The 115343-nt window shown below is 70.3% G+C and carries 102 protein-coding genes and 2 pseudogenes (2 of these 104 cut by a window edge); 31 read left to right on the forward strand and 73 right to left on the reverse strand.

Annotation, left to right across the window (positions count from 1 at the left end; genetic code table 11):
• From OHA03_RS02570 to OHA03_RS02605, 8 genes are all read right to left on the reverse strand, one after another.
• A protein-coding gene (locus OHA03_RS02570) for an NCS1 family nucleobase:cation symporter-1 (protein ID WP_267000270.1) crosses the window boundary here: on the reverse strand, positions 1–1363 show its 5' portion. It extends 197 nt beyond the left edge of the window; 1363 of the gene's 1560 nt are visible here — the first part of the coding sequence; the start codon lies at positions 1361–1363; its stop codon lies off the left edge, out of view.
• A gap of 88 nt (positions 1364–1451) precedes the next feature.
• Positions 1452–2450, reverse strand: coding sequence for a TIGR03842 family LLM class F420-dependent oxidoreductase (locus OHA03_RS02575; protein WP_267000272.1), 999 nt, complete (start codon positions 2448–2450; stop codon positions 1452–1454).
• 11 nt (positions 2451–2461) lie between these two features.
• Positions 2462–3862: a dihydropyrimidinase gene (gene hydA, locus OHA03_RS02580; protein WP_267000274.1), complete on the reverse strand. Its 1401-nt coding sequence runs from the start codon at positions 3860–3862 to the stop codon at positions 2462–2464.
• A gap of 470 nt (positions 3863–4332) precedes the next feature.
• On the reverse strand, positions 4333–5616 hold the full coding sequence (locus OHA03_RS02585; protein ID WP_267000276.1) for an aspartate aminotransferase family protein: 1284 nt from the start codon (positions 5614–5616) through the stop codon (positions 4333–4335).
• Positions 5613–6455 (reverse strand): nitrilase-related carbon-nitrogen hydrolase, encoded by an 843-nt coding sequence (locus tag OHA03_RS02590; protein ID WP_267000278.1) that lies wholly within the window; start codon positions 6453–6455, stop codon positions 5613–5615. Before OHA03_RS02590 ends, OHA03_RS02585 begins: the two co-directional genes overlap by 4 nt.
• A 276-nt stretch (positions 6456–6731) precedes the next feature.
• Positions 6732–8135: a hypothetical protein gene (locus OHA03_RS02595; protein WP_267000280.1), complete on the reverse strand. Its 1404-nt coding sequence runs from the start codon at positions 8133–8135 to the stop codon at positions 6732–6734.
• Between the two features lie 143 nt (positions 8136–8278).
• The gene (locus OHA03_RS02600) at positions 8279–8668 is read right to left on the reverse strand and encodes a PPOX class F420-dependent oxidoreductase (protein WP_267000282.1); all 390 of its coding nucleotides are present in this window, start codon (positions 8666–8668) and stop codon (positions 8279–8281) included.
• Positions 8669–8761: 93 nt separating this feature from the next.
• Positions 8762–9034 (reverse strand): helix-turn-helix domain-containing protein, encoded by a 273-nt coding sequence (locus tag OHA03_RS02605; protein WP_267000284.1) that lies wholly within the window; start codon positions 9032–9034, stop codon positions 8762–8764.
• A gap of 75 nt (positions 9035–9109) precedes the next feature.
• On the opposite strand from OHA03_RS02605, the gene map reads away from it, so the two are divergent.
• Positions 9110–9877 carry a type I methionyl aminopeptidase gene (map, locus tag OHA03_RS02610; protein ID WP_267000286.1) on the forward strand — a complete coding sequence of 256 codons (768 nt, stop codon included), beginning with the start codon at positions 9110–9112 and terminating at the stop codon, positions 9875–9877.
• Positions 9878–9933: 56 nt separating this feature from the next.
• On the opposite strand, the gene ggt is transcribed toward map, so the two are convergent.
• Positions 9934–11742 carry a gamma-glutamyltransferase gene (gene ggt, locus OHA03_RS02615; RefSeq protein ID WP_267000288.1) on the reverse strand — a complete coding sequence of 603 codons (1809 nt, stop codon included), beginning with the start codon at positions 11740–11742 and terminating at the stop codon, positions 9934–9936.
• 103 nt (positions 11743–11845) lie between these two features.
• Here ggt and OHA03_RS02620 point away from each other — a divergent pair, with 103 nt between their 5' ends.
• Positions 11846–12589 carry a hypothetical protein gene (locus tag OHA03_RS02620; RefSeq protein WP_267000290.1) on the forward strand — a complete coding sequence of 248 codons (744 nt, stop codon included), beginning with the start codon at positions 11846–11848 and terminating at the stop codon, positions 12587–12589.
• A gap of 75 nt (positions 12590–12664) precedes the next feature.
• On the opposite strand, the gene OHA03_RS02625 is transcribed toward OHA03_RS02620, so the two are convergent.
• The 5 genes from OHA03_RS02625 to OHA03_RS02645 all read right to left on the reverse strand — a co-directional run bounded on the left by OHA03_RS02625 (position 12665) and on the right by OHA03_RS02645 (position 18253).
• Positions 12665–13192: a hypothetical protein gene (locus OHA03_RS02625; protein WP_267000292.1), complete on the reverse strand. Its 528-nt coding sequence runs from the start codon at positions 13190–13192 to the stop codon at positions 12665–12667.
• Complete coding sequence (locus OHA03_RS02630) at positions 13189–14625, reverse strand: HAMP domain-containing sensor histidine kinase (protein WP_267000294.1); 1437 nt, start codon at positions 14623–14625, stop codon at positions 13189–13191. The genes OHA03_RS02625 and OHA03_RS02630 overlap by 4 nt, the downstream gene beginning before the upstream one ends.
• Positions 14622–15305 (reverse strand): response regulator transcription factor, encoded by a 684-nt coding sequence (locus tag OHA03_RS02635; RefSeq protein WP_267000295.1) that lies wholly within the window; start codon positions 15303–15305, stop codon positions 14622–14624. The genes OHA03_RS02630 and OHA03_RS02635 overlap by 4 nt, the downstream gene beginning before the upstream one ends.
• Before the next feature lie 99 nt (positions 15306–15404).
• Positions 15405–17012, reverse strand: a complete 1608-nt coding sequence (gene murJ, locus OHA03_RS02640) for a murein biosynthesis integral membrane protein MurJ (protein WP_267007906.1) — start codon at positions 17010–17012, stop codon at positions 15405–15407.
• Between the two features lie 68 nt (positions 17013–17080).
• Complete coding sequence (locus OHA03_RS02645; RefSeq protein WP_267000297.1) at positions 17081–18253, reverse strand: peptidoglycan bridge formation glycyltransferase FemA/FemB family protein; 1173 nt, start codon at positions 18251–18253, stop codon at positions 17081–17083.
• A 248-nt stretch (positions 18254–18501) separates the two neighbouring features.
• Here OHA03_RS02645 and OHA03_RS02650 point away from each other — a divergent pair, with 248 nt between their 5' ends.
• Both OHA03_RS02650 and OHA03_RS02655 read left to right on the forward strand, forming a co-directional pair.
• On the forward strand, positions 18502–19704 hold the full coding sequence (locus tag OHA03_RS02650) for an Ig-like domain-containing protein (protein ID WP_267007907.1): 1203 nt from the start codon (positions 18502–18504) through the stop codon (positions 19702–19704).
• A 160-nt stretch (positions 19705–19864) separates the two neighbouring features.
• Positions 19865–21460, forward strand: coding sequence for an alpha/beta fold hydrolase (locus tag OHA03_RS02655; RefSeq protein WP_267000299.1), 1596 nt, complete (start codon positions 19865–19867; stop codon positions 21458–21460).
• Positions 21461–21518: 58 nt separating this feature from the next.
• Here OHA03_RS02655 and OHA03_RS02660 read toward each other — a convergent pair whose 3' ends face one another.
• The 5 genes from OHA03_RS02660 to OHA03_RS02680 all read right to left on the reverse strand — a co-directional run bounded on the left by OHA03_RS02660 (position 21519) and on the right by OHA03_RS02680 (position 25278).
• The gene (locus tag OHA03_RS02660) at positions 21519–22388 is read right to left on the reverse strand and encodes an amino acid ABC transporter permease (RefSeq protein WP_267000301.1); all 870 of its coding nucleotides are present in this window, start codon (positions 22386–22388) and stop codon (positions 21519–21521) included.
• Positions 22385–23029 carry an amino acid ABC transporter permease gene (locus OHA03_RS02665; protein WP_267000303.1) on the reverse strand — a complete coding sequence of 215 codons (645 nt, stop codon included), beginning with the start codon at positions 23027–23029 and terminating at the stop codon, positions 22385–22387. Before OHA03_RS02665 ends, OHA03_RS02660 begins: the two co-directional genes overlap by 4 nt.
• A gap of 16 nt (positions 23030–23045) precedes the next feature.
• Positions 23046–23957 carry a glutamate ABC transporter substrate-binding protein gene (locus OHA03_RS02670; protein ID WP_267000305.1) on the reverse strand — a complete coding sequence of 304 codons (912 nt, stop codon included), beginning with the start codon at positions 23955–23957 and terminating at the stop codon, positions 23046–23048.
• A 14-nt stretch (positions 23958–23971) separates the two neighbouring features.
• Entirely contained in the window at positions 23972–24715 is a 744-nt protein-coding gene (locus OHA03_RS02675) for an amino acid ABC transporter ATP-binding protein (protein WP_267000307.1), read from the reverse strand.
• Positions 24716–24837: 122 nt separating this feature from the next.
• Entirely contained in the window at positions 24838–25278 is a 441-nt protein-coding gene (locus OHA03_RS02680; protein ID WP_030978075.1) for a DUF6278 family protein, read from the reverse strand.
• A gap of 287 nt (positions 25279–25565) precedes the next feature.
• Here OHA03_RS02680 and OHA03_RS02685 point away from each other — a divergent pair, with 287 nt between their 5' ends.
• On the forward strand, positions 25566–25838 hold the full coding sequence (locus OHA03_RS02685) for a mycoredoxin (protein WP_030916780.1): 273 nt from the start codon (positions 25566–25568) through the stop codon (positions 25836–25838).
• A 33-nt stretch (positions 25839–25871) separates the two neighbouring features.
• On the opposite strand, the gene OHA03_RS02690 is transcribed toward OHA03_RS02685, so the two are convergent.
• From OHA03_RS02690 to OHA03_RS02740, 11 genes are all read right to left on the reverse strand, one after another.
• Positions 25872–26195 carry a hypothetical protein gene (locus tag OHA03_RS02690; protein WP_267000315.1) on the reverse strand — a complete coding sequence of 108 codons (324 nt, stop codon included), beginning with the start codon at positions 26193–26195 and terminating at the stop codon, positions 25872–25874.
• 73 nt (positions 26196–26268) lie between these two features.
• A complete protein-coding gene (locus OHA03_RS02695) occupies positions 26269–27048 on the reverse strand; it encodes an exodeoxyribonuclease III (protein WP_267000317.1) in 780 nt (259 codons plus the stop codon).
• A gap of 48 nt (positions 27049–27096) precedes the next feature.
• Positions 27097–27753, reverse strand: coding sequence for an MBL fold metallo-hydrolase (locus OHA03_RS02700; RefSeq protein WP_267000319.1), 657 nt, complete (start codon positions 27751–27753; stop codon positions 27097–27099).
• 13 nt (positions 27754–27766) lie between these two features.
• Positions 27767–29029 (reverse strand): alpha/beta fold hydrolase, encoded by a 1263-nt coding sequence (locus OHA03_RS02705; RefSeq protein ID WP_267007908.1) that lies wholly within the window; start codon positions 29027–29029, stop codon positions 27767–27769.
• A 336-nt stretch (positions 29030–29365) separates the two neighbouring features.
• A complete protein-coding gene (locus tag OHA03_RS02710) occupies positions 29366–29962 on the reverse strand; it encodes a hypothetical protein (RefSeq protein WP_267000321.1) in 597 nt (198 codons plus the stop codon).
• Between the two features lie 13 nt (positions 29963–29975).
• Positions 29976–31139: an ROK family glucokinase gene (locus OHA03_RS02715; RefSeq protein ID WP_030916796.1), complete on the reverse strand. Its 1164-nt coding sequence runs from the start codon at positions 31137–31139 to the stop codon at positions 29976–29978.
• A gap of 135 nt (positions 31140–31274) precedes the next feature.
• Entirely contained in the window at positions 31275–32141 is an 867-nt protein-coding gene (locus tag OHA03_RS02720; RefSeq protein WP_267000325.1) for an ATP-binding cassette domain-containing protein, read from the reverse strand.
• Positions 32108–33163, reverse strand: a complete 1056-nt coding sequence (locus tag OHA03_RS02725; RefSeq protein ID WP_267000327.1) for an ABC transporter permease — start codon at positions 33161–33163, stop codon at positions 32108–32110. The genes OHA03_RS02720 and OHA03_RS02725 overlap by 34 nt, the downstream gene beginning before the upstream one ends.
• Positions 33160–34143 (reverse strand): sugar ABC transporter substrate-binding protein, encoded by a 984-nt coding sequence (locus OHA03_RS02730; protein WP_267000329.1) that lies wholly within the window; start codon positions 34141–34143, stop codon positions 33160–33162. Before OHA03_RS02730 ends, OHA03_RS02725 begins: the two co-directional genes overlap by 4 nt.
• Before the next feature lie 194 nt (positions 34144–34337).
• A complete protein-coding gene (locus OHA03_RS02735; protein WP_267000332.1) occupies positions 34338–35351 on the reverse strand; it encodes a sugar ABC transporter substrate-binding protein in 1014 nt (337 codons plus the stop codon).
• A 94-nt stretch (positions 35352–35445) separates the two neighbouring features.
• Entirely contained in the window at positions 35446–36204 is a 759-nt protein-coding gene (locus OHA03_RS02740; RefSeq protein WP_267000334.1) for a GntR family transcriptional regulator, read from the reverse strand.
• Positions 36205–36424: 220 nt separating this feature from the next.
• Here OHA03_RS02740 and OHA03_RS02745 point away from each other — a divergent pair, with 220 nt between their 5' ends.
• Positions 36425–36844: a PPOX class F420-dependent oxidoreductase gene (locus tag OHA03_RS02745; RefSeq protein WP_267000336.1), complete on the forward strand. Its 420-nt coding sequence runs from the start codon at positions 36425–36427 to the stop codon at positions 36842–36844.
• 102 nt (positions 36845–36946) lie between these two features.
• Here OHA03_RS02745 and OHA03_RS02750 read toward each other — a convergent pair whose 3' ends face one another.
• A complete protein-coding gene (locus tag OHA03_RS02750; protein WP_267000338.1) occupies positions 36947–38071 on the reverse strand; it encodes an N-acetylmuramoyl-L-alanine amidase in 1125 nt (374 codons plus the stop codon).
• Positions 38072–38440: 369 nt separating this feature from the next.
• Here OHA03_RS02750 and OHA03_RS02755 point away from each other — a divergent pair, with 369 nt between their 5' ends.
• The gene (locus tag OHA03_RS02755; protein WP_267000340.1) at positions 38441–39445 is read left to right on the forward strand and encodes a Gfo/Idh/MocA family oxidoreductase; all 1005 of its coding nucleotides are present in this window, start codon (positions 38441–38443) and stop codon (positions 39443–39445) included.
• 15 nt (positions 39446–39460) lie between these two features.
• Here the strand turns inward: OHA03_RS02755 and OHA03_RS02760 are convergent, their stop codons facing one another.
• A complete protein-coding gene (locus OHA03_RS02760; protein ID WP_267000342.1) occupies positions 39461–39877 on the reverse strand; it encodes a PaaI family thioesterase in 417 nt (138 codons plus the stop codon).
• Between the two features lie 16 nt (positions 39878–39893).
• Complete coding sequence (locus OHA03_RS02765) at positions 39894–41000, reverse strand: cytochrome P450 (protein ID WP_267007909.1); 1107 nt, start codon at positions 40998–41000, stop codon at positions 39894–39896.
• Positions 41001–41873: 873 nt separating this feature from the next.
• On the opposite strand from OHA03_RS02765, the gene OHA03_RS02770 reads away from it, so the two are divergent.
• Complete coding sequence (locus OHA03_RS02770; RefSeq protein WP_267000344.1) at positions 41874–42077, forward strand: hypothetical protein; 204 nt, start codon at positions 41874–41876, stop codon at positions 42075–42077.
• Between the two features lie 5 nt (positions 42078–42082).
• Here the strand turns inward: OHA03_RS02770 and OHA03_RS02775 are convergent, their stop codons facing one another.
• Complete coding sequence (locus tag OHA03_RS02775) at positions 42083–43006, reverse strand: DMT family transporter (RefSeq protein ID WP_267007910.1); 924 nt, start codon at positions 43004–43006, stop codon at positions 42083–42085.
• A gap of 214 nt (positions 43007–43220) precedes the next feature.
• On the opposite strand from OHA03_RS02775, the gene OHA03_RS02780 reads away from it, so the two are divergent.
• On the forward strand, positions 43221–44051 hold the full coding sequence (locus tag OHA03_RS02780) for an aldo/keto reductase (RefSeq protein WP_267000345.1): 831 nt from the start codon (positions 43221–43223) through the stop codon (positions 44049–44051).
• A gap of 65 nt (positions 44052–44116) precedes the next feature.
• On the opposite strand, the gene OHA03_RS02785 is transcribed toward OHA03_RS02780, so the two are convergent.
• From OHA03_RS02785 to allB, 3 genes are all read right to left on the reverse strand, one after another.
• Complete coding sequence (locus tag OHA03_RS02785) at positions 44117–44446, reverse strand: putative quinol monooxygenase (RefSeq protein ID WP_267000346.1); 330 nt, start codon at positions 44444–44446, stop codon at positions 44117–44119.
• A gap of 106 nt (positions 44447–44552) precedes the next feature.
• Entirely contained in the window at positions 44553–45683 is a 1131-nt protein-coding gene (gene alc, locus OHA03_RS02790; protein ID WP_267000348.1) for an allantoicase, read from the reverse strand.
• Positions 45684–45685: 2 nt separating this feature from the next.
• The gene (allB, locus tag OHA03_RS02795; RefSeq protein WP_267000350.1) at positions 45686–47029 is read right to left on the reverse strand and encodes an allantoinase AllB; all 1344 of its coding nucleotides are present in this window, start codon (positions 47027–47029) and stop codon (positions 45686–45688) included.
• Positions 47030–47381: 352 nt separating this feature from the next.
• Here allB and OHA03_RS02800 point away from each other — a divergent pair, with 352 nt between their 5' ends.
• Positions 47382–48182: an IclR family transcriptional regulator gene (locus tag OHA03_RS02800; protein WP_267000352.1), complete on the forward strand. Its 801-nt coding sequence runs from the start codon at positions 47382–47384 to the stop codon at positions 48180–48182.
• Positions 48183–48269: 87 nt separating this feature from the next.
• On the opposite strand, the gene OHA03_RS02805 is transcribed toward OHA03_RS02800, so the two are convergent.
• Positions 48270–48572, reverse strand: coding sequence for a DUF5955 family protein (locus OHA03_RS02805; RefSeq protein ID WP_267000354.1), 303 nt, complete (start codon positions 48570–48572; stop codon positions 48270–48272).
• 305 nt (positions 48573–48877) lie between these two features.
• On the opposite strand from OHA03_RS02805, the gene OHA03_RS02810 reads away from it, so the two are divergent.
• Together OHA03_RS02810 and aceB are read left to right on the forward strand one after the other, a co-directional pair.
• Positions 48878–49447, forward strand: a complete 570-nt coding sequence (locus OHA03_RS02810; protein WP_267007911.1) for an NTP transferase domain-containing protein — start codon at positions 48878–48880, stop codon at positions 49445–49447.
• 246 nt (positions 49448–49693) lie between these two features.
• Entirely contained in the window at positions 49694–51313 is a 1620-nt protein-coding gene (gene aceB / locus OHA03_RS02815; RefSeq protein WP_267000357.1) for a malate synthase A, read from the forward strand.
• Between the two features lie 220 nt (positions 51314–51533).
• On the opposite strand, the gene OHA03_RS02820 is transcribed toward aceB, so the two are convergent.
• Complete coding sequence (locus tag OHA03_RS02820; protein WP_267000359.1) at positions 51534–52514, reverse strand: fibronectin type III domain-containing protein; 981 nt, start codon at positions 52512–52514, stop codon at positions 51534–51536.
• Positions 52515–52671: 157 nt separating this feature from the next.
• On the opposite strand from OHA03_RS02820, the gene OHA03_RS02825 reads away from it, so the two are divergent.
• Positions 52672–53283, forward strand: a complete 612-nt coding sequence (locus OHA03_RS02825) for a TIGR03086 family metal-binding protein (RefSeq protein ID WP_267000361.1) — start codon at positions 52672–52674, stop codon at positions 53281–53283.
• Positions 53284–53402: 119 nt separating this feature from the next.
• Here OHA03_RS02825 and OHA03_RS02830 read toward each other — a convergent pair whose 3' ends face one another.
• The gene (locus OHA03_RS02830) at positions 53403–55535 is read right to left on the reverse strand and encodes a hypothetical protein (protein ID WP_267000363.1); all 2133 of its coding nucleotides are present in this window, start codon (positions 55533–55535) and stop codon (positions 53403–53405) included.
• A gap of 64 nt (positions 55536–55599) precedes the next feature.
• Positions 55600–56283: an alpha/beta fold hydrolase gene (locus OHA03_RS02835; RefSeq protein ID WP_267000365.1), complete on the reverse strand. Its 684-nt coding sequence runs from the start codon at positions 56281–56283 to the stop codon at positions 55600–55602.
• Between the two features lie 60 nt (positions 56284–56343).
• Between OHA03_RS02835 and OHA03_RS02840 the strand changes: the two genes are divergently transcribed.
• On the forward strand, positions 56344–57189 hold the full coding sequence (locus OHA03_RS02840) for a chitosanase (RefSeq protein ID WP_323181140.1): 846 nt from the start codon (positions 56344–56346) through the stop codon (positions 57187–57189).
• 233 nt (positions 57190–57422) lie between these two features.
• Positions 57423–58301, forward strand: coding sequence for a chitosanase (locus OHA03_RS02845; RefSeq protein ID WP_267000367.1), 879 nt, complete (start codon positions 57423–57425; stop codon positions 58299–58301).
• 70 nt (positions 58302–58371) lie between these two features.
• On the opposite strand, the gene OHA03_RS02850 is transcribed toward OHA03_RS02845, so the two are convergent.
• The 9 genes and pseudogenes from OHA03_RS02850 to OHA03_RS02890 all read right to left on the reverse strand — a co-directional run bounded on the left by OHA03_RS02850 (position 58372) and on the right by OHA03_RS02890 (position 65720).
• Entirely contained in the window at positions 58372–59757 is a 1386-nt protein-coding gene (locus tag OHA03_RS02850; protein ID WP_267007913.1) for a nucleobase:cation symporter-2 family protein, read from the reverse strand.
• Positions 59758–60051: 294 nt separating this feature from the next.
• A complete protein-coding gene (locus OHA03_RS02855; protein WP_267000369.1) occupies positions 60052–61440 on the reverse strand; it encodes an 8-oxoguanine deaminase in 1389 nt (462 codons plus the stop codon).
• A gap of 45 nt (positions 61441–61485) precedes the next feature.
• Positions 61486–61626, reverse strand: a pseudogene (locus tag OHA03_RS02860) (purine permease); the annotation flags it as partial.
• Between the two features lie 197 nt (positions 61627–61823).
• The gene (gene pucL, locus OHA03_RS02865) at positions 61824–62747 is read right to left on the reverse strand and encodes a factor-independent urate hydroxylase (protein ID WP_267000371.1); all 924 of its coding nucleotides are present in this window, start codon (positions 62745–62747) and stop codon (positions 61824–61826) included.
• Positions 62748–62754: 7 nt separating this feature from the next.
• A complete protein-coding gene (uraH, locus tag OHA03_RS02870) occupies positions 62755–63159 on the reverse strand; it encodes a hydroxyisourate hydrolase (RefSeq protein WP_267000373.1) in 405 nt (134 codons plus the stop codon).
• A 5-nt stretch (positions 63160–63164) separates the two neighbouring features.
• A complete protein-coding gene (uraD, locus tag OHA03_RS02875) occupies positions 63165–63674 on the reverse strand; it encodes a 2-oxo-4-hydroxy-4-carboxy-5-ureidoimidazoline decarboxylase (RefSeq protein WP_267000376.1) in 510 nt (169 codons plus the stop codon).
• A gap of 167 nt (positions 63675–63841) precedes the next feature.
• Positions 63842–64219: a helix-turn-helix domain-containing protein gene (locus OHA03_RS02880; RefSeq protein ID WP_267000378.1), complete on the reverse strand. Its 378-nt coding sequence runs from the start codon at positions 64217–64219 to the stop codon at positions 63842–63844.
• Complete coding sequence (locus OHA03_RS02885; RefSeq protein ID WP_267000380.1) at positions 64216–64467, reverse strand: thiamine-binding protein; 252 nt, start codon at positions 64465–64467, stop codon at positions 64216–64218. Before OHA03_RS02885 ends, OHA03_RS02880 begins: the two co-directional genes overlap by 4 nt.
• 56 nt (positions 64468–64523) lie before the next feature.
• Complete coding sequence (locus tag OHA03_RS02890) at positions 64524–65720, reverse strand: lactonase family protein (RefSeq protein WP_267007914.1); 1197 nt, start codon at positions 65718–65720, stop codon at positions 64524–64526.
• Between the two features lie 236 nt (positions 65721–65956).
• On the opposite strand from OHA03_RS02890, the gene OHA03_RS02895 reads away from it, so the two are divergent.
• From OHA03_RS02895 to OHA03_RS02905, 3 genes are all read left to right on the forward strand, one after another.
• Positions 65957–66796 (forward strand): TIM barrel protein, encoded by an 840-nt coding sequence (locus tag OHA03_RS02895; protein ID WP_267000382.1) that lies wholly within the window; start codon positions 65957–65959, stop codon positions 66794–66796.
• Positions 66797–66843: 47 nt separating this feature from the next.
• Complete coding sequence (locus tag OHA03_RS02900) at positions 66844–67743, forward strand: 2-hydroxy-3-oxopropionate reductase (RefSeq protein WP_267000385.1); 900 nt, start codon at positions 66844–66846, stop codon at positions 67741–67743.
• Positions 67744–67939: 196 nt separating this feature from the next.
• Entirely contained in the window at positions 67940–69397 is a 1458-nt protein-coding gene (locus tag OHA03_RS02905) for a catalase (RefSeq protein WP_267000387.1), read from the forward strand.
• A 359-nt stretch (positions 69398–69756) separates the two neighbouring features.
• Here OHA03_RS02905 and OHA03_RS02910 read toward each other — a convergent pair whose 3' ends face one another.
• From OHA03_RS02910 to gcl, 5 genes are all read right to left on the reverse strand, one after another.
• On the reverse strand, positions 69757–70428 hold the full coding sequence (locus tag OHA03_RS02910) for a response regulator transcription factor (RefSeq protein ID WP_267000389.1): 672 nt from the start codon (positions 70426–70428) through the stop codon (positions 69757–69759).
• Entirely contained in the window at positions 70425–71744 is a 1320-nt protein-coding gene (locus OHA03_RS02915) for a sensor histidine kinase (RefSeq protein ID WP_267000391.1), read from the reverse strand. The genes OHA03_RS02910 and OHA03_RS02915 overlap by 4 nt, the downstream gene beginning before the upstream one ends.
• 10 nt (positions 71745–71754) lie before the next feature.
• On the reverse strand, positions 71755–72918 hold the full coding sequence (locus OHA03_RS02920; protein WP_267000393.1) for an acyltransferase: 1164 nt from the start codon (positions 72916–72918) through the stop codon (positions 71755–71757).
• Positions 72911–73900, reverse strand: coding sequence for an alpha/beta hydrolase (locus tag OHA03_RS02925; RefSeq protein WP_267000395.1), 990 nt, complete (start codon positions 73898–73900; stop codon positions 72911–72913). The genes OHA03_RS02920 and OHA03_RS02925 overlap by 8 nt, the downstream gene beginning before the upstream one ends.
• Before the next feature lie 416 nt (positions 73901–74316).
• Positions 74317–76101 carry a glyoxylate carboligase gene (gene gcl, locus OHA03_RS02930; protein ID WP_267000397.1) on the reverse strand — a complete coding sequence of 595 codons (1785 nt, stop codon included), beginning with the start codon at positions 76099–76101 and terminating at the stop codon, positions 74317–74319.
• A gap of 251 nt (positions 76102–76352) precedes the next feature.
• Here gcl and OHA03_RS02935 point away from each other — a divergent pair, with 251 nt between their 5' ends.
• The 3 genes from OHA03_RS02935 to OHA03_RS02945 all read left to right on the forward strand — a co-directional run bounded on the left by OHA03_RS02935 (position 76353) and on the right by OHA03_RS02945 (position 78015).
• Complete coding sequence (locus OHA03_RS02935) at positions 76353–77069, forward strand: hypothetical protein (protein ID WP_267000399.1); 717 nt, start codon at positions 76353–76355, stop codon at positions 77067–77069.
• A gap of 28 nt (positions 77070–77097) precedes the next feature.
• Complete coding sequence (locus tag OHA03_RS02940; protein ID WP_267000401.1) at positions 77098–77604, forward strand: GNAT family N-acetyltransferase; 507 nt, start codon at positions 77098–77100, stop codon at positions 77602–77604.
• 168 nt (positions 77605–77772) lie between these two features.
• On the forward strand, positions 77773–78015 hold the full coding sequence (locus OHA03_RS02945; protein ID WP_267000403.1) for a hypothetical protein: 243 nt from the start codon (positions 77773–77775) through the stop codon (positions 78013–78015).
• 31 nt (positions 78016–78046) lie between these two features.
• Here the strand turns inward: OHA03_RS02945 and OHA03_RS02950 are convergent, their stop codons facing one another.
• Both OHA03_RS02950 and OHA03_RS02955 read right to left on the reverse strand, forming a co-directional pair.
• Positions 78047–79660: an AMP-binding protein gene (locus OHA03_RS02950; protein ID WP_267000405.1), complete on the reverse strand. Its 1614-nt coding sequence runs from the start codon at positions 79658–79660 to the stop codon at positions 78047–78049.
• Positions 79657–81333 (reverse strand): AMP-binding protein, encoded by a 1677-nt coding sequence (locus OHA03_RS02955; protein ID WP_267000407.1) that lies wholly within the window; start codon positions 81331–81333, stop codon positions 79657–79659. Before OHA03_RS02955 ends, OHA03_RS02950 begins: the two co-directional genes overlap by 4 nt.
• A gap of 110 nt (positions 81334–81443) precedes the next feature.
• Between OHA03_RS02955 and OHA03_RS02960 the strand changes: the two genes are divergently transcribed.
• The gene (locus OHA03_RS02960) at positions 81444–82286 is read left to right on the forward strand and encodes a response regulator transcription factor (protein WP_267000409.1); all 843 of its coding nucleotides are present in this window, start codon (positions 81444–81446) and stop codon (positions 82284–82286) included.
• A gap of 392 nt (positions 82287–82678) precedes the next feature.
• Positions 82679–82831, forward strand: coding sequence for a hypothetical protein (locus OHA03_RS02965; RefSeq protein ID WP_267000411.1), 153 nt, complete (start codon positions 82679–82681; stop codon positions 82829–82831).
• Positions 82832–82838: 7 nt separating this feature from the next.
• On the opposite strand, the gene OHA03_RS02970 is transcribed toward OHA03_RS02965, so the two are convergent.
• Entirely contained in the window at positions 82839–84008 is a 1170-nt protein-coding gene (locus OHA03_RS02970; RefSeq protein WP_267000413.1) for a winged helix DNA-binding domain-containing protein, read from the reverse strand.
• A 124-nt stretch (positions 84009–84132) separates the two neighbouring features.
• Here OHA03_RS02970 and OHA03_RS02975 point away from each other — a divergent pair, with 124 nt between their 5' ends.
• Positions 84133–85014 carry a DMT family transporter gene (locus tag OHA03_RS02975; RefSeq protein WP_267000415.1) on the forward strand — a complete coding sequence of 294 codons (882 nt, stop codon included), beginning with the start codon at positions 84133–84135 and terminating at the stop codon, positions 85012–85014.
• A 27-nt stretch (positions 85015–85041) separates the two neighbouring features.
• Here the strand turns inward: OHA03_RS02975 and OHA03_RS02980 are convergent, their stop codons facing one another.
• Positions 85042–85941, reverse strand: coding sequence for a DUF2510 domain-containing protein (locus tag OHA03_RS02980; protein WP_267000417.1), 900 nt, complete (start codon positions 85939–85941; stop codon positions 85042–85044).
• Positions 85942–86172: 231 nt separating this feature from the next.
• On the opposite strand from OHA03_RS02980, the gene OHA03_RS02985 reads away from it, so the two are divergent.
• Positions 86173–86541 (forward strand): nuclear transport factor 2 family protein, encoded by a 369-nt coding sequence (locus tag OHA03_RS02985; RefSeq protein ID WP_267000419.1) that lies wholly within the window; start codon positions 86173–86175, stop codon positions 86539–86541.
• Positions 86542–86548: 7 nt separating this feature from the next.
• Here the strand turns inward: OHA03_RS02985 and OHA03_RS02990 are convergent.
• The 3 genes and pseudogenes from OHA03_RS02990 to OHA03_RS03000 all read right to left on the reverse strand — a co-directional run.
• Positions 86549–87127: pseudogene (locus tag OHA03_RS02990) on the reverse strand (aldo/keto reductase); the annotation flags it as partial.
• A 186-nt stretch (positions 87128–87313) separates the two neighbouring features.
• Positions 87314–88489, reverse strand: coding sequence for an RNA-guided endonuclease TnpB family protein (locus OHA03_RS02995; RefSeq protein WP_267000423.1), 1176 nt, complete (start codon positions 88487–88489; stop codon positions 87314–87316).
• Positions 88490–89074: 585 nt separating this feature from the next.
• Positions 89075–89887, reverse strand: a complete 813-nt coding sequence (locus tag OHA03_RS03000) for a metalloregulator ArsR/SmtB family transcription factor (protein ID WP_267007915.1) — start codon at positions 89885–89887, stop codon at positions 89075–89077.
• Between the two features lie 205 nt (positions 89888–90092).
• On the opposite strand from OHA03_RS03000, the gene OHA03_RS03005 reads away from it, so the two are divergent.
• On the forward strand, positions 90093–92510 hold the full coding sequence (locus OHA03_RS03005; protein WP_267000425.1) for an endonuclease/exonuclease/phosphatase family protein: 2418 nt from the start codon (positions 90093–90095) through the stop codon (positions 92508–92510).
• 144 nt (positions 92511–92654) lie between these two features.
• On the opposite strand, the gene OHA03_RS03010 is transcribed toward OHA03_RS03005, so the two are convergent.
• From OHA03_RS03010 to OHA03_RS03020, 3 genes are all read right to left on the reverse strand, one after another.
• Positions 92655–93572: an alpha/beta fold hydrolase gene (locus OHA03_RS03010; protein WP_267000427.1), complete on the reverse strand. Its 918-nt coding sequence runs from the start codon at positions 93570–93572 to the stop codon at positions 92655–92657.
• A gap of 21 nt (positions 93573–93593) precedes the next feature.
• Positions 93594–94892 carry a beta-ketoacyl synthase gene (locus OHA03_RS03015; protein ID WP_267007916.1) on the reverse strand — a complete coding sequence of 433 codons (1299 nt, stop codon included), beginning with the start codon at positions 94890–94892 and terminating at the stop codon, positions 93594–93596.
• Between the two features lie 80 nt (positions 94893–94972).
• On the reverse strand, positions 94973–95206 hold the full coding sequence (locus tag OHA03_RS03020) for an acyl carrier protein (RefSeq protein WP_267000429.1): 234 nt from the start codon (positions 95204–95206) through the stop codon (positions 94973–94975).
• A 349-nt stretch (positions 95207–95555) separates the two neighbouring features.
• On the opposite strand from OHA03_RS03020, the gene OHA03_RS03025 reads away from it, so the two are divergent.
• From OHA03_RS03025 to OHA03_RS03035, 3 genes are all read left to right on the forward strand, one after another.
• Complete coding sequence (locus OHA03_RS03025; protein WP_267000431.1) at positions 95556–97181, forward strand: peptidoglycan-binding protein; 1626 nt, start codon at positions 95556–95558, stop codon at positions 97179–97181.
• Between the two features lie 287 nt (positions 97182–97468).
• A complete protein-coding gene (locus OHA03_RS03030) occupies positions 97469–98509 on the forward strand; it encodes a hypothetical protein (RefSeq protein ID WP_267000434.1) in 1041 nt (346 codons plus the stop codon).
• A 187-nt stretch (positions 98510–98696) separates the two neighbouring features.
• Positions 98697–99908, forward strand: coding sequence for an MFS transporter (locus OHA03_RS03035; protein ID WP_267000436.1), 1212 nt, complete (start codon positions 98697–98699; stop codon positions 99906–99908).
• A 218-nt stretch (positions 99909–100126) separates the two neighbouring features.
• Here OHA03_RS03035 and OHA03_RS03040 read toward each other — a convergent pair whose 3' ends face one another.
• The 6 genes from OHA03_RS03040 to OHA03_RS03065 form a co-directional block, all read right to left on the reverse strand.
• On the reverse strand, positions 100127–103798 hold the full coding sequence (locus OHA03_RS03040; protein ID WP_267000438.1) for a S8 family serine peptidase: 3672 nt from the start codon (positions 103796–103798) through the stop codon (positions 100127–100129).
• 333 nt (positions 103799–104131) lie between these two features.
• Positions 104132–105283 (reverse strand): XdhC/CoxI family protein, encoded by a 1152-nt coding sequence (locus OHA03_RS03045; protein WP_267000440.1) that lies wholly within the window; start codon positions 105281–105283, stop codon positions 104132–104134.
• A 37-nt stretch (positions 105284–105320) separates the two neighbouring features.
• Positions 105321–106784 (reverse strand): NCS2 family permease, encoded by a 1464-nt coding sequence (locus OHA03_RS03050; RefSeq protein ID WP_267000442.1) that lies wholly within the window; start codon positions 106782–106784, stop codon positions 105321–105323.
• Between the two features lie 468 nt (positions 106785–107252).
• Positions 107253–109637, reverse strand: coding sequence for a xanthine dehydrogenase family protein molybdopterin-binding subunit (locus OHA03_RS03055; RefSeq protein WP_267000444.1), 2385 nt, complete (start codon positions 109635–109637; stop codon positions 107253–107255).
• 2 nt (positions 109638–109639) lie between these two features.
• A complete protein-coding gene (locus tag OHA03_RS03060) occupies positions 109640–110233 on the reverse strand; it encodes a (2Fe-2S)-binding protein (RefSeq protein ID WP_267000446.1) in 594 nt (197 codons plus the stop codon).
• 2 nt (positions 110234–110235) lie between these two features.
• Complete coding sequence (locus tag OHA03_RS03065) at positions 110236–111126, reverse strand: xanthine dehydrogenase family protein subunit M (RefSeq protein ID WP_267000448.1); 891 nt, start codon at positions 111124–111126, stop codon at positions 110236–110238.
• Positions 111127–111386: 260 nt separating this feature from the next.
• Here OHA03_RS03065 and OHA03_RS03070 point away from each other — a divergent pair, with 260 nt between their 5' ends.
• Together OHA03_RS03070 and OHA03_RS03075 are read left to right on the forward strand one after the other, a co-directional pair.
• Positions 111387–113141, forward strand: coding sequence for a PucR family transcriptional regulator (locus tag OHA03_RS03070; RefSeq protein WP_267000450.1), 1755 nt, complete (start codon positions 111387–111389; stop codon positions 113139–113141).
• A 152-nt stretch (positions 113142–113293) separates the two neighbouring features.
• Complete coding sequence (locus tag OHA03_RS03075) at positions 113294–114079, forward strand: hypothetical protein (RefSeq protein WP_267000452.1); 786 nt, start codon at positions 113294–113296, stop codon at positions 114077–114079.
• 24 nt (positions 114080–114103) lie between these two features.
• On the opposite strand, the gene OHA03_RS03080 is transcribed toward OHA03_RS03075, so the two are convergent.
• Together OHA03_RS03080 and OHA03_RS03085 are read right to left on the reverse strand one after the other, a co-directional pair.
• Positions 114104–114520 carry a hypothetical protein gene (locus tag OHA03_RS03080; RefSeq protein WP_267000454.1) on the reverse strand — a complete coding sequence of 139 codons (417 nt, stop codon included), beginning with the start codon at positions 114518–114520 and terminating at the stop codon, positions 114104–114106.
• Positions 114521–114634: 114 nt separating this feature from the next.
• Positions 114635–115343 carry the 3' portion of a GntR family transcriptional regulator gene (locus OHA03_RS03085; RefSeq protein WP_267000456.1) on the reverse strand. It continues 137 nt past the right edge of the window, so the window shows 709 of its 846 coding nt (coding positions 138–846); the start codon falls outside the window, past its right edge; its stop codon occupies positions 114635–114637.

Raw genomic sequence — 115343 nt, forward strand, 5'->3', positions numbered from 1 at the left:
CGAAGGCCAGGACGGCGCGCCAGTTCCAGCCCTGCGTGTACCAGTAGCGGCCGCCGGGGCGGTAGAGGTCGGCGAGGTCGAGGACGGTGCGGCGGACGATCCAGTAGTCGGCGATCAGGATGCCCGCGACGGTACCGAGCAGACCTCCGACCAGGCCGAGCCAGGTGAAGATGTACAGCTCGGGGGTCTCGGTGAGCTTCCACGGCATGATCAGGACGCCGACGACACCGGTGATCAGCGCGCCCGTACGGAAGTTGATGATCTTGGGCGCGAGGTTGGCCAGGTCGTACGCGGGTGACACCACGTTGGCCGCGATGTTGACGGAGATCGTCGCGATCAGCACCGTCACCAGGGCGTAGAGCAGACCGAAGACGTTGTCGGTCCTGGCGACGAGCTGGACCGGGTCCCAGATCGCCTCGCCGTACACGGCCTGCGAGCCGGAGGTGACGAGGACCGAGAGGAGCGCGAAGAGGGTCATCGTGGTCGGCAGGCCCAGCGACTGGCCCCAGACCTGGGCGCGTTGGCCGGCGCCGAAGCGGGTGAAGTCGGGAATGTTGAGCGAGAGCGTGGCCCAGAAGGCGATCATGCCCATCAGGGACGGGAAGAAGACCGGCCAGAAGTCCGCGCCCCAGCCGAGCTTCGACGGCTGGTCGAGCAGCGGGCCGAAGCCACCGGCCTTGACGGCGACCCAGATCAGCAGCACCACGGCGCCGACGATGACGAACGGCGCCGCCCAGTTCTCGAACCGGCGCAGGGTGTCCATCCCCCGGTAGATGATGGCGAGTTCGAGCACCCAGAAGAGGCCGAAACAGAGCCAGAGCGTCCAGGGCTGCCCGCCGATCTCGGAGGCGCTCGCCCAGCCGCCGAACGCCTTCCCGAGCAGGGTGAAGATACCGACGCCGCCGATCCAGGTCTGGATGCCGAACCAGGCGCAGGCCACCGCGGCGCGGATCAGCGCGGGCAGATTGGCGCCGCGCAGGCCGAAGGATGCGCGGGCCAGCACGGGGAACGGGATGCCGTATTTGGGTCCGGCGTGGCCGGTGAGCAGCATCGGGCCGAGCACGATCAGGTTGGCGAGCGCGATGGTGAAGACGGCCTGTTTCCAGTCCATGCCGAGGGCGACGAGGCCGGAGGCGAGCAGCCAGGACGGGATGTTGTGGGCCATCCCGACCCAGAGTGCGGCGAAGTTGTACGTCGTCCAGTTGCGCCGCTCCAGGGGAACGGGCAGCAGGTCGTCGTTGGTGAAGCGGTTGTCGGCGGGGACGGCGCCGGGGGAGAGTTCCACGCGTCCTGACAGGTCGGCTATCAGGTCCTGCGATGGGGTCGGCGGAGTCGGCGGGGTGGGTGGGGCTGTCGATGCCATGGCGGCTGGACCCTTCGCTCGGGAGCGGTGCCGTGCGGGGCTGTGAGGCGCGGGGGGATGGCGACGCGGGGGGATACGGAGTGGCGGGTCAGGACAGAGCGGGGATGATCTCGGAGCCGTAGGCGTCGATCGTTGCTTCGCGCGCGTCGTGCATGTTGTAGACCGCGAACTGGTCCACACCCAGGTCGCGCAGTGCCTGAAGCTTCTCGATGTGGGCCTCGGCGGGGCCCAGCAGGCAGAACCGGTCGACGATCTCGTCCGGCACGAAGGCGGTGTCCGGGTTGCCGGTGCGGCCGTGGTGGCTGTAGTCGTAACCGGACCGCCCGGCGATGTACTCGGTGAGGGCCTCCGGAACCAGCCCGGAGTGTGCGCCGTACCGGGACACCAGGTCCGCGACATGGTTGCCGACCATTCCGCCGAACCAGCGGCACTGCTCCCGGGCATGGTCGAGGTCGTTGCCGACATAGGCGGGGGCCGCGACGCAGATGGTCACGGCTTCCGGGTCGCGGCCCGCCTCCGCCGCCGCGTCCCGTACCGCCTTGATCATCCACTCGGTGAGGTACGGGTCGGCGAGCTGGAGGATGAATCCGTCGGCCTTCTGCCCGGCGAGGGCGAGTGCCTTCGGACCGTACGCGGCCATCCAGACAGGCAGTTTGCCGTCCTTGATCCACGGGATCTGGACGCTCTGCCCGTCGACGGTCGCCTCCCGGCCCTCGGCGAGATCGCGGATGACGTCGATGGCCTCGCCGAGGCGGGCCAGGGTGTTGGGCTTGCGTCCTGCGACCCGCATCGCCGAGTCGCCCCGGCCGATGCCGCAGACGGTGCGGTTGCCGTACATGTCGTTGAGGGTGGCGAAGGTGGAGGCGGTCACCTCCCAGGTGCGGGTGCCCGGGTTGGTGACCATGGGCCCGACGACGAGGCGTTCGGTGTGTTCGAGGATGCGGCTGTAGATGACGAACGGTTCCTGCCAGAGCACCGCCGAGTCGAAGGTCCACCCGTAGCGGAACCCGTTGCGTTCGGCGCGGCGCATCAGGCCGACGACGGCAGAGGCGGGCGGGTCGGTCTGGAGGACGAGTCCGAAGTCCATGACAGGTGCTCCTAGTCCAGATACTGGCTGGTGGCGCGCGGGGTGTACATGCCGTGGCCGGCACGACCCGTGAACTTCCGCTGGTCGATGACGACTTCGCCGCGCGAGAGGACGGTGTCGACCTGCCCGGTGAGCTGCTTCCCCTCGTACGCCGAGTAGTCGACGTTCATGTGATGGGTCTCCGCGGAGAGAGTCTGCTCGGCGTGCGGGTCGTAGATGACGACATCGGCGTCGGCGCCCGGGGCGATGGTGCCCTTCTTCGGGTAGAGACCGAACATCCGGGCCGGGGAGGCGCAGGCGATCTCGATCCAGCGGCGGCGGGAGATCCGGCCTTCCACGACCGCCTGATGCAGCAGGTCCATCCGGTTCTCCACACCGGGCATCCCGTTCGGGATCTTCGAGAAGTCGCCGCGGCCCATCTCCTTCTGACCGGAGAAACAGAACGGGCAGTGGTCGGTGGAGACGACCTGGAGCTCGTTGTTTCGCAGGCCCCGCCAGAGCGCCTCCTGGTGCTCCCTGGGCCGCAACGGGGTGGAGCAGACGTACTTGGCGCCCTCGAAGTCCGGCTCGGCGAGGTTGTCGGTGGAGAGGAAGAGGTATTGCGGGCACGTCTCGCCGAAGACCGGAAGTCCCTTGTGGCGGGCGGCCGCCAGTTCGGCGACGGCCTCGTCGGCGGAGACATGCACGACGTACAGCGGGGATCCGGCGACGCGGGCGAGCTGGATGGCGCGGTGGGTGGCCTCGGCCTCCAGCGCCACCTTGCGGACGTCGCCGTGGTAGCGCGGGTCGGTGCGGCCCGCGGCCAGCGCCTGCTCGACGAGGACGTCGATCGCGATGCCGTTCTCGGCATGCATCATGATCAGCCCGCCGTTGCCGGCGGCCCGTTGCATGGCCCGCAGGATCTGACCGTCGTCGCTGTAGAAGACACCGGGGTAGGCCATGAACAGCTTGAAGGAGGTGACGCCCTCCGAGACCAGCAGGTCCATCTCCCCCAGCGTGGACTCGTTCACGTCGGAGAGGATCATGTGGAAGGAATAGTCGATCGCGCAGTTGCCGTCGGCCTTCGCGTACCAGGCGTCGAGCCCCTCACGGACCGCGCGCCCCACGGACTGGATGGCGAAGTCGATGATCGTGGTGGTGCCGCCCCAGGCGGCCGCCCTGGTCCCGGTCTCGAAGGTGTCGGCGGCGTAGGTGCCGCCGAACGGCATCTCCATGTGCGTATGCGCGTCGACGCCGCCGGGGATGACGTACTTGCCGGTGGCGTCGATGGTCCGGTCGGCGGTCCAGCTCTCGGCCGCGTCGGTGCCGTGCGCGGCGAGTGCGGCGATGCGGCCGCCCTCGATGAGTACGTCTGCATGCAGTTCGTCGGACGCGGTGATGACGAGGCCGCCGTGGATGACGGTGCGGCTCATGTACCCCTCCTCACTGTGGCGGAATGGGTCTACGCACGTAGACAAGGTGCGTGGTGAAGAACGTAGAAGTGGGTTACCCACTGTGGCAATACCACTGCGGCTAACCGCTGAAGACGTTTCCGTTTCCGGGCACGGCATACACCGTCGGCCCAAAGCCGACACCGCGTCACGTCGTATACATCGGTGCGTGGCTGTGGCGGCAGGTGAGCCGTCCGGCGCGACGGGCCGGGTCCGGGTGAGCGGGTCCGCCGTACCCCACGGGGCGAGGCGCGCCGGGGCGCCACGACCGGGAAAGGACGACGGCACCCCCGCTTCGGACCGTGATCAGAGACGGATTCATCGCCCCGGCCGCGGCGTGCGGCCCCGGAGGACGCCGGATTCAGGCGTCCTCCTTCGCGGGTGTCCGGCGGATCGGGGCCGGACACCCGCCGGCCGTGACTCGGGGCCGGGTTGTCGGTGAGTCGGGCTCCTCACTCCACCGCGTGCAACGCGTCGGCAAGGATCCTCGCCCCCTCCTCCGCCTCGGCGATGGACAGCGACAGCGGCGGGGCGATCCGCAGCACACTGGTGTTGTGCCCGCCGCCCTTGCCGAGGAGCAGCCCGCCCTCGCGGGCCGCTTCGAGTACGGCGGTCGCCGCCTCCGGGTTGGCCTCGTCGGTTCCGGGCTTCACCAGCTCGATGCCGATCATCAGGCCCCGGCCGCGCACTTCGCGTACGCACTCCACTCCGGCGCCGATCGCCCGCAGCCGTTCGATGAGCAGTCCGCCGACGCGTCGCGCGTTGCGCTGGAGGTCGTGTTCCAGAAGGTACGAGAGGTTGGCCAGGCCTGCCGCCATGGTGACCGGCGAGCCGCCGAACGTCGAAATGGAGTTGGCGTCCAGGCAGTTCATGACGTCGGCTCGGGCCACGACACCGCCGATCGACATGCCGTTGCCGATGCCCTTGGCGAAGGTGAGCATGTCCGGCGGGCCGTTACGGTCGTGCGCCTGCCAGCCCCAGAAGTGTTCGCCGGTACGGCCCCAGCCGGTCTGCACCTCGTCGGAGATCCACAGGATGCCGTGCCGGCTGAGCACTTCACGGAACGCGGCGAACAGGCCGTCGGGCGGGGAGGTGAATCCACCGACGCCCTGGATGGGTTCGGCGATCAGCGCGGCGGCACCACGGGTGTGCCCGAGCAGATCCTCCAGATCGGCCACGCACGCCTTGATGAACTGTGCGTCGCTGAGTTCCGCGTACGGTCCCCGGGTGCGGACGCCGCCGTGGACGTAGAGCGTCTGCAGCGGGGACAGACTCGTGGGCGACCAGGCCTTGTTACCGGTGATGGAGACGGCCGAGAACGACCTGCCGTGGTAGCTGTTGCGCATCGCCAGGATCTGGTTCGAGCTGCGGTACGTGGTGGCGAGCAGCAGGGCCGTGTCGTTGGCCTCGGTGCCGGAGGTGGTGAAGAAGACCCGGGCGTCCGGGATGCCGGAGAGCGTGGCGATGCGCTCGGCGAGTTCGACCATCGGCCGGTTGAGGTAGAGCGTCGAGGAGTGGATCAACCGCCCGGCCTGCTCACTGACCGCCTTGGTCACTTCTGGCAGGGCGTGTGCGGTCATCGTGGTGAGGATGCCGCCGAAGAAGTCGAGGTAACGGTTGCCGTCCGCGTCCCAGACATGGCGGCCCTCGCCGTGGGTGAGCTCCAGGGGGTGCCGGTAGTAGAGCGCGAGCCAATCGGGGCTGACGGCGAGATGGCGGTGGTGCAGGCTGTTCACGGCTCCACCAGTCCTTCGTACGCGTCGGGGCGGCGGTCCCGGTAGAACGCCCACTGCTGGCGCACCTCCTCGATGAGACCGAAGTCGAGGTCGCGGACCAGGAGTTCCTCCTCCTTGTCGCTGGCAACCTCCCCGACGAACTGGCCGCGCGGGTCCACGAAGTAGCTGGTTCCGTAGAAGTCGTTGTCGCCGTACTCCTCCTGACCGACGCGGTTGATCGCGGCGATGAAGTATTCGTTGGCGACGGCGGACGCCGGTTGTTCCAGCTGCCAGAGGTAGCTGGACAGGCCTCGCGAGGTGGCCGACGGGTTGTACACCAACTGGGCTCCGTTGAGACCGAGTTGACGCCACCCTTCGGGGAAGTGCCGGTCGTAGCAGATATAGACGCCGACCTTGCCGACAGCGGTGTCGAAGACCGGCCAGCCGGCGTTTCCGGGCTTGAAGTAGTACTTCTCCCAGAACCCCTTGACCTGCGGGATGTGGTGCTTGCGGTACTTGCCGAGGTACGAGCCGTCGGCGTCGATCACGGCGGCGGTGTTGAAATAGAAGCCGGACTGCTCGATCTCGAAGACCGGCACGACGATCACCATGCCCGTCTCACGGGCGAGCTCCTGCATCCGCCGGACGGTCGGCCCGTCCGGGACGGCCTCGGCCCAGCGGTAGTGCTCGGGCTCCTGGACCTGGCAGAAGTAGGGGGCGTTGAACACCTCCTGGAAGCCGATGATCTTCGCCCCCTGCCGGGCGGCCTCGCGAGCATGCTCCTCGTGCTTGGCGATCATGGATTCGGTGTCGCCGGTCCAGGTCGCCTGGACGAGTGCGGCGCGTACGACGTGGGACATGAGCTGCTCCTTCGACGCGGCGTCAGAGAGCCTCTACGCGTTTTCTACGCACGTAGATTCGGTGCATAGGAGGAGAACGTAAGCCCCGCCACACGGCGGGGCAAGACCATCGCCGTGAACCGGCTGAGTCGATCACGTTTCATACCCGTGCGGTCCACACTTTCCAACACCTCGCGCCCCGGGCGCACGCTCAGGCCTCAAGGGCAGCACCGTCCCCCACCCCGTGTCCGCACCACATGGCGCCACCTCCACGGACCGGGCCTCACCGGATGCCCTCTAGGGGGTGTCCGCGATGCCCGCGACGCGCAGGGCGTGCACCAGGTCCCACTCCCGCTCCGGTGACACCGCACGGGCGGCGGCGAGCAGTTGCGGAACGAGTTGGCGCGGATCGCCCGCCGCGATCAGGGCCGCATCCTCCGGGGTGCGCACGCGGACGAAGGCACCCATCAGCGCCTGCGCCTCCGGTTCGAGACCTGCCCGGTCCAGAGCGAGCACGGCGTCGGCGATCTCCGCCGCGGGGCGCGCCACCCCTTGGCGCAGCAGCTGTCCGCAGTCGTCGGTGCGGCCCGCCGCGGCCAGTGCACCGGCTGCGGCGGCCAGCTCGACGGGTGGCAGCGAGGACACCTCCCAGAGCAGGGTCGCCCAGTCGGCCGCCAGACCGGACCTGTGCAGTTCCACGGCGAGCAGGGGGAGCCGGTCGGCGGGCCAGCCGGCCGCCTCGCACAGCACGCCATGAGCCTCTCCGCTGCGGCCCTCCGTACGGAGTCGGACGAGCATGTCAACGGCCTCGGTGGCGGCGCGTTGCGCGACGGGGTCCGGGGCGGGCCGGGCGGACGTGCGGCCCCGGGCGTCGGCGTCCGCCGCGGTGGGGGCGCCCCCGAAACGCGCGCCGCGCGGGACGGCTGCGTTCGTCGGCGGGACGGGGAGCACGGGGACGGCGAGCGGGGCGTCGACGCCGGTGTCGTCGTCCACCTCGAGTCCGGCGAAACGGGCGCCGCGCGGCTTCTTGCGCTTGGGGGCGGTGGGTTGGGGCCGGCCGGGGGCGGAGGACGACGGTCCGGCGGCAGGGGGCTGCCGGGCCGCGGGGGCCCGCTCGCTTCCGGCTGCGGGGCCGGGTGCGGTGCGCGGGCCGGGCACCCGTCGCCTCGCAGGTTCGGCAGGGGACTCCTCCTCCGCCCGGAACCACCCCTGCGGCACGGTCACGGCCGACAGCCGCTTGCGCAGTTCCGTGCAGCGGGCCGAGGCGCGCGTGTGGTCGTCCCGGGCCCATGCCAGTGTGTCCGGGTCCGGCGGCTGCGCGCCGTTGTTCACCCCGGCCGCGCGCACCCGCTGGGCAGCGTAGGCCTGCTCGCGGAGCATCAGCTCCAGCCGCTCGACGAGTGCCTGCCGTCCGCCCGGCCGCCGGTCGTGGGCGGCGGCCGATGCGGAGTACAGCGCGGCGGCGCGTACCGACTCGCGTTCAGCGAACCCCGTGCCGCGCTCGCCGGCCAGGTCCTGCAGCAGCGACTCCACCACGTCCCACGGCGGGATCTCCGCCCCGTCGAGGCAGGCCCGCATGCCTGCGGGATCGCGTCGGCAGAACACCCCGTACCAGCCGCGTCCCGGGTCGAGCAGGGCTGTGAGGTTCCGCAGGTATTGCGCGAACTCGACTACTTCTCCAGCAAGTTGATGCACTGTCATCGTCGCCCTCACCCACCGTCGACTGGAGCACTCCAGTCCGCAGGCATTCGACCGCAGGCGTGTTACGGGACGGCTACGCGCACTTTTCGGCGAGGGTGCGGTCGGCGCACCACCGCGACCGCGCGCCCCCGCAGCGGGCCGGGTCAGAAGGTGACGGCGATCCCGATGTGCGGGCGCTTGCCGAGCCGGACAACGGTCGCCGGCCAGTCGACCAGCCAGAACTTCCAGGTGTACTTGCGGGCGAGCAGCTGGCGCACCGCACGCGTCCCCGCCTCGTCGAGCAGCCGCGCCGTTCCCTCGGCGCTCGGCGCCACCTCCGCGATCCGGCCGCGCACGTCGCAGACGGTGACGACGACCCGGCTGTCGTTGCGCAGCCGTTTCACCTTCCACGAGTCGGCGCGGGTCCAGACGAACAGCTCGTCGGCGTCGGCCGCCGCCCACACGGGCGTGGCAACGGCGGTGCCGTCCTTCCGGTACGTGGTCAGGCTGACGTACGCGCTGCGGGCGAAGTCCTGCAAGATCCGGGAAGTCACGGCGGTGACCCTACGCGCCCCGGCACCGGGAACGCACCCCCCGCGGGTGGCGACCGGTCGACTGGCGCGGGCCGCGCCCTCAAGGATCTGCGGTCAGCCGGCCAGCGGGACGGCCACGTCCGGTTCCGGGGCGCAGCGGATCAGCAGCTCGTCCATGGAGAGGCCGAGCGCCCCGGCCAGTGCCGCGACGGTGAAGAACGCGGGGGTCGGGGCGCGCCCCGTCTCGATCTTGCGCAGCGTCTCGGCGGAGATGCCGGCGCTCGCGGCGATCTCGACCATACTGCGGGTGCCTCGCGCCTCGCGGAGCAGTCGGCCGAGCCGTTCGCCGCGCAGGCGTTCTTCCGGGGTCAGGGGCGTTCGTACCATGCCACCAGTCTAGTACTGCCGTTATTCTCATACCGCCGTTATTCTCATACCGGTTTTACCGGTATAGTAATTGGCATGGTTCAGCTCAAGACGGATACATCCATAGAGGCGATGCGCGAGGCGGGCCGGGTCGTGGCCCGGCTGCTGGCGGCCGTACGGGAGGCGGCGGCGGTCGGTGTGTCACTGCGCGAGCTCGACGAGGTGGCGCGCGAAGTGCTGCGTGAAGCGGGCGCCGGGTCGCCGTTCCTGAACTACAAGCCGCATTTCGCGCCCACCCCGTTCCCCGGCGTGATCTGCGCGTCCGTCAACGACGCGATCGTGCACGGCATCCCGGCCGACCAGCGGCTGCGCGACGGCGATCTGGTGAGCATCGACGCGGGCGCGACGCTCGGCGGCTGGGTCGGCGACTCGGCGATCAGCTTCACCGTCGGCCGTGCCCGGCCCGCCGACACCCGGCTGATCGACACGGCCTTCGAGGCGCTGGAGGCGGGGATCGCGGCGGCGGTCGTCGGCAACCGGATCGGCGACATCGCGCATGCGATCGGCACGGTCTGCCGGACGGCCGGATACGGCATCCCGGAAGGCTTCGGCGGCCATGGTGTGGGCCGGTCCATGCACGAGGACCCGGCCGTCCCCAACGAGGGACGACCGGGTCGCGGCATGCCGCTGCGACACGGGATGGTGCTGGCGATCGAGCCGATGCTGATCGGCAGCGGCCGGGACGCGTTCCACCCCGACCGGGACGGCTGGACGCTGCGCACGTCCGACGGCAGCCGGGCGGCGCACGCCGAGCACACGGTGGCGATCACGGATGCGGGACCCCGCATCCTCACCGCGCTCTGACACCGTCGCACGAAGCACCCCGAACCCGCTGCGGGCACCCTGCTATTGACGCTCGGTCATGGGTTTCCGCTCGGTTTCACGACCATCGCCGAACCACCGCCCCGCCGGACCTTCTCCGCCGCGGCGAGCCACCGCCCGTCCGGCAGCCGCTGCACACCCGTGGCCGCCCCGATCTCGGGGTTGAGCTTGAAGGCGTGCCCCAGCGACTCCAGCTCGCTCCGTAGCGGACTGTTCCACAGCCCCGGTTCGAGCTCCGTCGTCGGCGAGTTGCGCTGGCTGGCGCGTGGCGCCGCGATCGCGTCGACCAGCGGAAGGCCCCGGTCGACCGTGCCGATGAGCGACTGGAGCACGGTGGTGATGATCGTGGCACCGCCCGGCGACCCCAGAGCCAGCACCGGCTGCCCGTGCTTCAGCACGATCGTCGGCGAGATCGACGACCGCGGCCGCTTGCCCGGACCCGGCAGATTCGGGTCGTGCACCGCCGGGTCGGCGGGGGCGAACGAGAAGTCCGTCAGCTCGTTGTTGAGCAGATAGCCGCGCCCCGGCACGGTGAGGGCACTGCCGCCGGTCTGCTCGATGGTCAGGGTGTACGCGACGACGTTGCCCCACTTGTCGGCGGCCGTCAGATGCGTGGTGTTCTCCCCTTCGTACGTCGTCGGGGCGGCCGTTCCGCGGTTCGCGCAGTCGGCCGGGTGGCGCGGGTCGCCGGGGGCGAGCGGGCTGGTCAGCACCGCGTCGTCCTTGATGAGGCACTCCCGCGAGTCGGCGTACCGCTGACTGAGCAGGTCGCGCGTCGGTACGTCCTCGAACGCCGGGTCGCCGACCCACCGCCCGCGGTCCGCGAACGCGATCCGGCTCGCCTCGATGTAGCGGTGCAGGTACTGCGCCTCGGTTGCCCGCGAAAGGTCCGTGGACTCAAGGATGTTGAGGGCCTCGCCCACACTCGTACCGCCGGACGAGGACGGCGCCATGCCGTACACGTCGAGGCCGCGGTAGCCGACCTTCGTCGGCGCCCGCCGCACTGCCCGGTAGGACCGCAGGTCCCTCGCCGTGAGGTCGCCGGGGCGCACCACCCGGGTCGCCTCCGGGTCGACGGGCGGATTGCGCACGGTCCGTACGACATCGTCGGCCAGGTCGCCGCGGTACAGCTCGTCGATGCCCTCGCGGCCCACCTTCTCGTACGTACGGGCAAGATCCGGGTTCTTGAAGACGGAGCCGACCACCGGCAGCTGCCCGCCCGGCAGGAAGAGCTTCGCGGTGTCCGGGAAGTCGGCGAACCTGGCCTGGTTGCCCTCCGTCTGCGAACGGAACGTGGAGTCGACGACGAAACCGTCCCGGGCAAGACGTTCGGCCGGCTTCAGCAGCCTGCCCAGCGACTTGCTGCCCCAGGCGTCGAGGGCGGTGCCCCAGGTGGCCGGGGTGCCGGGCGTGCCCACGCCCAGACCGCTGGTGACGGCGTCCGCGAAGGCGAGGGGCTTCCCGTTCTCCAGGAAGAGCGAGGAGTCCGCGCTGCGCGGGGCGGTCTCGCGGCCGTCGATGGTCTCCACGGTGTGCTTCTTGGCGTTGTAGTAGACGAAGTAGCCGCCCCCGCCGATGCCCGCCGAGTACGGCTCGGTCACGCCGAGGGCGGCCGCGGTCGCCACAGCGGCGTCGACGGCGTTGCCGCCCTCGCGGAGCACCTCGATCCCGGCGGCCGTCGCGTCCGCGTCGACACTGGCGACCGCGCCGCCATATCCCACCGCGACGGGCGACTTGGGCGGTGGCACGGCCGATGGCGACGAAGAGGACGGTGCGGCCGCGCCGACCGTGACGACAGCGGCGAGCACACTTAAGAACGACACATTCCGTGCGACTGAACGTCGCATGCGCACCTCCAGTGAAGGATCGTCCGCGCAGGGTAACGCCGCCTCACCGGTCTCGTCAGGGCCACCGTGAACATGGTCCGAATGACCGCTAACATGCCCGCCCATGACTGACGACGTACGCAACATCGTGCTGGGCGTGATAGCCGCCGGCATCAGCGCCGCCCTCGGCTGGGCGGCTCGCACCTATCTCTGGCGCCGCAGACTCCGACGGAAGCAGGCGTTCTTCGGGCTGCCCGGGAACTCCGAGTGCCTGCTCGTCGTCAACCGCGACGCGGGCGGCGACGGCGCCGTCCACCGGCACGACGTCTTCGCCCTGCTCGAACTCTCCGCGCTGATCAAGGACTGTTCGGCGCACGCCCAGATCGTGTCCCACGACACCGCCCAGCAGGGCTTCGGCGAGCGCACCGAGTTCTGCGTGGGCGGGCCGGTCTCCAACCGCCGGATGGCCGCCCATCTGCATTCCCTGCTGCCCGGTGTGAAGGTGAACACCGAGCCGGAGGCGGGCCCGGACCGTGGCGCCTTCCAGATCGGCACGGAGCGCTACCGGGCGGAGAAGGGAATCAGCGAGCACGTTCTGCTCGCCAGACTGACGGCCGGTCAGGATGCCCGGCCGGTCTTCCTGTTCTGCGGACAGCAGGCGATCACCAACCAGGCGGCGTCCCGTTACCTGGCCCGCAACTACGAGAAGCTGTCCCGCAAGCACGGCAACAACACGTTCTGCCTGCTGCTCAAGGTGGTCAACTCGCAGGCTTACGGCCCCGATGTGGTGGAGTTGGTCGCCGACGTGACGCGCGCCGCGCAGACGCCCGTACCGGCACAGCGCACTTCGCACCGCGCGTCGAGCTGATCCGCCCTCGGGTCCGGGCCGCGCCCGCCCGGCCTCCCCTGCTCCCCCATCCCTGTGCAGGGGGCGGTCAGGTGATCAGAAGGAGCAGCGGACCGGCCCGATGGATCCGTCGGTTCCGGACACCGTCACTTTCGTGCCCTGCTCGGCGCCGCGCGCGTGCGCGATGGTGCAGATCAGCTGCTGCCGGGCCAGTTCAGAGAGCTGGTTGACGGTGGACTCGAGCCGGACCCGCACTCCCTCCCGACCCATGCGCACGAGCATCTCGCCGCGGATCATGGGAAGTTCGGTCCGCAGGCCGGCCCTCTTCTCCGCCGGGGAAGGACCGCTGAACAGCATGGAGAGCTCCTTGCCCCAGCTCTGCGACCCCTCCCCCGTTCCCGCGGATGTCGTGTCCACCGGGCTGTCGACCTGCCGTACGACGGGAAGCAGTCCGCCCCGGGACGACGGCGAGATGAAGTACAGCACCGTACCCGCCCGAGCGCCCGGGGCCACCTGAACGGTTGCCGAATCGCCGACCTCGACCACGTCCGTGGACCGGATGCCGCACCCGGTGGCCAGCAGCACGAAGGGCAGCAGAGCGCCGAGTACCCGCTCTCGCCTCATGCCCCCTCCAGCGGAAGCTCGACCGTGAACACGGCACCGCCGTCGGGCCTGTTGGCGCCGTGCACGGTGCCGCCGTGCAATCGTACGTTCTCCTGCGTGATCGCCAGTCCGAGCCCGCTGCCCGCCGACCGGGTCCGCGCCTCGTCGGCCTTGTAGAACCGGTCGAAGATGTGCGGCAGGACGGCCGGGTCGATCCCGGGGCCACTGTCCTCGACCTCCGTCACCAGCCAGTCCGCCCCGTCCCGCCGCTCGGTCCGCAGCCGTACCCGGACGGGCTCCGCGCCGTGCCGCAGGGCGTTGCCGACCAGATTGGCGACGATCACATCGAAGCGGGGCGGGTCGAGCACCCCCCGTATTCCGTCCGGGAGTTCGGTGGCGACCTGTCCCTCCCAGCGTCTGGCCTGCAGGGTCTTACGGATCGTCTCGGCGACGTCGACCTCGTCGAGGTGGAGGCCCGCGGCCTTCGCGTCGAAGCGGGAGATCTCCATCAGGTCGTCGACGAGCGTGGCCAGCTTCCCCGTCTCCGCACTGATCAGCCGGACGGCCGCCGCGGTGTCGGCGTTCAGATGGGCGGCATCCTCATCGAGGACCTCGGTGACGGCAAGCATCCCGGCGAGCGGGGTGCGCAGCTCGTGCGAGACGTCGGAAGCAAAGCGCCGGGCCCGTGCCTCCGCCCGTTGGAGCTCCTCCACGGACTGCTGGAGCTTGGTGGACGATTCGTTGAACGTCCAAGCCAGTTCAGCGAGTTCGTCGGATCCCTTCACCTCGATACGGGTGTCGAGCTCGCCCCGTCCGATTCCGGCGGCGGCCCGGCGCAGATCACGGACCGGGCGCAGCACGCTGCGGGCGGCCAGCAGGGCCGGCACCAGCGCGATGAGGAGGGCGGGCAGGGCGCCGTCGCGAGCCGCGGTGACCATGGCATTGACATTGGCCTCCTCGGGGTGGAGCGGCATCACCGCGAAGAGGACGAGACCGGTGCGCTGCGGGCCGTTACCCCGGTCGAACATCGCGGGCATCCCGATCGTCAGCCAGGGCTCGTCGTTCTTGACGACCCGCTGGAACGAGGCGTGTGCGTTGGTGCGGGCAGCGGCGCGCAGTTCGGGTGTGATCACGTTCGAGGTGGACCGGTCCGACGACGAGACCCGCAGGTCCGCATATTCGGCGAAGACGATCCAGGTGTGCGGCTTGCCTTCCCGGGCGAGGGTCCGGCACACCTGCTGCAGCTGGGCCGCGTCCAACGGGAGGGTCACCGTCTGCGCGGTGACCCGGTCGCGGAACTGGGCGACCGCGGTGTCCTGCGCCTGCTGAAGGATCGCGGACCGGGCCTCGCGGTAGGTCAGGGTCGCAGTGGTGATCGCGCTGATCGCAGCGACCAGAAGAAATGCCGATATGAGACGGGTCCGCAGACCGAACCGGGCGCCGAGAACCTTCATGCGAGCGGCCCGAACCGGTAGCCGAAACCGCGGACGGTCTGAATGTACCGGGGGCTGCCCGCCACATCCTCGATCTTCTGCCGCAACCGCCGTACACACGCGTCGACCAGTCGCGCGTCGCCGTGGTAGCTGTGCTCCCAGACGTACTCGAGCAGCTGCTGCCTGCTGAACACCTGCTCGGGAGAGGCCGACAGATGCAGCAGCAGCTTCAGTTCAGACGGGGCGAGCAGGATCCGCTCCCCCGCCTTGGCGACGGACAACCCGGAACGGTCCACCGCCAGTTCACCGTGGAACTCGATGCCGCTGCGCCCGGCTGGTTCGGCGAGCCGCCGCAGCACGGCCCGGATCCTGGCCTCGATCACTTCGGTGCGGGCCGGCTTGACGATGTAGTCGTCCGCGCCGGCCTCCAGCCCGACGACCACATCGAAGTCGTCCCCACGGGCGGTCAGCATGATGATCGGCAGCTGGCTGGACTCCCGTATGCGACGGCAGACCTGGACGCCGTTCATGCCGGGCAGCATCAGGTCGAGGAGGACGAGATCGGGCCGGAACTCCGCCAGCGCGCCGAGTCCCGCCTCGCCGGTCTCCACGGCCCGGAGCTCATGACCGCGCCTTCGCAGCCCGAGCTCCACCCCTTCACGTACGGAAGGGTCGTCTTCGATCAACAGCACACGCGGCATGGCATCAGTATCCCAACGATCGCTATCGAGCCGACCGGCACAGCCGGGCCGTCCGGCACCATCAAGGACAGAGCGGCCGCCGGCCGACCCCGGCGCCCCCTACCGCCGCAACCGCCCCCGCCCCGCAGCCAGCACGGCACTGACCTCGGCGAGCCGCAGCGGCCGTGCCAGCGCCCCCACCACCCCCAGAAGCACCATCACCCCCGCCGCCGCTGCCACCACGTCGCCGGAACCGTCGCATGCACGAGCCGCCCCGTACCCGAGCGCCCCCGCGGGCACACACGCCACCACCAGCCGCACATGCGCCCACAGTCCGGGCGACCGCCACAGTGGAGACCGCCGCTCACCGGATCCGCCCGACACCCTGCGATTCAGCACATACGCGGTGACCGCGAACCCCGCGAACAACGCCACCGAGTACGCCGCGGCCATCCCCGTCACCGCCCACCGCGCGGGCAGCAACAGATACGCGACACCGGACAGCCCCGCGTTGAACGCCGCGATCACCAGGTTCAGAAGGAACGGCGTACGGGTGTCGCCCATCGCGTAGAAACCCCGGGACAGCACGTACTGCCCGGAGAACGCAATCAGTCCCGGCGCGAATGCCGTCATCATCCCCGCCATCACCGTGATGTCGGCGGCGCCGGTACGTCCGTACCCGAACACGGCCCCCATCACCCACGGCGCGAGCGCGAACAGCGCACCCGCTGCGGGCACCACCACCGCGGCCGTCGTCCGCAGCGCGTACGAGACATCGCGACGCACCCCGGCCAGATCGCCGTCGGCCGCCGCCCGGCTCATCCGCGGCATCAGCGCGGTGACGAGCGAGACTGTCACGATGCCCTGCGGCACCACCCACAGCTGGTAGGCGTAGCTGTACGCGGTATAGCCCGCGCCGCCCACCACGCCCTGCTCCACGGCGTGCTGCCCGGTGAGGGTGGAGAGCCGCGTCACCACCCAGTAGGCGACCTGGTTCGTCAGTACCAGCATCACGAGCCAGCCGGCCGATCGCAGCGGCCGGGTGAGGCCGCTCCCCCGCCAGTCGAACCGGGGCCGCCAGCGAAACTTCGCGGCCCGCAGGGCGGGCACCAGGGCCAGCGTCTGCACGGCGATCCCGGCCGTCGTCCCCCACCCCAGCAACTGGGCATGCGCGGGGGTCAGCGTGCCGTCGGAGCCTGCCGCGACGCCCAGATACAGTCCGAACACGGCAATGATCACAAGGTTGTTGAGGACCGGTGTCCACATCATCGCGCCGAACCGGTCGCGGGCGTTCAGTACTTGACCGAGGAGCGTGAACAGCCCGTAGAAGAGGATCTGCGGCAGGCAGTAACGGGCCAGCGCGATCGTGAGCTCCGCCCGCTCGCCCGAGTAGGGGGTGTAGACAGCGACGATCAGCGGGGCGCCGGCGACAGCGAGCCCGGTGAGGGCGACGAGGCCGACCGCACAGGCGGTGAGCAGTCGGTCGGTGTACGCGGCGCCTCCGTCGGCGTGTTCCTTGGCGGCCCGCACCAGTTCCGGGACAAACACCGCGTTGAGGGCCCCGCCGATGAGAAGCATGTAGAGGATGTTGGGGACGGTGTTGGCGACCGTGTACCCGTCGGCCTGGAGTCCGGTGCCGAGCGCGGCGACGACGACCGCCGAGCGTATGAACCCGGTGGCGCGCGAGACGACCGAGCCGGCTGCCATGACGGCGCCGCTGCGCAGCACCGGCCCCGACCTGTCCGTCGCTGTCCTCTGCTCGTCCTCTGCGACCTCTCCGGTCGCCTCGGTGGCGGTCACCGGCGCGCCAAGTACGCCTGGAACGCGCGGTACAGCGTGTTGTTGGCGGCTCCGCCCACTGATGTCTCCCACTCTCCGAGGGTCTCGACGACCTGTCCGCCGGTGCCGAGCTTCCAGCGCAGCAGTCCGAAGGCGCGGTCGTCGGGGTCGAGGGTGGAGGCTACCCCGCGCATGTCGTACACCTCGGCGCCGAGAGCCAGCGCATCGAGCATCATCTGCCACTGGAGGGCGTTGCTGGGGCGGACCTCGCGGCGGTGGTCGGCGGACGCGCCCGTCTGGTACCAGACCCGCCGCCCGGTGCTGATCATGGTGTGTGCGGCAAGGATCTCGCCCTCGTGGACGGCGAGGTAGAGATGCATCCGGCCGGGCTGTTCGGCGTTGAGCACGGCGTACTGCCGCTGGTAGTAGGCGAGGGAGCGGCCGAGACGGAAGCCGTCCCGCTCCTCCGTGATCCGCAGCAGCCGGTGGAACTCGGGCAGTTCGGCCGCACCGCCGACGACGATCCGGACACCGCACTTCTGGGCCTTGCGGACGTTGCGGCGCCACTCCTGGTTGAGCCCCGCCCACAGGTCGTCGGGGGTGCGTCCGGCGAGCGGCACCTGGAAGACATGGCGCGGCTGGGCGTCGGCGTCGTTCCCGGCGTCGCCGTCCCCGCCGCACCGGTGCCAGCCGCGTGCCCGGAGCCGTTCGGCGACGGCGGTGCCGAGCGGGTCCACCTCGGTCGCCAGGACGTCCCCGACCTTCCGACGGGGCCCGGTGGCCGCCTTGAGCCGGGCGGTGTCCCAGCGGCGGTAGGCCGGTGACGGGCCGATCCGTACGGCGAAGGCACCGGCCTTCCGCAGATGCGCCATCAATGGCAGCAGCCAGCGGTCGATTTCGGGATCGGCCCAATCGGCCACCGGTCCTTCCGGCAGATAGGCAAAGTATTTCCGGGTACCGGGGAATTGCCGGTAGAGCACGAGAGCACTGCCGTCCAATTCACCGCTGCCGCCGTGCCATCCGACCATTTCCGACTTCCATTGATCCTTCACCTCGGCCCAGGACGGATACTGCAGAAAGCTCGCCCCGGCGCGCGCGGTCACACATGCCCGGTGCTCGGCAGCGGTGAGACTGCGTATCCGTAGCCCCTGTTCACCTCTGCGGTCACCGGTCGCGAGCAGCGCTGACATGTCCGTGGCCCTCCCCTGGTCCCTCCCGGCCGACGGCTCGGCGGGGCTGTAAAGGATGTTCACAGCGGCCCATGACGGGTCCGCGCGGCGAATGTGACCGGACGATGACCGTTGTGCTGCGTTCCTTGTCATACAAGGGAGTCCATGGTTTTCCCGGTATTTGCGGAACCTATGGTCGAGTACATGCCTCTCCACCGATGAGAAGCACTGCCATGGAGGTTTTTCCGTTGATCTCTGTATGCCGGCGCATACGCCGCACCACCTCGCTCGCCCGCCCGGCCCGGCTGACTCTGATCGCAGGTACGGCGGTGCTCGGCGCCGCCCTCACCGCCTGCTCGGGCGCCGCCGCATCGGACTCGGGTTCCGGGTCCGGTGATGATGCCGGGCCCGCCAGGACTCCGGACACCAGGATCACGGTGAACCTCCAGGGCACGAAGGCCGCCGCGGGCAAGCCGGTGACGGTGACGCTGGCCGACGGGAAGCTGAAGACCGTGAAGGTGACCGCCGCCGAGGGTGACGCGCTCACCGGCCGGATATCCGGCGACGGCCGGACCTGGACGTCGGACCGGGTCGCCGCACCCGGTACCGAGTACAGCGTCGAGGCCACGGACACCGGAGGCGGCACCGACCACGCGGGGTTCTCGACCGTCGACGCCGACAAGGTCAACAAGCTGACGCTCGCCCCCGGCAAGAACACCACGGTCGGCATCGCCCAGCCGCTGTCGATCGTCTTCGACAACCCGGTGAAGGACAAGGCCGCGGTCGAGCGGGGGCTGAAGGTCAGCACGTCGAACACCACCGAGGGGTCCTGGGGCTGGCTGCAGGACTACTCCGGCAAGGACAGGATCGACTGGCGGCCCAAGGAGTACTGGAAGTCCGGTACGCGCGTCACGCTCGACGCCGATCTGAACGGCATCGACTCGGGCCCGGCCGGCGGCTGGTTCGTGCGTGACTACGCGACGACATTCACGATCGGCCGCAACCAGGTGGTCAAGGTCGACCTCGACCGGCACCGGCTGGCGTTGCACCGGGACGGAAAGACGGTCATGGACGTGCCCATGTCGGCGGGCACCCCGGGCGGGGACAGGGCGTCCTGGCGGGGCACGGCCGTACTGATGGCGAAGGAGGGCACGATCAACATGCGCTCCGAGACGGTAGGCCTGGGCGACGCGTACGACAAGATGGTCGACTCTTCGATGCGGCTGACCTGGTCGGGGATGTACGCCCATGCCGCGCCGTGGAACGCCGCGTATTTCGGGGTCGCCAACCACAGTTCCGGCTGCGTGGGGATGAGCGACGCGAACGCCGCGGAGCTGTACCAGAAGGCGCAGGTCGGCGACCCGTTCGAGATCACCGGCGCGGACGCCAAGGGCACGGTCGCGGAGGGCAACGGCTACGGGGCGTGGAATGTGTCCTGGTCCGACTGGCAGGCGAAGAGCGCTCTCGACTGATCCGCGAGTCCGCGACAGCTCCGACGCCCCGACCTCGCGTCACCGCTGACACCACGTCCAACAATCGTTACGCTCACGAAACTCACCAGGGAGTTACCAACGGTAAATGGCCAGGGTTACCGTCGGGTCACTTTGCACTGACACGCGTGAGGAGTGACCCGTGGGACGTCCGTACCCGGCTCTGCGCACCACCGCATCCATCGGAACCGCCGCCGTCCTGATCGCCGGAGCCGCCCTCGGCGCGGCTCCGGCGGCCGTCGCCCAGCCCCTCGTCGCACCCGCGGCGGCGTCGGCCCCGAGCCTGAAGTTCTACGACATCCCCGGCTCCGGCGGGATCACGCTCAAGGGCAATGTCTTCACACCCGCCGGTGCGGAGCCGGGCGACAAACACCCGCTGATCGTGCTGCCCTCCAGCTGGGCGACGCCGCAGATCGAGTATCTCGCCCAGGCACAGCAGCTGGCCGACTCCGGCTATGTGGTGGTCAGTTACACCTCACGCGGCTTCTGGCTCTCCGGCGGAAGGATCGAGGTCGCAGGGCCGCCGGACATCGCCGATGTCTCCGCCGTCATCGACTGGGCCCTCGCCCACACCCCCGCCGACCCGCAGCGCATCGGCATGGGCGGCGTGTCGTACGGAGCGGGCATCAGCCTGCTCGCGGCCGGCCACGACAAGCGGATCAAGGCCGTGGTCGCGCTGAGCGGTTGGGCCGACCTCATCGACTCCATCTACAGCGGCCGCACCCAGCACCTCCAGGCCGCCGCACTGCTCGGTGGGGCCGGCCTGCTCACCGGCCGCCCGAGCGACGAACTGAACACGACGCTGGCCGACTTCCTCGGGTCCAACCTGGCCAAGGAGCCGGACATGATCGCCTGGGGGAAGAAGCGCTCCCCCGCCACGTATCTGGACGAGATCAACGCCAACGGCGCCGCCGTCATGATGGGCAACGCGTGGGGCGACACCATCTTCCCGCCCAACCAGTACGCCTCGTTCTACGAGAAGCTCAGCGTCCCCAAGCGCCTGGAGTTCCGCCCCGGCGACCACGCCACCGCCGAGGCCACCGGTCTGCTCGGCCTGCCCAACGACACCTGGACCGACGCACACCGCTGGTTCGACCGCTACCTCAAGGACGTACGCAACGGCATCGACCAGGAACAGCCGGTCCAGCTCAAGTCCCGTACGGACAGCGGCTACGAGGGCTACCCGGACTGGAAGTCGGTCGGCGCCGACCGGAAGCGGATCGCGCTGAGCGGTACGAAGAAGATCTACGCGAACGTCGACTCGGGAGCCGACGGCGGCATCGTGATGCTGTCGAACGCCCTCGACCAGTTCGTGAAGCTGCCTCCGGTCGCCTCGATCCCCCTGCTGCCGCGCGCCTTCGCGGGTGTCTGGCAGTCCGAGCGGTACGGCTCCGCACAGCACATCCGCGGCACGGCGAAGCTCCACACCACGGTGACCAGCAACAAGGAGAGCGGCACCCTCGTCGCCTATCTCTACGACGAGGGGCCGCTCGGCCTCGGCAAGCTGGTCAGTAACGCCCCCTATACCTTCCACGGACAGACGCCGGGGCGGCCGTTCGGCGTGGACCTGGAGCTGTTCTCCACGGCCTACGACCTTCCGGCCGGTCACCGACTCGCCCTGGTCGTCGACACGGTCGACCCGCTCTATATCGAGCACAACCCGGCCGGTTCACAGCTGACCTTCTCCTCACCGGACACGGACCCCTCGTACCTGTCCGTTCCGTTGCGCGAGAAGTGATCACCGGCTGCTGCCGGGCGGGCACCGCTCCTCCAGACCGCTGTACGGCCGGTCTGGGCTACTGCGCTCCCGGCAGCAGCGTTTCTGGTTCGGCCGGTGCGACTTCCACGGCCTTCGTCTTCGGGTTGCGCCGCTCCCGCTTGGCCACCCAGTTGGCGAACCAGGAGAGCAGCATGCACATCCCGATGTAGATCGGCGAGATCACCATCACCACGGGGATGAAGGGAAGATCGTAGTCGAGGTTGGACGCGATGAGTTTGCCGGCGTGGAGGAATTCCTCGTACGTGATCAAGTACCCGAGCGAGGTGTCCTTCAGCGCCACCACCAGCTGGCTGATGATGGCGGGCAGCATGGCGCGCACCGCCTGCGGAGCCAGCACGAAGGTCATGACCTGCGTCTTGCGCATGCCGAGGGCGTACGCGGCCTCGCGCTGGCCGCGGTCCACCGAGTTGATGCCGGTACGGAACACTTCGGCGAGCACCGAGCCGTTGTAGAGGGTCAGTCCGGCGACCAGTGCGGGCAGCGGCTGCACCTTCAGCGCCACGAAGATGAAGAAGATCATCACCAGCACGGGCATGGCCCGGAAGAACTCGACGACGAGCGTGGCGAGCCAGCGCACCGCCCGGTGTTCGGAGAGCCGCCCGACGGCCAGGACCGCCCCGAGTGCCAGCGAGAGCACCGCGGCGTACGCGAACGCCTTCAGCGTGTTGCCGAGCCCGCGCAGCAGCAGTTCCTGGATGCCCTTGTACTCGAAGGGTGACCACTTGGCGCTGGTGAACTGCTCGGTGGCGAAGAGCAGATAGATGATCCAGCCGACCAGGGCAAGGATCAGGACCGTGGAGACGATCCCGTACACCCTGTGGCGTTTGCGGGTGACCGGGCCCGGGATGTCGTACAGCGCGGTGGCTGCGGGGGCGTGGGTGGTCATCGGGCGACTCCCCAGCGCTTCTCCATCACATTGAAGAGCGCACTGATGGACAGGGTGATGATCAGGTAGCCGACGGCGATCCAGACGAAGGTCCAGATGATGTTGTAGCCCAGCTCGTTGAGGGTCTTGTAGGTGCCGAGCAGCTCGGTGACGCTGAACGCCCCGGCGATCGCCGAGTTCTTGGCGAGGGCGATGAGCGTCGAGCCGACCGGCGGGATCACCGAGCGGAACGCCTGCGGCAGCACCACGGAGCCCAGCGTCTGTCCGAAGGTCATACCGAGGCTGCGGGCGGCCTCACCCTGGCCCTGCGGGACGGTGTTGATGCCGGAGCGCAGCGCCTCGCAGATGAACGCGGAGGTGTAGCAGCCGAGCGCGAGGACCGCGAAGACCTTGAACGGCAGGACCAGGCCGAAGCGCGGCAGGCCGAGGAGGACGGCGAAGAAGAGCAGGGTCAGCGGGGTGTTGCGCAGCACCATCACCCAGACGGTGCCGAACACCCGGAGCGAGCCGACGGGCGCCACCCGGAACGAGGCCATCACGAAGCCGAGCACCAGCGCCAGGATCGAGGCGAAGACGGTGAGTTCGAGGGTGCCGAGGAAGCCTTCGGCGTAGGTCGAGAAGTTCTCTGTCAGTACGTCCATGGTGTGGCCCGTCCCCTCAGGTCGCCGGGTAGCGGTCGATGGGCGGCGGAGTCGGTGCGGGCACTCCGGACAGGCCGAGGGTGGCCTCGAACGCCTTCTTCCAGTTGCCGTTCTTCTCGTTGGCCTCAAGAGCGTCGTTGAGTGCGAACCGCAGCGCGTTGTCGCTGCGCGGTACCCCGATGCCGTACGGCTCCTCGGAGAACGGCTTGCCGACCACCTTCAGCTCATTGGGTGCCTTGGCGGCGAAGCCCAGCAGGATGGCGTCGTCGGTGGTGACGGCGTCGACCTGGTAGGTCAGCAGGTTGTCGACACAGATCGAGTACGTGTCGTAGGCGACCAGGATCGCCTTCGGGTAGTCGGCCGCGATCCGCTGGTACGGGGTCGAGCCGGCCGCCGAGCAGACCGTCCTACCGGCCAGGTCCTGCGGGCCGTTGATGTCGTGCTCGTCCGTACGGACGAGCAGCGACTGCCCGGCCATGAAGTACGGCCCGGCGAAGCCGACGAGCTTCTTGCGCATCTCGTTGATGGTGTAGGTGCCGACGTAGTAGTCGATCTGGCCGTTCTGCAGCGCGGTCTCACGGTTGGCGGAGGCGATCGTCTTGAAGCGGATCGTCTTCGGGTCGAAACCGAGCGAGGCGGCCATCATCCTGGCGATCTCGATGTCGAAGCCGGAGTAGACGCCGGTGGCCGGGTCCTTCTCGCCCAGGTACGGCTGGTCCTCCTTGGCCCCGACCCGGAGGTAGCCACGCTTCTTCGCCTTCGTCCAGGTTTTCGACTCGGGCAGCCGGAAGCTGGTGTCGACCTTGTACACGGGCAGCTGCGCGGGCTTCGGCCCCTTCACCGGAGGGCTGCCTTCCTTGCCGCAGCCGACTGCAAGGACGGCCAGCAGGAGCCCCGCACAGGCGGCCAGCACTTTTCTCGTACGCAACTGGGGGCCTCCCGTCAGTGCTTGAGGATCTTGGACAGGAAGTCCTTGGCGCGCTCGCTCTCCGGGGCGGTGAAGAACGCCTCCGGGGTGCGGTCCTCGACGATGCGGCCGTCCGCCATGAAGACCACGCGATTGGCAGCGGACCTGGCGAACCCCATCTCGTGCGTGACGACGACCATGGTCATGCCATCCCTGGCGAGCTGCTGCATGACCTCAAGCACCTCATTGATCATCTCCGGGTCGAGCGCCGAGGTCGGCTCGTCGAAGAGGAGTGCCTTGGGGTCCATGGCCAGGGCGCGAGCGATGGCCACCCGCTGCTGCTGGCCGCCGGAGAGCTGGGCGGGGTACTTGTCGGCCTGCGAGGCGAGCCCGACCCGCTCCAGGAGCTCCCGGGACCGCGCGTCGCATTCGTCCTTCTTGCGTTTGCGGACCTTGAGCTGGGCGAGCGAGACATTGGCGAGCACGGTCTTGTGCGCGAACAGATTGAACGACTGGAAGACCATGCCGACTTCGGCGCGCAACTGCGCGAGCCCCTTCCCCTCCTCCGGGAGGGGTCTGCCGTCGATCGCGATATGACCCGACTCGATCGTCTCGAGCCTGTTGATGGTCCGGCAGAGCGTTGACTTGCCGGAGCCGGAGGGGCCGATGACCACCACCACCTCCCCGCGGCCGACGGTGAGATTGATGTCCTGCAGTACGTGCAACGCCCCGTAGTACTTATTGACGTCCCGCAGCTCGATCAACGGATCGACGGCCATACGCTGCCCTACCCACTTATCGCTGTGTCGAGTTCAGCGCAAACTATCCATCCCGATAAGGGACTTCGCACCCGACACGCATAAATGGGGCATAAGGCGTTTTATTTGGTTTTGGTGATGGACTATCCTTCGGCTGACTCTGCGTACACCTGCGAGAGCTCGGGGCTGCCGGTCATCGCCCAGTCGAGCCCCGCCTCGACGACATCGATCTCCCGCCCGGAGGCGAGCCGCACCACCGGCTGACCGCTCGGCCAGATGTGCCAGGCCGCACCCGGGACGTTGCGCACGAGAACGGTGCCGAGATACAGCCCGGCGTCGTTGCCCAGCCAGGGCAGCTCCTCGGGGTCGTCGCGCCAACGCGGCGGCAGCTGGTCGAGCGCCGTCAACGAGGCCGGAGTGTCGTCGAGTTCCAGTCCACGCTGCCCCACTCGGACACGCAGCAGCTCACATTCGGCGAGCAGCTCGGCGACGCCCTCCGGGTCGACCTCGACGGCGGCCGCGAGGCCCGCCCCGCGCGTACCGTCGTGACGCTTACGCCAGTTGTCCAAGAAAGGGATGTTCATACCACTCAGGGTCCCATCCCGGCCGGGATACGCACCACAGGGCGCGCGGCCTGTCGTTCGAGGACTGAACCCGGTGCACGCACCCGGCCGCGCGCCGCCGCACGCGCCGTCCGCACGCCCCGCCCGGCGCTGAACGGGCGGGGCGCGGTCCGAGTCTTCGCAAGCAGCCAGCAAGCGGGACAATGACAGGAACCACCGTATCGGCGGCCACTGACAGCGCCTCCCGACCGGGCTCCGGCCGGGCCGGTTAGGATCCACCCCACGCCTACGCGAACGGGGGGACCCGCATGGCCGAGGACCACGACGGCATGGTCGTCTACTGGCGGCCCGGCTGCCCGTACTGCATGAAGCTGCGACTGCGGCTGCGGTTCAGCCGCCTCACCTACACCGAGGTGAACATCTGGCGGGACCCCGAGGCGGCGGCGTTCGTCCGCTCGGTCGCCGACGGGAACGAGACCGTGCCGACGGTGTCCGTGGCCGGCCACTCGATGGTCAACCCGTCCAAGCGGCAGGTGCTGGCCGCGGTCCGGACCCACGCGCCGCACCTGGAGGCGTCGTAGGTCCTCTCGTTCGGATCATGCCGGGTGGCTCGGTCAGGGGCGGGGCGAGGGCGGGTCGCTGACCGTCACCTTCATCCCGCCCGGCTCGTCCTCCAGCTCCTTGACGGCCTCTTTCGTCGCGTCGCCGATATGGGCGTTGAAGATGTCCTCGACGAAGCCGGCGAGGACCTTGTTGTCGATGCCCTTGCACTCCGGCGGGACGGTGCCGTCGGCGGTGTTCTCGACGAACCGCTTCTCCATGACCGCCCTGCAGGCCTTCGGATCGGCCTTGGCGGGCTCGTCGCCGCAACCGGTGAGGACGAGGAGCAGGGCGGCGGCAGCGGTGGCGGCTGCGACGGTGCGGGTACGGCTGCGCATGGTCCCCCAGGACGCCGCATGATCAGAGCGTCATTCTGTGCCGGGATCAGGCCCTTCGTCACCGGCCGACGGGTCACAGCTCCAGGTCGACGACCACCGGCGCGTGGTCGGACGCGCCCTTGCCCTTGCGCTCCTCACGGTCCACGTAGCTGTCCTTGACCGCCACCGTGAACGGGGCGTTCCCGTAGACCAGGTCGATCCGCATGCCCTTGTTCTTCGGGAAGCGCAGCTCGCGGTAGTCCCAGAAGGTGTACGCGCGGTCGTACTTGAGCGGGCGCGGCATGACGTCCGACAGACCCTCCTGGCGCAGGGTGGCGAGGGCGGCGCGCTCGGCGGGCGTGACATGGGTGGCGCCCTCGAACAGGGCCGGGTCCCAGACGTCCTCGTCGGTCGGGGCCACGTTGAAATCGCCCAGCACCGCGAACGGCTGCGAGCCCGCAGCGTCCGCGGCCACCGCCTTCTGCAGGGCCTCGAACCAGCGCAGCTTGTACGCGTAGTGCGGGTGCTCGATCTCGCGCCCGTTCGGCACGTACACCGACCAGAGGCGGACCGGGCCGCAGGTCGCGGAGATCGCCCGGGGCTCCTGCACTCCGTCGTAGTCGGGGCCGTCGGGCAGCCCCATCACGACGTCGGACAGTCCGGCCCGGGAGACCAGCGCCACCCCGTTCCACCGGCCCGTGGCGTTGACCGCGGACTCGTAGCCGAGCTCGCGCAGCTCGTCCGCCGGGAACTGCTCGGCCGTGCACTTGGTCTCCTGGATGCACAGCACGTCCGTGCCGGTGCTCTCCAGCCAGGCCAGCAGCCGCGGGAGGCGGGCGGTGATCGAATTGACGTTCCACGTGGCGATGCGCATGTACGTAAACCTAGCGGCTCCCACTGACAGTCGCCGGACCGGCGCCGGTCACAGGCCGGTCGAGTCCCCGGGGGTCAGCCGCCCGTGCTCGGCACCGCCGAGGCTGCCGATCTGCCGGTCGTAGATCGGGCGGGCGAGATCGGTGAGCAGCGCGTCGTGGATGTCGATCGCCCGGCGCGGTTTGACCTCGCGCACGTAGTCGATGACCTCGGAGATCTTGTTCCAGGGGGCCATCACCGGGAGCATCAGCGTGTCGACGGGGTGGTCGGGGACGGTGAGCGCGTCCCCCGGGTGGAAGAGCGAACCGTCCACCAGGAAGCCGATGTTGGTGATCCGCGGGATGTCGGGGTGGATCACCGCGTGCAGTTCGCCGTGCACCTGTACGTCGAATCCCGCGGCGGTGAACGTGTCGCCGTGACCGACGGTGTGCACCCGGCCGGGGAAGGCCGCGGAGAGCTGTTCCGCGACGCTGCGCAGGGTCCAGATCTCCGCGGCCGGGTTGGCCTCCAGGCCGGCCCGCAGCCGGCCCTCGTCGAAGTGGTCGGCGTGCTCGTGGGTCACGAGCATCGCGTCGGCGCCGAGTGCCGCGTCCTGCTCCGAGAAGCCGCCCGGGTCGATGACGAGCGTCCGCCCGTCCTTCTCCAGCCGGATGCAGGAGTGCGTCTTCTTGGTCAGGGTCAGGTGCACGGGGTTCGCAGCGTTCATGGTGCTCATCCTGCTACGGCCGGGGCGTGGTTTCTTCCTGAATCACCGACTGGGCGATGGTGAAGGCGGCGCCCGCGGCCGGTATGCCGCAGTACACGGCGGTCTGCAGCAGCACTTCCTTGATCTCGGCGGGGGTCAGCCCGTTGCGCAGGGCGGCCCTGATATGCGGGGCGAGGCCCTCCAGGTGGCCGGAGGTGACCAGTGCGGTCAGCGTGACGCAGCTGCGGGTACGGCGGTCCAGGCCCTCCCGGGTCCAGGTCTCGCCCCAGGCGTAGCGCGTGACGAGCTCCTGGAACTCGCCGGTGAAGTCGTCGGACGCGGCCAGGACCCGGTCGACGTGGGCGTCGCCGAGCACTTCGCGGCGGACCTTCATCCCCGGGTCGTACGGGTCCGGGCGGCCGGAGTTCACGGTGTCGGGCGCGGCCGTGGCGGGGGCGATCTCCGCGATGGGCAGGACGGGTGCGGAGAGTGTGGGGCCGGTGCCGGGGACAGGGATGGCGGCGAGGGTGTCCTGCCAGCTGGTGGAGAAGTGGGTGAGGAGCAGGTCGGTGACGGCTCCGGGCTGCTCGACGGGGGCGAGGTGCGAGGCGCCGGGGACGAGGGCGAGCCGGGCGTCCGGGATGCCCGCGACCAGGGTGCGGGCCTCGGCCGGCCCCGTGACATGGTCCTCGGCGCCGACCACGACGAGAGTCGGGACGCTGATGCGGCCGAGTTCGGGACGGATGTCGAAGGCGGCGAGAGCTTCGCAGGCCGCGATGTAGCAGCCGGGGTCGGTGGTGCGGACCATCTGGACGGCCCACTCGACGATGGCGGGCTGGGCGGCGGCGAAGCCGGGGGTGAACCACTGGTCCGGTGCGCTGCGGGCCATCGGCTCCAGGCCGTTGGTGCGGACGATCACGCCGCGCTGGCGGAACTCGTCCGCGCTGCCGAACCGGGGCGAGGCGGCGACCAGGGCCAGCGCGGCGACCCGGTGCGGGTGGCGCAGTGCGAGGTCGGCGCCGATCGCACCGCCGATGGAGCAGCCGGCGTACCCGAAGCGCTGGACGCCGAGGCTGTCGAGGGTGGCCAGCAGCCGGTCGGACAGTTCGCCGACGGCGGTGGCGGGGTGGGCCGGGGCGCCGCCGTGGCCGGGCAGGTCGAAGCGGAAGACCCGCCAGTGCTGGGAGAGCTCCGGTATCTGGCGGTCCCACATGTGCCAGGTGGTGCCGAGCGAGGGGCCGATGACGAGGACGGGGGCGTCCTGCGGGCCGTCGAACCGGTACTGCAGGGTGTGCATCGGCAGCGCGCGGGACCCCGGCGGGATCGGCCGGGGCCGGGCGGACGGCGCCGGCTGCGGGGGCACGGGCTGGGCGGGCTGCACCGGCTGTGCGTGCGACGGCTGCAGCGGTACGTGCCCGGTCTGCGTGGCCGACAGCGGCGGCACCGGCTGCAGGGTGTGCCCGGGCTGCGCGGGCTGCGGTCCCGGGAACGGCTGCAGCGTCTGCGGGCCCTGGAACTGCTGCGCCGCAGGTGCGGACTGCGCGCCGGGGAACGGCTGCGCGGGCTGCGGGGTCTTCGTCTCACTCACATCGCTCACTCGCTCCAGGTTAGTGAGCGGTCGGTCGGCCTCCGGTCAGGGGGTCGCCGCAGAGACGACATATACGACAGGAGATGCCGGATCGGTCATGTCGACGGTGATGTCCTGGGTGGGGCGCGGGTCCTTGTTGGTGTGGGTGGTGCCCGCCCAGTCGACGCCCCGACCGAAGTGCCAGCCCGCGATCTTGGTGTCGCGGGCGCCGACGGTGACGTCGCCGTCGGTCAGGGCCGCGCGGCCGGAGCCCAGACGGGACAGGAAGCGGTCGAGTCCGGAGGACGACGTGCGGAACTGCACGTACATCCGGCTGGCCTTCCAGTTGTTCGTCTCGTAGTACTGGACGTCCACCGCGTCGCCGGGGATCGGCACCTCGAAGATCCGGCGCTGCATCCGGGACGGCCAGCCCTCACGGAGCCCCTGCGCGGAGGCCTCGGCCTCCTTGTCCTGCCCGGAGCGGCGGCTCTGGCCGGCGGAGATCAGCAGATAGCCGGCCGGGACGCCGATCAGCAGGACGATGATGGTCGCCGTGATCAGGCGTCGCCGGATCATCCGGCGCCGGCCCTCCGGGGGCCGTCCGCCGCCCTCGTCGGGCGGCGAGGACTGGCGCGGCAGGACGGGATGCTCTGCTGTGGTCATGTTCTGGGGATCCCTAGGAGGTGCGGGTGTTGCGGGTCGACCGGATGGTGCTCGCGGCCTGGTCGTAGATCTGCGCGTACCGCTCGTACCGCTCGACACGACGGCGGTTGGTGCGGCGGAACCGGCGGGCGACCAGCCGGGCCAGGTCCGCGGCGCCGACCATACCTGCCTCCGGGCCGAGCTCCGCCTTCGCGATCCGGGCCTCGGGCCGGTAGCCACGGCCGGTGAGGTGGCGCTTGAAGGCATCCCTGGCGGGACCGATCAGCAGGTCGTCGGCGGCGCTGACACCGCCTCCGATGACGAAGCAGGAGGGGTCGAGCGCGGCAGCCAGATTGGCGATGCCGACACCGAGCCACTGGCCGATGTCCTGGAGGAGCTCGATGCACATCGCATCGCCCTCGCGGGCCAGTTCGGTGATGAGCGGCCCGGTGATCTCGGGGATGTTCCCCTTGACCCGCTCGATGATGCCGTGGGCGACGGGCGAGTCGGCGGCGGCCAGCTCCCTGGCCTCGCGGACGAGGGCGTTGCCGGAGCTGTACTGCTCCCAGCAGCCGCGGTTGCCGCACGGACAGCGGTGCCCGCCGGGCACCACCTGCATGTGGCCGAACTCACCGGCGACCCCGTACTTGCCGCGCTTGACCTGGCCGTCCTCCAGAATCGCGCCGCCGATGCCGGTGCCGAGCGTGATCATGACGAGATGGTCCTCGCCGCGGCCCGCGCCGAACCGCCACTCCGCCCACGCCGCGGTGTTCGCGTCGTTGTCCACCATGACGGGGACGACCAGGCGGGAGGCGAGTGCGTCCCGGAGGGGTTCGTCGCGCCAGGCGAGGTGCGGCGCGAACAGCACCTTGGAGCGATCGGCGTCGACCCAGCCCGCCGCGCCGATGCCGACGGCGTGCACATCGTGCCGGTCGGAGAGGTCGAGGACCAGCTCGACGATGGTGTCCTCGACGACCTTGGGGCTCTTGGACTTGTCCGGCGTCTCGGTGCGCAGCTGCTCCAGGATGTTGCCGTCGGCGTCGACGACGCCGGCCATCACCTTCGTACCCCCGATGTCGATGCCGACGGTGGGTACCCGTGGCGCCGTGAGGTGCGAGCGCCGCTCGCGGGTGCCGACGGTCCGCAGGACGGTGGCGCGGGCGGAGCCGCGGTGTGTGAAGTCGCGGTACGTGCTCATCGTCCCTGCATTGTCTGGGGGGACCGGGCGGTGACAGCTCCCGGCGGCGGACGGCGCCCGTCGGGCTCGATTCTGCCACTGCCGGAGCGTCGGGGCGGGCGGTCGGGGTCCGCGGCGCCCCGCCCGCGCCCTCTCCTACGGGGTGTCGTCGGTGACCGGATGGCCGCCCAGGTGGGTCGGCGAGGGGGCCCGCTCGAGCTCGTGGCTGAGCTCCTCGAGCTCGCTGCCACCGGCCATCTGGCGGGTCAGCTCGTCCAGGGTGATGGAGTCCTTGGTGTGGCTGCCGGACATGGCACCCCGCTTGAGCAGCACGAACCGGTCGCCGACCAGATAGGCGTGGTGCGGGTTGTGCGTGATGAGAACCACGCCGAGCCCGGCGTCCCGGGCGGCCGCCACGTACTTGAGCACGACCCCGGACTGCTTGACGCCGAGCGCCGCGGTGGGCTCGTCCAGGACGAGGACCTTGGCGCCGAAGTAGACGGCCCGCGCGATGGCGACGCACTGGCGCTCGCCGCCGGACAGGGTGCCGATCGGCTGGTCGACGTCGCGCAGGTCGATGCCCATGCGCAGCAGCTCGGAGCGGGTCGTCTCGCGCATCAACCGGACGTCGAGCCGCTTGAACGGGCCGACGCCCGTCGTCGGCTCGGAGCCGAGGAAGAAGTTTCGCCAGACGGGCATCAGCGGAACGACGGCCAGGTCCTGGTAGACCGTGGCGATGCCCCGGTCCAGGGCCTCGCGCGGATTGGCCAGAGCGGTCTCCTCGCCCTCGACCAGGAACCGGCCTGCGTCGTGCCGGTGCAGCCCCGCGATGATCTTGATGAGGGTGGACTTGCCGGCGCCGTTGTCGCCGAGGACGCAGGAGATCTCGCCCGCGTGGACCTCCAGCGAGACGTCCTGGAGCGCCTTGATGTTCCCGTAGAACTTGCTGACGTGGTCCAGCTCGATCAGCGCCCGGGGGGCCGCGGTCGTCATTTCGTCGCCTCCGCGCGCTTGCGTACCCATGCGTTGAGCAGGGTGGCCAGGAGCAGCATGGCTCCGAGGAAGAACTTGAACCAGTCCGGGTTCCACTCCGCGTACACGATGCCCTTGCTGGTCATGCCGAAGATGAAAGCGCCGATCGCCGAGCCGATCGCGGAGCCGTAGCCGCCGGTGATCAGGCAGCCGCCGATGACGGCCGCGATGATGTACGTCAGTTCGTTGCCGACGCCCTCGCCGGACTGCACCACATCGAACGAGAACAGCAGGTGCTGCCCGGAGACCCAGGCGGCGAAGGCGACCCCGAGGTAGAGCCCGACCTTGGTGCGGATCACCGGGACACCGACGGCGCGGGCCGCGTCGGCCTCGCCGCCCACCGCGAAGATCCAGTTGCCGAAGCGGGTACGGAGCAGGATCCAGGTGGCGATCGCGACGAGCACAGCCCACCAGAGAATGGTGATCTTGAGTTCGACCCCACCGACGGTCCACTGCGAGGCGAAGACCTTGCGGGCCGAGTCGAAGCCCTCCATGTCGGCGATGGACTTCGTCGACACGGTTCCACTGATCAGCTTGGTGAAGCCGAGATTGAGACCGGTCAGCATCAGGAACGTACCGAGCGTGATGATGAAGCTCGGCAGTTTGGTACGGGTCAGCATGAGCCCGTTGAACGCGCCGAAGGCCAGCGTCACCAGCAGCGACACGAAGACGCCGACCCAGACGTTGGCCGTCATCTGGTAGCTGAACATCGACGAGACCAGTGCGGAGCTGGTGACCATGACACCGGCGGACAGGTCGAACTCACCGCCGATCATCAGCAGCGCCACCGGCGCCGCCATGATCCCGATGGTGGACGCCGCGTACAGCACCGTGCCGAAGCTGGAGGCGCGCAGGAAGCTGTCGGCGACGATCGAGAAGAAGATGAAGACGGCCGCGGCGCCAACGACCGAACCGAGTTCGGGACGGCCGAGCAGCCTGCGCAGCGCCGAGGTGTGCAGCAGCCGCTCGTCGGACCCGGCCGCCGGGGCCGGTGGTTGCTCCGTCGTGGTCATCGGGTCCCCCGCTTCGTGTACTCCGCCAGCTCGGCGGCGTCCTTCGAGGTGATGATCTGCGGGCCGGTGAGGACGGGGCGCCCGCCGCCGAGCACATTGCGGTTGTAGCGGTAGAGCCAGAGCAGGTCGACGGCCTCGTACCCCTGGAGGTACGGCTGCTGGTCGACGGCGAAGCCCAGGGTCTTGTCCCGCAGTGCGGTGGCGACCTTCGCGTTCAGGTCGAACGTGTCGATCTCGGCCTTGGAGCCCGCGGTCCGCTTCGCCTTCACGGCGGCGTCCGCGAACGGCGCGCCGAGCGTGACGACCGCGTCGATGCTCTTGTCCGCCTGGAGCTTCGCCTCGATGGACGCCTGGACGTCGGGCATGTTGGTGCCCTCGACGTACAGGTTCTGCATCTGCCCGTCGAACGCCTTCTTCGCCCCGGCGCAGCGCTGCTCGTGGCCGACGTTGCCCTGCTCGTGCAGGATGCACAGGGCCTTCTTGCGGCCGCGCGCGTTGAGCTCGTCGCCGACGGCCTCGCCGGCGATGGACTCGTCCTGGCCGATGTGGGTGAGCGCGCCGAACGCCTTGGACTCCGCGGAGCCCGAGTTCACCGTGATCACCGGGATTCCGGCCCTGGTGGCCTTGGCGACGACGTCCTTCATCGCGTCGGGCTTGGCGAGCGACACGATCAGCCCGTCGACCTTCTGGTCGATCGCGGCCTGGACGAGCTGGGCCTGCTGCTGCGCCTCGTCATTGTGCGAGTACAGGAACTTGATGTTGTCCTTGACGGCCGCCTGCTCGGCGCCGCGCTGGACGATGTCCCAGAAGGTGTCGCCGTCGCCCGAGTGCGTGACCATGGCGAAGGTCCAGCGGGGTGTGTTCACCGCGGACCGGCCCTCGGCGGCGGCCCGGGCCGCGCGCTCCTCCGCCCGCTTGCCACCGGTGCTGCTGCATCCCACGAGGGATGCCCCGAGCACCGCCGCAAGCACGGCACCCATCGCACGTACCCCTGTCCGAACCCTTGCCACGACGCCGTGCCCTTCTTGTGCTGCTCGCTGTACCGCTTGGTGCCGTCTGGGGGTATTGCCTCCCGGTCCGGCTGGCCAAGTATCCCCGAGCCCGGGTCGGCGCCGCCCGGCAGGGGCGGGACGTGTGTGTCGGAAGGGGGTGTGCGCGGTGGTGCGTGCGGCGGTCATCGGGTGCCGCGCGCGGTGTACTCCTCCAGCTGCGGGACGTCGTCGGCGGTGACGATCGCCGGGCCGGTGAGCACCGGTTTGCCGCCGCCGATGACATTGCCGTTGGTCTTGTTGAGCCACAGTTCGTCGACGGCGAGATAGCCCTGGAGGTACGGCTGCTGGTCGACGGCGAAGCCGACCTCCGCGGCCTTGAGGCGTTTGACGACCTCGGCGTTCAGATCGAATGTGTCGACCTCGGCCTTGGAGTCGGAGCCCTCCTTGGCCTTGACGGATGCGGCGGCGAACGGCGCGCCGAGGGTGACGATCGTGTCGATGCCGTGGTCGGCCTGGAGCTTCGCCTCGATGGAGGAGGTGGAGGCGGGCATGTTGGTGCCCTCGACGTTGAGGTTCTCGACCGCGCCCTTGAACGTCTTCTTCACTCCGGCGCACCGCTCCTCGAGCGACACGTTGCCCTGTTCGTGGATGACGCAGACGGCCTTCTTGCGGCCGCGCTTGTTGAGTTCCTCGCCGACGGCCTCGCCGGCGACCTTCTCGTCCTGCCCGATGTGGCCGAGCGCGCCGACCTCCGCGGAGAACTGCGCGCCCGAGTTGATCGTGACGACGGGGATGCCGGCCTTCACCGCCTTGGCGACGACCTCCTTGACGGCTTCCGGTTTGGCGAGCGTGACGACGATGCCGTCGACCTTCTGGTCGATGGCGGCCTGGACGAGCTGGGCCTGCTCCTTGCCCTCCTTGTCGGCGGAGTACAGGAACTCGACGTTGTCCTTGGCCGCGGCCTGCTTCGCACCGCTGCGGACGATGTCCCAGAAGGTGTCGCCCTCCCCCGCGTGCGTGACCATGGCGATCTTCATCCGCGGTGTGGAGACGCCCTTGACGCCCTGCCCGCCGCCGCTCCCGGACTTGTCCTCCGAGCTCTTGCCGCCGGAGCTGCTGCATCCGGTTAAGGCGGTGAGCGCGAGGCCGATGGTGCATATGGCGATCAGGGTTGCTGTCCTGCGAGGGGTACGCATGGTGGGTCCGCCTTCTCTCCCGGCCGCCCGAGTGCGGCTTGGGGAGTTCTAGCGGGGTGCGTCGGCGTCGTCAACGGGGCCGCCGGAGCGCTCGTCAGCGTACGAGGAGCTGGAAGTCGAAGGCGTAGCGCGAGGCCCGGTAGACATGGGAGGCGAATTCGACCGCCCGCCCCGTGTCGTCGTACGTGGTGCGCTCCATCGTCAGCAGCGGCGCGCCCTCGGGCTCGGCGAGCTGGGCGGCTTCCTCGGCCGTGGCGAGGCGGGCCCCGACGCTCTGGCGCGCGCTGTGCAGGGTGATACCGGCGGCCCGCATGATCCGGTAGAGACCGGTGGCTTCCAGACGTTCGGTGCCCAGGTCGACCAGGCCGGCCGGCACGTGGTTGCGCAGCAGGGCCATCGGTTCGTCGTGCGCGGACCGCAGCCGCTCCACGAGGTGGACGTCGGTGCCTTCCGGGACACCGAGGGCGGCGGCGATCCTGGCAGTGGCGGGCTCGATCCGGTTGCCCAGGACCCGGGTGGCGGGGCGCTGGCCGGCCGCCTCCAGATCGTCGTACAGGCTGCTCAGTTCGAGGGGCCGCTTGACCTGGCTGTGGACGACCTGGGTGCCCACCCCGCGGCGACGGACCATCAGGCCCTTGTCGACGAGCGACTGAATGGCCTGGCGGACGGTGGGCCGCGACAGGCCGAGCCGGGCCGCGAGCTCGATCTCGTTGCCGAGAAGACTGCCGGGGGCGAGCCGGCCCTGCTCGATGGCCGCCTCCAGCTGCTGGGACAGCTGGTAGTAGAGCGGGACCGGGCTGCTGCGGTCCACACCGAGTTCGAGGGCGGCGGGGTCGGCGACGGGTTTGGGCACGGCAGGAGCGTAGCCCTCATGTCAGGACCACCGGTAGTCAGGTCGTCCCGTTGTCCGGTTGTCCTGACAACCCGCTGCCCGGGAGATGCGACAGGCCCGGGGCCACCCGGTCGCGGGCGGGTCGGCGGGCGACCTGAGCGGGGTGATCGTAGTCTGCGGGTGGGGTGCTCAGGGGGCGCGCCACCGGTGCCGTACGACGCGTCGACGTGAGGGAGAGCAGATGTCCAAGCCACCGTTGCCGGACGAAGCCGTGGCCATGCTGAAGAAGGCGAACCCGGCCGTCATCACCACGCTCCGCCCGGACGGCCAGCCGGTGTCCACCCCGACCTGGTACCTCTGGGACGACGGCCGGATCCTGGTGAACATGGACGAGGGTCGCAAGCGGCTGGACCACATCCGCCACGACCCGCGCGTCACTCTCACCGTGCTGGACGAGGCGGGCTGGTACACGCACATCAGCGTCATCGGCCACGTCGCCGAGACACGCCCGGACGAGGGCCTCGCCGACATCGACAAGCTGGCCCGCCAGTACATGGGCAACGACTACCCCATGCGGGACCGCGACCGGGTGAGCGCCTGGATCGAGATCGACCGCTGGCACGGCTGGGGCACCCTCAAGGACAACAGCCAACCGGGCTGACCAACTGCCGGGGCACCGGCCCCGCCGCGGCCGGCCGGCCGCGGCGGGAAGCGAAGGCCCGCGGGCCTTCGCACGCGTGCCGGTCGGCTGCCGCGGACCGGTTCAGACCCGGAACGCCTGCCGTACCGAGCCGCCGACGACGGCGCACCACGTGCTCGTCCCGACCTTGCCGTCGGGAACCAGGCCGTGCAGTCGCTGAAGGCCCTGGACGGCTCTCATGGTCGCGTGGTCGTACGTGCCCGTCGGTGCGGCATCGGCGTATCCCTTGCGGACGAGCATCTCCTGAAGGGCCACGACGGGCAGGCCGGTGGCGTGCTTGCCGAGGGTGGGTACGAGTGCCTCCCAGGTGGCACGGTCGAAGGTGCAGTCCGGGTCGACCGGTATGCCGTTCCTCGCCTGGAAGTCGTTCACGACCGGGTTCATGTCCTGGCCGAAGACGCCGTCGGCGGCCAGTTCGTACCCGAGGTCGGCGAGCAGGTACTGCGCCACCTTGACGACGGGGCCGCCGACGAACCGCCAGATGTCCGGCCACCGGCGCTCCGGTATCGCGCCGGCCGGCGTGCCCAGCGACTTCAGGACGCGCGAGCGGACCATCGGGAACTGTGCGTAGAAGGCAATGCCCGGGCAGTCGGTTTCGCGGAAGTCCCAGTGGCCGAAAATGTCCCAGGCGTTCAGGTCGAACTTGCGGCACACGACGATGCACAGGTCGACCAGCGCGTCGAGGAGGGCCTCGGGAGGGGTCTCCGTGATGTAGGTGCCCTCGTTCTCGATCCCGATCGCATTGCCGTTCTCGCCGGGACAGTGAGCGGCGGTCACCTGGTGCTCCCCGGCTTCCAGGGTCTCCAGGCTCCGGTGACGGCCCTCCAGGACGTAGCCGCCCCGGCTCACGGTGAAGTGCTGGCCGGTGTCCGCCCAGCCGTTGGTGTCCATGTGCAGGTCCTGGCAGTCCTTGGCCAGCTGGACGGCGTGCTCGCGCGAGTAGTCGGTGACGTTCGGGAACGCCATGTGGTGCAGGATGATCTTGTTGGTGGTGTTGCCGGTGATCTGGATGGTGCCGGCCGGCGGCCTGGCGCCCCAGCTGTCGCAGTCGATGATCCAGGGGAATTCCGCCGAGGGCGCCGCCTGGGCCGCGGCGGGGAGCGCCAGTTCGGTGCCGACGACCGCGGCGACCGCTCCTCCGAGGCCGAATCTGAACAGCGTACGGCGGTCGACTTCGTGCTCGCGCATGGACATGCAGTCCCCCCAGGGGTCACGGCGGCCTCTTCCGGCTGCCGACGGCAACGGGAGATTATGTGGCCCACACACGCAAAACCAGTCTTTCCGAAGATCGTTACGAGCCCCGCGGGGGCAGGACGGGGCGAATGGGAGCAAGTCGCCGGCCGCCGCACCCCTCCCCTTCCGAACCCACGGCATTCACGACGATTTGACGGCCTGTCAGATCACCTGGGCATGATCACGTCGCCGGAGGGCCGGGCACTGAACGACGAGCCGTCAGAGACGGGGCTCGGGAGCCCTTCCCCTCCGAGGCACCGAACACGCTCTCGTTTGTCAGGACATATAGTTGACAGCGCAGCCGGTGGGCGGCACGTTGGGTGCATGCGTATCGGACTCATCGGCACCGGCCGGATCGGTTCCTTCCATGCGGGTGTGCTGGCCCGCCACCCCGCGGTGGACACGCTGGTGGTGACGGACACCGACGGGGCAAGGGCGGCAGCGGTCGCCGCTCGGACGGGCGCTGCAGCAGCCGGATCCGTGGCCGAAGTGCTGCGCGCGGGGGTGGACGCCGTCGTGATCGCCTCGGCCACGTCGGCGCACGCGGAGCTGATCGGGACGGCCGCGCGTGCGGGGCTGCCCACGTTCTGCGAGAAGCCGATCGCGCTGGACCCTGCGGGGACGCTGAGCGCACTGCGCGAGGTCGAGCGGGCCGGGAGCGTGCTCCAGCTGGGCTTCATGCGCCGGTTCGACGCCGGGTACGCTGCGGCGCGCACCGCCGTGCGGGGCGGGGCACTGGGCAGGCTGCACACCGTGCGGGCGGTGACCTCCGATCCGGCGCCGCCGCCCGCCGCGTATCTGCCGCACTCCGGCGGTCTGTTCCGGGACTGTCTGGTCCACGACTTCGACATCCTGCGATGGGTGACGGGCCGTGAGGTGGTGGAGGTGTACGCCACCGGATCGGATGCCGGGCCCGCGATGTTCCGTGCGGCGGGCGATGTCGACACGGCGGCGGCCCTGCTGACCCTCGACGACGCCACGCTGGCCACGGCGACGGCGACCCGGTGCAACGGCGCCGGGTACGACGTACGGATGGAGCTGGCGGGCGAGCTCGGCCAGATCGCGGTCGGTCTCGACGAGCGCACCCCGCTGACGTCGGTGGAGCCACAGGGCCCCGCCGCCCCGGCCAAGCCCTGGCCGGGCTTCCTGGAGCGGTTCGCCCCGGCGTACGAGGCGGAACTGGACGCGTTCGTACGGGTGGTGCGGGGCGAGGCGGCCAACCCGTGCGACGGCCGGGAAGCTCTGCACGCACTGCGGATCGCGGAGGCGTGCGAGCTGTCCCGGCGCGAGCACCGGCCGGTGGCAGTGGCGGAGATCCCGGCCGACTGAGGTGGAACTGCCCCTTCAGTTTCGGGCGGAGAGCACGGTCCCCTGGGCGACCGCACACAGGGTTTCCATGCCGTCGTCCGCCGCGGCGAACAGATCACAGCGGACGACGGCTTGGCGGCGGCCGGAGTGGACGACGATGGCCCGGGCGATCAGCGTGCGGCCGGTGGCGGGCCGGATGTACTGGATCGAGAAGCCGCCGGTGAGTACGGCCGGTCCGAGGGTCGTCCCGGCGGCGAACGTGATCGAGTTGTCGGCGGCGTAGGACAGCACCCCGCCGTGCACAAAGCCGTTCTGCTGCTGGAGTTCCGGACGGATGTCCACTTCGAGGGCGGCCGCACCATCCCCGAAAGCGGTGATCCGTGCCCCGACGAGCCGGCTGAAAGGCTGGCTGTCGAGGACCTTCTGTGCCATCTGCAAATCAAGTCCGGTCATGACACGCTTTCCTACCTCACCAGCGCACCGGCAGCCGTCGCACCCCCCGGATCAGCATCCCCGGCAGCCAGTCGAGCTCCCCGGTGTCCGGGGCGAGTTCGAGATCCGGGCACCGCTCCAGCAGCGCGCGGATCGCGATCCGGCCCTCCATACGGGCCAGCGGAGCCCCCATGCAGAAGTGGATACCGTGTCCGAACGCCAGATGCCCCTGGGTGTCGCGGCGGATGTCGAAGCGGTCCGGTTCCGGATAGCGGGCGGGGTCGCGGTCGGCTCCGGCCAGGGCGATCAGGACCGCTTCGCCGGCCGGAATGACCCGGGAGCCGATCCTGACCGGTTCACGGGTGAAGCGGAAGGTGGCGGTCTCCACCGGCCCGTCGTACCGGAGCATCTCCTCGACCGCACCGTCGATCAAGCCGAAATCGGCGCGGAGTGCGGCCAGTTGATCGGGGTGGGCGAGCAGTGCGCGTACCCCGTTGGAGATCAGATTGACCGTGGTCTCATGACCGGCGACGAGCAGCAGGAAGGCCATCCCGACGAGTTCGTCGGACGACAGTCCGTCGCCCTCCTCGTCGCGCGCCCGGATCAGCGCACTCAGCAGGTCGTCGCCGGGCGAGCACCGCTTGTCCTCGATGAGCTCGACCAGATAGGCGCCCATCGAGCGGACCGCCTCGCCCTCCTCCTGCGCTGTCTTCGGGGCGACGATGCCGTTCGACAGCCGGCGGAACTCGTTGCGGTCCAGGTCCGGCACACCGATCAGCTCGCAGATGACCGTCATGGGCAGCGGGAAGGCGAGCGCGTCGACGAGGTCTCCTTGCCCGGCGGGCACCATCGCGTCGAGAAGTTCGCCGGTGATCTGCTGGACCCGCGGCCGCAGCGACTCGATCCTGCGGGCGGTGAACTCGCGGGCGACGAGCTTGCGCAGCCGGGTGTGGTGCGGCGCGTCCATCTCCAGCATGTTGGCGTTGATCGGATCGCCCGTGCCCGTCGCGTACGGCGTCGTCCGCCAGTCCTTGCCGAGCCGCTGGTCGGCGAGGGCCGCGCGGCCCTCCTCGTAACCGACGATCAGCCAGACCCGCTCGAAATCGTCGGTACGGATGGTGTGCACCGGTCCCTCGGCGCGCATCTTCGCGTAGTACGGATACGGATTCGCGGTGAAGTCCTGGATCCCGCGAAGATCGACGTCCACTGCGGACACGGTCCGCCCCCTCCCGGCCGGTTCGTCGATCTGCTCGGATCGACCCCCATCACCCTACGTCGCCGGTGGAGTCGCCCTCCTCGTCGAGCAGACCCGCGTCGTGCACCAACAGCGCAATCTGAACGCGGTTGTTGATATCGCCGCTGCGCAGAGGAAGGCCGTGATGTCGACGACCCAGTCCCGTACCGTGCGGCGCGCTCTGCGGCCCTGATCACCGGGCAGCTCGGGATCGGCCATCGCCGAGGGGAGCAGCCAGGGGTTCACAACTGCTGGGCCAGCACCTCATTTGGCGAACATGGGCACGATTGAGTGAACGGTGTGACGATCGGTGGGTGTGTCTGGCGGGGTGTGCGTAGCGTATTCGGTGCGATCTGGGACGCCGGGTGTGGCGTCAGCGGTCGGGGCCCCGTGTCACCAGCGAGATGGTTCGGGGCCTCCCCGTCGCCTCTTGCCACACCCATATGGCCAGGTCGTAGGGATTCCGCCCGCCTGGGACGGACCGCATACGGGATATGCGTCGCCGACCAGCACGCGAAAGCGGAGGACCAGTGCGCCCAACACCGTTCGGGGCGTGCCAGTGAGTCGGGACTCACTCCTGCTCACTGCCCAGGAACGGTACTCCGTGCGCGTCATATCGACAAAACTACTCAGGTGGCGGGCTGGTACCGGCCGTACGGGAGCGGGAGGCCACCGAAGTCGCCGGACCGGAGACTTCGGTAGCACCGGACCGGAGACTTAAGTCGCAGCGGGGCAGACCGGCGGCCGACGCGGCGGTGGGACCGTACGCGCGAGGCTCACGGGATGAAGAAACTCTGCGAGTCGGTCGGCTTCATCGTCTTCATCCAGGGCGTCGCCGGGCTGCTCCACGAATGGACGGGCTGGTTCCGGCTCTGGGCGGTGGTGCGGAGAATGGAGTTCCTCGGTGGGTACGCGCTGTTCGTCAACATCGTGCTGGTGATGACGGGCGCCGCTGTCATGGTGGCAGCGGACCGGCTCAAGGAGTAGTCGGCTCAAGGAGTCGTGGGGGTCACCGCGCGGCGGCCCCAGCCGGTTCCGGCGAGGACGAGCACCGCGCCCAGTACGCCGAGGGCGGAGAGCCGTTCACCGCCGATCGCGATGCCCGCGGCGGCTGCCCACAGCGGTTCCGTACCGAGCAGCAGACTGACCCGGGACGGCGAGGTGCGGCGTACCGACCACATCTGCACGAAGAAGGCGAACAGCGTGCAGAAGACGGAGAGGAACAGCAGCCCGCCCCACTCACGGACGCCGAACCCCGCGGCCACCGTCCAGGGCGACGCCCCGGTGCCGGGAACGGCGGCGAGCACGGCGAAGACGGCGACCGCGCTGCCGAGCTGCACGGTGGTCAGCGACAGCGAGTCCGCCGCCTGGACGGACTTGATGCGGGCCATCAGCAGCACATGGAGAGTACGGGCCAGCGCGGCCACCAGCATCAGCAGATCGCCCACCGACGGACTGGTGAAACCGCCGCCCTGGGTCAGCAGCACGACACCGGCGACGGACAGTGCGGCGGCGGCGAGGAACGCTCTGGGCGGCCGGACCCTGGTCACCGCGGCCTCGGCGAGCGGCGTGAAGATCATGGTGAGACTGATGATGAGCCCGGCGTTGGTCGCCGAGGTGTGCACGACGCCGTAGGTCTCCACCAGGAAGATCCCGCTGAGGACCAGTCCCAGCAGACCCGCGCCGCGCCACTGCGCCGCGCTGAGCGCCCGCAGCCTGCGCCACCCGGCGACGGCGAGGACGGGCAGCACGATGACGAAGCGCAGGACGAGCACCGCGACGACGGTGGACGTCGTGGTGATGCCCTTGGCAGCGAGATAGCTGGCGCCCCAGACGACGGCGACGAGCAGCACCGGCAGATCGGTGAGCCAGGCCCGGCGCGGCGGTGCGAGGGCGGGCAGGGCGACAGCGGACACCTGGTTCTCCTGATTCTCCACAGCGGGAACGATGTGGAGACCTCACCGGCTCACACGCGGAACGATCACGGTACCGGGCGGGCCCCGGCTGCGGGAACACCTGTCTCACCGGCCGGGCGAGGCCGCCGGTTCCCGCCGGTGGCCGTCCGGAAGGGTGGACCACCGCTGTCCGTCCTACCCTGGCCAGGAAGGTTTCCGAACGTAAAGGGAGATCATGATCGAGACCCCGGCTCGCCCCCTCAACGACGGTCGCACCATTCCCGCCGTCGGGCTCGGCACCTGGCCGATGGACGACGACGCGGCCGAGCAGGCCGTCGCCGGGGCGCTGGGCCTCGGGTTCCGGCTCGTCGACACCGCGCTCAACTACCGCAACGAGACCGGCACCGGCCGCGGGATCGCCCGCAGCGGTGTGCCGCGCGAGGACGTCTTCGTCACCACCAAGGTCCCGGGCCGGCACCACGGATACGAGAAGACGCTGGCGTCGTTCGAGGAGTCCCGGCGCAATCTCGGGCTCGACTACGTGGACCTGTATCTCATCCACTGGCCGCTGCCCCGGGTCGATCTGTACGTCGACACCTGGAAAGCCATGATCCAGCTCCGCAAGGACGGTCTGGTGCGGTCGATCGGTGTCTCCAACTTCACCGCGGCCCATGTCGAGCGGCTGGAGCAGGAGACCGGGGTGCTGCCCGCCGTCAACCAGATCGAGATGCATCCGCGCTTCCCGCAGGAGGAGCTGCGGGCCGTGCACGAGGCGAAGGGCATCGTCACCGAGAGCTGGAGCCCGCTGGGCCGCGGACACCGGCTGCTGGCGGACCCGGAGATCGTCGCCGTCGCCGAGGCGCACGGTGTGACACCCGGTCAGGCCGTGCTGCGCTGGCACACCCAGCTCGGTGCGGTGCCGATCCCGAAGTCCGCCGATCCGGGGCGGCAGCGCGAGAATCTGGATCTGTTCGGCTTCGAGCTGACGGCGGACGAACTGGCCCGGATCTCCGCGGGTCCGCGGCGGCGGTTCGGCGGAGACCCGGAGTCCCACGAGGAGTTCTGACCGGCGGCGACTCACCGGCCGGGGTTCACCCGTGGGATCTCACGCCGGACCTCGCGGTTCCCGGGTCACTCACCGCGGGGCGTGAGCTCCGCCATCAGGGACCAACCGTCGCCCGGGACCTCGACGTTGATGATCTCCGGGGTCCGGGCGACGAGGTCCGCCATCCCTTCCATCGCCGCCGCGAAGTGCTCGGACTTCACATGCGCCTCACCCGCTTCCGGGGACGCGAAGGCCTCCAGGAGCACGAACTGGTCCGGATTCTCGACGCTGTACGACCACTCGAAGAACAGATTGCCCGGTTCCTGACGAGTGGCGAGGGTGAAGGGCTCGACGGCCGGAAGCCAGTTGTCACGCTCGGTGCTGCGGACGGTGAACTTGACGGCGATGAAGATCATGGCGACTCGACTCCTGCTCGGGACCTGCGATCCGCCCAGAGTCCCATAGGCCCTGGATCGGAACGCATCGGGCACACCAGGAAGGAGCCGGAGTCACCCGTCCTCGTCAGCCGCCCAGCTCGCGGTGGCGGACGCCCAGTCGCGTCGCGCCCTCCGCCGTCAGTGATCCGAACAGCCGCAGCCGCGAGATGCCGCCGTCCGGGTAGATGTCGATCCGGACGTGGGTGGCCCGTACGGCCTCCGGCAGGACGAAGCGGTGGTTCGTGTCGGGCTGCAGCCGGGTCCGGGGCAGGAGCTCGACCCAGTCCCCGCCGTTCCCGTCGCCGCTCTCCCCGTCCCGCACCGAAAGGCTCGCCCAGCCGGCCGAGTTGCCCTTGAGGTACGCGGTGTCGATCTCGACGGCCCGGATCTCCGACTGCTCGGCGAGTCGGTAGCGGATCCAGTCGTTGCCCTTGTCGCGCCGACGGCGCGTCTCCCAGCCGTCGTCCATCTGCCGGGAGCGGCCGGGCTGGATCGTGTTGGTGGCCGGGGAGTAGAAGCGGTCGGAGGCGTCCTCGACCTGACCGCCGTTCTCCAGCGCCACGAGGTCGAAGGTGGACAGGGCGGCCAGCCAGGCGGGGTCCGGGACGACCTCTCCGTAAACGCGGAGACGGGCGATCCCGCCGTCGGGGTGCTGGTTGACCCGCAGATGGGTGACGCGCTGTTCGACGTCGATCGCGAACCCGTTGGCCGCGTGGCCGCCAACGGCAGTGCGGGGTACGAGCGTTGTCCACTTCACGTCCGGCGCGAGGAGCTCCTCGGGCGACGGGGAGCCGGGGACGGAGGCCGCCTCGACGGAGACGGCCTGCGGGTAGTTGCCGCGGAAGTGGGCGGTGTCGACGACGATGCCGCGTACGAGGCCGGGCGCGCCGAGCCGCACCAGCGCCCAGTCGTGGTCCTCGTCCGTGGGGTGCGGCTGCGCGGCGCTGACGCCACGGCGGCGGCGCGTCTCCCAGCCGTCCATGATCTTGCCCTTGTGCCCGAAGTGCTCCGGGTCGAACTCGGCGGGCCCGGGCTTCAGCAGGTTCTCGCGCTCGGCGAAGAACTCGTCGTTGGCGGCGATCACGCCCGCGCCGAGCCGCCGGTCGGCGAGGTCGACGAGATGGGTGAAGGGGAAGTCGGCGGTGCGGTAGTCGGCGTACGGGTCGCCGCCGCCGTACGGGTCGGCGTCGCCGGTGAAGTGCGCTGTCGCCGTCATGGTCAGTGGTTCCTTTCGAGCAGGCGGCCGGTGGGTTCGGTGAGGACGCCGGTCGCCGCGATCCGCCGGCCGCGCAGCCAGGTCGACTTCACCACGCCGTGCAGGGTCCGTCCCGCGTAGGCGGTGACCTGGTTGCGGTGGAACAGCTCGGCCGGGTCGACGGTGAAGGTCTCGTCGGGGGCGAGGACCGCGAAGTCGGCGTCCCGGCCGGCCTCGATGGCGCCCTTGCGGGTCAGCCCGGCCAGCGTGGCAGGGGCGGCGGACATCCAGCGCGCCACGTCGTCGAGCGAGTGGCCGCGCCGGCGCGCCTCGGTCCAGATGGCGGGCAGGCCGAGCTGGAGGGAGGAGATGCCGCCCCAGGCGGAGGCGAAGTCCGGCGTCTTGAGGTCGGTGGTGCAGGGCGAGTGGTCGGAGACGATGCAGTCGATCGTGCCGTCGGCGAGCCCGTCCCAGAGCGCGTCCTGGTTGGCGGCTTCACGGATCGGCGGACAGCACTTGAACTCTGTTGCACCATCCGGGACTTCCTCGGCGGTGAGAGTGAGGAAGTGCGGGCAGGACTCGACGGTCACCCGCACGCCGTCGCGCTTGGCGGCCGCGATGAGCGGCAGCGCGTCGCCGGACGACAGATGCAGGACATGGACGCGCGCGTTCAAGCGCCTGGCGTGGGCGATGAGGCCCTCGATGGCGGTGTTCTCGGCGTCACGCGGCCGGGAGGCCAGGAAGTCGGCGTACGCGGGTCCGCTGCGCTGCGGCGCGGCCGCCAGATGGCGCGGGTCCTCGGCGTGCACGATCAGCAGCCCGCCGAAGCCGGCGATCTCGGCCATGGAGCGGGCCAGCTGCTCCTGGTCGAGCTCGGGGAACTCCTCGACCCCGGAGGGCGACAGGAAGCACTTGAAGCCGAAGACGCCGGCCTCGTACAGCGGCCGCAGATCCTTGACGTTGGCCGGGACGGCACCGCCCCAGAAGCCGGTGTCGACGTGCGCCTTGGTGGCCGCGACCTGCCGCTTGATCCGCAGATGGTCGACGGTGGTGGTCGGCGGGAGGGAATTGAGCGGCATGTCGAGCAGGGTCGTGATGCCGCCCGCCGCGGCTGCGCGGGTGGCGGTCCAGAAGCCTTCCCACTCGGTGCGGCCGGGGTCGTTCACATGGACATGGGTGTCGACGAGGCCGGGCAGCAGGACGTCGTCGCCGAAGTCCTCCAGCCGGGCCCCGGCCGGCACCTCGGTGTCGTACGCCAGGACGGCGTCGATCGTCCCGCCGGCGACCGCCACCGCTGCAGGGCGCGTCCCCTCGGGGGTGACGACGCGCGTCGAGCGCAGTACCAGGTTCACGTCCGCACCGGACACCCGTGCTCCTCACTTCCGGCCTCTCGGCGGCCTGAGGGCGCCGAAGAAATTCAACGAACTGTTGAAGGAGTCTTCACCTGGGATTCCAGCCCGTCAAGACCCCACCTTCCCCGCCGGTCGGCAAGCCGACCACTCACATGGGCGACTGGAGATTTCCACGAAGTAAAAGGGCAATTTCGGAGAGCGGAACGTAGCATGGGCCAGGTACGGCTTCGCAGAACCGTCCCGTGGATCGCGGACACCCGGACAAACAGGCCCTGACCGGCCAGGACGCCGTGCCGGAGCAGTGGGCCGATCGGGAACCTCCCGGTAGGCTGCTGCCTTGCCCTTCCGCCTCGAAAGGACCGTTGACGTGCCGCCGTCCCACGCCAGCACATCCGACTCCAAGCCCGCCGGTTCCAGCGGCGGCGTGCAGTCACTTGAGCGCGCTTTCGATCTGCTGGAGCGGATGGCCGACGCCGGGGGCGAGGTCGGGCTGAGCGAACTCTCCGCGAGCAGCGGACTCCCGCTGCCCACCATTCACCGGCTGATGCGCACGCTGGTCGTCTGCGGCTACGTGCGCCAGCAGCCCAACCGGCGCTATGCCCTCGGCCCGCGCCTGATCCGGCTCGGCGAGTCCGCGTCCAGGCTGCTCGGGACCTGGGCCCGACCGTATCTGGCGCGACTGGTCGAGGAGACCGGCGAGACCGCGAACATGGCGCTGCTCGACGGCGACGAGGTCGTGTACGTCGCACAGGTGCCGTCGAAGCACTCGATGCGGATGTTCACCGAGGTGGGCCGGCGGGTCCTCCCCCACTCCACGGGGGTGGGCAAGGCGCTCCTCGCGCACACCCCGCCGGACGAGGTACGGGCACTGCTGGCCCGCACCGGAATGCCGGCCGCCACCGAGAAGACGATCACCACCCCGGACGGCTTCCTGGACGCGCTGGACCAGGTCCGCCGCGCGGGATACGCGGTGGACGACAACGAGCAGGAGATAGGGGTCCGCTGCCTGGCGGTCTCCGTACCGAACTCCCCCACCTCGGCCGCGATCTCCATCTCGGGCCCGGCTGGACGGGTCACGGAGGCGGCGACGGAGCGGATCGTGCCGATCCTGCAGCAGGTCGCGAAGGAGCTGTCGCAGGCGCTGGCCAGCAGCGGCCCCACCGGCTGAGGCAGCTCGGACGTGACTGTGCCCACCGGGCAGGGACCCGGCGGGCACTGTCGTGTTCGCGGGCGACCGACGCCCCCTTGCGTCCCGTCAGCGGCGCGGCGGCTCGCCGAAGAGGTCCACGGCGACACGTACGTCCCTGAGTGCGGATGTCAGTGCGCTCACCGAGCCGATCGCCCCCGCGATCAGCAGCAGTGAGCGGCGCAGTCGCCGGATCTCCGGCACACCGGTGACGGCCATGGCGTCCAGTGCGGCCAGCTCGTCCTCGGCGATCCCCCGGTCGGGGAACTCCGCAGGATGCCCGGCCAGCTCACGACGGAGCCGGGAGACCGCCGTACGCAACTCCGTCACCCTTGGGTCCTCGCCACTGCTGGTCACCCGCGTCTGCCCCACGCTTCGCAACAAAGCACTCCCCCTCGCACATCCTTGTGCCGGTGTTTCGACCACGTCCCGAGCCGTGGTCAAGTGCCCGGGGGTGTGCGCAAGTTAACGCCATGACGGGTGCCGCGCGCCACTCCACGGTCAGAAATCAGGGTGACCACCGGGGGACGCAGCGTACTGGCCGGTCCGGTAGGAAATCACCGGTGCGGTGAGGTATTCAGGGCCTCATGGCTCATACACCCCACACCCTGTCCACTTCCGGCGCTCCGCAACCGTCCTGTCCCTCCGACGGGGGACAGCAGCCGGTGATCGCCGGTCTGCTGCTCGCCGCGGGCGGCGGCCGCCGCCTCGGCGGCCGGCCGAAAGCCCTGCTGGAACACCGCGGCCGGCCGCTCGTCGAACATGCGCTGCGCGCGCTGCGGAACGGCGGCTGCGACCCCGTCCATGTGGTGCTCGGCGCCGCGGCGGAGACGGTACGGGCACGGGCCGACCTCTCCGGCTGCACGGTGACCGTCAATGCGCAGTGGCCGGAAGGCATGGGTTCGTCACTGCGGGCGGGTCTGGGCGCACTCGCCGGCACGGGAGCGGATGCGGCACTCGTTCTGCTCGTGGACCAGCCGGGCATCGGTGCCCAGGCGGTGGCACGGGTGCGGTCGGCGTACCGCTCCCGGCTGAGCCTGGCGGCGGCCTCGTACGACGGGGAACGCGGCCATCCGGTGCTGTTCGGGGCCGAACGGTGGGCTGATGTCGCGGCGGGCGCGGTGGGCGACCAGGGCGCCCGGACGTACCTGCGGGCGCACCGCGATGCGATCACGCTCGTCGAGTGTTCCGATGTGGCGGAGGCGTACGACATCGACACGGCGGAGGATCTGACGCACCTTGAATGAACCGGTTGTGCGCGCACTGGCACGCTGCGCCAGCCCCGCCCCACTTCTGTCGACCCGGAGAATCTCGACATCAACAAACCATTGAACTTCCACTATGAGGAAACTACTATCCACTGGTCAGAAGCGCTCTGTATCCCAGACGGCGCCCACGGCCACATTCCGGAGCCCTGGCACGCCGTGCCATTTCTGGCGACCCGGCGGCCGTAGAGGCGCCGCCCGCACCGCCCGCTGAAGGAGTGACAGCTCATGTCCGCACCAGCGCCGTCCCCGCTGGCCATCGTCGATGCCGAGCCCCTGCCCCGGCAGGATGAGGTCCTGACCGACGCGGCCCTCGCGTTCGTGGCCGAGCTGCACCGGCAGTTCACGCCCCGCCGTGACGAGCTGCTCGCCCGCCGCGGGGAGCGCCGCGCCGAGATCGCCCGCACCTCCACACTGGACTTCCTGCCCGAGACGGCGGCGATCCGCGCGGACGACTCCTGGAAGGTCGCGCCGGCCCCGGCCGCGCTTAACGACCGCCGGGTGGAGATCACCGGTCCGACCGACCGCAAGATGACCATCAACGCCCTGAACTCGGGCGCCAAGGTCTGGCTCGCCGACTTCGAGGACGCGTCCGCCCCCACGTGGGAGAACGTCATCCTCGGCCAGCTCAATCTGATCGACGCCTACGAGCGCCGCATCGACTTCACCGACCCCACGTCGGGCAAGTCCTACGCGCTGAAGCCCGCCGACGAACTCGCCACGGTGGTCACCCGTCCCCGCGGCTGGCACCTGAATGAGCGTCACATCCAGCTCGACGGCACCCCGGTGCCCGGTGCGCTGGTCGACTTCGGGCTCTACTTCTTCCACAACGCCCAGCGTCTGATCGACCTCGGCAAGGGCCCGTACTTCTACCTCCCGAAGACGGAGTCGCACCTGGAGGCCCGCCTCTGGAACGACATCTTCGTCTTCGCCCAGGACTACGTCGGCATCCCGCAGGGCACCGTCCGCGCGACCGTCCTGATCGAGACGATCACCGCCGCGTACGAGATGGAGGAAATCCTTTACGAGCTCCGCGACCATGCCTCCGGGCTGAACGCGGGCCGCTGGGACTACCTCTTCTCCATCGTCAAGAACTTCCGCGACGGCGGCTCGAAGTTCGTCCTGCCGGACCGCAACGCGGTGACGATGACCGCTCCGTTCATGCGCGCGTACACCGAACTCCTCGTCCGCACCTGCCACAAGCGCGGCGCACACGCGATCGGCGGCATGGCGGCGTTCATCCCGTCTCGCCGTGACGCCGAGGTCAACAAGGTCGCCTTCGAGAAGGTCAAGGCGGACAAGGACCGCGAGGCGAGCGACGGCTTCGACGGCTCCTGGGTCGCCCACCCGGACCTCGTCCCGATCGCGATGGCCTCGTTCGACGCGGTCCTCGGCGAGAAGCCGAACCAGAAGGACCGCCTGCGCGAGGAGGTCTCCGTGGCGGCGGGCGACCTGATCGCGATCGACACCCTGGACGCCAAGCCCACGTACGACGGCCTGCGCAACGCCGTTGCGGTCGGCATCCGCTACATCGAGGCGTGGCTGCGCGGTATGGGCGCGGTCGCCATCTTCAACCTGATGGAGGACGCCGCCACCGCGGAGATCTCCCGCTCGCAGATCTGGCAGTGGATCAACGCGGACGTGGTCTTCGAGAACGGCGCACACGCCACGGCCGACCTGGCCCGCAAGGTCGCGGCCGAGGAACTCGCCGCGATCCGGGCGGAGGTCGGCGAGGAGGCGTTCGCGTCCGGCAAGTGGCAGCAGGCCCACGACCTGTTGCTCCAGGTGTCGCTGGACCAGGACTACGCGGACTTCCTGACGCTGCCGGCGTACGAGCAACTGGTCTGAGTCCGGTCCGATCCCGTAACACCTCGCGCCCCCGGTACCGCACAGCACCGGGGGCGCGGTTGCGTGCGGCCCCGTCACCGAGTGCTCAGGAACTGCTCCCCCGCCCGGTACGCCTCCGCGTACTCGCGCAGGAACGCGGCCCCGGCGACGACCGCAGAGCGCAGCTCCGACCGGTACGGTGCGACTCCCCGCACGCCATGCCTGTCGGCACGATCTCCTGTCAGTCGCCGAGGACGACCGTGCGCCGGGCGGAGAAGTCGCCCCACTTCCCGTCCGGCAGTTTGGCGCGGATCTTCATCGAGTAGCTGGTCCCGCGGGGGTCACCGACGGTGAGCCGGTAGTTCGCCCGGCCCGCCGGCGGCTTGCCGCCCCACACGATCGTGGTGGTGAGCCGGCCGTCGAGGAAGAGCTGGTACGCGGGGATCTCACCTCCGGTGTCGGGCTGCTTCCAGTCCAGGTCGATCGCGTACTCCTTGCCCTGGGCACTGGTCGTGATCCGTAGATCGGTGGGGGCGGTACCGGCCGGCGCGCCCGGGGCGGAGGGCGTGGTGAGGTCAAGGGCGTTGCTGTCCGGCGAGGACGTGTCGGCGGCGTCCCGGGCCCGGACCGTGAAGGTGTAGACGGTGCCGGGGCGCAGTCCGGTCAGACGTGCCGTGGTCCGCGTGCCGGGCACGCTGTGGATGCGGGAGTCCTCCTGGTAGATGTCGTACGAGGTGACGCCCACGTCGTCCGTCGAGCCGCCCCAGGACAGGGTTGCCTCCCGGCTGCCGTCCGCCTTGCCGCGCAGCCCGACCGGGCGGGTCGGCGGCTCGTGGTCGGCGGGTGTCGGCGCGGGTGTGGTGACGGCGACGGCCTGGCTCGGCGCGGAGAGGTTCCCGGCGGCGTCCCGGGCCCGGACGGTGAAGGTGTAGGCGGTGGAGGGGGTCAGCCCGTCGATGTCGATCATCTGCCGGGCCGCCGTGACGGACTCGACCCGCGTGCCCTTGCGGTACACCTGGTAACCGGTGATCGCCTTGTTGTCGGAGGCCGGGTCCCACATGACGTGGACGGAGGTGGCGCTGCTCGCCTGCGCAGTCACTCCGCCCGGGGCGGTCGGTTTCTGCGTGTCGGCGACGTCGGCGGTGTCGCCGCAAGCGGTGAGCGTAACGAGGAGCAGGGCGGCGGAGGTGGCCAACGCGGCGTGTGCGTGGGGGCGTTGCACGGTTTTGCCTTCCGTCCGGCAGCAATGGTCTGGACCTGTATGCCACGACCGTCGGGTCCCGGACAAGAGTGTGGAGCGGTGCCTTCCGCAATATTCCGGTCTGCGCTGCGGATACGTTCGGCGCAGAGCGATGAGTTCGGACCGCCACGGCGGTCTGATGGATATGGATACACAGAACGGAACGACGCCCACACTCGATCTCGAACCTGCGGCACGGCAGATCGCCGGACTGCTCGACGGCATCGAGGACCGCTCGCTGACCGACCCGACACCCTGCCCCGACTATGCGGTACGGGAACTGCTCGCCCACCTGGTCGGGCTGACCACGGCCTTCCGCGACGCGGGCCGCAAGAACCTCGGGCCGACGACCGACACCTCTCCGGACGCCGCGCTTCCGGTCCTGCCGGAAGGCTGGCGCGAGGCACTGCCGCCCCTGCTGGACGAGCTGGTGGCCGCCTGGCGCGACCCCGCCGCCCGGCAGGGAATGACCAGGGCCGGTGGCGTGGATCTGCCGGGCGAGGTGGCCGCGATGGTCGCTCTGAACGAGCTGGTGATCCACGGCTGGGACCTGGCCCGGTCGACCGGCCAGAAGTACGAGGCGGACGAGGCGAGCCTGCGGGTCTCCCTGGCCCTGATGACACCGAACGACGACAGCCCTCGGCTGGGACAGCCCTTCGGGCCACCGGTCCCGGTAGCGGCGGACGCGCCCCTCGTCGACCGGGCGGTCGGGATGAGCGGCCGGCGCCCGGACTGGCAGCCGGGCGACTGACGCGTCCGGCGTCGGCCGGCTCACGGCCCGCTCCCGCCCTCGGCGGATCCGGCGGACGGCTCATGACATCCCTCGACACCACGCCGGCCTGCCGGCCTGCCGCGCTGCCGCCGGTGCGGTCAGCGCGGTCGCAGCGTACGCACCGCCTCGCGTGCCCGGTCGCGGAGTCGTTCGTCGGCCGGGGCGATGCCTGATTCGAGTCCTGACGCCGTCACCCGCAGGTCCCGCTCGGCGAGTGCGGTCAGCCGGCTGAGGTGGTCGTCGGTGAGTGCGGTCGGGCCGAGGGCGACCAGGGCTTCGATGGCGGTGACCGGTTCGGCGTCCGCCTCCGCGGAGTCCAGGAGCAGGCCGGCCAGCCGGGGGGCGTCGAGGGATTCGGGTGCGATCGCGTGCAGGGCGAGTACCGCGGCCGGGGTCTGTTGCCGGTCCGCCAGCAGGCCCTCCAGTGCGGGGACCAGCGGGCGGGCCGGCTCTCCGATGAGGGCCGCCGCTCGCGCGGCACGGATGAACGTCCAGCGCATCCAGGCCGGTTCGACCGCCGCGAGCACTCCGGCGAGCACGGGCACCGCTTCCTCCGCGTCACCGGTGATCCGCCACAGGGCGGTGGCGATCTCGACGTCGCCGTCCAGCTGCGGGACGGTCCGGTTCACTCCGGGAGCGGTGAGCGCGGACCGCAGGGCGGGCACCAGATCGGCTGCCTCCGGGCCCAGCTCACCGGCGATGCCCGCAGCCTCCCGTACGTCGAAACCGCCCGCGGCGAGCTGCACGGCCGTCGCCGCGAGGAGTGGGGCGATGTCGCCGGTCAGTTCGTGTACCGCCCTGGCCGCCGCGAGCCTGCCCGCCTTCGGTCCGGAACGGGCAACGACGGTCAGCAGTTCCGCCGTCTTCGCGCGGTGCTCCGGCGGGCACACCGCCGCCAGCGCCTTCGGTACGACCTTCGGGAATCTCGGCAGCGCGGACCGGAGCTCGGGCAGGGTGGAGGACGCCCGGCTTCCCCAGCCGGCGAGCAGGACCGTGAGCCAGATCGGCTCGTTCCCTTCGAGATCGCCGGCTCCGAGGCGGATACGGATCGCGTCCAGCAGTTCGGGGTCGTACGGGAACGAGGGGGCGACCGCCGATCGGACCGGGAAGCCGCATGCGGCACCGAGCGCGCGCGGGCGCTGCCCCAGGTCGCGGGCGAGGAACGGCGCGGCCTGCGCGGGTGCGACCGCGACGAGGGCTTCGAGAGCCCGGTCCGCCGGATCACCCTCCCCTGCGGCGAGTCGGGCCAGTACGGGAGCGGCCGCCGCTCCATGGGCGCCCAGCTTCTTGAGGAGCGGGTACGCCGCAGGCACGGCGGTCGGGTCGGTGATCAGTGCGCGCACCGGTGCGGCCAGCCGTTCGGGAGCGCTGCGCGAGAGCCGGCAGGCGGTCTCGGCCGCCCACAGCGCCTCGGTACGGGCGTCGGGCTCGGGGCTGCGCAGTGCGGCGTCGAGCAGGGTGTACGCCGCTTCGCGGTCCGCAGGGGCGTCCCGGAGCAGCAGCGATTCGACCACATATTGGAGCGGTTCGTTGCGCTCCTGGTCGAGGCGGCTTGCGACAAGCCCGTCCGCCGGGAGGAGAGCCAGCATCGCGTCGTGGTGTGCGGGGGTCCAGGGCCGGCCGGCGTCGACACCGGCCAGCAGGGCCGCGATCCTCACCTCGCCCGACTCGTCCGCCCCCATGGCTTCGGTCGCCTCGGCAACGCTCCCTGCCGGGTCCAGATGAGCCATGGCACCGAGGAGTTCGGCCCGGACGAGGGGATCCGTCTCCTGCGCCCAGCGCCTCCGGAGCACCGGCAGCACCTGACCGGACGCCTCCGTCATGGCCGCGGTCCACGCGGCGGCCTGCCGCAACCCGGGCTTCTCGTCGGCAATCCAGCCCAGGACCAACGGCAGTTGGCCGACGACGGCCGCCCGGCAGGCGGCTTCGTCCGTCTCCCCGCGGTCCTCGCCGCCCTCCGCGATCCCGCCGAGCATCACCAGCAGGTCCTCGGTGCGGTGCCCGGCCTCCGCGAGCCGTGCCAGATACGGCACCGCGCGGGCCGTCGCCTCGTAGACCGATCCCTGATGCAGGATGCTGCCGTACAGCTCGGAGAGCGCCTCGGACGCCTCGTCCTCGTCCCCGGCAAGCGCCCGCAGGCAGTCGGGCACATCGGCGGCGCTTCCGTACGCATGCTGCAGCTCGGCCCAGGGCTGGGCGTCGACCTCGGCGAAGAACAGTGCGAGTTCCATGGAAAAGATCTTTTCACCCGGCACTGACAATGCCCCCGGCAGCGGCCGCCCCCGGCCGCACGGGTCAGCTGGTGAAGAACTCGGTGATCTGCTGGGCGACCTGGTCGGCGTGGGTCTCGTGGACCCGGTGGCCGCCGCCGAGCGTGATCAGTCGGCAGTCCGGGATCAGGGAGGCCATGTCGGCCAGCCGGCCCTGCGGCATGGTGCTCTCCGGGCCGCCGGCGATCATCAGCGTGGGTGCGACGATCTCGCCGAGACCGTCCGCCCACTGCGGGTCGGGGGCGGCGATCCGGGCCCGGATGGGTGCGACGACGTTCCAGTCGTAGTCGACCGGCCCTTCGGGTTCCGCGGCGGGCGTCGGCTCACTGGGGAACGGCGGCGGGGTCTCCACCAGCACCAGCCGCTCCACCCGGTCCGCGTGCTCCTGGGCCAGCAGGTGGGCGACGACGCCGCCCATGGAGTGGCCCGCCAGGCCGACACGGTCGAGCTCGCACTCGTCGAGGAAGCCGAGGACGTCGTCCCGCATCAGCTCGAAGGAGTACTCGTCGGGCCAGTCGCTCTCCCCGTGCCCGCGCAGATCGAGGGCGTACACCCGCCATTCCTCACCCAGCAGGCTCCCGACCGCTTCCCAGCTCGCGGCGGAACCGCCGAGGCCGTGCAGCAGCACGACGGGCGAGCCGAACGGGTCACCCCAGGTCCGGTACGCCAGCCGCACATCACCGACATCCACAACAGACTGATCTTCCATGCCCCTGACGCTACAGCCGAATGGGCCAAGATCCTTCTCCGCGCCTGGCAGGCTGGCGGAGTGAAGTTCGTTCCGCGTTCCCGCCTCGCCCCCGCCAGGGCCCTCGTCACGGCTCTTGTGACGGCTCTCGTCGTGCTGTCCGGCTGCTCCGCGTCCGGGGCCGGTTCCGGCAGCGGCTCCGCGGGGCCGGGGCTCGACGATCCGGCGAAGAAGGAGATCGCCATGCAGCTGATCTCCAGCGCGGAGAACTCCACCCTCGACTGGAAGGCCCAGTACAAGTACATCGAGGACATCGGCGACGGCCGCGGCTACACCGCGGGCATCATCGGATTCTGCTCCGGCACCGGCGACATGCTGAAGGTCGTCGAGCGGTACGCGGCGAGCCGCCCCGGCAATCCGCTGGAACGGTTCCTGCCCGCGCTGCGAGCCGTCAAGGGCAGCGACGCGCACGACGGTCTCGGCCGCCCGTTCACCGACGCGTGGGCGAAGGCGGCCGCGGACGCCGCGTTCCGGTCGGCGCAGGACGCGGAGCGGGACCACTCGTACTTCGATCCGGCGGTGCGCCAGGCCAAGGACGACGGGCTGGGAGCTCTCGGTCAGTTCATCTACTACGACGCCTATGTGATGCACGGTGCGGCCGACTCGGGGGGCACAGTCGGGTTCCGTACGATGCGCCGCGAGGCTCTCGCCGCGGCCGAACCGCCGTCGCGGGGCGGTGACGAGACGGCGTATCTGAACGCCTTCCTCGACGCCCGTGTCACCGCGATCCGCAAGGAGCCGTCGCACTCCGACACCAGTCGCATCGAGACGGCGCAACGGGTCTTCGTACGCGAGGGCAGATTCCGGCTGGAGACGCCGCTGCGCTGGAAGGTGTACGGCGACAGCTACCGCATCGACGGCCCGTGAGCCTCTGATCGAGGGGCGCACGAAGCGCCCGCGACGGACGGCGTGCGCCACCGGGCTCGACGCACCCCGGACCGGGTCGGGTGCCCCGGCGTCAGAACCCTGATGGCCGCCTCATCCGCCTCCGGAGTGGAACTCAACTCGCCTGTGTCGAAGGGGTGTACGATCCTCGTTCGACTCTGATAGGAAAGCTTCCTAACAGAACAGCCCAGCGACGAACTCCCTTTGGAGGACTGGTGCACGCTCCCCATAAGCGCACCGCACGTCGAAACACCCGCCCCGTCCGGCTCGCGCTGGTCGCACTCGGGGTGACACTCACGGCGATCCCCGCCACTGCCTACGCCGGTGCCCCCACGCAGCCGGCTGGCCATCAGGAAGCAACCGTCACCCGTCAGGTGGCCGCCGCGACCGGGCTCGATGATCCGGCGAAGAAGGAGATCGCCATGCAGCTGGTCTCCAGCGCGGAGAACTCCACCCTCGACTGGAAGGCCCAGTACAAGTACATCGAGGACATCGGCGACGGCCGCGGCTACACCGCGGGGATCATCGGATTCTGCTCCGGCACCGGCGACATGCTCGACCTCGTCGAGCTCTACACCCAGCGCAAGCCGGGCAACGTCCTCGCGAAGTATCTGCCCGCGCTGCGGGAGGTGGACGGCACCGATTCGCACGACGGCCTCGACCCGAACTTCACCAGGGACTGGGTGACCGCCGCGTCGGACCCAGCGTTCGAGCAGGCTCAGAACGACGAGCGGGACCGGGTCTACTTCAACCCGGCGGTCAGCCGGGGCAAGGCCGACGGCATCGGCACGCTGGGCCAGTTCGCGTACTACGACGCCATCGTCATGCACGGCGACGGCGACGACGGCACCAGCTTCGGTGCCATCCGTGAGCGCGCTCTCGCCAAGGCGAAGCCGCCGGCCCAGGGCGGCAACGAGGTCACCTACCTGAATGCCTTCCTGGACGCGCGGGTCTGGGCGATGCAGCAGGAGGAGGCCCACTCGGACACCAGCCGGGTGGACACCGCCCAGCGGGTCTTCCTGAACAACGGGAATCTGAACCTGGATCCGCCGCTCGACTGGAAGGTCTACGGCGACAGCTACCACGTCGGCTGAGCCCTGCCGCGATACACCGGTGGCGCGTACGGCACTCGCCGTACGCGCCACTGCGTCGTACCGGATGCGCTCAGTGCGCGCCCACCGGAGTCGCTGCCGCAGCCTCGGAGGACTCCTCCGCCACCGGTTCCGGCTTCCTGCCCAGGTGGTTGAAGACCAGATTGAGAACGATCGCCACGACGCACCCGGTGGAGATCCCCGAGTCCAGCACGACCAAAAGATCCTTGGGGAACGCGTGGTAGAACTCCGGCGCGGCGATCGGGATGAGGCCGATGCCGACGGCGGCCGCCACGATCAGCGCGTTCTCGCCCTTCTCCAGGGCCGCGCCGGCCAGCGTCTGGATGCCGCTCGCGGCGACCGAGCCGAAGAGCACGATGCCCGCACCACCGAGCACCGGCAGCGGCACGAGCGCGATGACGGACGCGCCGACCGGTACCAGGCCGAGCACGATGAGGATGCCACCGCCCGCGGCGACGACGAATCGGCTGCGTACCTTGGTCATCGCCACGAGACCGATGTTCTGCGCGAAGGCGCTGCACATGAAGCCGTTGAAGAGCGGGCTGACGGCGCTGCCCAGGGTGTCGGCGCGCAGACCTCCCTCGATGGTCCGCTCGTCCGCCGGACGACCGACGATCTTGCCGAGTGCCAGCATGTCCGCGGTGGACTCGGTCATGCAGACCAGCATCACGATGCACATGGAGACGATGGCGGCGATCTCGAACTGCGGCGCCCCGAAGTGGAACGGGGTGGGGAAGCCGATCAGGTCGGCGTCCTTGATCGCGCCGAAGTCGGTGATGCCGACCGGGATCGCGATCAGGGTGCCGGCGACCAGTCCGAGCAGGATCGCGATCTGCTGGAGGAAGCCGCGCAGCAGTTTGCGCAGCGCGAGGACGATCACCAGGGTGAGGGCCGCCATGGCGATATTGGTCGTCGACCCGTATCCGTCGGCCGTGGCGTTGCCGCCCTGGGACCAGTTGAAGGCGACCGGCAGCAGGGAGACGCCGATCAGGGTGATGACGGTGCCGGTGACGACGGGCGGGAAGAAGCGGACCAGTTTGCAGAAGTAGGGGGCGAGGACGAAGCCGAGCATGCCGGCCACGATGATCGCGCCGAAGATGACGGCGATGCCGTCGTGTCCGCGGTCCTTGCCGATCGCGATCATCGGTGTCACACCGGCGAACGAGACGCCGTTGACGAACGGCAGCCGGGCGCCGATGCGCCAGAAGCCGAGGGTCTGGAGCAGGGTGGCGATGCCGGCGGTGAAGAGGCTCGCCCCCATCAGGAAGGCGGTCTCCTTGGGGGTGAGGCCCACGGCGGGTCCCACGATCATGGGCGGGGCCACCACGCCCGCGTACATCGCGGCCACGTGCTGCAGTCCGCTGGTGAACATCTTCAGTGGGGGGAGGGTCTCGTCGACCGGATGGCTGCCGTCGGCGACCTGCGGGTCGTCCCGTATCGGCTCCTGGTCGGGTCCTGCGACTGCGTCGTTGCGAAACCTGGGCTGTGCTGCCACGGCGGTTCCTCCGGTCGGTTACACGTCAAAGCGACGCGGGTGTCTGGGAGGTGGGGCGTTGGTGCAGGTGGGGCAGGTCGTGCAGCTGATGCGGCAGCTTCGGTCACCGGTCCGGCGGGCGCGTACGTGTGCGTACGTGCCCGCCGGACCGGCTGCCGTGGACCCCGCTCGGGCCCACGGCGGCCGGCCAAGGGCCGTCCCCCTTCGGCCGGCGGTTCTCGGGGGCGCCCCGGAGCGTCAGGCTCCGGCGGCGATCTGCGCGAGGCGGCGGGCCTCGTCGCGGGTGGTGCGCGCGATGGCGTCCTCGTCCACCGTGGTCAGGTGGTTGCTCTCGACGACCGTCTTGCCGTCGACGAGCGAGAGGGTGACGGGGGCCGCCGCGCCGAACACGAGCGCGGTGACCGGGTCCGCGATGGAGGAGTGGGCGAGCGTGTCCAGCTTCCAGAGCACCAGGTCGGCGAGCTTGCCGACCTCCAGGGAGCCGATCTGGTCGGCGCGGCCGAGTACCTGGGCGCCACCGTACGTGCCCAGACGCAGGGCCTGACGGGCATTCAGGGCCCGTTCGCGGTGGGCGCCGAGCCGGTTGATGAGGAGGGCGTTGCGCAGTTCGGTGTGGAGCTCACCGGACTCGTTGGAGGCGGTGCCGTCGACGCCGAGGCCCACCGGGACACCCGCGGCGAGCATGTCGGGGACCCGGGCGATGCCTGCGGCGAGGCGCGCGTTGGAGGACGGGCAGTGCGCGACGCCCGTTCCGGTACGGGCGAACGCGGCGATGTCGGAGTCGTTCATATGGACGCAGTGCGCCATCCACACGTCGTTGCCGAGCCAGCCCGTCGACTCGAAATAGTCGGTCGGGCCCATCCCGAACAGCTCGTGACAGAACTTCTCCTCCTCCACGGTCTCCGAGCCGTGGGTGTGCATCCGGACGCCGCGGCGGCGGGCCAACTCGGCGCCCTGCCGCAGCAGTTCGGTGGAGATGGAGAAGGGCGAGCAGGGCGCGACGGCGATTTGGGTCATCGAGTCGAACGATCCGTCGTGGTGCGCGTCGATGGTCGCCTCGGTGGCGGCGAGCGCACCGTCGAGCGTCTCGACGGCGAAGTCCGGCGGCAGTCCGCCGTCCTTCTGGCTGCGGTCCATGGAGCCGCGGGCGAGGGTGAACCGTACGCCCATGTCGCGGGCCGCCCCGATGATGGCGCCGGACAGGTCGCCGGAGCCCTGCGGGTAGACGTAGTGGTGGTCCATGGCGGTGGTGACACCGCCGCGGACCATCATCGCGAGCGAGCCCTGCGCGGCCGCGCGGACCATCGGCTCGTCGATGCGCGCCCATGTCGGATAGAGCGCGACCAGCCAGTCGAAGAGGTTGTGGTCGGTCGCCAGGCCTCTGGTGATCCACTGGTAGAAGTGGTGGTGGGTGTTGATCAGGCCGGGAGTGACGAGGTGCCCGGCGCCGTCGATGCGTCGTACGACATTCTCCAGGCCCTCGGGGGCCCGGCCGGCGCCGACGTGCTCGATGCGGTTGCCCGCGACGACCACATGGCCCGAGGCGTACTCGGTGTCGTCGGCGTCGACGGTCGCGATCGAACAGTTCTCGATGACGATGCGTTCCACACGATCAGCGGCTGCCATGGCGCTTCCTTCTTCTCTCTGCAGGGACGTGGGCACGGCAGGACCCTAGGAGCATTTGAGTGCCACAGCCGTGCGGCCGTGGGTGCCGAGATGATGGAGGAACAGGTTGAGCGGGACGCCGACGAGCGCTCCCGCACCGATCCCGGAGCGCGGCACGATCCGCGCCCAGGACGGCGATCCGGCGTGGAGGCCGGGCCCGGCGGGCGTCAGCAGGACGGTGGCGGTTCCGGCGGTCAGCAGGCCGGCCGGATGGGCGGAACTCTCCGGGGGCGCGGTGCGCGGGCCTTCTGCTGTCGGCCCCGTTGCGTGCTGTGTCATGGGGGGTTCCCTCCGGTCCGGCCGGTCCCCGCCCGTCGGCGGACGGGGACCGGCTCGGTGTCGCGTCAGAGGTTGGTCATGTCGACCGGGATCTGCGGCTCGGTGCCGTCGCGCAGCACCGTGGCCTCGATCAGGCCGTACGGGCGGTCCGCGGCGAAGTAGACCTCGTTGTCGTTCTTGAGGTCGAACGGTTCCAGGTCGACCAGGAAGTGGTGCTTGTTCGGCAGCGAGAAGCGGATCTCGTCCACCTCGCTGCGACTGTTGATGATGCGCGAACCCATCTGGTACAGGGTCTGCTGCAGCGAGAGGGAGTACGTCTCGGCGAAGGCCTGGAGCATGTGCTTGCGCGTCTGCTCGTAGGACTTCTCCCAGTTCGGCATGCGCGCGTCGTCGCTGGTCCAGTTGTACCGCCACTTGGCGGACACCTCGGTCGCGAGGATGCGGTCGTACGCCTCCTTGAGCGTCGTGTACTTGTCCTTGACGTAACCCCAGAACTCGGAGCTGGTGGAGTTCATCACCACGAGGTCCTTGAGGCCCGAGATGACCTGCCACTTCTCGCCGTCGAAGGTGATCTGTGTGGTGCGCGTCTCCTGGCCCTTGCGGACGAAGGAGTGCTTGACCTCGTCGGCGCCGATGAACTGCGAGTTGCCGTCGGAGGTGGCGATGCGCTCCCAGGCGTACTCCTCGATCCGGATCCGCGCCGTCTTGATCGGCTCCTGCGACGTCACGAAGTGCCGGGCGAGGTGGATGCCGAACTGCTCGGCGGACTCGATGCCGTGCTCCTTGGCGAACGCGTACACCGTGTTCTTGGTGGTGTCGGTCGGCAGGACGTTGGCGTTGGAGCCGGAGTAGTGGACGTCGTCCATGTCGCCGGAGAGAGCGACCGAGACGTTCAGGTCCTTGATGTGGTGGGTGTCGCCGTCCCGCGTGATCCTGACGACGCGGTTCTCTGCTTTGCCGTACTGGTTCTGGCCGAGAATCGTGGGCATGTCGGTGCTAGCTCCCTCGGTAAACGGAGTAGCCGAACGGGTTGAGCAGCAGCGGTACGTGATAGTGCTCGCCCGGTACGACGGCGAAGGTGATCGCCACCTCCGGGAAGAACGCGCCGCTGTCCCTTACGCGGGGGGCGTCCTGCTGCGCCTCGGCTTGCTTCTTGGAACTGTGCTCATTGGAGAAGTACGTCTCGGTGTCGAAGTCGAGCCGTACGTGGGTGGTGCCCTCCGGCAGCGCCGGCAGGTCCTTGCATCGCCCGTCCGCATCGGTCGCGGAGCCGCCGAGCGTCACCCACTGCGCGTCGCTGCCGCTGCGGACGGCGAGCGAGACGGGGACGGCCTCGGCGGGGCGGCCGATGCTGGTGTCCAGGATGTGTGTGGACACCGATGCGGTGGTGTCGGTGCGCAAGACCGTCACTCTCCTTCTGATACGAGACGGGTCAGCCGGATGCGGTTGATCTTGCCCAGCTCGGTGCGCACGATCTCGCGCTCCTGCTCGGGCGAGTTCCCGATCCGGGACTTCACCGCGTCGCGCATCTGCTCACCGGTGGCGCCGGTGGCGCAGATCAGGAAGACATGTCCGAACCGCTCCTGGTAGGCCAGGTTCAGTTCGAGCATCTCGGCCTTGAGCTCCTCGGTGGCGCCGGCCATCCCCCGTTGTTCGCGTGAGGAGGTGGGGTCCCCGGGCTTCGGGCGGCCGATCGGGGGGTGTCCGGCCATCGCGTCGGCGAGATCGTCCTCGGTCAGCTCGGCCGTGGCGGCGTCACTGGCGGAGAGAAGGGCTTCCGCGGTGGCGTACGGGCGCCGGGAGAGGATCGCTCTTCCCCATGCCCCGCTGGCACACACCTCGTGCAACGCGGTGATGGCCTCGTCGTCCGCCAGGATGTTGAACCGGGCGAGGCCCGGTGTGGAGCTCGAAGTCACGGGAGCCTCCGTGGCTGTTCTTCGCTGTGCGTTGGTCGGGCTGCGGATAGCTAACGCCTTCCGCAACACCACGTCAACACTTTGTTGAAATTACCCGAACGGAAAAGGCCGTCGCCGGGCGATCCGGACAACGGCCTTCCATGGTGCTTGCGCACCTCTTCACTCAACTACTCACCTTTGGCGGCGTTCTCCCGGTTGAGGTAGTTGTAGACGGTGAAGCGGCTGACCCCCAGGGCGCCGGCCACCGTCTCCACCCCGTGCCGTACGGAGAAGGCGCCGCGCGCCTCCAGGGTCCGTACGACCGCCTGTTTCGTCTTCCGGTCCAGGTCGGCGAGTGGCATCCCGTGCTGCCGCTCCATGGCGGCCAGGATGTGATCGAGCGAGTCCGACAGCTGCGGCAGGCGTACGGCTATGACGTCCTCACCCTCCCAGGCCAGCACCACGTCGTCGGCCCGTGCCTGCTCCGGCCCGACCAGCTCGGCGCCCATGGCGTCGACGAGCGGCTTGACCGCGGTGACGAGGGGGTGGTCCGCAGGTTCGGTCACTTCGAGTCCTCCCCGACGACGTTGACCTGGAGCGATATCCGGGTGGCACCCGACTCCAGAGCCTTGCGCAGCAGGGAGTCCACCGCGGTGAGCACCGCGTCCGCGTCGCCCTCCGCCGTATTGCCGAAGGGGCCGACGTCCACGGCGTCCAGTTCGGCCGACTGGATGACCTCGCGGGCCACCACCGCATGCGCGGGTGCCTCGTCGAGATCGAACGGCTCGGTGGTGAACTCCACTCTCAAGCGCACTGCGCCTCCCTCGTGTGCTCGCCGTGCGCCCAGGGGCCCATGGCTCGGCCCCGACCCTAACGGACCGCCGCCGGGCCCGGCGGCGGGAGCGGCAGCACGCAGGCGGCCATCGGGGCGGCGAACGGGGTTCCGGTGCGGCGCAGGCCGCCGTCCGCCCGGTCGACGTCGAAGACCGTCACCGTGCCGGACCGCTGATTGGCGGCGAAGAGCAGCGCCCCGTCCGGCGAGAAGGCGATCTGCCGGGGGAAGTCACCGCCCACCGGCACCGTGTCGATCAGCCGCAGTGCGGCCCCGCCGGCCTCGACGGCATAACGGGTCAGGCTGTTGTGGCCGCGGTTGGCGAGATAGGCGAAGCGCCCGTCGCCGGTGACCAGGAGCTGGGCGGGATAGCTGGTGCCGGGGCCGGTTCCGGTGGACTGCCCGGCCCCCGGGGTCACGGCGCCGGTGGCGGGCTCGTAACGGCAGACGACGACGGTGTTGTCGACCTCGCAGGCGAGGTAGGCGAAGCGGCCGCTCGGGTGGAAGGTGAGGTGGCGCGGGCCGGCGCCCGGCCGAAGCGTGGCATAGGAGAGCTGACGGAGCGTGCCCCGGCGCGTGTCGAGCCGGTACGTGTAGACGGTGTCGTTGCCCAGGTCGACGGCGAGGACATGGCCGCCGTCGGGGGCGGTGACGATCTGGTGGGCGTGCGGCCCGTCCTGGCCGGGGCCGGGGGCCGGGGCCGTATGGACGACCAGGTCGGTGCGCTCCCCCAGCGAACCGTCGGCTGCGATCGGGTGCACGGCGACGCTGCCCGAGGTGTAGTTGGCGCTCAGCAGCCACCGGCCGCTCGGGTGGACCGAGAGATGGCAGGGGCCGGCGCCGCCGGTGGAGCGGGTGCCGAGCACCCGGAACGATTCGTCCGAGGCGAGCGCCACGGCCGTCACACCGCCTTGTTCCTGCTCGTCGACGGCGTACAGCGTGGTGCCCGAGGGGTGCAGGGCGAGGTAGGAGGGGTTGTCGACGCCGGTGATCGTCGTGCGCCCGGTGATCGTCCCGGCCGCCGGGGCGTATCCGGCGACCCCGATCCCCGTACCCCCTCCGGCGGTCGAGGTGTACGTCCCCAGGAAGAGCGTCCCGGTCCTTCGATCGCGGGCGGCCGGTGCGTCCTGCCCGGCCGTCGGGCCGGACGGCGCGGGCGGAGCGGGCGAGAAGGAGACTGCGGCGCCCGCCAGGAGCGCTCCGAGAAGCGTGCGTCGGCTGGTGCGGGTCGTCATGCGCGGCACCTCGGGGTCGGCTGCGTCGGACATGTCAGCCACACTCTCCCGCCCCGACCGAAGCCGCAAGTGACGCAATTTCGGTTGCATCCTCTGCAACCACCATGCAGGGGGCCGCGCGCGCCGCTCCCGGCGGCCCGGTGTGCGGACCCCCTCTTGACAGCTCTCCCGTCAGCCATGCAATCTTCCGTTGAGCAGAAACTAACTTCCGCGATACGGAAGGAGCGCCTGACCCCATGGGACACCCGGACCAGCGCTTCGATGTGAACCTTTCGATCCTCTTCACGGAACTCCCGCTCCTGGAGCGCCCCGCGGCGGCCGCCGCCGCGGGCTTCACGGCGGTCGAGCTGTGGTGGCCCTGGATCGAGACCCCCGCCCCGCCGCAGACCGAACTCGACGCCCTCAAGAAGGCGCTCGACGACGCGGGCACGCAGCTGGTGGGGCTGAACTTCTACGCCGGACAGCTGCCCGGCCCCGACCGTGGTGCGCTCTGCGTACCCGGCGCGGAGTCGGACCGGTTCCGCACCAATATCGACGTGGCGGCCGGCTTCGCCGCCTCGGTCGGCTGCAAGGCGCTGAACGCGCTCTACGGCAACCGCGTCGACGGCGTGGACCCGGCCGTGCAGGACGAACTCGCCCTGGAGAACCTGGTCCTGGCCGCCCGCGCGGCCGACCGGATCGGGGCGGTCCTGCTGATCGAGACCCTGAACAAGCCGGAGTCGCCGCGCTACCCGCTGGTGAGCGCACCGGCCGGGATCGAGGTCGTCGACAGGGTCAACGCCGCGACGGGCCTCGGCAACGCCAGGTTCCTGCTGGACCTGTACCACCTGTCGATGAACGGCGAGGACCTCAGCCAGGTGATCGCCGCGTACGCCGGGAAGACCGGCCACGTCCAGATCGCGGACAACCCGGGGCGCGGCGCGCCCGGCACCGGCTCGCTGCCGCTCGAGCAGCTCCTCGACGAGCTGACGAAGGCCGGTTACGACGGCTGGGTCGGCCTGGAGTACAAGCCGGGCGACCGACCGAGCTCCGAGTCCTTCGACTGGCTTCCCGCCGAGGCGCGCGCGGCCCGCTGAGGGCGTCGGACCCACCCTCGTACACACGTTTTCAGGAAGGCACCCTCATGAGCAACAACCTCCCCAAGGTTGCGTGGATCGGACTCGGCATCATGGGCTCCCCCATGTCCGAGAACCTGATCAAGGCCGGTTACGACGTCACCGGTTACACCCTGGAGCAGGACAAGATCGACCGACTGGTCGCCGCCGGCGGGAACGGCGCGGGCTCGATCGCCGAGGCGGTCCGGGACGCCGATGTCGTGATCACGATGGTGCCGGCCTCCCCGCAGGTCGAGGCCATTGCGTACGGCCCCGACGGCATCCTGGAGAACGCGAGGTCCGGGGCCCTGCTCATCGACATGTCCTCGATCACCCCGCAGACCTCCGTGGACCTCGCGAAGAACGCGAAGGACCGGGGCATCCGCGTACTGGACGCCCCTGTGTCGGGCGGCGAGGCCGGTGCGATCGAAGCGGTGCTGTCCATCATGGTCGGCGGCGAGCAGGCCGATTTCGACGCCGCGCAGCCGATTCTCCAGGCACTCGGCAGGACCATCGTGCTCTGCGGCCCGCACGGCTCCGGCCAGACGGTGAAGGCCGCCAACCAGCTGATCGTCGCGGTCAACATCCAGGCCTGCGCCGAGGCCGTCGTCTTCCTGGAGAAGTCCGGGGTCGACCTCTCCGCCGCGCTCGACGTGCTGAACGGCGGGCTGGCCGGCTCGACCGTACTGACCCGCAAGAAGGACAACTTCCTCAAGCGGGACTTCGCGCCGGGCTTCCGGATCGATCTGCACCACAAGGACATGGGCATCGTCACCGACGCCGCCCGTAATGTCGGTGCCGCTCTGCCCGTCGGCGCCGTGGTCGCACAACTCGTCGCCTCGCTGCGCGCGCAGGGCGACGGCGGCCTGGACCACTCGGCGCTGCTGCGCGCGGTCGAGCGCCTCTCGGGTCAGCCCGTCCAGGCCTGACCGGCCTGCCCCCAGACTTCCGGATGGTGTCGGCGCCGACACCTGTCCTGTCGCGCCCAGGCGTCGGCACCATCCGGAACACCTCACTCTCAATTTCAACAAACTGTTGACGTTCGGTTCGGAGCGTACTTACGCTCCTGGAGCCCCCAGGGCGTCGCAGTTCAGCAGCTCCCGTACGGAAGGTCGCCCCGACACCATGACGCAGCGTGTGCTTACGACCGAGTCAGGCGCCCCGGTCGCCGACAACCAGAACTCCGCCACCGCCGGCGTCGGTGGCCCGATCCTCCTCCAGGACCAGCACCTGCTGGAGAAGCTCGCGCGCTTCAACCGGGAGCGCATCCCGGAGCGCGTGGTCCACGCCCGCGGCTCCGGCGCGTACGGCTACTTCGAGGTCACCGACGACGTCACCGGCTTCACCCGTGCGGACTTCCTCTCCGCCGTCGGCAAGCGCACCGATACGTTCATCCGGTTCTCGACGGTCGCCGACTCGCTCGGCGGCGCCGACGCCGTACGTGATCCACGCGGCTTCGCCCTCAAGTTCTACACGGACGAAGGCAATTACGACCTGGTCGGCAACAACACCCCGGTGTTCTTCATCAAGGACCCGATCAAGTTCCCCGACTTCATCCACTCGCAGAAGCGCGACCCGTTCACGGGCCGTCAGGAGCCGGACAACGTATGGGACTTCTGGGCGCACGCACCGGAGGCGACCCACCAGGTGACCTGGCTGATGGGCGACCGCGGCATCCCCGCCTCGTACCGTCACATGAACGGCTACGGCTCGCACACCTACCAGTGGACGAACGCCGAGGGCGAGGCCTTCTTCGTCAAGTACCACTTCAAGACGAACCAGGGTGTGCGCTCCCTCTCCAGCGAGCAGGCCGCCGAACTCGCGGGCAGGGACGGCAACTCGCACCAGACGGACCTGCTGCAGGCCATCGAGCGGGGCGTGAACCCGTCGTGGACCCTGTACGTGCAGGTCATGCCGGCCGCCGAGGCCGCGGACTACCGCTTCAACCCGTTCGACCTCACCAAGGTGTGGCCGCACAGCGACTACCCGCTGCAGCGGGTGGGCCGGCTGGTCCTGGACCGCAACCCGGACAATGTGTTCGCCGAGGTCGAGCAGGCCGCCTTCTCCCCGAACAACTTCGTGCCCGGCATCGGCCCCTCCCCGGACAAGATGCTGCAGGGCCGCCTGTTCGCCTACGCCGACGCGCACCGCTACCGGCTCGGCGTCAACCACACCCAGCTCCCGGTGAACGCACCGCGAACCGCCGTCGTCGACAACTACGGCCGCGACGGTCTGCACGCCACCCGCAACGGTGCGCGGCACGACAAGAACTACGAGCCCAACTCGTACGCGGGCCCCACCCAGACCGACGCGGCGCTCTCCGCCCCGCTCGCCGTCCACGGCTGGACCGGCACCCACGCGGCGCCCGCCCACACCAAGGACGACGACTTCTTCCAGGCGGGCGAGCTCTACCGGCTGATGTCCGAGGACGAGAAGGGCCGCCTGGTCGCCAACATCGCCGGAGGCCTCTCCCAGGTCACCCGCGACGACGTGATCGAGAAGAACCTCGCTCACTTCCACGCCGCGGACGCCGAGTACGGCAAGCGCGTCGAGGAAGCGGTCCGCGCCCTGCGCGAGGACTAGAACAACGAGACCGCGCAAAGGATATGACGGGAGGTCATTTCCCTTGCGCTGTCCGTCCGGCCGGCCCTGAGGGGTGCCCGGCGGGACGGACGTGACTGAGGACCGCGGCGGCGTGCGAGCCAGTGCGGTGGTGAAGGCAGCCGGCGGTCGCTCTCGACCTGACAGAGAGCGGACCCGGCCGCCCATCGCCCGTCGCCGCGGTCCCGGCACAACCTGCACACAGGACTCCGCCCGGCGGCGCGAACGAAACGGTCGCGCCGGCCTCTCGCCGTCGGGCGGTCACCACCCTCACGCAAGGGCGGGGAATACGGACGGTCCCGCGCTCCCCGCCCTTCCCGCGTGCCCGCGCACCCGTCGGATCAGTAGCCGGTCGGGCGGACCAGGCCCGTCTCGTACGCGAAGACCGCCGCCTGGGTCCGGTCGCGCAGCCCCAGCTTGGCCAGGATCCGGCTCACATGGGTCTTCGCCGTCTGCTCCGCCACCACCAGGCGCGTGGCGATCTCCGCGTTCGACAGGCCCTGCGCGATCAGGGAGAGCACCTCGGTCTCACGCTCCGTCAGATCACCGACCCGGTCCATGAGCGGGGCCCGAGGCGCCGCCGTCATCCGGGAGAACTCGGCGATCAGCCGCTTGGTGATGTTCGGGGCGAGCAGCGCGTCACCTGCTGCCACCACCCGTACCGCATGGACCAGTTCCTCGACCGAAGCGTCCTTGAGCAGAAAGCCGGACGCACCCGCGCGCAGCGCCTCGTACACGTACTCGTCGAGATCGAAGGTGGTCAGGATGAGCACCTTGACCTGGGCGTCGTGCGGTGACGTGATGCGGCGGGCCGCCTCGATGCCGCCGAGCACAGGCATCCGGACATCCATCAGGACCACATCCGGGGCGAGTTCGGCGACCTTGGAGACGGCATCGAGGCCGTCCACCGCCTGACCGACGACCTCGATGCCGGGCTCCGCGTCGAGCAGCACGGTAAATCCCTGACGGACCATCACCTGGTCGTCGGCGATCAGTACGCGGATGGTCGTCACAGTGTGTCCTCAGCAGGCAAGGCGGCCAGGTCAGGGGCGCTCACCGGCAGGATAGCCGTGACTTCGTAGCCGCCGTCCGGGCTCCGTCCGGTGACGAGTTCGCCGCCCAGCATCGCGGCGCGTTCGCGCATTCCGAGCAGTCCGTGCCCCATGCCCCGCGACGGCGCCGCGGGTCCGTCCGGCGCGGTGTTGGTGATCCGGACGGTGAGCCCGGCCGTCCCGTAGGCCGTCTCCACCCGCACCTGGGCTCCGGGCGCGTGCCGCATCGCGTTGCTGAGGGCCTCCTGGACGATCCGGAAGGCCGACAGTTCGACACTCGGCGGCAGCGGGCGCGGCGTGCCGGTGGTGGCGGTGTCGACCACGAGCCCGGCGCCGCGCACATTGGCCAGCAGTTCGTCCAGGCGGTCGAGAGTGGGCTGCGGGGCGTGTCTCGCCCCCATCGAGAGAGCGTCCTCGGAGCGCAGTACGCCGAGCACATGCCGCAGCTCGGTGAGCGCCTCGACGGCGTTCTGCCGGATGCCCGCGAGGTTCTCCCTGAGCTCGTCGGACGGGTTGTCGACCAGGTGCGGGGCGACCTGCGCCTGGATGGAGATCACCGACATGTGGTGGGCGACCACGTCGTGCAGCTCGCGGGCGATCCGGTTGCGCTCCTCCAGCAGGGTGCGCCGGGCCCGCTCCCCGGCGGTGAGTTCCTCCTGGACGACCAGCTGGCTACGGGTCACCCGCAGGCCGCGCAGAGCGGTGCCGAGGACCACGGATGCGATCAGGAACGGCGCTCCGCGGACGATGTCGTAGTTGTGCCCGGTGGTGAAGACGGTGCACGCCGGCCCGGAGAGAAGGGTGATCACCAGCGCCACGACCGCGCGGCGTGGCCGCACCCGCAGCGCCAGCAGGAACAGCGCTCCGCCCAGAAAAATCATCCCCGGGACGGTCCAGGGAAAGAGCAGGTCCCTGCTGATGTCGGGCTCCGAGAGCCGCACGGTGACCACCAGGACGATCGTCGACACCCACCAGGCCGCCACCGGGCGGAACATTCCGGCGACGAGTGCCGCGCCCTGCACCATGCCCAACAGCACCGCGTACGCGGGAACGGAACCACCGTCGGCCGGGCTCAGCTGGGCCATGTGGAACGCGGTGAGGAACACGGCGCCGATGACCAGCGCCATCGCGAACACCGGTCGCCAGACCGGCCACCCGGGCTCCCCCATGGCCGGCATCGGGTCGGCGGGTGCCGTCAGGTCCTCGAACAGGGCGCGCGGGGCGCCCCGCAGGGCGGACTTCAGGCGCCTCGTGTCCCTCATCGCTTCCCGGTTCATCTGACTCACCCTAAGCACGAGGCATCGCCGGTGCCTTGGCGGGACGGTTCTCACGGACGATCCTGCCGCTCCCGCGCGGCCGCCCCTCCTCGTACTTACGGAACGCCGCCCGGCACACCAGCAGCGCCACGGCGAACGCCGGCAGCCAGGCCAGCCGTGCGAACACCCAGCCGTAGTCCCTGGGCACGGTGTGCAGACCGGGCAGCGACTCACCTGCGAGCAGGCCGACGGCGGTGACCGCCATCATCGCGGTCTGGTGCCAGAGGAAGACGGTCATCGCGGAGAGGTTGACCAGCGCCACCGCCGCCCAGGCCGCGGGGCGTCGAAGGACTCGCCGCAGCGGGCCGAGCAGCAGCCGGGCCGCGCCGCACTGGGCGAGGCCGAAGGTGACGGCCGCGAGGGTGGGCGGGTCGAGGTTGGAGATCCTGGCGCCGGGCACCCCGACCATGGACGCCGGATAGCCGGCCCACAGGACGAGTCCGGCGGTGGCAGCGGCGCCGATGAGCAGCAGGGCCCATCCGGTCGACCGGCTCCGCAGGCCGCCGCGGGCCCAGCTCGCACCCAGGCAGTACGGGACCAGCCAGCCGGCCGCCACATTGATCCAGCCGAGCTGGGCGGGACCGCCCAGCCCGAACCGGATCAGGTCGACATGCAGCACGACGGCGAGCGGCCACAGCGGATGGAGCTTCGCGACCAGCGGGGTCGCCGCCGTCAGCGCCGCGAAGACCAGCAGGAACCAGAGCGGTGACAGCACCAGTTTGAGCAACGCGTGCACGGTCTCCGTGCCCACCCCGGAGGCGAGCAGCGCGCCCGCGATCACGGTCCACACCACCAGCACGGCGGCGACCGGCCGGAACAGCCGGCCCGTACGGGCGCCGAGCCACTGCCTGTACGTGGTGCCGCGGGTGCGGGCGGAGGCGTAACTCTTCGCCCCGACCTGACCGCCCACCAGGAAGAACACCGCGAGCGTCTGGAACAGCCAGGAGACCGGGGTCAGTTGGGGCATGTGCTGGAGGGGGCTCGCGGCGCGCACCGTGCCGGTGTCGGCGATCAGGGCGGTCACCAGCCAGTGGCCGAGCACCACGCCCAGAATGGCGAGGGCGCGCAGTGCGTCGACGGCGCGGTCGCGGTCGGGTGGGGTGGCGGCCTCGATCCGCCGGACGAGTTCACGCATGACGGCCCTCCTCGGCAGGGGCCCGGCCGGAGACGATCCGGGCGATGCTCTTCAGCGACAAGGAGCCGGGCTTCAGGTAGTCGCTGTGGCCGCCGTCGCCCGCCGCGAAGTGCCGGGCACCGAACTTCCGGGAGACCGGGTCCGTTCCGAACCCGAGGGTGACGAACGGCAGTCGGAGCTGTACGTGCGGCACCTCGGCGATCCAGTCGTCGCCGCCCCGGCCTGCCCAGACGGTGGCCGGGGTGTGGAGTGCGGCGACGTTGTCGACTCCGGTGCCGGGGCTGCCGTACAGGACGATGTCCGAGACCGCCAGCCCTGGGGCTGCTTCGGCACAGACGACGGATCCGTAGGAGTGGCACAGCAGCGAGGTCCGGGCGGTTGGCTCGGCACGCTTCAACTCGGCGATGAATGTACGCAGTTCGGTCGCAGCACTCTTGGCCCGGCCCGTGGTCACCGACGCCCGGCTCACCGTGTCCGGCGTTTCGTAGCCGAGCCAGCCGATGACCGCCGCCCCCTCGCCCATCTCCCGGCGCAGGACGACGGCGCCGGCCCGCAGCCGCCAGTACCGGTCGAGGCTGATGCCCGCCCCCGGGACCAGCACGGCGATCCGGCGCGCGCGGGAGAGGTCGCCGAAGACCTCGACGCTGCGACCGCCGTCGCGGCCGTCGAAGGAGAAGAAGTGGCGCGCGGGGTCGGCGAGACCGCGCAGGGATGCGGCCCGCTTGCCGTCGCCGTGACGGGTGGCCATCCGCTCGGCAGCGAGGACGGAGCCGCGGTTGACGGCGTACCGGTCGGCAAGGGCGGCGGGGGTCGCAGCACGCAGCGGGACAAGGGCGGCCGGGGCCGGCGCCGGGACGGCCGAGGGCCGGGCCGCACCCGCCATGGGCACGGCGACCGCGGCGATGACGAGGGCGGCGAGCAGCGTCCGGACAGCGCGCGGAAGGTGCCTGCGCGGATGACTCCTGGGCGGGCTGGGCGCCATCCCTGATCTTGCGTGGGAATCCCGGCCTTCAGGCCGGGCGGGAAACGCATCCTGAGATTCGGAGCCGCGAAGCGGCGTAGTACGCTGCGATCCTGCTGCGGCAGCGGTCAGGGCTTGGCCGTCATGAGACCCCGTGGGGTCAAGTGAGAAGCCACCTCGTTTACGAGGGGGAGGAGTCACGAAAGATGGTCCTTCCGTACCGGATGTCCGTCGAGATGGTCAGTGGTGCTTCCGGTACAGAAGTTAGGGAGCCGACCTCGTGGTCGGCGTCCACCCGGGGAGGGCACCTTCCGGGTAGCCCTGAAGTACTACGGGTAGGGGGAGTTGGCGCCTTCGCGGGGCCTGGACACACGTGTGGGGGCGGACCACCGGGTTCCGGTGGTCCGCCCCCACACAGGCGGCAGAAGAGAGGGCCGTCAGCTCGCGACGAACGGGCGGATCGAGGTCGGGGCGTGGCCCGGCTCGGTGGCGATGTCCTCCCACTCGTTGATGGCGTCGATACCCGCGGCGCCCATCGAGATGTTGGTGACGCGCTCCAGGATCGCCTCGACGACCACCGGGACGCGGAACTCGGCGGCCAGCTTCTTGGCCTCCTCGAACGCGGACAGCAGCTGGTCCGGCTCGGTGACCCGGATCGCCTTGCAGCCCAGGCCCTCGACGACCTTGACGTGGTCGACGCCGTAGACGCCCAGCTCCGGGGAGTTGATGTTCTCGAACTCCAGGTTGACCTGGAAGTTGATGTCCAGGTTGCGCTGCGCCTGGCGGATCAGCCCCAGATAGGAGTTGTTCACCAGGACATGGACGTACGGGATGTTGTGCTGTGCGCCGACCGCCAGCTCCTCCAGCATGAACTGGAAGTCGTAGTCACCGGAGAGCGCGACCACCTGGCCCTCGGGGTCGGCGGTGGCGACGCCCAGCGCGGCCGGAATGGTCCAGCCGAGCGGGCCGGCCTGGCCGCAGTTGATCCAGTGGCGCGGCTTGTAGACGTGCAGCATCTGCGCGCCGGCGATCTGGGAGAGGCCGATCGTGGTGACGTAGCGCGTCTCCGGTCCGAAGGCGCGGTTCATCTCCTCGTACACGCGCTGCGGCTTCAGCGGCACGTTGTCGAAGTGGGTACGTCGCTGCAGCCGGGCCTTGCGCTCCTGGGTGGAGGCGGCCCACGCGCTGCGGTCCGGCAGCCGGCCGGCGGCCTTGAGCTCCTTCGCCACCTCGACGAAGAGCTCCAGCGCGGCCTTGGCGTCGGAGGCGATACCCAGGTCCGGCGCGAAAATCCTGCCGAGCTGGGTGGGCTCGATGTCGACGTGGACGAACGTGCGGCCCTTGGTGTAGACGGCCAGGTCGCCGGTGTGCCGGTTGGCCCAGCGGTTGCCGATGCCCAGGACGAAGTCCGACTCCAGGAAGTTCGCGTTGCCGTAGCGGTGCGAGGTCTGCAGGCCGACCATGCCGGCGTTCAACTCGTGGTCGTCGGCGAGGATGCCCCAGCCCATCAGGGTCGGGATGACCGGGGTGCCCGTCAGCTCGGCGAACTCGACGAGGAGTTCGCAGGCATCGGCGTTGATGATGCCGCCACCGGCGACGATCACCGGGCGCTCGGATGCGAGCAGAAGCCCGATCGCCTTCTCGATCTGGGCGCGGGACGCGGCCGGCTTGTAGACGGGCAGCGGCTGGTACGTCTCCGGGTCGAATTCGATCTCCGTCAGCTGGACGTCGATCGGCAGGTCGATGAGGACCGGGCCGGGGCGGCCCGACCGCATCAGATGGAAGGCCTGCTGAAAGACGCCGGGCACCTGCGCGGCCTCCAGCACGGTCGTCGCGGCCTTGGTCACCGGCTTGGCGATCGAGGCGATGTCGACGGCCTGGAAGTCCTCCTTGTGAAGCTTGGCCACCGGTGCCTGGCCGGTGATGCAGAGGATCGGAACGGAGTCGGCGATCGCCGAGTACAGCCCGGTGATCATGTCGGTCCCGGCGGGCCCCGACGTACCGATGCAGACGCCGATGTTCCCTGCCCTGCTCCGGGTGTAGCCCTCGGCCATGTGGGACGCGCCCTCGACATGGCGGGCGAGCGTGTGGTCGATGCCGCCGCCGGCCTTCAGCGCCGCGTAGAACGGGTTGATCGCTGCGCCCGGCACGCCGAACGCGTTGGTGACGCCTTCCAGCTTGAGGATCTCAACTGCCGCTCGGGCAGCGGTCATTCGAGGCATGGAGTACTCCTGCTCGGACGTGTGGAGTCGGGCTCTGTCGCGCCACCTGAGAGCACCTATTCCGCATTACGAAAGTTTGTTTCTGCTATACGGAAGCAATCTAAGCTGCGGCCGAGTGGCCGTCAAGACCGATGAATCCGCCAAGTCGCTCCCCCGCGCCTCGCTCTTGGTGGACCATGGGGACGGAGCACAGGGGAGACGGGGCGCGGAGGCCCCGGGGCGGCGCCGGGGGGCGCCGGAGGGAGACCACAGTGGAGTCCGTGCCGGTACGCTGCCCGGCCTGCGGCCGCGATCACGCCTACCTCACACCGGTCTACCCGTGCCCGTGCGGGACCCCCATCGCCCCGCCCGTGCTGCGCGGCGGGGCGGTCGAACCGATCACCCACCGCACCTGGAGCGAGGACTGGGTCACCGTGCGCTGCCGCACCTGCGGACGCCACGACCAGTGGCCGCAGCCGGAACTGTGCTGCCCGTGCGGGACCGTGCTGCGGATCCCGGTCCGCCCGGCCACGGAGTCCGCGCCCGGCCCGGTCGCCGGGGCCCTGCCCACCCATATCCCGCTGCCGCGGACGGCGGCGGCGGCGCCCCGCCCGGCGTTCCGGCCGATGACGATCCGTACCGGCCGCGACGCGGTCACCGCCGCCGCGATGTACCTGCGGTGGCTGGGCTATCGCGACGTCGTACAGCCCGCGGAACGCCCCGCCTCCCGGATCGATCTGCGCGCCGCCGGGCTGATCGCCCAGGTCGACTCGACCACCCGGCCGACCACCCTGCGCGATGTCGAATGTCTCTGGCTGAACGGCTTGAACGCCTCGGTGACCAGCGTCTTCTTCTCACTGGCGGGCTATGCGCAGGACGCCAGGGCGCGGGCGGACGGTCTCTGCATCCCGCTCTTCGTGATGGACCTCACCGGGACCCCACAGCCGGTCAACGGCCCGGCGGACGAACTGCTCTCCACCGGCGCCTGACCGCCGTGCCGACCGCCATACTGGCGGCATGCGCATCCGTCCCGCCCGCCGCTCCGACCTTCCGCTGCTCCAGGAGATCGAGCGCGCCGCCGGCGAACCCTTCCGCACCCTCGCCATGTCCGCCGTCGCGGACGACGACCCGCCGCCTCTCGACCTGCTGGACGAATACCGCAGGGCCGGCCGCGCCTGGGTGGCCGCGGACACCGACGACCGTCCGATCGGCTACCTGATCGCCGATCCGGTCGACGGCGCGGCCCATGTCGAGCAGGTCTCGGTCCATCCGTCCGCCGCCCGGCGCGGCGTCGGCAGCGCGCTCATCGACCACCTCGCCCTCTGGGCGGGCGAACAGCGGCTCGAAGCCCTCACCCTCACCACCTTCTCGCACGTCCCGTGGAACGCGCCGTACTACACACGCCTCGGCTTCCGCACGCTCACGGAGGCCGAACTCACCGACGGCCTGCGGAAGATCAGGGCGGAGGAGGCCGAACACGGCCTGGACCGCTGGCCGAGGGTCTGCATGCGACGCGAACTCTGACACGGCGACACGATTCGGGTACTTCCGCGCGGGCCCCGGTGCCGGCCGGGTCCCGCGCCCCGACGCCGCAGCGGAACCGGCCGGCAACAGCGAGTGCAATCGGTCACGTTCGGCCCTGCGGCCACAAATGTTCGGTCGCTGTCAGTGGGCGGCCGTAGAGTGGTGCGCATGGTCTTAACTCCACGGCTCTCACCACCATTCGCCCCGCGGAACACCGCACAGAACGTCGCACAGTCCGCACAGCCGACCCACCCGTCCGCCGTCGAGGCGAACGAGGCGATTCGTGCGCTCGTGGACGCACGAGCCGGCCAGGACTGGTCCTCCGTGGAGTCCGCGGCCTACGAGGTCCTGCTCGTCGAATGGGCGGCGGCCACTCGGGGCGCTGCCGGCGACATCATCGAAGCCGCCTGACAGCGCCCGTCGGCGCCGCTCCCACCGGGCCCTACCCGTAGTTCTCCCGCAGTTCGATCTTCCGGACCTTCCCGCTCACCGTCATCGGGAAGGTCTCCAGGATCTGCAGCCGTCGCGGGATCTTGTAGTGCGCCAGCTGCTCGCGGCAGTACTCCGTCACCTCTTCCAGGGTCGGCGGCTGCGCCGGGTCCCGGGGGATGACGCAGGCCAGGATCTCCTCGCCGTACGTCTCGTCCGGTACGCCCACCACCTGCACGTCGGCAATCTTCGGATGGCCGTAGAGGAACTCCTCGATCTCCCGCGGGTACACGTTCTCGCCACCACGGATGATCATGTCCTTGATGCGGCCGACGATCTGCACGTAGCCGTCCTCGCGCATCACCGCGAGGTCACCGGTGTGCATCCAGCGCCCCGCGTCGATCACTTCCGCGGTCCGCTCGGGCTGCTCCCAGTAGCCGAGCATCACGCTGTAGCCACGGGTGCAGAGCTCGCCCGCCGCGCCGCGCTCCAGGGTCACGCCCGTCGCCGGATCGACGACCTTCACCTCGATGTGCGGCATCACCCGGCCGACCGTGCCGGTGCGGCGCTCCAGGTCGTCGTCGCGGCGGGTCTGGGTGGAGACCGGGGAGGTCTCCGTCATGCCGTAGCAGATGGACACCTCGTCCATGTGCATCTCGGCGACGACCCGCTTCATCACCTCGACCGGGCAGGGTGATCCGGCCATGATCCCGGTGCGCAGCGAGGAGAGGTCGTACGAGGCGAAGTCCGGATGGTTCAGCTCCGCGATGAACATGGTGGGGACGCCGTAGAGCGAGGTGCAGCGCTCCGTCTGGACCGCCGCGAGGACGGCGGCGGGCTCGAAGGCGGGGGCCGGGATCACGATGCAGGCGCCGTGCGAGGTGATGCCGAGGTTGCCCATCACCATGCCGAAGCAGTGGTAGAAGGGAACGGGCAGACAGACCCGGTCCTGTTCCGTGTAGGCGACCATCTCCCCGACGAAATAGCCGTTGTTGAGGATGTTGTGGTGCGAGAGGGTGGCGCCCTTGGGGAAGCCCGTCGTGCCCGAGGTGTACTGGATGTTGATCGGGTCGTCGCAGGACAGCTCGGCCTCTCTGGCCGCCAGCTGTTCGGCGGTGACGGCTGCGGCCGCTGCCGTCAGCTCGTCCCAGGACGGATCGCCGATGTAGTGCACGGCGCGCAGGGCGGGGCAATTGGCCCGGATCTGGCCGACGAGGGCGCGGTAGTCGCTGGTGCGGTGGGCGAGCGAGGAGATCAGGAGGGAGATCCCGGCCTGGCCGAGGACATACTCCAGCTCGTGCGCCCGGTAGGCCGGGTTGATGTTGACCATGACGGCGCCGATGCGGGCGGTGGCGTACTGGACGAGCACCCACTCGGGGCAGTTGATCGCCCAGATGCCGACGCGGTCGCCCTTCGCCACTCCGGAGCCCATCAGAGCGCGCGCCAACTCGTCGACGGCGGCGCCGAATTCCGCGTACGTCCAACGTCGCCCCGAGGCGACGTCGACAAGCGCCTCGCGCTCCGGGTACGCCGCGATCGCCCGGTCGAGATTGCGCCCGATGGTGTCGCCGAGCAGGGCCGTGGTGCCGGTGCCGTGCGCGTAGGAAAGGCCGGTCCGTCCGCTCATCGCAGGTCCCCCTCGTCGAATTCGGTGCCGACTCCCTCGGCAGTACGCTCGCGCAGCTCGATCCGGCGGATCTTGCCGGACACGGTCTTCGGCAGTTCGGCGAATTCCAGCCGGCGGATCCGCTTGTACGGGGCCAGCACCGCCCTCGAGTGCGCGAACAGCACCTTCGCGGTGTCCGGTCCGGGCTCCCAGCCCTCCGCGAGCACGACGTACGCCTTCGGGACCGCGAGCCGAACCGGGTCGGGCGCGGGCACGACCGCAGCCTCGGCGACCGCCTCGTGCTCCAGCAGGGCACTCTCCAGCTCGAACGGCGAGATCTTGTAGTCGGATGCTTTGAAGACGTCGTCGGCGCGGCCGACATAGGTGATGTAGCCGTCCTCGTCGCGGGAGCCGATGTCGCCGGTGCGGTAGTAGCCGCCCGCCATCGCCTCGGCGGTACGGTCCGGGTCGCCGTGGTATCCGGTCATCAGGCCGACCGGACGGTCCGACAGATCGAGGGAGATCTCGCCCTCCGTCGCGCCGGGCCGGCCGGTGACCGGGTCGAGGAGCTCGACCTTGAAGCCGGGGCTCGGCCGCCCCATGGAACCGGACTTCAGCAGCTGGCCGGGGGTGTTGGCGACCTGGACGGCGGTCTCGGTCTGGCCGAAGCCGTCCCGGATGGTGACGCCCCACGCGCGCCGGACCGTCTCGATGACCTCGGGGTTCAGCGGCTCGCCCGCCGCGACGACCTCGCGCGGCGGGGTCCTCAGCTGGGAGAGGTCGGCCTGGATCAGCATCCGCCAGACGGTGGGCGGGGCGCAGAAGCTGGTGACGCCCGAGCGGTCCATCTCGGCCATCAGCCGGCCCGCGTCGAACCGGGTGTAGTTGAAGATGAAGACGGTCGCCTCGGCGCTCCACGGCGCGAAGAGGTTCGACCAGGCGTGCTTGGCCCAGCCCGGCGAGGAGATGTTGAGATGGACGTCTCCGGGCCTGAGGCCGATCCAGTACATCGTCGACAGGTGGCCAACCGGGTACGAGACATGGGTGTGCTCGACCAGCTTGGGACTGGCGGTCGTGCCGGACGTGAAGTACAGCATCAGCGGTTCGTCGGCGTCGGTCTCCCGGTCCGCCTCGAAGCTCTCCGGCTGCTCGTCGGCGCCGCTGTACGAATGCCAGCCCTCGACCTCGTCGCCGACCGCGAGCCGGGTGTAGTCACCGGGCACCTCGTCGAACTTGGTGGCGTCCGCGTCCCGCACGATCACGTGCCGGACCCGGCCGCGGTCCACCCGGTCGCGCAGGTCGACGGGGCCGAGGAGCGGCGTGGCGGGGATGACGACGGCGCGCAGCTTCATCGCGGCGAGGGCCGTCTCCCACAGCTCGATCTGGTTGCCGAGCATGACGAGGATCCGGTCCCCGGCGCCTACCCCCTGGGCACGCAGCCAGTTCGCCGCCTGGTTGGACCGGGCGGACATCCGGGCGAAGGACGCCTCGGTGCGCCGGCCGTCCTCCTCCACGATGTGCAGGGCGGTGCGGTCGTTGTTCTCGGCGATGACGTCGAACCAGTCCAGCGCCCAGTTGAAATGGTCGGCCCGGGGCCAGCGGAAGCCCTCGTAGGCCGCCGCGTAGTCCTCGCGGTGCTGCAGCAGAAAGTCCCGGGCGGCCCGAAACGTTTCCGTCGCGCTCGTTGCCGACATGTGCCCTCCTCATTGCGGACCGGACCGGTCACTTAACATCATGAAAACAGTGACCCAGGTCTCACCACCCCCGAACGGGGGTACAGAGGGCGGGGCGGAGAGGCGACAGCGTGCCGGAACCGGTCGATACGGTCGAGATGCAAGCGGCGCTGCTGCGGCTGCGCCGGACGAGCGGACTGCCCGTCACGTTCGGCGGACTGCTCTCGGACCCGCGCCACGCCAGGATCGTGGAGCTCAATGGTGCGCAGACCACCGCGCTGCGCGGGCTCGTCATATCGGCCGGCAGCGGGCTGGGCGGCAAGTCGATCGCCCTGTCGCGGCCGTGCGCGGTGACCGACTACCCGTCGTCGCGGCACATCAGCCACGAGTACGACACCGCGGTCGCCGCGGAGGGCCTGCGCTCGGTGGTCGCGGTGCCCGTCGTCGTACGCCGGAGGGTACGGGGCGTGCTGTACGGAGCGCTGCGTGAGCCGCTCACCCTCGGGGACCGTACGTTCGACGCGGCAGTCGCGGCGGCCCGCGACGTGGAACAGGCCCTTGTCGTACGGGACGAGGTGCAGCAGCTCCTGTCCGTCACGCGGGACCAGGTGACGGACCCCCGGGCCGCTCCGGGGGCCTGGGAGGACGTCCGCGAGGCGCACCGCGAACTGCGCGCGCTCGCCCCCAAGGTGGCCGACCCGGCGCTGCGCGAGGAGCTGCTCTCGGTGTGCGCGCGGCTGGCCTCGGCGTCCGGGGCGCAGGAGCCACACGGCCGTGAGGTGCTGCTGGCGCCGCGCGAGGTCGATGTCCTCGCCTGTGTGGCGGCGGGTGCGACCAACGCCGTGGCAGCCGGCCGGCTGGGCCTTCGACCGGAGACGGTGAAGGGCTATCTGCGCTCGGCGATGCGGAAGCTGGGGGCGCACACCCGGCTGGAAGCCGTGGTCGCCGCGCGCCGGGCGGGGCTGCTGCCATAACTCGCGCGCCTGACGTCAGCCGTGGCCACTGGCGGTGAAGCTGGCGGGTGCGGCGTATCTGGTCTTCCTGGGCGTTCACAACTGCTGGGCGCGCAAGGCGCTTTGGCGAAGATCGGCACGATTGGGTGTGCGGTGTGGATCTGCGGGTATACCCGGCGGGGCGTGCGTAACGTTCTCGGTGCGATCTGGGACGCCGGGTGTGGCGTCAGCAGTCGGGGCCCCCGCGTCACCAGCGAGATGGTTCGGGGCCTCCCCGTCGCCTCTGGCCACACCCACATGGCCAGGTCGTAGGGATTCCGCCCGCCCGGGACGGACCGCATACGGGATATGCGTCGCCGACCAGGACGCGAAAGCGGAGGACCAGTGCGCCCAACACCGTTCGGGGCGTACCGGTGAGCCAGGACTCTCTCCTGCTCACTGCCCAAGGAACGGTGCAGGCGTTCCGGCACCGCAAGGAGATGAAGCTGGGGGCCGTCCAGGCGTCGCCTGAACGGCCCGCGCGCGGTGATCTGTGGACGGTGGCCGCGACGGGCCGAGCCGACTGAACCCGGTTCACTGCCCGAAGTCGATGAACGGCGCGAACCGGATCTCGTGCGCGGGTGCCTGCGTGGGCGCCGTCGTGGCGAGCATCCGCAGCCCCTCCTCCGTGACGGCGTCGCGCTCGGCCCGGCTGAGCTTCCCCAGCGCCTGCACGGTGACGATCCCTTCGCCGCCGGGCTTCCCGCCGGATTTCGTGCCGGGCACGCCGAGTCGCCAGATCGCGGCGAGGAACCCGTCGACCAGCACGGTTCCGTACGCCTGGTTGCCGTTCCCGTTGCGTCCCCGGTACTGGAGCGGGATGACGCGCGTACGGTCGGCGTGGCCGAGCAGCACGTTGTCGAACTCGGGCAGGAAGCGCGGCGGGGCGGGAGTGTCCGCGTCGGGGCGGGGGGCGTCCGGCAGGTCGAAGAGCTCGACGCCGTTCTCGTCGCGGAAGGTGATCAGCTGCGGCCGCAGCCGTTCGAAGGCTTCCCGCAGCCGGGTCAGCCCCGCCCACATCTGCATGTCCTTCACGGAGGCGGGGCCGAACGCCCCGAGGTAGCGCAGCACGGTCGCGTCGGGTGCGGGCGTCGGCTCCGCCGGCCGGCCGAGCCAGTGCTCCGCGGTGGTCAGCGCGACCTGGCCGCTGCGGCCCCACAGCCCGCGCGGGGTGACCTGGACCAGGGGCAGGACGCAGCGGGCTGCCACGGTCAGGGCCTGGGGGGCGGCGTCCGGCCACTCGGCGAGCAGCGCCTCGCGGATCTCCTTCGGGGTACGGGGCCGTTCCTCGACAAGCTCTCTGCCGAGCGCTGCGAGCCGGTCCGGATCCACACCGACGAGTCCGTTGCGGAACATCTTCAGCTCCCGGTCGCGGGCCGGCTGGACCAGCGGGCGCAGGGTGAGCGCGTCGTCGGCGGTGTGGGTGTGGATGGTGGACCGCAGGGTGACGATACGGACCACCTCGCGGGACTCCATCAGCCCGGAGAGTTCGGCCGACTCGAAGCCTTCGAGCCGGGCGAGGAGCTGGTAGTAGGGCGGCTTGGTGTTCTGTGCCTGGAGCCCGACGAGATGTCCGACGGCGTCCTTCGCGGACATCGGGCTCCGGCTCAGGAGCAGTTGGCGCGCCAGGGTGGCACGGCCCAGTGCGCGGGGCGCGAGCACGGGGGGCGAGGCGGGTGCGGCGGGGTGCGTCTTCGCGGCCATGAACGGCACGCTACGCGGGCTTGCGGACATCTTCGGTCCGCAATTGTGCATCCCTCTCCCGGGCCGCCGCACCCGAGGACGGCAGGACCCGGGATTGTGGGCGGGCCGCTTGCATCATGGTCCGGTGATCAGTGTCCTGTTCGCCGTCCTGACCGCACTCAGCAACGGCGCCGCCTCCGTGCTGCAACGCCGCGCCGCCCGCTCGGTACCCGACACCGAGGCGATGCATCTGTCGCTGATCGGCCATCTGGTGCGCCAGAAGGTGTGGCTGGCCGGGATCGGCCTGGTGATCGTCGCCGCCGTCTGCCAGGCCACCGCGCTGGCCACCGGGCCGATCTCGGTGGTCCAGCCGATCTTCGTCATCGAGCTGCCGGCGACGCTGCTGCTGGCCGGGTTCGTGATGCGGATCCGGGTGCCCCGTGGGGTCTGGTACGGGGTGGCTGCCGTGACGTTCGGACTGGCCCTCGGCATGGTCTCCGCCGCACCGGGCGGCGGCAGTTCCTCGGTACAGGACGAGGCGTGGATCCCGGCGCTGATCATGACCGGGATCTTCGAGGCGGCGCTGATCGGCGGAGCACGGTCCACCCGGGGCAACCCTCGTGGGGCGCTGCTCGGTCTGGCCGCCGCGTGCGGGTACGCGCTCACCGCGGCCCTCATGAAGGACGCCATGGGGCGGCTCGGCGACGGCGGCGGAGCGGCCGCGCTCATGACGTCCTGGCAACTGTACGCCACCGCCGCCGCCGGGGTGGGTTCGCTGTTCCTCCTTCAGAACGCCCTGCAGGCGGGCACCCTGGTCGCGGTACAGCCGATGCTGACGCTGGGCGACGCGGTGATCAGCATCCTGTACGGCGTGACCCTGTTCGGCGAGTATCTGCGAACCGGTTGGTGGCTGCTCCCCGAACTGGTCGCGCTCACCCTGATCGCCCGGGGCTGCGTCCAACTGGCCCGCTCGCCGCTCGCATCCGGCAACGCCGTACCGCCGTCGCGCGGCACCCGCGTGAAGTGACGCCCGCCTGCCGGGCGGCGAAGCTCCTCAGGCGGTCTGCCCGGATCCCGACCCGGTACCGGAAGCGGCCTTGATGCCCTTCGTGATCTCGTCCATCACCGAGAGAGCGGGCGCCTTGGAGCTGATGTCGAAGCCGGAGCGCACGACGACCAGCATGTCCGCGGAGTGCGGGGACGGGAGGACCAGCGACTGCACGTACCCGTCGTCGCCCTTCTTCGTGACCACCTTCCAGCGCACCAGATAGCCCTTCTGGCCCGCGACGGTGACCGGCTCGGACTTGAGCTCCTGATGCGAGCTGATGGCGCCGTAGGCCTTGCCGCCGTAGGACTCCTTGGCGTTGACGGCGATGTCCGCCTTGGCTGCCGCCTCCGCCGTCCTCGCCGTGATCTTCAGCGCCTGGGCCGGGGCGGCGAACACTCCGCCGCGCTCGCACTTCTGCGAGGTGTCGGCCGGGCAGGTGTACGTGCCGGTGCTCACCGACGCACCGATCGTGGCCGACTGCCCCTTCCAGCCGTCCGGCACCGGAAGGCTGACGCCGCTCATCACGTCCGTCACATAGCCGTCCTCGGACGGCGGCTGCTGCGGTTGCTGCTGGTCGGGCGCCTGGCTCCGGCCACCGCCGCCAGGACCACCCTGGCCGTTCTGCCCGCCGGGGAGACCGGGCGAGGGCGACGCGGCACCGGAGGAGGTGTTCTTCGTACGGCCGGAGTCGTCGGTCAGCATCAGGACGCCACCCGCGATCGCGGCGAGCACCACCACGCCGGCGGTGACGCCGACCCCGATCCGGATCCGGCGGCGCCGGACGGCCGCGGGCGGCATGCGGAGCTGATCGGTCCACCGGCTCCCGTCCCACCAGCGTTCCTGGACGGGGCCTGTTCCTGTATACCCGGGGTCCGTATGCCAGCCGGGAGGGCTCATCTCGGTCACGACGTCCACCGTAGAGGCCCTCCGTGAAAATCAGATGAAACCGCTTCACCGAATTCGGCCACGCCCCTTCCGCCCGGGACTCCCGCCCGAGGACCGTCCGACCGTGACCGGGGAGCTGTCGACCATGACCTGAGAGGTAATCGACGCATTTTCCCCCGTCGGACATCGTGTTCCTCACGAGCAGCACAGGAGCTCGGCCGAGCGGCCGGGACATGACGAGAGGACAGCACGATGACCGCATACGAGGACGCCGTCCAGCGCTACTTCGTCGCCTGGAACGCGGCGACCCCCGAGGACCTCGCCAAGGCCGTCGCCGCTGCGTTCACCGAGGACGCCACCTACACCGACCCGCTGGCCGACGTGCGCGGCCACGACGGGCTCGCCGCCGCGATCAGTGGTGCCCGTCAGCAGTTCCCCGGTTTCGAGTTCAAGCTGACCGGCACCCCCGACGGGCACCACGGCATCGTCCGTTTCAGCTGGGACCTGGTCTCCACCGCCGATGGCTCGGCGCCCGCCGCCGGGTCCGATGTCATCACCCTCGACGACGACGGGCGCATCAGCTCCGTCAGCGGCTTCCTGGACCGGGTCCCCGGCGCCTGAGCGGCCGCTACGCGGCCCGGGCCGGCCGGCGGCGCAGCGCGGGGTCGGACAGCGCGACCGGTTGGTAACCGGCGTCGCGGACCGACAGGTTGGTGCCGGGCGGCACGATCTTGTCGATCTGGTCGAGGACGTCCCGGCTCAGCCGCACCCGGTCCGCGCCGAGCTGGCCCGCCAGCTGTTCGAAGGTCCGCGGGCCGATGATGGCGGAGGTGACCGCCGGGTGCTCCAGGACGAACGCCAGGGCCAGCTGTACGAGGGTCAGCCCGGCGTCCTCGGCCAGCCGGGCGAGGGCTTCGGCGGCGTCGAGCTTGGCACTGTTCTCCGGGGACGCGATGTCGAAGCGCTCCGCCTGCCGTTCGGCGCGGCTGGAGACGGGCTGGCCGGCCCCCTTGCGGTAGCGACCGGTCAGCCAGCCGCCGGCGAGCGGGCTCCAGGAGAGCACCGCCAGTCCGTACCGCTGGGCGACGGGCAGCACCTCGCGTTCGATGCCGCGGGCGAGCAGGGAGTACGGGGGCTGCTCGGCCACGACGCGTTCGCGGCCGCGGCGCTCCGCGATCCACTGGCCCTCGACGATCGCGGACGGTTCGAGGTGGACGTACCGATTTGGCCTCCTCCCCCACATGAGTGTGGGGGATTCTCTCCCTGGCGTCCGCGTGTGCGGATTGCCTTGAGTCGGGTTCCTGGTTCCTTCCCACCCGTGGGTGGGGGTTGCGCACTGTGCCGGGACGAATCCCTGGTCTTATCTGTGCTCCGCAGGCCTTTACTCGCGTGATTACCGGCGCGAGGCCCCCGGCCCGGGGGTGGGTAGTACCGCTTGTTGGGCGGCGCGGATGCGCCGTCCCTCGGTTCTGATGTTGTGGCCCGCGTTGTGGTCCCGGTCATGCCGGGCGCCGCACGCAGAGCACGTCCAGGCACGGACGTGCAGGGGTTTGGGTCCGTCGCGGTGTCCGCAGGCGGAGCAGATCTGGGAGGAGGGGAAGGCCCGGTCGACCTTGGTCAGGGTGCGCCCATACCGGGACGCCTTGTACTCCAACATGGTCACGAAACTGGCCCAGCCTGCGTCGTGCACGGACTTCGCCAGCCGCGTGCGCGCCAGGCCCTTCACACTCAGGCTCTCCACACTGACCGCTTGGTTCTCGACGATCAGCTTCGTGGACAGCTTGTGGTGAGAATCCCGGCGCGCATCCGCCACCTCCGCATGAGCCCGCGCGACCTTGACTCGCTGCTTGGTCCGGTTCTTCGACCCCTTCTTCTTACGGGACAGGTTCCGCTGCTCGCGTTTGAGTTTCTTCTCCGCCCGGCGCAGAAACCGGGGCGAGCGAACGCGGGAGCCGTCAGCCATGACGGCGAAGTGGGTCAGCCCGAGGTCGATGCCCTGGTCCCGGTCGAGCGGGGAGAGGGTCTCGTCGGCCGGGTCCGTTTCCACAACGAAGCTGGCCCAGTACCGGCCTGCCGCATCCTTGATCACCGTCACCGTCGACGGTACCGACGGCAGGGCACGTGACCAGCGGACCCGCACCGGGCCGATCTTCGGAAGATTCAGCTTCCCGTCCACCGTGATCGACCAGCGGGCGTTCGCGGTGAACCGCACACACTGGCGACTGTCCCGCTTCGACTTGAACCTCGGTTCGCTGATCTTCAGACTCTTGCGGGTGCCCTTGAGGCTCGCAAAGAAATTCCGGTACGCCGTATCCAGATCCCGCAACGCCTGCTGGAGCACTACCGACGACACTTCGCCGAGCCAGGATCGCTCAGGGGTCTGCTTCGCCTCGGTGATGAACCGCTTCGACAGCACAGCCGACGTCGGATACGGTGCGCCCCGCCGATACGCATCCCGCCGTGCCCGTAGACAGTCGTTGAACACCGTCCGCGCACAGCCGAACGCCCGACCGAGCGCAACACGCTGCCCTGGGCCGGGCTCGATCCGAAACGCGTAACGAAGCTGCACACACACGACCGTACGACAACCGGTCGACGGCCGTACGACAAGATCAGAACTGGCAAACAGTGCCCCTGCAAGCCATTCTCGCGCCGATATCGAGACCATAGAGCATCACATTCTGCGCGCCTTGTGCGCACCTTGCACCCAGGGAGCCGCGCCCGAGGCCGGACACAGCAGGTGAAACAGCAAGTGCAGAGGCCGCCTACGCCCACACAACCGAGCGAACTCCCCGCCGAGGACGACAGCTTGACGTAGTACGCGTCAATCCACGCGTCGCCGTCCTGCGCGACGATCTCCGCTCCGACTGGGCCACCGCGAAATAGTGAAGGGCAAGTCTTCCCTCAACGCCGCGGCCCAGCTTAAGTCCGCTGTCACGAGCTTGATGCAGGGCGACGGTGCACCGAAGGACAGCTTTCCGTCGGGCTTCGCACCGGCGACAGTTTGCGCCTGCTGAGAGCAGACGGCGAGGCCCAGGATCGCCCCCACCCCTGAGGGCGAGAAAGACCGGCCGCTGGCCGCATTGCGACGCCATCAGGACATTCCGCCCGCTCTCGCGCGATCATGCCTCCTACGCGACCCGCCGGCCGCGCGCTATCCCTGGTCGGAGACGAACCTGCCGCCCTCCAGCAGGGTCTTGAGCGTCGAGAGGATCATGATCCAGCCGCCGCTGACACCCTCCAGCATCTTGCTGTCCGGACTGTCGAAGCCATCGTGCGTAATGGTCAGCTTGACGCCCATCGCGGCCTCCTCGGCGGGCTCGATGTCGAACGTGACCTTTGACCGCTCCTTGACCGCCTCGGCCCACTCCTCGTCCGACATGAGACCGAACATCTCGCGGTGCATGGGCTGCAGGGTGTGCCAGGTGTACGAGAGGCGCTTGCCGGGCTCCGCCTCCAGGACCCGCTGGCCCACCTCTTCGAACTCGCCCTCCGGGTCCATCCTCCAGCGGACCGGCGCGCCGACCTCCCAGGTCGACTCGGGGCCGTAACCGCCCATGTAGATCTTGATGAACTCGGGGTCGATCAGCGCCTGGTAGAGCTTCTCCGCCGTGGTCTGGATGTACGTGACGTAGACGAACTCGGGCTTGTCCATGACCGGACTTCCTTCCGGTGTGCGTTCGAGATGGGACGGGACGGTCGTACGGCCGCGCTCGTACCGGCCGATCCAGCGGTCGGCGACTTCCCGGACGGTCACCGGGTTGAGGTGGTGGAGCTTCTCGCGGCCCCTGCGGACGGTGGTGACCAGCAGGGCGGACTCCAGGACCGCCAGATGCTTGCTCACCGCCTGCCGGCTCATGGCGAGCCCTCCGCTCAGCTCGCGCAGAGTCTGCCCGCCGCGCGCGTCGAGCCGGTCGAGGAGCCGGCGACGGCTCGGATCGGCGAGCGCCTTGAATATCGCGTCCATCGCCACCGCGGTCGCCATCGCCTCTCCGATCTCCTGGCCCCTGTCGCACTATAGGCAACCTTTTGGTTGCCCATCGAGTGACGGGCGGACGACCGGAGACCAGGGCGGTGGAACGATTTCTGGAATTAACCTCTGATGCCTTGTCATCGCCGGTTCTACGCGCATAGCTTGTGGCCTCTCATCACACTCTGAGGGGCAGCTCACCGTGCACATATCCAGACCGCGTTCCGTCCTGCTGGCCGGCGCGGTCGCCGTGACCCTCTCGGCGACCGCTCTGCCTGCCGCCTTCGCGGCGCCGTCCTCGACCGCCGTGATCTCCGAGGTGTACGGCGGCGGGGGCAACTCGGGTGCGACGCTCACCCGCGACTTCATCGAGCTGGCCAACGCCGGCTCCTCCGCGTACGACCTGTCCGGCTTCAGCGTCCAGTACCTGCCGGGCTCGCCGTCCGCCGGTTCCTTGTGGCAGGTCTCCGCGCTGACCGGATCCGTCGCCCCCGGCGGCCGCTACCTGGTCGCCCAGGCCGCGGGCACCGGCGGCACCGTCGCTCTGCCGACCCCGGACGCCACCGGCACCGTCGCGATGTCCGCGACCAGCGGCACCGTCGCCCTCGTCTCGGGCACCACCCCGCTGACCTGCAAGACCGCGGCCGACTGCGCAGCCGACACCCGCATCGTGGACCTCGTCGGCTACGGCTCCGCGGTGGTACGCGAGGGCAGCGGGCCGGTGACGGGTACCTCCGCCACCGCCTCCGTGGCGCGCGCCGCATCGCTCGCCGACACCGACGACAATGCTGCCGACCTGTCCGCGGGGGCCCCGACACCGGTCAACGCGGCCGGTGAGACGTCGGGCGGTGCGGGACCGGGCGACCCGGGCGACCCGACCGAGCCCGGCACCGTGCGGGTGCACGACATCCAGGGCACCACCCGCGTCTCGCCGCTGGACGGCCAGTCGGTGACCGGCGTCCCCGGCATCGTCACCGGTGTGCGGACCAGCGGTTCGCGCGGCTTCTGGATCCAGGACGCCACGCCCGACGCGGACCCCCGTACGGGCGAAGGGGTCTTCGTCTTCACCGGCTCCGCCGCACCGGCCGTCGCCGTGGGCGACTCGGTGCTGGTCAGCGGCAAGGTGGACGAGTACTACCCGTCGACCACCACCCAGTCGATCACCGAGATCACCGCCCCCAGGGTCACGGTCCTGTCGTCGGGCAACGCGCTGCCCGCGCCGGTCGTGCTCGACGCCGCCTCGGTACCGGACGCGTACGTCCCGTCGGCGGACGGCGGATCGATCGACGCGCTGGCCCTCGACCCGGCGACGTACGCCCTCGACCTCTACGAGTCGCTCGAAGGCACCCGCGTCAAGATCGCCGACACCCGGGTCACGGGCGCGACGACCGCGTACCACGAGGTCTGGGTGACCATCAAGCCGAACGAGAACCCGTCCCGGCGCGGCGGCACGCTGTACTCCTCGTACACCGACCAGAACACCGGCCGCATCAAGGTGATGTCGCTCGACACCACCAGCCCGGTCCCCGTCGCGAACGTGGGCGACGTGCTGTCCGGCACCACTACCGGTGTCCTGGACTACGACTCCTTCGGCGGCTACAACCTCCAGGCCACCGAGCTCGGCACGCTCACCGACCACCACCTGCGGCGCGAGGTCACCCGGAAGCAGAAGGGCGAGGAGCTCGCGGTCGCCACGTACAACGTGGAGAACCTGGACGCGCTCGACGAGCAGGGCAAGTTCGACACCCTCGCCGCGGGTGTCGCGGTCAACCTCTCCTCGCCCGACATCGTGTCGCTGGAGGAGATCCAGGACGACAACGGTGCGGTGAACGACGGCACGGTCGGATCCGACGCGACGCTCAAGCGGTTCACCGACGCGATCGTCGCGGCGGGTGGCCCGCAGTACGCGTGGCGCTACATCGCCCCCGAGAACGGCAAGGACGGCGGCGAGCCCGGCGGCAACATCCGTAACGTCTTCCTCTTCAACCCCGAGCGGGTCGACTTCGTGGACCGCCCGGGCGGCGACGCGACCACTGCGGTGACGGCCGTGAAGACGAAGAAGGGCGTCACCCTGTCGGCCTCGCCCGGCCGGATCGCCCCGACCAGCGACGCCTGGGACGACAGCCGCAAGCCGCTGGTCGGTGAGTTCCGCTTCCACGGGAAGCCGGTGTTCGTCATCGGCAACCACTTCGCCTCCAAGGGCGGCGACCAGCCCCTGCACGGGCGCTACCAGGAGCCGACGCGCAGCTCGGAGACGAAGCGCGTGAAGCAGGCGACGGAGGTCAACACCTTCGTCAAGTCGCTGCTGGCGGCGGACAAGTCGGCGCAGGTCATCACGCTCGGCGACCTCAACGACTTCGCGTTCTCGCCGACGATGGCTGCGCTGACCGACGGCAGGACGCTCAAGCCGCTGATCACGACACTGCCGGAGAACGAGCAGTACAGCTATGTGTACGAGGGCAACTCGCAGACACTCGACCACATCCTGATCAGCCCCGGTGTCCGCTGCTTCGACTACGACGTGGTGCACATCAACGCGGAGTTCGCCGACCAGGCGAGCGACCACGACCCGCAGATCGTGCGCGTGGACGTGAACGCCCCGGACCACGGTCAGCACTGACCTGACCGGCCCGCCCGGCGGGTATCGGGAGGGATTCGGGCGTCACGAGCTGTGCGGCCCCGCACAGCTCTCCGCCGGCTCGGCCGCAGCGTGCGAGGATCCGACGATGCGGTCGAGCCGGGAGCCGCGAAATCACCGGCCGGTTCAACACTTCGGGGCGAATCCGGGGGCCGCCGCGCCATGCCCCGCCCGACGCGGGCGCGGCAGTGCGGCGAGCCCCGGGGCGGTGTCGAGAGGGCGGTCGGTGAAGAAGCGGGCCACGAGATCCGCCACGTCGTCGGGCCGTTCGAGGACGACCCAGTGGTCGGACTCCGTGATGGTGAGGAACCGGCTTCCCTCGATGGTGGCGGCGAACTCCCGTTGCTGTGCAGGGGAGCTCACCGTGTCGTGCTCGCCGGCGAAGACCAGAGCGGGTACGCCGGCAAGGCCGCCGGAGAAGTCCGGGGGATCTCCCAGCACCCGGCACACCGAGTCCGCAGCATGCGGGGAACGGCACAGCGCGTGCAGGAGCGAGCGGCGTACGTAGCGCAGCGCCAGCTCCCTGCGGTGGACCGTGCGGTCCGGGTCGAGGCACATCAGCCCCTCGGCGGCCAGGGTCGCGGCGCCCTCGAGGTCACCGGCCTTCAGCCGGTCCTCGGCCCGTCGCCAGTGGGCGCGTTGGCGGTCGTCGATGTGGGACGGCACGCCGCCGAGGATCAGCCGGGCGATGCGGCCCGGGTTGCGCTGAGCGCACTGGAGGGCGATCGAGGTGCCGTAGGAGTACCCGAAGAGATTGACCTTCTCCACACCCAGGTCGTCGATGATCCGGGTGAGGGCGGAGCGCATGATCCCGGCACTGGGGACGGCCGGGAGGGCGTCTGCCCCGCCCATCCCGGGCAGGTCGGCGGTCACGACGTCGGCGACTGCACCCACGTGGTTGTCCATCTGGGGCCAGCCGAACATTCCCTGGAGTGCACCGCCGAGGATGACGACCGGTTCGGTGCGTGGTGCGGGCTGCTGCAGGAGCCGGTAGCCGTACCGCAGTCCGTACACCGACAGCGTCCGGAGAGTCTCCTCGGGCATGCGGGGTCTTCCGTTTCTGCGTCAGGCCCTGGTGAGGACGAGTGCGGCGTTGTGGCCGCCGAAGCCGAGTGAGGTCTTGACGGCGACGTCGAACACGCTCGGCCGGGCCTCCTTGCTGACCACGTCGATGGGGATCGCCGGATCGGGCGCGTCGAGATTGACCGTGGGTGGCACGAGTTGGCACTGGAGCGCGAGCACGGTCAGTGCCGTCTCGATGCCGCCCGCGGCGCCGAGGGTGTGTCCGGTCATCGCTTTGGTCGAGGTGACGAGGGGATGGTCGCCGAGTACCCGGCGGAGCATCGTGCCCTCGATGAGGTCGTTGGCCACCGTCGAGGTGCCGTGGGCGTTGACATGGCCCACGTCCGCGCCGTCGACCCCGGCGTCGGCGAGGGCGGTGCGCAGCGCGCGTTCGATGCCGAGCCCTTCGGGGTCGGGGGCGACCGCTGAGTACGCGTCGCTGGACGCCCCGTATCCGGCGATGTGAGCGCGGACCGTGGCGCCGCGTGCGCGGGCGTGCTCCGGGCGCTCGAGCACCAGGAGGCCGGCGCCCTCGCCGACGACGAAGCCGTCGCGGTGGGTGTCGAACGGGCGGCAGGCCGCCTCGGGGTCGTCACAGCGGGTGGAGACGGCCTTCAGTTGGCAGGCGCTGGCGATCAGCAGCCGGGAGCAGACCGATTCGGCGCCGCCCGCGATGACGATGTCGCAGGCGCCGGTGCGCAGCATCTGGTGGGCGGTGCCGATCGCGACGGTGCCGGAGGAGCAGGCGGTGGAGACGGCCTGACTCGGGCCGCGGGCACCGAGGTCCGTGGCGACGCTGCTGGCGGCGCCGTTGACGACGGTCAGCGGGGCGAGCTTCGGGGAGACCCGGCGCGCACCGCGCCCGGCGAGGGTGGCGTGCTGCTCGTCGTAGAAGGGCAGTCCGCCGTGTGCGGAGCCGATGACGACAGCGACCCGTCCGCTGTCCCAGACCGAGGGGTCGAGCCCGGCGTCGGCGACGGCTTCGCGGGCCGCGATGACGGCGAGCTGCGAGAAGCGGTCCATCAGCCGGTGCGTGGCCACACCGAGGACGGCCTTCGTGTCGAGGCCGGTGATCGTGTACATGAAGTCGCAGGGCAGATCGGTGAGTTCGGGCCGCCGCCGGACGGAGGGCGCGGCGACTGCCTCGGACACGGTGCGCCAGGTGGCACCGGTGCCCACGCCGGCGGAGGTGACCAGACCGATTCCGGTGACGGCGGCACTGAACGGCTCCAGCCGCTGCGGCGGGATCCGACGCGCGGCAACCGGACGGGCCACCTGGCTCTCGCCGGCCGGCCGGGCCATCACGTTCTCGTCCCCCGGACAAGCCACCCGACTCCCGGCGACCGGGCGGGCCACCAAGCTCTCGGTGGCCGGGCGCGTTGTCACGCGGCCACCTTGCCGTGGATCGTCTCGACCAGCCGGCCCCAGGTGTCCCGCGAGGTCAGCTGGACATCGTCCAGATCGACCCCCATCCGGTCCTCGATCAGGAGCCGCAGCTCCTCCAGAGCCAGTGAGTCCAGGCGGAGCTGATGGAGCGGCACCTCGGGACCGATCGCCAGGGGATCGGTGCCGAAGTTCGACACCAGCAAGGTATTGATCTCTTCCGCTGTGCTCATGGGGCACTCCTCCGCTGTCGTACACGGTGACGCCTGCCGCGCGAGGTGCACGTGCCATCGGGGGACGCCGGCCGGTTCCGGAGGGACCCTTTATACGCCTTCGCGGTGAGGTGTCCGCTCCTCCTTCCCTCGTGCGGTGGTTGACCGTCCAGGTGTACGAATCCACAGCTCCGCGCGGAGAAAACCCGATCCGTCGGCCAACTCCATCGGAGTGAAAGGGAGTTCGACACGCCTCAAGATCATTGTCATGCCCTGGACACATGAATACCTTGACCGGGCTTCGTGGCCCTCGGCCCACCCCACCAGGGTCCGGGGGCCGTGCTTCTCCCCCCACAGAGCAGGAGCAGGTATGCCCAGACGAGCCGCAGCCCACACCGGGCGCCGCGCATCCGTCCTCGCGACCCTCGCCGTGACCGCACTGACCGCGACCGGCACACCGGCCGCCGCCGCCCCGGCCGCACATCCCCCGGCGTCCCCAGCCGACAGCCGCCACGCCATGAACCGGGCGTTCGTGCGGGCGGCCGGAAAGTTCGACGTACCGCGTGATCTGCTCGCTGCCGTCGGCTACGGCGAGACCCATCTCGACGGCCACACCGGGCGCCCCAGCCAGGCGAACGGGTACGGCGTGATGCACCTGGCGAGCAACCCCGCGAGCCGGACGCTGGAGAAGGCGGCCGCCATCACCGGCGAGCCGCTGTCCCGGCTGCGGCGGGACACCACGGCGAACATCCTGGGCGGTGCGGCCGTATTGCGTTCGTACGCGGACCGGCTGGGCCTGGACGGCGACGAACGCGACGACATCGACGCCTGGTACCAGGCCGTCGCGCAGTACAGCGGCACGACCGGCCGCCCTGCCGCCCGCTACGCCGACACCGTCTACGCATTTCTGGCACAAGGGTTCGCTGCCACCGTTCCCGCCGGCGAGCGGATCTCGGTCGCCGCACGCCCCGTCGATCCGGTGAAGGGCACGCTCTCCGCCACTGCCGGACGCGCCCCGATCACGCCTTACCCGTCTGCACTGTGGGTCCCGGCCGACTCGCACAACTTCACCGTCGGCCGGACGGCAACGATCGACAAGCTGATCATCCATGTCACGCAGGGCTCGTACGCGGGCTCCATCAAGTGGTTCCAGGACCCGACGGCCGAGGCGAGCGCCCACTACGTGGTCCGCTCCTCCGACGGGCAGATCACCCAGACGGTGCGCGACAGCGACACCGCGTACCACGCGAAACAGGCCAACGCATCGGCGCTCGGCATCGAGCACGAGGGGTACATCGACGACCCGTCCTGGTTCACGGACACGATGTACCGCGCCTCGGCCGCGCTGACCAGGGCGCTGTGCGACAAGTACGGGATCCCGAAGGACCGGGCCCACATCATCGGGCACAGCGAGGCGCCGGGCACCGATCACACCGACCCGGGACGGTACTGGGATTGGAATCGCTACATGGGATTCGTCGAGGGCGACAGCAGCAGCGGGAGCGGGAACAGCACCGGCGGGAGCAGCAGCGGGAGCGGCGGGAGCAGCAGCAGCGACGGGCTGGGCTTCGCCTCGTACACGCTCCTGCAGAGCGGGGCGTCGGGCGCCCAGGTCACGGCGGTGCAGCAGTTGCTGAACACGCAGGGCTACACTGCCGGCGCCGCGGACGGGAACTTCGGCGCGGCCACGCTGAGCGCGGTGAAGGCGTACCAGACGACCCGCGGGCTGCCCGCGGGCGGCATCGTCGGGCCGAAGACCTGGACCGCGCTCCTGTCGGCCGGTTCCACGCCGACTCTGCGGCAGGGCGACTCGGGCGCCGCTGTGAAGCGGCTCCAGCGGTCGCTGACCGCGGCGCTCGGCACGACCGTGGATGCCGTCGGGACCTTCGGTCCCGTCACCGCGACGGCAGTGCGCACCTACCAGACTCGCCAGGGGCTGGCGGTCACCGGGATCGTGAGCAGCAACACCTGGGCGGCGCTGCACGCCGGGCGCTGACCCTTCGTGCCGGAACGCAGCCGCTGAACGCGTCCACCACGAAACGGTGGGCCGGAGGCCGTTCGGGCGGGCCATCGGATGGGCCGTCAGGTGTCTGACGGACCTGTTCCATTGGGCATCTGACCTCTGCTCCCGCACAGCGGATGCGGCCCGGCGGCCCACCGTCCGGGGCGCCGGCGCAGAGCCCGTTCCGGCCTGCCCGGGACGCTCGACCGCTCACCCTCGGAGGAGACTGACAACGACCACCGCCATGTGTGGGCCACGGGATGTCACCGAGGAGAGCCGTTGTGAGAGTCGGAGCCGCACGATCCGCCGCGGCCCGGTGGGTCGCCGAGCACGCCGGGACCGATCCCGGCTTCCGTGGTGCGTACTTCAGTGGTTCGACGGTCGGCCTGCCGGACGACGCCGAGCTGTCACCGTCCTCCGACGTCGACATCGTGGTCGTCAGGGCAGAGGACAGTCCTCCGGCCAAGCCCGGAAAGCTCCGATTCCGCGGAGCGCTCCTGGAGATCAGCCACCTGTCGTGGGCGGAGCTCTCCTCGGCGGACGACGTCCTCTCCTCGTACCACCTGGCCGGGAGCTTCCGCAGGGACACGATCATCGCCGATCCGCCCGGCCGGCTGCGCACCCTGCACGCGGACGTCTCCCGCCGGTTCGCCGAACCGGCCTGGGTCCGCCGCCGGTGCGAGGACGCCCGCCACCGCGTCGAATCCCGCCTCGCCGCGTTCGACCCCTCCGCACCGTTCCACGAGCAGGTGACCGGCTGGCTGTTCCCGACCGGGGTGACCACCCACGTCCTGCTGGTCGCCGCGCTGCGCAACCCCACCGTGCGCCTGCGCTACGTCGCGGCCCGCGACGTCCTCGCCGTGTACGGGCACAAGCGTCTCTACCCCGAGCTTCTGGAACTCCTTGGCTGCGCACGGCTGTCCGCGCACGTCGTACGGCACCATCTGGACGAGCTGGCCGACACCTTCGACGCCACCGCCCGGGTGGCCAGGACGCCGTTCTTCTTCAGCAGCGACATCGCCGCGCAGGCACGGCCGATCGCCATCGACGGGAGCCGGTTCCTCATCGACCGGGGCGACCACCGCGAGTCGGTCTTCTGGATCGTGGCCACGTTCGCCCGCTGTCACACCATCCTGGCCGCCGACGCCCCGGAACTGCACGCCGCGCTCGCCCCGGCCTTCCGGGCGCTGGTCGCCGATCTCGGCATCACGTCCACGGACGATCTTCTCCGCCGTGCCGAGGATGTCGGCCGGTTCCTGCCCCGGCTGTGGCGGACCGCCGAGGCGATCCTGGACAAGTCGGTGGGCCGGCCGACCCTTTGAGGGCACCGCCGCACTCCTTCTACGGGGTGTCCGCACCGACCGGTCGCCTGCTACGTTGCACGCATGTTCCTCCCCCGTGCCTAGGACACCGCACCGACCGCACCCCGCCACACCGGGTGCGGCACTCCGGCGTCCCTGCACACGCACAGCGCGTAACTCCGCGCTGCCTTCGCGAGGAACAGTCCTCATGCTTTCGCCTTCGCACGCTCCCTCGTACGCAACCGTCCTGCGCACCCGTCACGCCTGCCGCACCTTCGGTGCCGCACTGCTGGGGCGGCTCTCGTACGGGATGGTCTCCCTCTCCCTGATGCTGGCGGTCAAGGATGCCACCGGCTCGTACTCCGTGGCCGGCGCCGTCATGGCGCTGTTCGGGGCGACCAGTGTCTTCCTCTCGCCCGTCCGTGCCGCGCTGATCGACCGGTACGGGCCACGCCGGGCACTCCCGCCCATGGGGGCCGCCTACGCGCTGCTCCTCTCCGCCCTCGCGTATGCCACCTGGCAGCCCGGCGCCTCGGGGCTCCGGCTGGGGGCGCTGGCCGTCACGGCCGGTGCCTGCACCCCACCGATCGGGCCCGTGATGCGGACCGTGTGGAGCAGCCTCGTACCCGACCGGGAACTGCTGCAGCGCGCGTACAGCCTGGACGGGGTGGCCGAGGAACTGCTGTTCGTCACCGGGCCGTTGCTGGTGGGCCTGCTGGTGAGGTTCGCCGAGCCGGCGGCCGGTGTGGCCGTCAGCGCCGCGCTCGTACTCGTCGGCGCGTCGGCGCTGGTGTCGTCCCCGGCACTGCGCGGTGAGGGCGGCCGCCCGTCCGGGGTGACGCCCCTGCCGCCTTCCGGACCGTCCGGGAAACGGCTGCTCGGTACCGTCGGGCTGCGTCACGCCGCCGTGGTCTCGGCCGGGGTGGGGCTGTGCCTGGGCGCCCTCGACCTGCTCCTGGTGGCCTTCACCGAAGAGCGTCATCGGGGTGCCTCGGTGGCCTGGGTGCTGGCGGCGCTCTCCGCGGGGAGCGCGGTCGGTGGTCTGGTGTACGGCGCCGTCTCGTGGCGCATGTCAAGTCGGGTGCGGCTGACGGTACTTGGCACGGCTCTGGGGGTGTCCTCGGTAGCGGCGGGGGTGTCGCCGAACGTGTACGTCCTGGTGGCCGTGGTCACCGCAGCCGGGCTGTTCGTCGCGCCCGCCATCACCACCGCGTATCTGATCGCGGGCGAGTCCGTCGACGCGGGCAGCCGTACGCAGGCCGGCGCCTGGGTCAACACCGCGCTCAATGCCGGGTCCTCCGGTGGTACGGCCGCGGTCGGTCTGCTGGTGGGCCGGCTGCCGCTCACGGTGTGTTTCTCGCTCGCGGCGGCCCCGGTGCTGCTCTGTGCGGCGTTCGTGTTCAGCCGGTACCGACGGTGATGTTCTCGCTGCCCGCGCTCGACACGGTGGCGTGGCGGACGCGCGTCCGGCGGTCCCGCGGCACGAACGGCTCGGGCCGGTGACGCGCGACATCAGGAGGCACCACCGTTCCATCCAGCGCGCCGTCCCTCCGGAACGCAGAGAGGCGGCTCCGCTCCCCCGGCCGGGGGAGCGGAGCCGCCTCAAGCAGGGTGCTCAGCAGGCCACTTCGGCCGAGGTCACTTCAGACCGAACGCCCGGATGATCTCCTGGTCGATGCCGAGCCCGTTCCCGGCCTCGCTGTGCGCCTTGACCGAGACGAAGCCGCCGGCCTTGTCGGGCGTCTTGAACCGGGCGGTCCAGTTGCCCTCGGAGGTCTTGCGCAGCTCCGTGGCGCTCCAGGTCCTGCCGTCGTCGTAGCTGACCGACAGCGAGGCCTTCTTGGCCTTCACCGCGCCGTCCAGCCACTCCTGCGTGCCGGAGGCGAGACCGATCTCGGTCCACCGGCCGGCCTCGACGTCACCGGCGAGGTCGGTGTCGACCTTGTAGTCCATCTGCAGCAGCGCGAGGTCGGCCTGCCAGGGACCGTTCTGGTCCATCTGGCCCGAGACGAAACTCCACTCGGTGTGTGTACGGGTGGAGGTGTTCCACACGTCACCGTCACGGGTGGAGTCGAGGACGAAACGGTACGGCAGCTTCTCCGCCGACAGGTCCCCGATGTATCCGGCCCGGCCCGCGACCTTCCGGATCAGCGTGTCGCCCTGGTAGAACGCGGTGGTGGTGGTGTCGTACTCGTCCTCCGGCATGGAGCCCGAGTGGCCCGCGCCCGAGTCCGTCCACGGGGTGAAGTTGAACTGCATGTCGTTGGTGACGGAACGGAACGGACCCCAGAAGCCGGTGCCCAGACGCGGGCGGCTGATCGGCGCGAACCAGTCGGCGGGGTAGGTGCGACCCGCCGTGTAGTCCATCTCGCCGCTGCGCATCTCGTGCGCGAATCCGGTCTCCGTGGCGTTGAAGACCGAGTGGTCCTCGTACCAGAAGGAAGCGCCGGGAAGCGGGGTGACCCACTCGTCGCGGGTGCCGGGGAACTTCTCGTACTCCGCGAAGCCGAGGCCCGGCCCGTAGTCCGGGATGTCGTAGCGGTAGCCCCCGCCGAGCGTGGCCTTGTGGCCGTAGAAGGTGTTCTCCACCTTCGCCAGCTCACTGGTCCTCGGGGCGAACGCCAGCGAGCGGTCCGGGACGCTGCCGTTGTGGCGGTCGACCAGGTCGTACATGTACCGGGCGAACCTGCGCTGGGTCATGGTGAGCTTCTCGCCCCGCGTGACCGCCTTGATCAGGGTCTCGCCGGCCAGCTGCTGCACCGAGGCGACCGGGATGGTGGTCGTGGTGCCGTACTCGGTGTACCACTCCAACGCCACGCCGCGTCCGTCGTTGACGACGAAGAGCGCCTTGGCACCCGCGGCGAGCGCGTTCGCGAGCCGGTCGGCCGCGGCAACCGCGTCGCTGCGGCGGACCACGACAGCCTTGCCCCTGACGTCCAGACCCTTGTAGTCGGCCTCGGCACCATTGCCCGCGAACACCGCCGTCAGCTCCTGGCTGCTGTCCTCGGCGACGGGCGAACCGCCCTGCACGGTGACCGGCACATCACGGCCGTCGACCGACAGGTCGATCTGCTTCTCGCCCTGGCGCCAGCGGGTCAGGAAGCTGAAGCTGCCCTGGCTGACCTTCTTGGTGGGGCTTGCCCACAGCTGGTCGTACGCCACCGGGATCTGGTACGCGTCGCGGAAGACCCCGCCGTTCGGTGTGGTGCGCGCCATGTCGTAGCGCAGCTGCCGGGTCTCGGTCTCCTTCGGCGTCCGCACACTGATCTTGCGGGCCTTGGACGCGTCCAAGGTGACGGTGGTCGGCTTGTCGAGGACCGTCTCGGGCTCCGCGAGGAAGGCGACGGCCCTCGAGTCCGGGCGGTCACCGTCGACGTCGACGGAGGCCCAGGAGGTGTAGGTGCCCGGAGGCAGCCGCAGCGTGGTGTCGCCGGAGACCGGGACGACGTCGAGGTTGAGGTACGGGTCGCTCAGTTCGCCGAGGACGACATAGCCGTCCATCGGCTTGCCCGCGCGGTCGCGGAGCTTGAACGTCAGGTCGTAGAGCTCCCGCTCCTTGTTCAGTGCGAAGCCGGTGTGCGCGACCGTCGCGCCGGACGCGTCCTTCGCGACGACCTGGCCGGAGAACGTGGTGCCGGCCGCGACCTTCGACGGGTCGAGCGAGAGCACGGCGTCGGCGGTGGAGCCGGCGGGGACGGTCAGTTTCGACGTGGAGAGCGTGTACGCGGCCGAGTCCATGTCGGTGGCCAGGTCCAGGGTGACGTCCTGCGTACCGGTGTTGCGGTACGTGACCGTCCGCTCGGCGACCGGGTCCGAGGCGCTGTGCGGCCAGTCGTACGAGGCGACGGCGACGGAGCCGGTGGCCTCGACCGTCGTGTCGACCGCCGCCTTGACGTCGAGCCGGCCGGTGCCCTGCTCGTACGGCGTGTAGTCGGGCAGCCGCTTCGACGAGGTCATCAGCGCGTCCTTGATGCGCTGACCGGACCAGTCGGGATGACGCTGCTTCAGGATCGCCGCGGCGCCGGCGACGTGCGGGGTGGCCATCGACGTACCGGACATCTGCTGGTACATGCCGCTGATGCCCGGGACCGCCTGCGAGGCGGCGGCGTTGATGTCGACGCCGGGGGCGGACAGGTCGGGCTTCAGGCCGTACGAGCGGGTGAGCGGGCCCATGGACGAAAAGTCCGCGCGAGCGTCCTGCTTGTCGACGGCGGCGACGGTCAGCGCCTTCTCGGCCGAACCGGGCGAGCCGATGGTGCCTGCGCCGTACGCGTTGCCTGCGGCGATCACGAACAGCGGACCACCGTCCGCCGAGAGGGCGTCGACGGCCTGCGACATCGGGTCGGTGCCGTCGTCCGGGATGCTGGAGCCGAGGCTCATGGAGACGACGTCGGCGCCTTCGGCCTTCGCCCACTCCATCGCGGCGATGATCCCGGAGTCCTCGCCGGAGCCCCCGTTGCTGAGGACCTTGCCGATGATCAGGTCCGCGCCCGGGGCGACCCCCTTGTTGACGCCGTCCGACGCGGCACCGGAGCCCGCGATGGTGGAGGCGACGTGCGTGCCGTGGCCGTTCTTGTCGAGGACCTCCTCACCGGGAACGAAGCTCTTGGACTCGAGAATGCGGTCCTTGACGTCCGGGTGGGTCGGGTCGATGCCGGTGTCGAGGACGGCGACCTTGGTGCCCTTGCCGTCATATCCCTCGGCCCACGCCTGCGGGGCATTGATCTGCGGTACGGAGTCCTTGAGCGTGGCCTTCGCGCGGCCGTCGAGCCACAGCTTGGCGATGCCGTCGTCCAGCGAACGGGCGTTGGACGGACGCGCGATGTCCTTCCAGAAGGAACGGGCGGTGTCCTTGTCGGCCTTCAGCGCGGCGCCGTGGATGCTGTCGAGCCGGCGGACCGTCTTGGCACCAGTGGGGGTGGCGGGCAGCGAACGGGACCGGCTCGCCGAGTAGGTGGCGATCAGCGGGATGCCACCGGCCCTCTTGTCGTCGTAGCCCATCTTGGCGAGGGCCGTGACATTGAACAGCCGGCGGTCCAGCTTTCCGGCTGCCAGCAGGGGGGTCGCCTCGTCGGGCAGGACGTAGACCTCGTCTCCCGCCTGCTGCACATGCACACCACCGGTCGCACCGTCGGGTCGGTCCACCGTGACGGTGTCCTGCTTGCCGACGCCGTCCGCGTAGTGGACGACGTCGCCCGTGAGCAGGGTGATGTCGTACTGGTGGATCGGGGTCCGGGAGTGTCCGGTGGCCTCGGGGGCGGCCTGCGCCGCCGAAGCGACACCTGCCGCGGGCAGCAGGGCGCCACTCACGAGAGCGACGGAGGTCGCTATGAGCAGGGCCCTGCGTCCCGCACGCACGGGTCTCGCCCGGCCGGAAGCGGAGGAGGGTAAGGGTGTGAATGTCATGGGGTTGATCTACCGGCAGATTCGCACCCACGTCTGCGCCCAAGGCTGGCGGGATGCCGCCGTGGCGGCATCCCGCCCTTTCAGGAGTTCCGGCGGACACCCCCTCAACTGCGCCTCTTTCAGCCGGTTTCACCCAGCCGACGAGCGACGGCTCATGCCCGCTCGGCGGCGTCGCGCCGCGTTCCGGTGAGCCCGCACGCCCGGTCGCCGGATTCCGTGTCGCGGTCCGGGAACCGGTCAGGCAACCGAGGAGATCCGTCCGGCCACCGGCTGCCCGCTTTCGTGATGGATCGGGGTGTGCGCGCCGGTGAGAGGGACTCCGCTGCCGCCGCGCCGCTCGGCGACGATCTCGGCGGCGATCGACAGGGCGGTCTCCTCCGGGGTGCGTGCGCCGAGATCGAGACCGATGGGCGAGTGCAGCCTGGCCAGTTCGATTTCGGTGACGCCGACCTCGCGGAGTCGCTCGTTGCGCTCCAGATGCGTGCGGCGCGAACCCATCGCCCCGACGTACGCGACCGGCAGCTTCAACGCCGTCTCCAGCAGCGGGACGTCGAATTTCGCGTCGTGGGTCAGTACGCACAGGGCCGTCCGCGCATCCACGGCGGTGGCCGCCAGATAGCGGTGCGGCCAGTCGACGACCACTTCGTCGGCGTCCGGGAAGCGGGCCTCTGTCGCGAAGACCGGCCGGGCGTCGCACACGGTGACGTGGTACCCGAGGAATTTGCCGACCCGGACCAGGGCGGCGGCGAAGTCGATGGCCCCGAAGACGATCATCCGGGGCGGTGGGACGCTCGACTCGACGAGCAGTCCGAGCGGCCGGCCGCAGCGCGATCCCTCGGCGCCGATCGTGAGAGGGCCGGTCCGGCCCCCATCCAGCATCGCGCGGGCCTCGGCCGCCGCGGTGCGGTCCAGCTCCGGATGCCCGCCGAGCCCGCCCTCGTACGAACCGTCTGGGTGCACAAGGAGGGGGCTGCCGAGGAGTTCGGCGGGCCCGTCCGTGATCCGTACGACCGCCGCCGCCTCCCCTGCCACCGCGGCGGCGAGCGCGGCGGCGAACACCGGGCGTGCGGGGTCGTCCGCACGGACCGGTGCCACCAGGATGTCGATGACACCGCCGCAGGTCAGACCCACGGCGAAGGCGTCCTCGTCGCTGTAGCCGAACCGCTCCCGCACGGTGGTGCCGTCGTCGAGGGCCTGTTGGCACAGCTCGTACACCGCGCCCTCCACACACCCGCCGGAGACCGATCCGATCGCCGTGCCGTCGCGGTCGACGGCGAGGGCGGCCCCCGGCTGCCGGGGCGCGCTCCCACCGACCTCCACAACGGTGGCGACGGCGAATTCGCGTCCCTGCTTGACCCACCGGTGGAGCTCTTCGGCGATGTCCAGCATGGCGTGTCTCCTTAAGCGTGGTGTTCAGGGGCGGGTGTCAGTTGACACCCAGCCAGCTCTCGATCGGGTGCAGTGCGAAGTAGACGACGAAGATGACCGTCAGCACCCACATGAAACCGCCGATCTCACGGATCTTGCCCTGTGCCACCTTGATCGCGACATAGGAGATCACACCGGCGGCAACACCCGGGGTGATGCTGTACGTGAACGGCATCAGCACGACGGTGAGGAAGACCGGGACGGCGATCGCGCGGTCGCTCCAGTCGACGTGCTTGGCGTTCTGCATCATCATCGCGCCGATGACGACCAGGGCCGCGGAGGCCACCTGGGGCGGCACGATCGCGGTGAGCGGGGTGAAGAAGAGGCAGGCCGCGAAGAACAGGCCGGTGACCACGGAGGCCAGACCGGTCCGTGCGCCTTCGCCGACGCCGGTCGCCGACTCGACGAACACGGTCTGGCCGGAGCCGCCCGCGACACCGCCGATCGCACCGCCCGCGCCGTCGATGAACAGCGCCTTGGACAGGCCCGGCATCCGGCCCTTGTCGTCGGCCAGCTCGGCCTCCGTACCGACACCGATGATGGTGGCCATCGCGTCGAAGAAGCCGGCCAGCACCAGGGTGAAGACGATGAAGCCGACGGTCATCGCGCCGACGTCGCCCCAGCCGCCGAATTCGACCTTCCCGAAGAGGGAGAAGTCCGGGGCGGAGACCGCGCTGCCGCCCAGTTCCGGCGGCGACATGTTCCACGCCTTGGCGTCGAGACCGGCCGCCTTGTGGACGACGACCGCGATCACCGTGCCCACGACGATGCCGATCAGGATCGCGCCGGGGACGGCGCGGGCCTGCAGCATGAAGATCATCAGGAGGGTGACGCAGAAGATCAGGACGGGCCAGCCGGCGAGCTCGCCGTTGATGCCGAGGGTGACGGGCGGCCCGGTCGGCGAGCCCTTGCCGACGAACCCGGCCTTGTACAGACCGATCAGGGCGATGAAGAGCCCGATGCCCATGGTGATGCCGTGCTTCAGCGGGAGCGGGATCGCGTTCATGATCAGCTCGCGCAGGCCGGTGACCACCAGGAGGCAGATCACCAGGCCGTACATCACGCACATGCCCATGGCCTGCGGCCAGGTCATGGCGGGGGCGACCTGCGACGAGAGAACGCCGGAGACGCTGAGACCGGCGGCGAGCGCCAGCGGCACCTTGCCGACGAAGCCCATCAGCAGGGTGGTCGCGGCCGCGGCGAGCGCGGTGGCGGTGATCAGTCCCGGCTGGCTGAGCAGATGTCCTTCGACGTCCTTGCCGCCGAGGATGAGCGGATTGAGCAGCAGGATGTACGCCATGGCCATGAAGGTCGTGACGCCGCCGCGCACTTCGCGCGCGACGGTGGATCCACGCTCGGATATGTGAAAGTACCGGTCGAGCCAGGATCTGCCGGCGGGGATGCGCGAGCCGGGGCCCGCCTCCTCCGCGATTGTCCTGGGCTCCACTGACTGCTGGGTCATGATGCCTGACTCCCAAGGTTCACAGGGACACCCGCGATGGAGACTCGGAATGCGGGATTTGGGATGACTGCTTGGCTGCACGACCCGGGGGACGGCCCGAGACGAACTGTTCATGCAGAGTGGATGTGCGGGTACTGCTCGGTGGTGCGGGTGTTTCCGACACAGCGGTGCTGCGGGTACTGCTGGGTGGTGTCGAGGACCGCGAGCGGTGCGGTACTCCGGGTCTCCGGGCGGTGCCGACGGCGGAAGTGTGACGTTCCTGGCAGACACGCACCGCCCGGAGAGTTCGGCGGGAGCCGCTCTCAGAGCCTGTCGGGTGACCTTCGATCGGAAAGCAGACGCGACATGGTGCGTGCGATTCCAAGGCGCCGGGATGTCCTCGTAGCGGAGCTACTAGGGCATTTCGGCAACGCCGGAAGCGTGCGTGCCAGGGCGTGGCCGCCCGGTCAGAGGTCACCCGACAGGCTCTCAGGTGCCGGTGAGGTGCTCGGGGCGCACCGGCGTCCTGTTCAGCTCCAGGCCCGTCGCGTTCCGGATCGCCGCGAGGACGGCCGGGGTCGACGACAGGGTCGGGGCCTCGCCGATGCCACGGAGCCCGTACGGGGCGTGGTCGTCGGCGAGTTCGAGCACATCGACCGGGATGGTCGGCGTGTCGAGGATGGTGGGGATCAGATAGTCCGTGAAGGACGGGTTGCGCACCTTCGCGGTCTTCGGGTCGACGATGATCTCCTCCATGACGGCGACACCCAGTCCCTGGGTGGTGCCGCCCTGGATCTGGCCGACGACGGACAGCGGGTTGAGCGCCTTGCCGACGTCCTGGGCGCAGGCCAGTTCGATGACCTTGACCAGGCCCAGCTCGGTGTCGACCTCGACGACTGCGCGGTGCGCGGCGAAGGAGTACTGGACGTGGCCGTTGCCCTGTCCGGTGCGCAGGTCGAACGCCTCGGTGGGCCGGTGGCGCCACTCCAGCTCGATGTCGACCGCCTCGTCCTCCAGTACGTCGACCAGATCGGCCAGCACCTCGCCGCCGTCGGTGACGACCTTGCCGCCTTCGAGGAGCAGATCGGCGGTGGCCCAGGCGGGGTGGTACGTACCGAACTTGCGGCGGCCGATCTCCAGGACCTTCTCGCGGACGGCCTCGCAGGAGTGCTTCACGGCGCCGCCGGTGACGTATGTCTGCCGGGAGGCGGAGGTGGATCCGGCCGAACCGACCCGGGTGTCGGCCGGCTGGATGGTGACCTGGGCGACACCCAGCTCGGTGCGGGCGATCTGGGCGTGGACGGTGACGCCGCCCTGCCCGACCTCCGCCATCGCCGTGTGCACGGTGGCGACCGGTACACCTCCGACGACCTCCATCCGGACCCGGGCGGTGGAGTAGTCGTCGAAGCCCTCGGAGAAGCCGACGTTCTTGAGGCCGACCGCGTAGCCGATGCCGCGTACGACGCCTTCACCATGGGTGGTGTTGGACAGGCCGCCCGGCAGGGCCCGCACGTCGGCCTCCTCGCCGGCGACCTCCCACTGGCGCTCGGGCGGCAGCGGCCGGGCCTTGACCCGGCGCAGCAGCTCGGCGACCGGGGCGGGCGAGTCGACGACCTGCCCGGTGGGCAGGAGGGAGCCCTGCTCCATGGCGTTGAGTTGCCTGAACTCGACGGGGTCCATACCCAGTTCGGCGGCGACCTTGTCCATCTGCGCCTCGTAGGCGAAGCACGCCTGGACCGCGCCGAAGCCGCGCATGGCGCCGCACGGCGGGTTGTTGGTGTAGAGCGCGATCGCTTCGATGTCGACGTCGTCGATGACGTACGGGCCGACGGAGAGCGAGGAGGCGTTGCCGACGACGGCCGGGGAGGCGGAGGCGTAGGCGCCGCCGTCCAGCACGATGCGGCACTTCATGTGGGTGAGCTTGCCGTCGCGGGTGGCGCCGTGCTCGTACCAGAGCTTCGCGGGGTGGCGGTGGACGTGTCCGAAGAAGGACTCGAACCGGTTGTAGACGATCTTGACCGGCTTGCCGGTACGGAGTGCCAGCAGGCAGGCGTGGATCTGCATCGACAGGTCCTCGCGGCCGCCGAAGGCGCCGCCGACGCCGGAGAGCGTCATGCGGACCTTGTCCTCGGGCAGGCCGAGGACGGGGGCGATCTGGCGGAGGTCGGAGTGCAGCCACTGCGTGGCGACGTACAGATCGACGCCGCCGTCCTCGGCGGGGACCGCCAGGCCGGACTCGGGGCCGAGGAAGGCCTGGTCCTGCATGCCGAAGACGTACTCGCCGCTGACAATGACATCGGCCCGGGCCGCTGCCGCGTCCGCGTCGCCGCGGACGATGGGCTGGCGGTGGACGATGTTCGGGTGCGGGACGTGCCCGGCGTGGTGGTCGTTGCGTCCCTCGTGGACGAGGATCGCGTCGGGGGCGGTTGCGGAAGCCTCGTCGGTGATGACGGGCAGCTCGCGGTAGTCGATCCTGATCTTCGCGGCGGCGCGGCGGGCCGTCTCCGGGTGGTCGGCAGCGACGAGCGCCACCGGTTCGCCGTGGTGACGGACCTTGCCGTGGGCGAGGACGGGGGTGTCCTGGATCTCCAGGCCGTAGTTCTTCACCGAGGTCGGCAGGTCGTCGTAGGTGAGTACGGCGTGGACGCCGGGGGTGGCGAGCGCCTCGGAGATGTCGATCGAGACGATCTCGGCGTGCGCCACCGTGGAGCGCAGCGTGTGGCCCCAGAGCATGTCCTCGTGCCACATGTCCGAGGAGTACGCGAACTCGCCGGTGACCTTCAGGATGCCGTCGGGGCGGAGCGTGGACTCGCCGATGCCGCCCTTGGTGCGGGTGCCCTGGTGGATGTTCGTGGGGGAGCCGGTAACGCCCATCGTCACACCGTCTCTTCCGCGCGGGCGGCCGCGAGGCGGACCGCGTCGAGGATCTTCTCGTAGCCGGTGCAGCGGCAGAGGTTGCCGGAGAGCGCCTCGCGGATGTCCGCGTCGGACGGCTCCGCGTTGCGTTCCAGCAGCTCGTCGGCGGCCACCAGCAGGCCGGGGGTGCAGAAGCCGCACTGGACGGCGCCGGCGTCGATGAACGCCTGCTGGATCGGGGAGAGTTCGCCGGTGTTCCGGGACTGTTCGGCGGCCGGCTTGGCCTCCCACCGGCGGGCCTGGTCGAGCGAGGTGCCGCAGGCGCCGGGGGCGCAGCCACTGCCGGGGTGTGCCTCGGACCGGTGGGCGGCGAAGTCGGCGAGGCCCTCCACGGTGACGACCTCGCGGCCCTCCACCTGGCCTGCGGCGACCAGGCAGGAGCAGACCGGGACGCCGTCGAGGCGGACCGTGCAGGAGCCGCACTCGCCCTGCTCGCAGGCGTTCTTGGAACCGGGGAGGCCCATCCGCTCGCGCAGCACGTAGAGGAGGGACTCGCCCTCCCAGACGTCGTCGGCCTCGTGCTTACGGCCGTTGACCGTGAAATTGACGCGCATGATCAGGCAGCTCCTTCGGTGCTGCGGCCGTTGCCGCGGTACGACTCCCAGGTCCAGCCGAGGGTGCGGCGGGCCATGATTCCCACCGCGTGCCTGCGGTAGCTCGCGGTGCCGCGCACATCGTCGATCGGGTTGCAGGCGCCGGCGGCGAGCGTGGCGAACTGCGCGGCGATGGACGGCGTGATGATCGTGCGGCTGTCCCAGAACCCGCCCTCTTCGAGCGCGGCGTTCAGGAATTCCTCCGCCTCCTTCGCCCGGACGGGTGTCGGGGCGGCTGAGCCGATGCCGGTACGGACCGTGCGGGTCTCGGGGTGCAGGGCCAGGCCGAAGGCGCAGACGGCGATGACCATCGCGTTGCGGGTGCCGACCTTGGAGTACTGCTGGGGCCCGTCGGCCTTCTTGATGTGCACGGCCCGGATCAGCTCGTCCGGTTCGAGGGCGTTGCGCTTGACGCCGGTGTAGAAGGCGTCGATCGGGATCATCCGGGTGCCGCGCACGGACTCGGCCTCGACCTCGGCGCCCGCGGCGAGCAGCGCCGGGTGCGCGTCACCGGCGGGCGACGCGGTGCCGAGGTTGCCGCCGACGCCGCCGCGATTGCGGATCTGCGGCGATGCGACGGTGTGCGAGGCGAGCGCCAGACCGGGCAGCTCGGCCCGCAGGTGCTCCATGATGTGGCTGTACGGCACGGAGGCGCCGAGCCGCACGTTCTCCTGGCCCACCTCCCACTCGGACAGCTCACCGATGCGGTTCAGGTCCAGGAGGTACTCGGGCCGCCGGTGGTCGAAGTTGATCTCGACCATCACATCGGTGCCGCCCGCGATGGGCACAGCCGTCGGGTGCTCGGCCTTGGCGGCGAGCGCCTCCTCCCAGCTGGCGGGGCGAAGGAAGTCCATGAGTGGCTCTCTTCTTCTCAATCGGGTCGTTCGCTGGGGCTGGGGACGGCCGGCCCTCGATTGGCTCGTTCATGTGCTGTTAACGCGGTGTGTGGCCCAGTACACAACCGGGACTCCACGCGGTGCAGTCACCGAAACCATGAAGGAGTTGGCTGGTCTCCGTCCTCGTCTTGTAGATTCGAACGAATGGCGGGGCTCAGTAACCTCACCGCAATACCCAGTTTTCACCCGCACCAACGAAAGAGATCGGCGGCAACGACATGCGGCTGCGCGCACTGCTGGAAACCGATGCGCTGGGCCTGCGGCTGCTCGGCGGCGAGGACGAACTCGACCGGTCCGTCCGCGGCGTCATGACCACCGACCTGCGGGACCCGAGCCGCTATCTGACCGGCGGCGAACTGGTCCTGACCGGCCTGGCCTGGCGCCGGGACGCGGCGGACTCGGAGCCGTTCGTACGGATCCTCACGGGCGCCGGGGTCGCCGGGCTCGCGGCGGGCGAGGCGGAACTCGGCGAGATCCCGGGCGATCTGATCGAGGCGTGCGAGCGGCATCACCTGCCGCTCTTCGCCGTCCATGAGACCGTCGCGTTCGCAACGATCACCGAGTACGTGGTGCGTCAGGTCTCCGGGGAGCGGGCGGGTGATCTGGCGGCGGTCGTCGACCGGCACCGCAGGCTGATGACCTCCGGTCCGGCCGGTGGCGGGCCCGAGGTGGTCCTCGACCTGCTCGGCTCCGACCTCGACCTGCATGCCTGGGTGCTCTCCCCCACCGGCCGGCAGATCGCGGGCGCCGGTGCGCCGCTGCCCGGACCGGTGGGCCCGACGCTGGCGGGCCACCATCTGGCCGCCACCCGCACCGGCCGCCGGGGTCCGCACCGGGCCACGGTCGACGGCGTCACCTATTCGCTGTTCCCGATCCGCAACACCGGCCGGGGCGCGGCCCCCGCCTCCCGCGACGTCCGCGAGTCGGTGCTCTCCGACTGGCTGCTCGCCGTCGAGGCCGACGCGGGCGACTGGCCGGCCGCCCGACTGGACCTGCTCCAGGGCGTCACCCAGCTGATCGCGGTCGAACGGGACCGGCGCGACGCGGCCCGTACGGTACGCCGCAGGCTCGCCCAGGAGGTCCTGGAACTGGTCCAGACGGGCGCCGCGCCCGCCGAGATCGCGGCCAGGCTGCGGGTCGCCGCCCCGGTCCTGCTGCCCGGCCTGGGTACCGCCCCGCACTGGCAGGTCGTGGTGGCGCGGGTCGACTGGGGCGCGGAGGGCGCGCCGGACTCCACGGGTGGTCCGGTCACATCCGGCATCGCGGGCGGCCCGGTCGCCCAGGCGCTGCTCGAGGAGATCCTCGTCGACCCGGCGGTCACCGGCCCCGACTCCGCCGACCGGATCGCGGTCGCGCACACCGGCGACGAGGCCATCGCCCTCGTACCGCTGCCCGCCCGCGCCGCATCGCCTGCCGACGCCACGGACCTGCCGGAGGCCGGCGACGCAGGCGGTGCGGCGACGGCCAAGGACGACCCGGCGCTGCACGCGGACGCACTGCTCGCCACCGTTCGCGAACCGCTCTCCGCGGGCCTCGCCGACGACGGCCGCCTGACACTGGGTGTCAGCGCCGCCGTGCACTCCCCCGAGGGGCTCCGCGGCGCCCTGGAGGAGGCCCGGCACGCGCGCCGGGTGGCGGCGGCCCGTCCGGGCCGGGTCTGCGCGGCCGGCCACCACGAGCTGGCCTCGCACGTCCTGCTGCTGCCGTTCGTCCCCGACGATGTGCGTCGTGCGTTCACCGCACGGCTGCTCGACCCGCTGCGCGACTACGACCGGCGCCACCGCGCCGAACTCATCCCGACGCTGGAAGCGTTCCTGGACTGCGACGGCTCGTGGACCCGCTGCGCGGCCCGGCTGCACCTGCACGTCAACACATTGCGCTACCGGGTCGGGCGAATCGAGCAGTTGACGGGGCGTGACCTTTCCCGCCTGGAGGACAAGCTCGATTTCTTCCTGGCCCTGCGTATGAGCTGACTCCGCGGACCTGCCACAGCCCTCCCCGCGACCGACCGATTGTGAATTCATTCACCTGACCCCTTGGCCCGGCGTGCCATTCCGTGCTGAGATGCCGCCAGACTCAACAGCTCAATGGCGCGCTCGGGGAGGGCAATGTGGCGTATACCGCCATGTCTGGTTCCGGAACGACAGCAGATGACGATCCGCCGCTCCAGACAGCGGTATGGCGGCTGCGGTCACGCGCCTGCTGGACGGACGCCGCTGCTCTGCTCGACCACGACGCCGCCACCGATCCGGCCGCGGCGCTCCAACGGACGGCGCTGCTGATCGAACGGTGCCTGTACACCGGCCAGGGCTGGACCGACGCCGAGGACGCCCTGCGCACCGCCGAGGCCCTCGCCCACGACGACGCCGAGCGTGGGGCCGCGGCTTGTGAACGGGGTCACCTGGCGTATGCGTCGACACTTCTCGGAGTACGGGACCGGGCCGACGAGGCCCGTGTCGCACTGAGCCGGTCCGCGGCCCTGCTCTCCCCAGCCGCCCCGGCGCGTCCGCTGCTCGACTTCCGCCGGGGCCTGATCGCGCAGAACATCGCCGACTCGCCGCAGGCCGCCCGCGCCGCGTACCGCAGGGCGCACGCCGGCGCCGTGGCCCAGGGCGACCAACTGCTGCTCTCCTCCACCTGGCGCCACCTCGCGCTGCTCTCGCTGCGCGAGGGCGAACTGGCCGAGGCCCGGCACGGGTTCGGCGAGTCGCTACGGATAAGGGAGGAGCTGGGCTATCTGGTCGGTACGGCCCCGGCCCTCATCGCCCTGGCGGATACCGAACCGGAACCGGAGGCGGCTGCGCGGCTGCGCGCCGAGGCGGGCCGCCTCTTCCGCCTCCTGGGCGGCGTCCCTACCTGGCTGGCCCCGCACCTGGACCCGCCCGCCCCGCAGACGGCCGAGGCGAACTGAGCACGGGCCCGCCACGGGGGACCGTCAGGCACGGCCCCTGACCGGGTCGCCGGGCTGCCGGCCCGCGTCGCTCCACTCGGGGGTCGGCGTCGGACGCGGCGGAGCGGGCGGCGGGGTCGGCCCGCGGTTCGGGTTCTGCGGTACCGCGGCGGCGGGCTTTCCGTTCTGCCCGCTGTTGTCGCGCCGGGGCGGCGTGACCGGGGATTTCGGCGGTGCGGGCTTCCTCGTCGGCGGCGCGGGGACGGCGACCGCAGCAGAGGCGGACGGGGTCGCGGAGTGCGTCGGCGAAGGCGCGGTGGAATCCGCAGGTGTACGGGTGGGGCTCACGCTCGTCGACGGCGTCGCGGGAGTGGGCGTCCCGGGAGGCTTCCCGGTGGACTTGCCGGACTCGGAGCAGCCCGCCGCGGCCAGCGCCAGTCCCAGCACCACCAGCGCGGACACCGGCCAAGGCCCTCGGCTCCGTATCATCCCGCCCCCTCGAAAACGATCATGCGATGAGAGGCACAGAGTATCCACAGCGGTCCGTGGAGGTGGCGGCAGCCCGGACGAGAAAGGTCAGCGGTCCGCGCCGGTGAAGTGTTCGCGCACCAGTGACTGCACGACGGGCAGATCCTCGGCGATCAGCGCGTCGAGCAGCGCGGTGTGTTCCACGGCGTCGGCGAGAAGGTCGGCCCGGCGGGTGGCCGGGTTGTGCCCCAAGGGCCACTGGGAGCGGCGGTGCAGGTCGTCGGCGACCATCACGAGTTGCTGATTGCCGGAGAGCGCGAGGACCGCTCGGTGGAAGGCCCGGTCGGACTCCGCGTAGCTCGCCCGGTCGCCCACCGCGGCGGCCGCGACCGTGGCATCGGCCAGCGGGCGCAGGGCCGTCCACCGGGCCTGGTCCACGGTGCGGGCCAGCCGCAGCATGACGGGGACCTCGATCAGGGCGCGCACCTCGGCCAGCTCGGCCAGCTCCTGCGGGCCGCGCTCGGCGACCCGGAAGCCCCGGTTCGGGACGACCTCCACGGCACCCTCGATGGCGAGTTGCTGCATCGCCTCACGGACCGGCGTCGCCGAGACACCGAAGCGGGCGCCGAGCACCGGGGCGGAGTAGACCTGACCCGGCAGCAGCTCACCGTCGACGAGGGCGGCGCGCAGTGCGTCCAGGATCTGCCCGCGTACGGAGTGCCGCTGCACCACGACGCGGGGCACGGGCGGCTCGCAGTGGGTGTGCTCCCCGCGGGCCTGCTCGCCGCGCGGCTGTTCACCGGGTGACTGCGCACCG

Origin of the sequence: Streptomyces sp. NBC_00154 (assembly GCF_026342835.1) — a bacterium.
Taxonomy (GTDB): domain Bacteria; phylum Actinomycetota; class Actinomycetes; order Streptomycetales; family Streptomycetaceae; genus Streptomyces.

Coding starts and splice junctions, on each gene's coding strand:
- OHA03_RS02575 (WP_267000272.1), bottom strand. CDS start 2,450: ATGGACTTCGGACTCGTCCTCCAGACCGACCCGCCCGCCTCTGCCGTC.
- hydA (WP_267000274.1), bottom strand. CDS start 3,862: ATGAGCCGCACCGTCATCCACGGCGGCCTCGTCATCACCGCGTCCGAC.
- OHA03_RS02590 (WP_267000278.1), bottom strand. CDS start 6,455: ATGTCCCACGTCGTACGCGCCGCACTCGTCCAGGCGACCTGGACCGGC.
- OHA03_RS02595 (WP_267000280.1), bottom strand. CDS start 8,135: ATGACAGTGCATCAACTTGCTGGAGAAGTAGTCGAGTTCGCGCAATAC.
- OHA03_RS02605 (WP_267000284.1), bottom strand. CDS start 9,034: ATGGTACGAACGCCCCTGACCCCGGAAGAACGCCTGCGCGGCGAACGG.
- map (WP_267000286.1), top strand. CDS start 9,110: ATGGTTCAGCTCAAGACGGATACATCCATAGAGGCGATGCGCGAGGCG.
- ggt (WP_267000288.1), bottom strand. CDS start 11,742: ATGCGACGTTCAGTCGCACGGAATGTGTCGTTCTTAAGTGTGCTCGCC.
- OHA03_RS02620 (WP_267000290.1), top strand. CDS start 11,846: ATGACTGACGACGTACGCAACATCGTGCTGGGCGTGATAGCCGCCGGC.
- OHA03_RS02625 (WP_267000292.1), bottom strand. CDS start 13,192: ATGAGGCGAGAGCGGGTACTCGGCGCTCTGCTGCCCTTCGTGCTGCTG.
- OHA03_RS02630 (WP_267000294.1), bottom strand. CDS start 14,625: ATGAAGGTTCTCGGCGCCCGGTTCGGTCTGCGGACCCGTCTCATATCG.
- OHA03_RS02635 (WP_267000295.1), bottom strand. CDS start 15,305: ATGCCGCGTGTGCTGTTGATCGAAGACGACCCTTCCGTACGTGAAGGG.
- OHA03_RS02645 (WP_267000297.1), bottom strand. CDS start 18,253: ATGTCAGCGCTGCTCGCGACCGGTGACCGCAGAGGTGAACAGGGGCTA.
- OHA03_RS02660 (WP_267000301.1), bottom strand. CDS start 22,388: ATGACCACCCACGCCCCCGCAGCCACCGCGCTGTACGACATCCCGGGC.
- OHA03_RS02665 (WP_267000303.1), bottom strand. CDS start 23,029: ATGGACGTACTGACAGAGAACTTCTCGACCTACGCCGAAGGCTTCCTC.
- OHA03_RS02675 (WP_267000307.1), bottom strand. CDS start 24,715: ATGGCCGTCGATCCGTTGATCGAGCTGCGGGACGTCAATAAGTACTAC.
- OHA03_RS02680 (WP_030978075.1), bottom strand. CDS start 25,278: ATGAACATCCCTTTCTTGGACAACTGGCGTAAGCGTCACGACGGTACG.
- OHA03_RS02685 (WP_030916780.1), top strand. CDS start 25,566: ATGGCCGAGGACCACGACGGCATGGTCGTCTACTGGCGGCCCGGCTGC.
- OHA03_RS02690 (WP_267000315.1), bottom strand. CDS start 26,195: ATGCGCAGCCGTACCCGCACCGTCGCAGCCGCCACCGCTGCCGCCGCC.
- OHA03_RS02695 (WP_267000317.1), bottom strand. CDS start 27,048: ATGCGCATCGCCACGTGGAACGTCAATTCGATCACCGCCCGCCTCCCG.
- OHA03_RS02700 (WP_267000319.1), bottom strand. CDS start 27,753: ATGAACGCTGCGAACCCCGTGCACCTGACCCTGACCAAGAAGACGCAC.
- OHA03_RS02705 (WP_267007908.1), bottom strand. CDS start 29,029: ATGCACACCCTGCAGTACCGGTTCGACGGCCCGCAGGACGCCCCCGTC.
- OHA03_RS02710 (WP_267000321.1), bottom strand. CDS start 29,962: ATGACCACAGCAGAGCATCCCGTCCTGCCGCGCCAGTCCTCGCCGCCC.
- OHA03_RS02715 (WP_030916796.1), bottom strand. CDS start 31,139: ATGAGCACGTACCGCGACTTCACACACCGCGGCTCCGCCCGCGCCACC.
- OHA03_RS02720 (WP_267000325.1), bottom strand. CDS start 32,141: ATGGGTACGCAAGCGCGCGGAGGCGACGAAATGACGACCGCGGCCCCC.
- OHA03_RS02725 (WP_267000327.1), bottom strand. CDS start 33,163: ATGACCACGACGGAGCAACCACCGGCCCCGGCGGCCGGGTCCGACGAG.
- OHA03_RS02730 (WP_267000329.1), bottom strand. CDS start 34,143: ATGGGTGCCGTGCTTGCGGCGGTGCTCGGGGCATCCCTCGTGGGATGC.
- OHA03_RS02735 (WP_267000332.1), bottom strand. CDS start 35,351: ATGCGTACCCCTCGCAGGACAGCAACCCTGATCGCCATATGCACCATC.
- OHA03_RS02745 (WP_267000336.1), top strand. CDS start 36,425: ATGTCCAAGCCACCGTTGCCGGACGAAGCCGTGGCCATGCTGAAGAAG.
- OHA03_RS02750 (WP_267000338.1), bottom strand. CDS start 38,071: ATGCGCGAGCACGAAGTCGACCGCCGTACGCTGTTCAGATTCGGCCTC.
- OHA03_RS02755 (WP_267000340.1), top strand. CDS start 38,441: ATGCGTATCGGACTCATCGGCACCGGCCGGATCGGTTCCTTCCATGCG.
- OHA03_RS02760 (WP_267000342.1), bottom strand. CDS start 39,877: ATGACCGGACTTGATTTGCAGATGGCACAGAAGGTCCTCGACAGCCAG.
- OHA03_RS02765 (WP_267007909.1), bottom strand. CDS start 41,000: ATGCGCGCCGAGGGACCGGTGCACACCATCCGTACCGACGATTTCGAG.
- OHA03_RS02770 (WP_267000344.1), top strand. CDS start 41,874: ATGAAGAAACTCTGCGAGTCGGTCGGCTTCATCGTCTTCATCCAGGGC.
- OHA03_RS02780 (WP_267000345.1), top strand. CDS start 43,221: ATGATCGAGACCCCGGCTCGCCCCCTCAACGACGGTCGCACCATTCCC.
- OHA03_RS02785 (WP_267000346.1), bottom strand. CDS start 44,446: ATGATCTTCATCGCCGTCAAGTTCACCGTCCGCAGCACCGAGCGTGAC.
- alc (WP_267000348.1), bottom strand. CDS start 45,683: ATGACGGCGACAGCGCACTTCACCGGCGACGCCGACCCGTACGGCGGC.
- aceB (WP_267000357.1), top strand. CDS start 49,694: ATGTCCGCACCAGCGCCGTCCCCGCTGGCCATCGTCGATGCCGAGCCC.
- OHA03_RS02825 (WP_267000361.1), top strand. CDS start 52,672: ATGGATATGGATACACAGAACGGAACGACGCCCACACTCGATCTCGAA.
- OHA03_RS02830 (WP_267000363.1), bottom strand. CDS start 55,535: ATGGAACTCGCACTGTTCTTCGCCGAGGTCGACGCCCAGCCCTGGGCC.
- OHA03_RS02835 (WP_267000365.1), bottom strand. CDS start 56,283: ATGGAAGATCAGTCTGTTGTGGATGTCGGTGATGTGCGGCTGGCGTAC.
- OHA03_RS02855 (WP_267000369.1), bottom strand. CDS start 61,440: ATGGCAGCCGCTGATCGTGTGGAACGCATCGTCATCGAGAACTGTTCG.
- pucL (WP_267000371.1), bottom strand. CDS start 62,747: ATGCCCACGATTCTCGGCCAGAACCAGTACGGCAAAGCAGAGAACCGC.
- OHA03_RS02890 (WP_267007914.1), bottom strand. CDS start 65,720: ATGACGACCCGCACCAGCCGACGCACGCTTCTCGGAGCGCTCCTGGCG.
- OHA03_RS02895 (WP_267000382.1), top strand. CDS start 65,957: ATGGGACACCCGGACCAGCGCTTCGATGTGAACCTTTCGATCCTCTTC.
- OHA03_RS02900 (WP_267000385.1), top strand. CDS start 66,844: ATGAGCAACAACCTCCCCAAGGTTGCGTGGATCGGACTCGGCATCATG.
- OHA03_RS02905 (WP_267000387.1), top strand. CDS start 67,940: ATGACGCAGCGTGTGCTTACGACCGAGTCAGGCGCCCCGGTCGCCGAC.
- OHA03_RS02915 (WP_267000391.1), bottom strand. CDS start 71,744: ATGAACCGGGAAGCGATGAGGGACACGAGGCGCCTGAAGTCCGCCCTG.
- OHA03_RS02920 (WP_267000393.1), bottom strand. CDS start 72,918: ATGCGTGAACTCGTCCGGCGGATCGAGGCCGCCACCCCACCCGACCGC.
- OHA03_RS02925 (WP_267000395.1), bottom strand. CDS start 73,900: ATGGCGCCCAGCCCGCCCAGGAGTCATCCGCGCAGGCACCTTCCGCGC.
- gcl (WP_267000397.1), bottom strand. CDS start 76,101: ATGCCTCGAATGACCGCTGCCCGAGCGGCAGTTGAGATCCTCAAGCTG.
- OHA03_RS02940 (WP_267000401.1), top strand. CDS start 77,098: ATGCGCATCCGTCCCGCCCGCCGCTCCGACCTTCCGCTGCTCCAGGAG.
- OHA03_RS02945 (WP_267000403.1), top strand. CDS start 77,773: ATGGTCTTAACTCCACGGCTCTCACCACCATTCGCCCCGCGGAACACC.
- OHA03_RS02950 (WP_267000405.1), bottom strand. CDS start 79,660: ATGAGCGGACGGACCGGCCTTTCCTACGCGCACGGCACCGGCACCACG.
- OHA03_RS02955 (WP_267000407.1), bottom strand. CDS start 81,333: ATGTCGGCAACGAGCGCGACGGAAACGTTTCGGGCCGCCCGGGACTTT.
- OHA03_RS02970 (WP_267000413.1), bottom strand. CDS start 84,008: ATGGCCGCGAAGACGCACCCCGCCGCACCCGCCTCGCCCCCCGTGCTC.
- OHA03_RS02985 (WP_267000419.1), top strand. CDS start 86,173: ATGACCGCATACGAGGACGCCGTCCAGCGCTACTTCGTCGCCTGGAAC.
- OHA03_RS03000 (WP_267007915.1), bottom strand. CDS start 89,887: ATGGACGCGATATTCAAGGCGCTCGCCGATCCGAGCCGTCGCCGGCTC.
- OHA03_RS03010 (WP_267000427.1), bottom strand. CDS start 93,572: ATGCCCGAGGAGACTCTCCGGACGCTGTCGGTGTACGGACTGCGGTAC.
- OHA03_RS03015 (WP_267007916.1), bottom strand. CDS start 94,892: ATGGCCCGGCCGGCCGGCGAGAGCCAGGTGGCCCGTCCGGTTGCCGCG.
- OHA03_RS03020 (WP_267000429.1), bottom strand. CDS start 95,206: ATGAGCACAGCGGAAGAGATCAATACCTTGCTGGTGTCGAACTTCGGC.
- OHA03_RS03025 (WP_267000431.1), top strand. CDS start 95,556: ATGCCCAGACGAGCCGCAGCCCACACCGGGCGCCGCGCATCCGTCCTC.
- OHA03_RS03035 (WP_267000436.1), top strand. CDS start 98,697: ATGCTTTCGCCTTCGCACGCTCCCTCGTACGCAACCGTCCTGCGCACC.
- OHA03_RS03045 (WP_267000440.1), bottom strand. CDS start 105,283: ATGCTGGACATCGCCGAAGAGCTCCACCGGTGGGTCAAGCAGGGACGC.
- OHA03_RS03050 (WP_267000442.1), bottom strand. CDS start 106,784: ATGACCCAGCAGTCAGTGGAGCCCAGGACAATCGCGGAGGAGGCGGGC.
- OHA03_RS03055 (WP_267000444.1), bottom strand. CDS start 109,637: ATGGGCGTTACCGGCTCCCCCACGAACATCCACCAGGGCACCCGCACC.
- OHA03_RS03060 (WP_267000446.1), bottom strand. CDS start 110,233: ATGCGCGTCAATTTCACGGTCAACGGCCGTAAGCACGAGGCCGACGAC.
- OHA03_RS03065 (WP_267000448.1), bottom strand. CDS start 111,126: ATGGACTTCCTTCGCCCCGCCAGCTGGGAGGAGGCGCTCGCCGCCAAG.
- OHA03_RS03070 (WP_267000450.1), top strand. CDS start 111,387: ATGCGGCTGCGCGCACTGCTGGAAACCGATGCGCTGGGCCTGCGGCTG.
- OHA03_RS03075 (WP_267000452.1), top strand. CDS start 113,294: ATGTCTGGTTCCGGAACGACAGCAGATGACGATCCGCCGCTCCAGACA.